This is a genomic window from Desulfosarcina sp., assembly GCF_055467485.1.
Genome location: NZ_JBUOIV010000006.1, coordinates 1 through 115343, shown reverse-complemented (window position 1 = coordinate 115343; position 115343 = coordinate 1). Strand labels below are relative to the sequence as shown.

Here is a 115343-nt window from a genome sequence, read left to right as displayed (position 1 = left end):
TGCCAGGTAGGTATTGCCCAGGGTACTGATATGGTCGCTGATGTTGTCGAAGTAGTTGAAGTGAAGCTGCTCTTCATCGATTGTCTGCTCGAACAGTTTCATGCTTGTGCTGTCCCCGTTTTCGCGGCAGACCAGAAGAAACTGGTTGTAGATGTCGATTGTATTGTCTTCGAGACCGGCATCAAAGGTGAAAATCTGTTCGACCGCCTGCCCCTTGGTGACTTTCTGATCGGGTTCAGTGGTGGGTTCTCCCCCCAGTTCCTTGATCCGTTCGGCGAAGCCTTCCGCGTGGCGCATTTCGTCGATGGCGATCAGCTTAACCTTTGCGGCCAGTTCCCCATAGTCCTTGTCATCCAGGTTGTAATGCTGGTTCATGTACTGGGTGATGGCCGTGAGTTCCATGGACCGGGCTTTGTTGAGCACTTCGATAACTTTTGCCTTCCTCTTTTCCCTTGCCGACTGTGCCATTTTCAATCTCCTGTGTTTGAATGGGTTTAGGAATGTTTACCGTACGCTATAAAATGTCGACCATTACTTCGTAATGATCGAATGGGGGCATAATGCAGGCGCCGGCAAACCGGGTTCGGGCGGCACCGATCATTTCGCGGGCGTTGGCGGCACCTTCGGTCACCGGGTCGGCGGCGCAATGCATGCGCTGCCGCAGCGCATCGGGCACGGTGATGCCGGCCACCCGGGTGTGCAGGAACTCGGCGTGCCGGGGGGTGCGCAGGGGGAGGATGCCCATGATGACGGGGATGCCGATATTCCTGGTGGCATGGGCGATCTCATCGGCGCCGGCGTCGTCGTAAATCGGCTGGGTGACGGCAAACTGGGCGCCGGCGTCCACCTTCCGCTGCAAGTGGTCCACCGCCCTGGCCAGACCGCTTTTTTCGGGGTGGGTGTCGAAAACCACGCCGGTCTGCAGATTCGATTCCCGGGCCATTTTTACCAGGCCGTAAACGTCGGTATCCCGGACGTTGGTTGTATTTCCCCGGTCTTTGAAGGCCACCAAATCACCGGTGGCCACTAATACTGTTTCTATGCCCAACGCCTTGGCTCCCCACAGTTCGCCCTGAAGACTCAAGCGGTTGTGGTCCCGAGTGGTGAGGTGGAGGATGGCCGGTTTTTTAGTGCGCTGCTGGATCATGGTACACAGGGCCATGGCACTCATGCGGGGTTTGGCCACGGGGTTGGTGGCCACGCTGAAACCGAAGAACGACAGCGCGCTCAAGGCATCCAGGGCATCAAGGACCTTTCGCGGGTCCGATCCGTCCGGGGGGACCACCTCAATGGTGACGACGAACGATTCGTTAAACATGTCAACCCTTTTCCGGATTCGGCATTGATGATGTCACGCCGAAGGAGACGAATGGCCGCGGCCTGGGCAACGGCGCGGATGGTGACATCCATGGCTTCCTGGTCGTAGTTGGTTTTCATCGGCACGCTTGCAGACGGTCACCGGTGCGTGTGCTTTGTCGGGGTGTCTGTTGTATCGGGGTGCCGGTCGTTGCTCGTCGAACGGAATTTCGAGCTTAGTCTATCTTTCCAAAAGGTCCAGGTCAAGCATGGATCATCCTTACCACCGGCAGAACATGCTGCCTTTAACGCGTCTATTTCCCCGTCCGCCCACTGGCGTTCTGGAGGACGGGTATCGCGGCCTGAAATTCACATATGTAATATTGTCATCGATAGTTACATAATCGTAATTTTTCAGCGACTTTGCGTTTTGGCCGCGCGGCGGGATAAAACACACCATATCAGCAAGTTGTAATCAATCGCGGGTGATGGCACGGGGTTTGATTATCGGATAGCTATTGTCCAACTTTTACACTTGAGGTCGAACCGAATGATAGCGATAAACAGAATAAACTGGAACAGAGAAATCTGGCGCAAAATATTCAACAGCGTGGCTGCAAAATATGATTGCGGCGTGCGCTTCATCCTCGACGCCGGCCGGATGACTTTCGAAGGAGATCCGGATTGCGCCGAGGAGATCGTCAAGGAGGCCTTTTCCCTGTTTGGCGGCAACGCATAGTGACAGCCTGACAGCTACCGGGGTTGCCCGGAAAGGCTGATCTCGCCTTTCTCCCCCACATGAAGGTTGGGCCGCAGCCCGCCGAGGTCGAGTTTGGCGTTGAGTTCATAAGCGATGGTGTCCCGCTGCGCGTTCATCAGGTCGGTAAAAAAGCGTATGCTGCTCAGCAGGCTGGTCGTGGCAGTCAGGGTGACGTCACCTTCGCCATAGCCGTCGATAGCCGGTAGATCGTTGGCGACGCCCGTCAAGATTTTGTGCCCGTCAAGCTTCAGGCTGTAGGCGATCCCTTGAAGCGTCAGGGTCGATCGATTGGGATTGATGATGTGAAGATCGATTTCGAATCGTGGTGCGATGCTGTCCGAAGGCAGTGCCCGTATGGCGCTGACGTTCACGCTGGGCGTTTCGTAATCGGGGTCGAGGGTGGCACAACCCGCGATCACCAGAACCGTTGACACAAGGAGCAGGATCCAGCGGTATCGGGGCATCGGCAGCCTCCTTTCTGGCGAGTTGACACGAAAACCGGCTATTTCCCCATGATCATCAGCAACGGAATGAAAACCAGGCCTGCCAGGGCCAGGTAGAGGCCGTTCAGGACCCGCTGGTATTTATATCGGGCCGTTTCGTCCGTTTCGTTGAGGGTCAATTGTTTGAACCGGCGGTAATCGTCGAGCCATCCGGTCATCATCTCCACGTGGTACCCCTTATCTTTAAGCGTCATCTTGATCTGCTGAAATGAATGCAGGGTGAACACGATCGCGCCGATCAATCCAATACTCAGCCAATTCATGTGGGTTGTCTCCTCAACGATTCAAAACTGAAAGAAAAAAGGCCTTCTTTGACTGTCGCTTCGGCTTTCCAGGGACCGCCGGCCGGAAAGGCAGAAAATTGAAAATCAATCCTATCACACAATCAATGCCCGGGCCACCGTTCAATTTGATTTTCTGGGCTTGGTCCGCGCCGTTGGTGGGGCAGCCAGTGGATCTTCCGGCCAAACGTGTTTGGGGTAACGTCCCTTGAGTTCTTTTTTCACCTCCGGGTAGCTGTTTTTCCAGAAGCCGGCCAGGTCCCGGGTGATCTGGGCCGGACGGCCTGCCGGTGAAAGCAGGTGCAGCACCACCGGCAATCGGCCTCCGGCGATAGCCGGGGTTTCCGTGGCGCCGAACAGCTCCTGTATCCTTACGGCCAGTATCGGTATCGGCTCGCTGTAGTCGATGGGCAGGCGGGATCCGCTGGGCACCGTGATGTGGGTGGGGGCCAGTTCTTCCATCTGCCGCTGTTGCCGCCATGTGAGAAGATTGCGCAGCGCGTTGGAAAAATCTTTCGCCCCCAGATCTTTCAATCGCGTCATGCCGGAAAGATAGGGGGACAGCCACTCTTCCAGGGTTCTGGAAAGGGCGGCATCGCAAACGTCAGGCCAGGGACCGCCGTCCGCATCGGTCCGCGCCAGCAGCATGACCCGGGATTGCCAGTTTCTCAGGGTTCGTGTCCAGGGAAGGATGGCGATGCCGTTTTGACGAATCCCGGCGATCATGGCGGCCATCACGGCTTCGGGCGCAGGGTTGGTCAATGGCTCGGTTCCCAGCGTGAGTGCACCCAAAACCAGCGTACGAATACCGGATACCGCCAACCGACGGGAATCCCAGGTCACCGTTTCCAGCCATCGGACCCGGTGTGAGAACTGATCCAGCAGGCAATCCTTATCGACCGCCGCTGCCATGAAGATTCGGGCTTCCCGCCGGTCGCCGTCGGTATGCGCCGCCACGAGATATTCGTTGGCGCTCAGCGGTTCGGGTGGGTCGAAATAAGCGCCGCGGCCGCTGGTGAGCAGGAAGCGGCCCGGGCTGCCGGACCGTTGCCGGGCAATGCGGTCGGGGTAGGCCCAGGCCAGCAGTCGGCCCGGAACGGATGGCCCATCGGTATTTTTACCTGTTCCCAACCGGTGTTGCAGCACTGCCGACACTTTCAGAATATGCCTCACGGCGGATGAATCGACGGTGCAGCCATGAATCTGAAAAGGCCTCTTTACCCGGCAGGCCTGCAACGTGTCCAGCCTCAATCTAAGGTCGGCATCGCGCTCCCGGCCGACAAAATAAAGCGGGTCGCGTTCACTCAAAATGGCGGCAATGTCGCAGGCCAATGGCCCCATTTTCTCTTTTCGGGCCGCCAGTATCATGTGGGCCAGGCGGGGATGCAGGGGCAGATCCGCCATGTGACGTCCGTGTGCGGTAATTTTCCCGTCATCGTCAAGGGCTCCCAGATCCAGGAGCAGCTGACGGGCCATGGAGAATGCCGGAATGGGCGGTGGGTCCAGCCAGTCGAGGGAATCCGGGGCATCTATCCCCCAGGCAGCCAATTCCAGGGCCAGGCCGGCCAAATCGGTGTCCAGGATCTCCGGCCGGTGGTAGGCAGCCAGCGTGCGGTGGGCCGCTTCGTCCCACAGCCGGTAGCAGATGCCCGGGCCCAGACGACCGGCCCGCCCCCGGCGCTGGTCTGCCGATGACCGGGACACCGGCAGCGTCACCAATCGGGTCATGCCGCTGCCGGGATCGAAGCGCGGCGCCCGCTGCAATCCGCTGTCCACAACGACACCGATCTGTTCGATGGTCAGGCTGGTCTCGGCAATGGACGTGGCCAGCACGATCTTGTGTTGCCCGGCCGGCGGCGGCGATAGGGCCGCATCCTGCCGGACTCGGGGCAGATTGCCGTAAAGGGGGGCGATGCTCCACCCGGCTGGCAGATCGACTCCTTCAAGTAACCGGGCCACCCGTCTGATCTCCGGCGCGCCGGGCAGAAAGGCGAGAAGGTTGCCCTCGTTCGCCGCCACGGACCGTTTGATGGCAGAGGCAACGGCCCGTTCGACGGGCAAGGCCGCAGGCCGGCCCACATATCGGGTTTCCACAGAAAAGGCGCGGCCGCCGCACCGGAGCAGGGGCGCGTCGTCCAGCAGGGCTGCCACTGCTGCGGGGTCCAGCGTGGCGGACATCACCAGCAGCCGAAGGTCGTCATTGAACACGCCTTGAATGTCCCGACACAGGGCCAGCCCCAGATCGGCATCCAGGCTGCGCTCGTGAAACTCGTCGAAGACGACCAGCCCCACACCGGCCAGGGACGGGTCGCCCTGGATCATGCGGGTGAGCACGCCCTCGGTCACCACTTCGATGCGGGTGTGCGGCCCCACCCGGCTTTCCATGCGCACCCGGTACCCCACGGTCTTGCCCACCGGCTGGTCGAGCAGGGACGCCATGCGATGGGCCGCAGCCCGCGCAGCCAGGCGGCGCGGGGCCAGGAGCAGCAGTCGCCGGCCGGACAGCCAGGGTTCGTCCATCAGGGCCAGCGGCACGACAGTCGTTTTACCGGCACCGGGCGGCGCCACCAGCACCGCGGATGAGTGGTCGCGCAAAGCGGATTTGAGTGGTCCCAGGATCGCCGCCACCGGCAGGCGGTGGATTGCTCCGGTATGATCGCTGTGTTCCATGGTGACTGGAGTATCACACTTCAGAAACATTTTCATCGTGCGGGCAGCGGCAGCGGCAAAAAAGGTAACTGATCGACAGTGCCAGGTGAATGGCGCTTCCTTGGTCAGGATTTTGTGGATTGCAGCGGGAGGCTACCAATGTTCTACCATGGTGCTGATTTGTATTCGTTGAGGTTGCTGTGATAAAATCCAACATTACCATTGGCATCCGGCCCAAGCATCCTGATAAAAATGGCGGCAACCGAATGATCTTCAACCCGCGATTTCCCATATTGCCAAGGAGAACCACATGTCGTCAAAAACCTTCCAGAAAAAATTGATCAAAAAGACAAAACGGCATGCCCACAAAGCCAACCTCAAAGCGGATCAGCAACGTATTGACAGAAATCACGAGGTTCTCTACGGCAAAACGCAGAAGGGATAACCTACCAGCAGCTTGATTCGCGTCGCCGTAGGCAGCGGCATCAGGCATATCCGTTGAGCTTTCCCAGATGGTCGAGGCGCTTGGAACCTGCGCAAAATTTTGCGGCGGGCGGGGATGATCTCGTTATTTCTGCAGCAAATGCCTGTCGAGCATGCCCGACCGTTCCTGCGGCTTTACGGGTTTTGCCAGGTAAGCGGCAAGCCCGATGTCGGGAAACCGTTTGGCGTCGCCGCGATCGCCCATGGCGGCCATCACTACCATGATGGTCTCCTTTATGGCGGCCTGCTGCTTGAGCTCCATGATCCATGAATCGATCATTCGGACGGCGATTTTTGCGATCGGTCTGGATAATTCCAGGCGGCCGGTGATGCCGATGCCCGATACGATCAGAACCGTAAGGATGAAATTCGAACTCCAGTTCGCACGCTATCGCGTTTCAGATGAGGTTTTTTAGAAATTGTCCGGTGTAGCTTTCCCTGACACGGGCCACCGTTTCCGGGGGGCCCTGGGCCACGACGCGTCCGCCCCCTTTGCCGCCTTCGGGCCCCAGGTCGATGATCCAGTCGGCGGTCTTGATCACATCCAGGTTGTGCTCGATGACCACCACGGTATTGCCGCCGTCCACCAGGCGCTGGAGCACGGCCAGCAGCATCTTGATATCCTGGAAATGCAGGCCGGTGGTGGGCTCGTCCAGGATGTAAAGGGTTCGTCCCGTGGCCCGTTTGGCCAGTTCGCGGGCCAGCTTGATGCGCTGGGCCTCGCCGCCGGAAAGGGTGGTGGCCGCCTGGCCCAGCTTGATGTATGAGAGCCCGACATCCATCAGGGTGTCCAGAATACGCCGGATGCGCGGATGGTTCTTAAAGAGCTCCCGGGCCTGCACCACCGACAGGTCCAGCACATTGGCGATGGAGTGGTCCTTGTACTTGATCTCCAGGGTGGCGTCGTTGAAACGTTTCCCCCGGCAGGTTTCGCAGGGCACATAGACATCGGCCAGAAAGTGCATTTCCACCTTGATGTAGCCGTCCCCGCTGCAGGCTTCGCAGCGTCCCCCCTTGACATTGAACGAATAGCGTCCTTTCTTGTACCCGCGCATGTTGGAGTCGGGCAATTGGGCGAAAAGATCCCGGATCAAGTCGAACACTTTGGTATAGGTGGCCGGGTTGCTGCGGGGGGTGCGGCCGATGGCCTTCTGGTCGATGTTGATCACCTTGTCCAGGTGCTCCAACCCGTGGATGGACTTGTGCCGGCCCGTTTCCAGCATGGCGTTGTGCAGCTTGCCCGCCATGGCCGGGTAGAGAATCTGGTTGATCAGTGTGGACTTGCCCGCGCCGGAAACGCCGGTTACCGCCACCAGCAGCCCCAACGGGATATCCACGCTGAGGTGGTTCAGGTTGTTTTCGGTGGCGTCGACAATGGCGATCCGCCGGTGGCCGGCGGTTTCGACGGGGCGCCTTGTGGCCGGCGTTTCGATCTCATCCCGGCCGCTCAAATAACGGCCGGTGAGGGAGGCTTTACGGCGCATGATCTGCTTGGGCGTTCCCTGGGCCACGATTTCACCCCCCAGGTGTCCGGCGCCGGGACCGAAGTCGACGATCCAGTCCGACGAGGCCATGGTTTCCCGGTCGTGCTCCACCACGATGAGCGTGTTGCCGATGTCCCGAAGGTGGCAGAGGGTGCCCAGCAGCTTGATGTTGTCCCGCTGGTGCAGGCCGATGGAGGGTTCGTCCAGGATGTAGAGGACGCCGGTGAGCTCCGATCCCACCTGGGAGGCCAGGCGGATGCGCTGGGATTCGCCGCCGGAGAGGGTGGGACCTTTGCGGCTGAGTGATAGGTAGTCTAAACCCACGTTGACCAGGAAACCCAGCCGGCCGGTAATTTCCTTGAGCAGTTCATCGGCGATGATCCTGCGGTTGCCGGCCAGATTCAATCCGGTGAGAAAATCCCGGGCCTCCCGGATGGTCATTTCGGTGAGGTCGATGATGGACCGGTCGCCAATCTTCACGGCCAGCACTTCGGGCTTCAGGCGCCGTCCGCCGCAGGTGTTGCAGGGCCGTGTGGAGAGGAAGCGGCCGTAGTACTTTTTGGCGTTTTCCGATTCGGTCTGGGTATAGCGGCGCATGAGGGTGTTTAGCAGTCCTTCGTAGGTCGTGGTATACGACCCTTGAATTTTTTCTGCATTCCAGCTCACCGTCAGTTCACGCCCGCCGGAACCATAGAGGATCAGCCGCCTCTGCCGGTCGGGCAGCCGAGCCCAGGGGGTGTCGAGGTCGACTCCCCATTGTTCTTCCATGGCCCTCAATTGTTCGGCTGTCCAGGAGCCGTTCAGTTTCCCCTTGCCGGTGAAATGGCCTTGCCAAGGAATGATTGCCCCCTGCCGGATCGTCAGCTTGCTGTCGGCGATCACCCGGTCGGCGTCCATGGCCAGTTTGGCGCCGATGCCGTTGCAGTCCGGGCACATACCCAGGGGCGAGTTGAAGGAGAAGATGGGCGGGTCCAGTTCCGGGTAGGCGATGCCGCAGCAGGAGCGGGCCTCGCTCATGGGGATGTCGCCGCCGTCCATGCGGTGCACGATGATGCGGCTATCACCCAGCCGCAGGGCGGTCTCCACCGAGTCGGTCAATCGTTTCCTGAAGCTGCCGGCGCTGGAGGTTTTCAGGCGGTCCACCACCGCTTCGATGGTGTGCTTCTTGTAACGCGCCAGGGCCTGGACGGCTTCGATCTCCTGTACCACACCGTTGACCCGCACCCGGGCGTACCCCTGCCGTTGCAGCCGGGCCAGCACCTCCTTGTGTTCCCCCTTGCGGCTGTCGATAACCGGTGCCAAAATGAGAATTTTTGTGTCTTCGGGCATCTCCAGGATGCGGTCAACCATGCTTTGGGCGTCGCCCTTGCCCACGGGCTGGTGGCATTTGATGCAGGTTTGCCGGCCGATGCGGGCGTAAAGCACGCGAAGGTAATCGTAGATCTCGGTGATGGTGCCGACCGTAGACCGGGGGTTCTTGCTGGCAGATTTCTGCTCGATGGAGATCGTGGGCGACAGCCCCCGGATGGTGTCGTAGCGGGGCTTTTCCATCTGGCCGATAAACTGCCGGGCGTAGGCGGAAAGCGACTCCACGTAGCGGCGCTGGCCCTCGGCGAAGATGGTGTCGAAGGCCAGGCTGGACTTGCCCGAACCGGACACGCCGGTGAAGACGATGAGCTTCTTTTTGGGCAGGCTGACATCAACCTGCTTCAGGTTGTGCTCCCGGGCGCCTTTGACCTCGATGGTATCCAGCTCCATGGTTTTTCTTTTCTTGCGTGACCGGGGGACGGCCACCGGACTGTTTCCGTTGGGTCGGTTTTTCATATTTTTTTTCCCGCAACGGCTTTTTCGGTTCCATACGGATCATCCGGTTGCCGCCTGGTGTCAATTCCTGTGCCCTCATTGCCCTAAAAACAGGTTGCCAAAGGGTCGCCGCCTGTCATAGGATCTGGAAAAATAAGTATCGATCCCCCCCTTGTCCACGCCAGCCATTTCCGATTGATTGAACAGACGAAAAAGGCACCGACGATGAGTCAACACACCACCGGCCCGGTTTACCATGAAACCTATCGTCACTACCTGGAACAGCTCAAATCCATGCGGTTCGACGGAAAGGAAGAGCTGCTCGGCGTCACATTGGATGGCGACGCGGTAGTGGTGCCCTATTTCGGGCAGTCCATCCGATTGACTGCCGACGGACTGAAGGATGCGGAGGGGCGCCGTCCCGATTTTTCCGATTGCGTGGTGGTCTGCCGGTACCTGATCATGTGTCCGCGGTTCGAGCCCAAGCAAAAAGAATGGTCGGCCTATCGGGATTTTCCCGATGCCGGCCCGCTGACGGTATTTTGGAGCGACACCGTGGAAAAACCGTTGGCCAGGGCTTTTTCAGGGCGTGTCGGCGCGCTTGAAGCGGCCAGCGAGACGCTGGGTGGCAGCACGCCGGAAATGGACATCGCCTGCGACCTGTGCCGCTGTTTCATTCCGCTGCCCAAGGTTCCCCTGCTGCTGGTCTTCAACGATGCCGACGACGATTTCCCCGCATCGGCTTCGCTTCTTTTCGAAAAACGGGCATCGACCTACCTGGATGCCGAGAGCCAGGCCATCCTCGGCCATGCCTTTTCCGATCGACTGCTAAAGAACCGATGATGACGATGGGATCATGTCCAGCGCCGCCACCATAATTGGCCACCGGTGCGCCATCAAGCGGGTGATGCTGCAGGTGGACCGGCATATGGACCAGCATTGCCGGCTCGCGGACCTGGCCGATGCGGCCTGCTATTCTCCCTTCCATTTCAACCGGGTTTTCGAAAGCGCCATGGGGGAGACCCCCCATGCGTATGTGTTCCGTAAACGGATGGAGCGTGCCGGTTTTCTGCTCCTCGACCGTCGCCGGCGAACGATCGACATCGCCTTGGAGGTGGGGTATGAAACGCCCAGCGCCTTTTGCAAAGGGTTCAAAACGTTTGCCGGGGTCTCCCCCCGGCGGTTCCGGGACACGGTCTCCAAACCGTGGTTTCTCAAAACCAACCGCCCCTTTCATCCTGTAGCCGGAAACTGCCAACGGAACAGGCGGCGGTTCACGCCATTGATCAAGACGCTTCCTCCGTTGACCGTGGTCTACCGGGAAAATCGGGGGATGGTAAACGGCAGTTTTTTTGAAACCGGCGTCGCCTCCTTCGAGCGGCTGGCTGCCAGCCTGATTGAAAATGAGCTGGAGAGGGCGGTCCAATGCTATGTTGGCATCTATCCCACCCGCTTTTCCAGCCTGCTGGACACACGTGCCCTGAGCTACACCGGTGCCGTGATCCGCGCGTGCCGGGTCGTGCCGAAGGGGACAGCCACCCTGGTGCTCCCGGCAGGCCGATACGCCCTGTTCGCTCATCACGGATCCTATGAATTTCTCATGCAGTCGTGGAACGCCGTCTATCTTGGCTGGCTGCCGCAAAGCGGGTGTGTGCTGCGCGATGCCCCGCCGTTCGAAATGTACCTGAACGACCCGTGCCCGTCGGACGGACTTCAAAAAAGCGCCTGGATTTTGATTCCCATCCATTGATCCCTTGGCAGCGGCATCCTCCTTTTCAGCAAGATCGGACAAGTATTTCAGAGAGATCGGTGCTATCGCTGGAAATGGTAATTCCATCCCCACCCCATCCGACAAAGAGAAGGAGGAAACCATGAATACCGCGCAGCCCAGTGCAACGGCAACCATCATGGCGTTTCACCGGGCACTTGAAATGCTCTACCCGGAAACTGAACAGGTGTGCCGGGACCCGCTGGCCGCCGCATTTCTCCCGCCGGACTGGGCCGCCGTGCTCCGTGATCGTGAACAGCTGCAGGCGCTGATGGGTGAGAAAGCCAAGCAATTCCCCGGTGTGAATGGAGCCATTGTCAGTCGCGTCCGCTTCATCGATGACGTGGTCGCACAGATGATTGCGGATGGCATGGTACAACTGGTGATACTCGGTGCCGGATATGACTCCCGGGCCTACCGGATTCAAGGCATCGAGAAACAGGTGACGGTCTTCGAACTGGACGACCCGATCACCCAGACCGACAAACTGGCCAAACTTGAGTCGGCCATCGGTGCCCTTCCGGGCCATGTGAGATACATCGCCTTGGATTTTTCAACGGATGCGCTTGAAGCCCGTCTGGCTGAAAACGGTTATGATCCAGACAAAAAGAGTCTCTTCGTATTAGAGGGGCTGGTTCCCTATATTCCTGCAGACACGTTTGCCAGGCTGCTGGATTTCATTGGTGAAAACAATGGCGCGGGACACCAAGTGGTTTTTGATTACCTGCCCCCGTCGGTAATTGACGGCACCTGTAGATGGGTGGAAGGCAGAAACATGCATCAGGAGGTCAGCTCACATGGTGAGACCTTCCGGCTGGGATTCGACAAGGATGCACTGGAGGCGTTTCTCAGGGACAAGGGGTTTGTGGTCGTTGAAAACATCAATGCTCCGGATCTCAAATCACGTTATTTTAAGGGTGCCGGCAGGCGGCGGCCGGTGACGCGGGTCTTCTGGTTTGCCCATGCCAGAACCGTTGCGCCGGTCGATCGATGCCGATAGGTATCGGGGCCACTCTGGCTTGAACCGCGACAGCGAGCGCAGTCACCGTCGCATGCGGCAGGGTCAGCCAGCGAACTGACAATCGACGATTTATCCATACGGTGCTGCGGAGCACCGCCGGTTCAGGCAGAACATTTCCCGCCGTTTGCCGCGTGAAGGCTTCAATCAGGCCATTCAATTTCACCGCCTGAGCCGTGGCCGCGTTCCCGCTCAGGCCGACGGCAGCAGTGCCCCCGCCCGAATGGGCCGCGCTCAGGCGGCTCATGTCTCTCAGCTATAAAATCGGCCAACGCCGTTTCATCGGCTCGCCTACGGCAATGGCGCCCGTCAACTGCTTGCGGCCGCGCCGGCCTTTGGGACGTTCATGACGGCGATGGCGCCATGATCGAGTCGTAGATTATTTTACTTTCCTTTCAAACGGTTATATCAGCTTGCGCTGGGTCTGGGCGTTTGGGGGCAATCGATTTTGAGCTTGATTCTTTCCCAAAGTCTGTTTATCTTTCGAAAAAAGCACTTTACACCGACCTGTTTGAGGCGTACTCGCCAAAACGCTCCCGCCGTTTCAGGGGGCACTTTTCTCTGCTTCGCCATTGGTCCCCTCATGATCTAAAACACGCCGTTTGCCGGAACCTGCGGCAGGCAAGAAAGGGTTGCATATGACCATCCGAACCAAAATCGTCGCCACCATCGGCCCGGCTTCGAATTCGCCTGAAATGCTTAAAAAACTGGTTGAGGCCGGCATCAATGTGGCTCGTCTGAATTTTTCGCACGGCAACTACGAAACCCACTCAGAGGCGATCCGCAATATCCGGTCCATTGCCCGAACGCTCAACCGGTCGGTGGGCATCCTCTTAGACCTTCAGGGGCCTAAAATACGCGTGGGACGGCTGGAAAACGGTGAGCCGGTGCGACTGAAGCGCAACGCCGCGTTTGCCATCACCTCAACACCCATGGCGGGCACGGCTCAGATGGTTTCCACCACCTACCAGAATCTTCATTCGGATGTGCAGTCCGGCGATACCATTTTATTGGACGACGGTCTGATCCGTCTCCAGGTGGAATCCAAAACCCGCGACACGGTCAACTGCAAGGTGATTAACGGCGGCATGCTGAAGGAGAACAAGGGCATCAACCTGCCGGGCGTGAATGTCTCCGCCCCGTCGCTGACGGAAAAGGACATCCGGGATGTGAATTTCGGCATCAAAAACGGAGTTGACTATTTTGCCCTCTCCTTCGTGCGCAAAGCCGAAGATCTGGATATGATCAAATCCATCATGAAAAGGCAGGGGGTGGAGATCCCGGTCATCGCCAAGATCGAAAAGCCCGAGGCCGTGGACAACCTGGAGGCGATTATGGATGTCGCAGACGGCATCATGGTGGCCCGTGGAGATCTGGGCGTGGAGATGCAACCTGAATTGGTGCCTATTATCCAGAAAAAGATTATCTCCACGGCTGTCCGCAAAAACAAGCCGGTGATTACCGCGACGCAGATGCTCGAGACCATGAGCGTCAATCCCATACCCACGCGTGCCGAAGCCTCGGACGTGGCCAATGCCATTTTCGACGGTACCGATGCCGTGATGCTTTCCGGCGAGACCGCCTCCGGCAAGTACCCGGTCAAGGCGGTGCAGATGATGGTCAAGATCGCCGAGCAGTCCGAAAGCTCACCCTTTTTAAAGGTAAATCAGCACTACGAATCGGATACCACCGATCCGGTGACCCACGCCGTGGCCCAGAGCGCCGTCAACATTCTCCAGGAGGTCCAGGCCCGGTGTATTATCGCCTTTTCCGTTTCCGGCTCCACCTCCAAGCAGATCTCCAAGCAGCGCCCGTCCAAACCGGTGTACGCATTTACCTCGCGGATGGACACCTACCACCGCCTGTCGCTGCTGTGGGGCATTACTCCCATGTTCATCGCCGATATCGAAAACACCGTCCGCCTGGTAAAATCCAGCGAGAGCCTGCTTATCGGAAAGAACTGCGTGCAGAAGGGGGACCTGGTGGTGCTGGTGATCGGTATGGGACTCAAGGCCGGTTCAACCAATATCATCAAGCTCCACCGTGTAGGGCACGAGGACTGATTCCCCGTGTCCGCTGTTGAAGAAAACCGTGAAAGCCGTTTCCCATAAATACGCATTCGTCAGACCCACCGGCCGACTGTAACCACATATGAACAGTGAACGATTGCAGGAAAGGAGGAAAGGTATATGCCCATCGAAAGAATGGAATACAGCGATGCCCGGACCTTGATGAAACCGGGAGATGTCATTGCCTTTGGCGGCAAGGGCCATTTTTCGGAACTGATCAAGTTTGCCACCCGTGCCGACGTTTCCCATGTAGGGGTGATCCTGCAGACCCGGGTCGTGGATGACGACACCGGGCGGTTTTTCAATCAGGTCATCGAATCCACATCCATTCATGACTTCAATGGCGTTGTGATTTCGCGGCTCAGCGACCGCATGGATGCCTACGAGGGGGAGATATGGTGGCTGCCATTGAACGACGAACTCCGCCAAGACAAGTTCGATTCGGTCAGTTTCTATAATTTTCTCTTCAACCAGGCCAAGGAGCGAAAAGGGTACGATGTGCCCCAGGCACTCAAATCGGCCGTCGACGTCCTGGACGAATTGCCCTTCGGCCTTCACGGCCCGGGGTACAACCGCGAAGATTTCAGCCGGTTTTTCTGCTCGGAACTGGTGGCGGCGGGCCTGGAAAAAGCCGGCACCGTCGGCCCGGTGAACGCCTCGGAGGTGACACCCATCGACCTGTGCCGCTGGAACATATACGGCGACACCTATTTCCAGCTCAAAGGAGAAGCCGACAAGCAGATTTCACGTTACAATACCCTCGATCCGGCGGCCTGGAACGTTTAGCTGCCCAAGCGGGGGGCTGGCAAGGCAAAGGGGAAGGGGGCGCCTGTTTGCGGTCAGGCTTCGCTGATGCGGGAAATGATCTTCTTTTTGAGTCGCTGTAGCCAGTTTTCTTCGGCGGATGTTTTGATTTCGGGAGCAATGCAGGACCGTTCGAGGAATTGCCCGAATTCAGGGTTGATCTTTCCGAACTGGACAATCCTGTCAATGGAGAGCAGGTCCTCCAATGTCGGGGTGGGGATCTTTATACCCGACTCCCGGCGAATGGATTCCATGGTAATGGACAGGGCGTAAATAGTGACTTTCTCGGCCATTTCTTCAGCGGATATCTCGCCGGCTCCCTGGCTGGAGTGGAGCACCTCGTGGACGCAGGAAACCAGGACAGGGTCCCCCATATCCAGGGTTTCGGTGCATTGATCGACGGCGAAATTACTGTCGAGAAAATCGTCGCAGAGCTTCTGGAGGGCCTTGATCCAAAAATCGCTCAAATTCTGGGGCAATACGGCGCTGGAACCGCGGGAGAGCACTTCATTTGAAAACCGGGACAGCATGCGGAAAACTCCTTAACATTGAAGGTCGCGCCGTTTTTAACACAATTTTTCATTCCTGCCCACCCCAATTTTTCGTAGCTGACGGCGGCGATCACCCGTCCCATCTGTTTGCTCGGCGTCTTTCCGGAAGCAGGGCGTGTTTTGCGAAATCAAGGTCTGCGGTACGGTTTCCGCAGACGCCCAAAGAAGTGAGGCCAGGGTGCTGCCCATCGTTGAAATGACGAGGAGAGCCCCCGCCGATTGTCTGATAATGCCCGTTGAGAGATCAAGAATGCCCCTTTGCGACCCATCCATACGGTTGCTGGACCATCTCCCGGATGATTTGGCTGACGATGCCGCCGCCTTGTACCTTTCTGCCCTGGCTGACAAATTAGAGCCGGTTTACGGGGTCGGGCGACGGGCCCGGCGGGCCCTGATGCATGGGTTCAACCGGCAGATGTGCATCACCGCCACGCAGAACGATCGGCTCGTCGGTATCCTCGGTATCCAGGCGGCTGCGGCGGGATTCATGGATGTGACGGTAAACACGCTGCGGCCATTTTACGGCACCTTCGGCAGTATATGGCGGATGGCGCTGCTGGCTTTTTTACATTACTCCCCATTGGCGGACGAGGTCTACATCGACGGCGTGGCGGTAGTGCCTTCTTATCGCGGGCGGGGAGTCGGTACGCGGCTGATCGCCGCCCTAATGGCATGGGCCACCGGGCAGGGCCTGTCGATCGTCCGCCTGGAGGTGGTTGACGCCAATCCGCGTGCGCAAAATCTGTATCGGCGCATGGGATTCGAAGCCGTCCGTAAGCAGACCGCGTGGCCTGTCGGCACGCTTTTCGGGTTCCGGTCTTCAACGGTGATGGCCAAGATCTTGATCTGATCCGCACTGCCCGCCTATCCATATCGGGCGTTGACATTCACGCATCCAACAGGTAAGACCTCTTACCAGACTGGAGCCATCAGACAAGGATCGTGCAGTCAACCTGTCTCCAAGACAACCCTGTGTCCGCGGGGTGTTATTTTCTCCAGAGAGATCATCATGGTAGCCCGTACAAGCATAAAACCAAACTGGATTGAAGCGGCGCCGGAGAAAGGATCCTACCGTTCCATCTTTAAATGGGGCGATCCGAATGGTCACAAGCACCCCAAAGCGAAACTGCTCCGACTGCTCAAGGAGACCTTCAGGCTGACCGACGACCACTTCCGGGTGCCGGTCAGTGACGGCAACCATCCGGTCACATTCAGCCGGCCATGCCGTGTAATCACTCCGGAACACGTCTCGGCCATTTGCCGGATCGTGGGAGACGCGAACGTTTCCGCCGATGACTATGACCGGCTGAAGTTCGCTACGGGAAAGACCCTGGAGGAGTCCCTGCGCCTGCGGCAAGGGCAGGTGCAGGCTGTTTCCGATCTGGTGGTCCACCCCCGCCATAAAGATGATGTGCGCCAACTGGTGGCGTACTGCGACCGTGAGAAAATACCCGTGTATGTATACGGAGGCGGCAGTTCGGTGAACTTCGGCCTGCGGCCGTCGAAGGGGGGGATAACCCTGGTGATGGGCACCCATATGAACAAGGTGGTGCGGCTGAACGAAACCAACCAGACGGCAACCGTCCAGGCGGGAATCATGGGGCCGGACTATGAAGCGGCATTGAACGAGGCTTCGCAGCGCTACCAGACCCGGCATCGCTATACCGGCGGTCATTTCCCCCAGTCTTTCGAGTATTCCTCGGTGGGTGGCTGGGTGGTCACCCTGGGCTCCGGTCAGATGTCCTCATATTATGGTGATGCCTGCGACCTGGTAATCAGTCAGGAGTATGTAACGCCGGTCGGTGATCTCAAGACCCTCGATTTTCCTGCAACGGCCAACGGGCCGTCCGTGGACCGTGTGATGATCGGCAGCGAGGGGTGTTTCGGTGTGCTGGTGGAAGTCACACTGAAGATATTCAGATACATGCCCGAAAACCGACGCTATTTCAGCTTTATTTTTCCGTCGTGGGAGAAGGCGGTGGACGCGGGGCGGGAGATCGCCCAGGGGCAGTTCGGCATGCCGGCCGTGTTTCGCCTTTCAGATGAGGAAGAGACCCACATCGGGCTGAAACTATACGGCATCGACGGTTCGCTGCTGGACCGGTACATGCGTCTGCGGGGCTTTGCGCCGATGCAGCGCTGCCTGATGATCGCCTCTGCAGAAGGCGAAAAGCGTTTTGCGGGAAACATAAGACGGAGCGTCAGGCGCATCTGCCGCCAAGCCGGAGGCATGTCCCTGACCGGCTACCCCACCCGTCAGTGGGCGCCGGGGCGTTTCAAGGACCCGTACTTGAGGGAGGATCTCAACGACTATGGCATCCTCATCGAGACCCTGGACACCGCCGTCACCTGGGACCGCATCCACCAACTGCACCGGGGGGTGAGGGAGGTGGTCAAGTCGCGGCCGGACACCTTGTGCATGACCCACGCCTCCCACTTTTATGCACAGGGAACCAATCTTTATTTTATATTCATCACCCGGGCGGAAAATATCGACGATCTAATAGCCTTCCAGGAAAAGATCCTGTACGCCTTTCAGCAATTCGGCGGCTCGCCGACCCACCACCACGGCATCGGCAAACTATTCAGCCCTTGGATGCAGCCCCATCTGGGAGATGCCCAAATGGACCTGCTCAAGGCGATCAAGCGCCACTTCGACCCCAACACCATCATGAACCCCGGCGGACAACTGGGGCTGGATCTGAATGGCCGCCACTGGCGGGAGGTGGTCTGACCGGCCGCAGGCAGTTGTTGTCAGCAAGAAACCGTCGTTCCTCCGGCCAGTTGCGGACGTGAAATACAGACGGGCTTACTACCAGTTGGGGGCAAATAGTTCGAAGTAGTTTGACGGTCGTACGCAGGCCGGACATTTTTCAGGTGCCCGCTGCCCCTCGTGGATGTATCCGCAGTTCATGCAGCGCCAGACCCGGCTGGATTCCCGACTGAAACTTCTGCCTGTCTCAACGTTTGCAGCCAGCCCGCGAAATGTTTTTTCATGCTGCACCTCGGCAACGGAGATGGCATCCCAGACGTCAGCTGCCCTGTTGAAGCCCTCCTCGCGGCCTGTTTCGGCAAACCCCGGGTACAATTCGCTGTGTACGAATTTTTCTAAATCCGCCGCGGACACCAAATTGTCCAGGGTGTTGTTGATCACGCCGGTAAGAAAACGGGCGGTAATTTCCAGCTCGCCGCCGTTGAAAAACTTGAAAAACCGCAGGGCATGCTCGCACTCCTGACCGGCGGTTTCCCTGAAGATGGAAGCGATCTGCATGTACCCGTCACGTTCGGCCTGATCGGCAAAAAACGAATAACGGGTGGTCGCCTGGGATTCGAAGGCGTAGGAGGTCAGCAGGTTTCTGGCGGTGCGGCTCTCTCTGAATTGTCCCATACAGGGTCCTCCGACAATTTGCGACCGACCATTTGGTGGTCATACGCTAATCGTGCAGCGGTTTTTCGGTCCCTTTAATTGGAGCGGACTCACCGGTTCGTCTCCATGTGGCGAGTGCCGCTCCCGTGGACGCGTCGATGTATCTACAATAATCGATTGATGGGTTGTTAATCTTCGATGATTTCGATGGCGTCTGCACCGCATTCCCTGGCGGCCTGGCGGACCACATCCTCGTATTTTTCGGGGATGACGTCAAATTTGACGGTGGATTGCAGCTGATCTTCGTCATATTCAAAAACTTCGGGGCAAAGGTTGTTGCAATTTCTGTCTCCCATGCACTGGCTGTCGATTTTGACTTTCATTGTTTTTTCTCCTTGTCGAATTGAATGAGGCTGCCTTGTTCAGGCGGTTAAGTGATGAACGGGTGGATCCTTTACCTGCTGAGCCGAGAATGCCAGCCGGCCGAACCATAGCCCAAAACAGATGAGCATTCAATGTCCTCCAGGCAGGCGGCTGCGGACGGCCGCGTTGTTTCTACAAGATCCGGAAGCGAACCGCCAGCGGGTCGTTTTCTCCGACTTTCTGCCCCAGGCCGATCAATCCGTCGCCCTCCAGTTGGATGGCATCCCTGCGCAGCAATCTGGGACCTTCGTCCGGTAGAATCACAAATGTTCCGTTGGTGCTCTGATCGATGAGCATGAAGCGGTTGCGTTGCAGTTCGATGCGGGCGTGCATGCGGGAGACCAATGGCTCGTTGATGATCAGGTGATTGGCGACACCGCGGCCCATGGTTAAAATGGGCCGTTCGTGATCCACTAGAATGCGTTGCTGCAGGTGACGAATTTGAAGGAGGTCCTTTTCCGCGGTCAATGATGCGATCATCTCTTCCGTAATGGAATTGGACATGGTCAGCAGCTCGGGCTTTCCCCAGATCAACTCATGGATCTCCATAACATCGTCTTTGCCCCGAACCCGTGTCCGGTCAACGACCCGTGCCCGACGTTTCAGGGTCAGTTTCATCAATGCAAGCGTTTCTTTGTTGGTGATGATCTGATCGCTTTTGGCCAGATCCACCATGCGTGCGGCTACATTCACCGCGTCTCCGAACACATCTTCAGGCTCACAGATCACCTCGCCGTGGTGAAACCCGATTCTCAGCCGGATGTTGGCCTGGACCATTTTTGGATCAAAAGAGATCTCTTCATGCATCTGCCGGGCGGTTTCGGCTGCATGGTTGGGCGTCAAAAAGGTGCACATCACTTCGTCACCAATGGTTTTGATGACGCTTCCATCATTTTCCCTGGCCAGATCTTTCAGTTGGGTCAGGCAGTCGGAAATCAGCTCCCGTGCCTTGAAATCGCCAAACGTATCGTAAAGGCGGGTGCTGCCGGCGATGTCGGCAAAAAGGATGGTCAACAGGTTGGTGGAGGGGGTGTCCATATCAGGCAATCCACCATGCAAATAAAGGTTGAATAGGCACCTACAGCGGCACACTCGCATGGCTGTGGCGGGTTGTCAAGATGCTGACACGCTGGGATGATTAGGAAAACCAATGCAGTCGTCTCTGTTTGCCCCGTCAGAATGAGCGATGCCGGTTTTCTGTCTTAAGGGTAGTGTAAAACACCTATACTTCCCGTTGATCCCCTTCCCATCCAGTTGCTTATTTTCCACCTGGTGGCGGGTACCCATCCTACCGGCGATTTGGATGCATTCGTTTAACATTATTCGTATGAAACTGTGACTTTTTTTGTACGCTGGAAGCAAAGCATTTACTACTTCGGATGGGGGCTCTCTACGAACAGATTTTCAAAAAAGGAAATAGTTTTAAGCTGTTCTATACAGGATATGGTGGTTTATTGAACTGTTGGCACTATAGTTGCTGACTGGGTGTGCTTACGACAGTTGATACCGAACTGCTCGATAATGGCAAACCACCCGAAAGGGTGGGACGCAAAGTCGCTGGCCTAAATCTTCCACTTTCCGGAAGACATGGTAGCAGGGCCGCCGAAGGCAAACGGTCGCATCCTCCGCGGATTCACCGGTTGTCAAAATGAATATCCACGGAGGATAGCAGTATGTCTAAACGGTGCGATAGCCTGTTCCACACCCTTGCCTTGTTGGCGTTTGCCTTAGGGCTGATTCATTTCAGTTCCAGTGTAAGCTTCTCCGCCGCTACTTACACCATACACGATACGGCCGAGGTAACGCTGGCTTGGGACCCCAACGATCCCACACCGGAGGGCTACCGCATCTACCAGCGGGCAGATGGGCAGTCATACGATTACAGCCAACCCTGCTGGACAGGTCCTGGTACTTTAGGCACTGTCTATAACCTGGACTGGGACACCACCTATTACTTTGTCGTTCGGGCATTTGCTGGAGCGCTGGAGAGTGAAGATTCCGAAGAGGTGTCGTTTACTGCCCCGTTGCCAGACCCAATGTCCTATACGATTACGGCCTCAGTAGGCGAGCACGGTACCTTATCACCTGACGGTAAGGTCATTGTGCCAAAAGATATTGACCAAACCTTCACCATCATACCGGATAACGGTTATCGTGTGCTGGATGTGAAAGTGGATGGCTTATCTACTGGCGTTGTTTCATCATATACATTCAGCAAAGTTACCAATGACCACACTATCGAAGCCGTTTTTTCGGTCGATACCTACCAAATTATTGCTTCCTCAGGATCCAATGGCAGCATATCTCCATCAGGTACCCTCAGTGTGGATCATGGGACCAGTAATACCTTTACTGTCTCGCCTGCCTCCGGTTACCATGTTGCAGACGTTATGGTGGACGGCGTATCCAAGGGTGCGATCGATACATATACCTTCGACAAAATTTTTAGTGACCATACGATTCATGCTTCTTTTGCAGCTGACCCGGTCCCCCCAAAAAACATGCCCGGTACCATTGGGGCAAAGGAAATCGAGTTTGCTGATGTCCAGATTGATCATAGCTGGAAGCGAATTAACTTTAATAAAACATTCGTCAATCCAGTGGTGGTCGCGGGGCCGATCGGTCTCAACAGCGGTGATCCATCGGTAATCCGAATTCAGAATGTTGATTCTGAAGGATTTGAGATGCGTATCCAGAAGTGGGACTACCTTAGCGGGTCATCTATTGCTGAGACGGTGAGCTACCTAGTCATGGAGCAGGGAAACTACATCCTTGACGACGGTACAAAAATTGAAGTCGGCAATATTGAGACCATAGCAGCGGCTTCTTTCAAGCAAATTAACTTTAATGACCGTTTCAATGTAGCACCGGTCGTGATGACCACAGTGACCAGTTTTAACGACTCGAATGCGTTAACCGGGCGGATAAAACGAATTACCGCCGATGGTTTTCAATACCGAATGCAAGAGCAGGAAGGTAGTGTACAAAATCATGGTGCCGAAAGTCTATCATATATTGCCTGGGAACCCTCAACTGGCGAAGTGGAAGGCGTTTCCTATATAGTTGAGAAAACGGTTGATGCGGTTACCCACAACGACTACAGTATTTTCTTTGATGCACCTTTTGTATCCGCTCCTACTTTCCTTGCCGACATGCAGACTGCCGACGGGGGTGACACGGCGAACGTGAGATATGCCAACAAGGATGAATTTGCCGTTGATGTGTTGATCGATGAAGAGCAGTCGCGGGATATAGAAACCGGCCACACTAAGGAAGTAGTTGGCTATATGGCATTTAGCCGTAAATTAACGGACATGAGCGAAGCCATGGAGTTTGGTGACGCACAGGTCAACCATGCCTGGACCCGGATCGACTTTAACGGGTCATTTGTCAACCCGGTGGTGGTCGCCGGTCCGATCGGGCTCAACGGCAATGATCCGGCGGTCGTTCGAATTCAGAATGTCGACGGCACGGGTTTCGAGATGCGTATTCAGGAGTGGGATTACCTTGACGGCTCCCATGTCGCCGAGACGGTAAACTACCTGGTCATGGAGCAGGGGAGCTACACCCTTGCCGACGGGACAAAAATCGAGGCGGCCAATCTGCAGACCGCTGCGGCGAGTGGTTTTCAGCATGTCGCTTTCAACCAGGTCTTCAATGTCCCCCCGATCGTGATGACGACGGTCACCAGTTCCAATGATTCGAACGCGGTCACCGGGCGAATGCGGCAAATCACCATCGATGGCTTTTCCTATCGAATGCAGGAACAGGAGGGGAATATACAAGACCATGGTACAGAAAATGTCTCATATATCGCCTGGGAACCGTCATCCGGTGCAGTGGGAGACATCACCTATCTGGTCGAGAAAACACCGGATGCGGTAACGCACAATAACTACACGGTTCTTTTCGAGAAGCCCTTTTCCTCACCGCCGGCGTTCCTGGCCGACATGCAGACCGCCGACGGCGGAGACACCGCCAATGTCCGGTGCAGCGGCAACGACGGCGTGTCGGTCGATGTGTTGATCGACGAAGAGCAGGCAAAGGATGCGGAAGTAAACCACGTCAGCGAAGTCGTGGGCTATATGCTTTTCAGCCGTTAGCAGGAGGGGCGGGTAAGATTCGTCAGGCCTGCGTTTAGAACCCGTATAGCACCGATCAGTAATGGGGGGTTGCCAATTTCCGATCGGCATCCCCCTTGGTCTATACAGCTGTGTTCAACCTGCAGAAAACCAAACGTGTTAGTTTCCCAATGGTTGGGTTGGCATCGCTTTTAAACGCTCTCGACAGCACAGGCCATCGATACGCCGCCGCCGCCGCACAGAGTGGCCATCCCCAACGACTTGCCCCGGTTTTTAAGGGCGTAGAGCAGGGTTACCATGATCCGGCAGCCGGTGGCGCCCACCGGGTGGCCCAGGCCGATGCCGGAACCGTTGACGTTGGTGATGTCGCGGTTCAGGTTCAGCTCACGTTCACAGCCGATATATTGGGCGGCGAAGGCTTCGTTGACCTCGACCAGTTCGAAATCGCTGATATTCATGCCATGGCGGTCCATCAGATTTCTGACGGCCGGCACCGGGGAGAGCCCCATGACCGACGGATGGCAGGCGCCGCGTCCCGTGGCGACAATTTTGGCCAGCGGTTGAACGCCCAGTTCCCGGGCTTTTTCCGCCGACATGATCACCATGGCCGCCGAGCCGTCGTTGATGCCCGACGAGTTGCCGGCGGTGACCTTGCCGATCTTGGGCACGAAGGCCGGCGGCAGCTTCTCGAGTTGTTCCATGGTCAACCCGGGGCGGAAGTGCTCGTCCCGGTCAAAGACCAGGGGCTCCTTCTTGCGCCGGGGGATCTCCATGGGTACGATCTCGTCTTTGAATGAGCCGTCGTTGTTGGCCCGCTCGGCATTGTTTTGGCTTTTCAGCGCCACCTCATCCATTTCCCTGCGGGAAATGTCCATGTGCTGGGCGATGAATTCAGCAGTCTGGCCCATGATATAGGGCTTGCCCACGCACATGCTCAGCGGCGGCTGGGTGGCATCCACCGGGCCGTCTTCGGGGTGGGGGATGATGTGGGAGCCGCAGTGAAGGGCGTGAATCATGGCGTCCACGAAGACGGTATCCTGCAGCCGGCATCCCCAGCGGGCATTGGGCACCTGGTAGGCTACGCCGCTCATGTGTTCCACGCCACCGGCAAGGATGACGTCGGCCATGCCCGCCTGGATCATGGCCATGCCCGACAGTACCGCTTCCATTCCGGATATGCACACGCGGTTGATGGTGGCGGCCGTCACGGTGTCGGGAATGCCGGCCAGAAGCGCGGCCACCCGGCTGACATTAAGGGCGTCGGCAGGCTCCATGCAGCAGCCGTAGCGCACATCGTCGATAATGGCCGGATCGATACCGGCCCGCTTGACCGCCTCTTTCATGGTGACGGCGGCGACAGCCGCCGCGCTGGAATCCCTGAGGGTCCCGCCGAAAGCCCCGATAGCGGTCCGGCAGGCTGAAACGATGACGACATCTTTCATGGTCTTCTCCTGATTAGTCGAGTGATTTGTTAACGTATTCAGTTCGGTGGCGTCTGATCTGCAACCGTTGCGTTTTGGCTCTCCCTACAGGCTTCCAAAACCCCGCTCGGTGATTTTCAGCACGGCATCCTCGCAGGCGCGGACAGCCGCCAGCCGGCCGAGTGCAATCGGCAGCACCGCATTGATAAAATAGCGTGCGCTCTGAATCTGGCCGTCGTAGAAGGCGGCATTTTTATCCCTATCGATTTTTTGGGCCTTTTTTTGATCATCCAGTCCGCCGACGATCTTCGCCAGCGGTGATGACGCTGTCGCTGCCCGCCACAACAGCATCCAGCCCATGATCACATCCCCCATGGCCATCATGAAGGGATGGGCTGATGCGAACGCCGTCTTAAATGTCGGGCTCATGGCCTGCTTGCCAATGACCATGGCTGTCTCTCCCAGCTGGCCTGCAGCCGTTTCCATGGCCACTGCCAGCCGTTTAAGGGCCGGGATGCCCTTTGCCTGCTGGATGGTTTTATTCATTTCATCCATAAAGTCCACGAACACCGACCCCTTCTTCATGCTCAACTTGCGTCCTAGCAGATCCATGGCCTGGATGCCATCGGTACCTTCGAAGATGGAGGCGATTTTGCAATCCCGGGCCAGCTGCTCTACCGGATAGTCCATGGTGTATCCGCAGCCGCCGTGCACCTGCATGGCCTCGATACAGACCTCGAATCCGCGCTCGGCGCAGTAAGCCTTGATCAACGGGGTGAGCAGGGCGATGCGGTCGCCATTACGCTCCCGCTCCTTCTTGTCCTCGGCGCATTCGGCCAGGTCGAAGCAACGGGCTACATAGTATATGAAACTTCTCATGCCCTCCACGTGGGCCTTCATCCACAGCAACATGCGACGCACGTCAGGGTGCCGGATGATAGGCACCGAGGGGGCGTCGGCATTCTTGCCGTCGGCCAAATCCTTTCCCTGGATGCGTTCCCGGGCGAAGTTCAGCGCATGAAGGAAGGCGGCAGTGGCGTGGCAAAATCCCATGAAACCCACATCCAGGCGGGCTTCATTCATCATGTGGAACATGATTTTCATGCCCGCATTTTCTTCTCCGAGCAAAAGCCCCCGGCATACGCCTTTGCTGCCCATGGACATGGCGCAGGTGGCGCTGCCGTGCAGGCCCATCTTCTCTTCCGTGCCCGTGCACAGGATGTCGTTGGCCTCTCCCAGGCTGGCGTCGTCATTGACCCAGATCTTGGGAACGATGAAGATCGATATGCCTTTTGTCCCCGACGGGGCCCCTTCGATGCGTGCCAGCACCGGATGGATGATGTTCTCGGTGAGGTCGTGCTCTCCGTTGGTGATGTATATCTTGTTGCCGGTGATGGCATAGGTGCCGTCCTCGAGTCGCCGGGCCGACGTGGTCAGGGCGCCCACGTCGGAACCGGCTTCGGGCTCGGTGAGGTCCATCGTCCCGCCCCACTGGCCGGTATAGAGTTTTTTCAAGAACAGTTTTTTTTGCCTGTCGGTGCCGAAAAGCTCGATCATCTTGCCGGTGCCGTGGCCTTCCATCGCATAAATCACCATGGCGTAATTGGCCCCGATGAAATACTCATAGGCGGCGCGCATGACCATGTGGGGCATTCCCTGCCCGCCCACAGCCGGATCTTCGGTGAGGGATGTCCACTCATTCTCGAGCATCAATTGGTGGGGGCGTCGATAGCATTCAGGGATGATTACCCGCCCGTTGTCAAAGTGGACACCGGCCTTGTCTCCTTCGGCGTGGGTGGGCAGCACCTCCTTGATGCCGAATGACCGGGCTTCGGTGACCACCATGTCCACCATTTTTTTATTGAGCGTCCCGTATTTTGTCGATTTAAAAAGCTGTTCGACATCCAATTGCTCGTAGAGGACAAAATCGATGTCCCGGCGGTCTGCGATCTGCTGTGCCATGCTATCTTTCTCCCGTGCTTGATGATTTTACCCTTGTTTTTGTGTCCCGCGTTTCACCCTTCTGGCCAGGGGCTGCGGGGACGCTTGACCGGTGCGTCAATCCATGACCAACCCATTGGCGGCGACCCGGCTCGGTCCAGCCGGAACGGGGCTTGCCTTGCGGTGGAACGGGTCATGTCGATTGATGATGGATGGGAAAAGTGAAGATGAATAATATTTTTGTTAGTATAGGCATGATGCCTTGTCAAGCAACGCAGGACGTGAATGGTAAGTAGTTGTTGAACCTGGTTCAATTTGCTGCTGTCATCCGGCTGCGCAGAAGCGATCCGGTGTTCACGGGTGGGGGTTCCTGCCTGCCGGGCGTTACCCCGATTGGCAAGCTGAATCTGATTTAGATTGATAATATCCTTCATGTTGTGCTTGACAGGGGAAGGCCGATCGTCTAATTGAAAACATTCAAAGGTTGAATCAAATTCGATTTTATAACTTCCTTCATAATATCTTCAGGGCTTGGAATTGCCGCTCATTCGCCTGCCGGACAGGGGAGAGAAGATGGATTTTTCGTTTACCAGAGAACAGCTCATGTTCAAGAAAGAGGTGATCCGGTTTGCTAAAAAGGAGATCGTCCCCCGTGTTCAGGAGCACGACCGCAGGGACGCCTTCGATTTCGAATCCTTCCGCAAGATGGGGAAATTCGGCCTGCTGGGGCTGCACTTCCCCACGGAATACGGCGGCGAAGGTGCGGATGTGGTCACCACGGTGCTGGCCGGAGAAGCCCTGGGCGAAGCCGGTGTGGACGGCGGGCTGACGCTTGCTTACGGCGCCCACACGTTTTTGTGCGGTGACACGCTGTTTCGCAACGGCACCGAGGCCCAGCGCAGGCGTTATATTCCCAAGCTCGCTTCGGGCGAATGGATCGGCTGTATGGGGTTGTCCGAGCCGGATGCCGGATCCGATGTGGCCTCGATGACGACCACTGCCGAAAAACACGGTGAGACATACGTGCTCAACGGAACGAAGATGTGGATCACCAACGGGCCCATCGCCGATCTGGCAGTGGTCTATGCCAAGACCAACCCTGAACTGGCCCATGCGGGCATAAGCGCATTCATCGTCGAAAAGGGCACCCCCGGATTTTCCGCTGGACGGCCGCTGATCAAGATGGGCGTGCGGTCATCCCAGACCAGCGAGCTGGTGTTCAAGGATTGCAAGATCCCCGCCCACAACTTGCTTGGCAAGGAAGGCGAGGGGTTCCACTACGCCATGCAGACCGTGGAATGGGATCGCAGTGCCCTATTGGCGCCATTTGTGGGCGTTACTTCCTACCTCCTTAAGAAATGTGCCGATTATGCCAGGGGGCGCATCCAGTTTGGCCGACCCATAGGCACATACCAGGCCATCAAGCATAAACTTGCCGACATGCGTATTTTCGGGGAGGCTGCCCGGACACTGGTGTATCGGATCGCCTGGTGCAAGGATCAGGGGCGTCCGCTCAACCACCTGGAAGCGGCCATTGCCAAGCTGTTTATCGGGGACTGGAGCTTGGCCGTCACCAACGATGCGGTCACCCTGCACGGTGGATACGGCTACACCCATGAGTTCGATGTGGAACGCATATTCCGGGATACCCGGCTGGCACCCATCGGCGGAGGCACCTCGGAAATTCAGAAAATGATCATTTCGAAACTCATGTGAGGGTGGAGTGGGGCATTGAGGAGTGAGCAATGCCGGCGTGGGTTTGGCGGTTGTGAGGAGGTCATGCATGAATTTTGATTTTTCAGACATAGAAAAGGCCTTTTTCTCCCGGGTCGACGAGGAGCTGACTGCTTATGCAAAAGCGCACGACATGGAATCCGGCGACCTTGCGATGATCCGCGGCCACCTGGCAGGAGCGCTGTCCGTGCTGGCTCCCCTGGGCTACCTGAAGATAGGCTTGTATGCGGACAATGTCCCGGTTTGCGGATCGCTGGCCCTGATGGCCGCCATGGAACACGTCGCCGGAATCTCCGCCTCCATCTTTCTGTCCGTGGAGATGAGCGCTCGTCTGTTTGGACGGATCCTCAATGCTGGAGCTCCATCGGAAGACACGCAAGAAATCATGCAAGGCCTGGCGGCAGGCGAGGTCGTCGGTGCCGTCGCACTTTCCGAATCGTCCATGAACGTGGAGAACGAACCGCTGGCAACCACCGCAAGCCGGCAGGGCGGAGTGATCGACCTTCACGGCAGCAAAAGCCACGTCGTCAACGGACCGCTGGCCGACTGGTTTGCCGTGGTGGGCCGTATCGATGGACAGACAGGTGTTTTCCTTGTCGAAAAGGAGGCACCCGGCCTGACCCTGACCGACCGGATTGACACGATGGGGTACAACGGGGTGGCCATCTGCGGCCTGGAACTGAACCACTGCAAGCTGTCGCCGAGCCGCATCATCGGACCTTTTGAAACCAGCCAATTCCTGGACATGCTGAAAATGTGGGAGAATCAGATCCTCATCGCCGCTGCCCTGGGAATGATGAAAGGCAGCTTCGAGTCGGCGCGGGATTATGCGAAAACCCATCGTTCCGGCGGAAAGCCGATCATCGCCTATCAGGAGGTCGGTTTCAAGTTGGCGGAAATGCTCACACTTTATCAGACGTCCCAGCTTTATGCATACCGGGCGGCCTGGATGGCCGACGACGACACCAAGGCGTCCGGCGTGCTGACCCTGTGTGCCAAGGTTTTTTGCACCGAAGCAGCCGAAACCATAGCCGGCAAGGCGCTGCAGATTCTGTCCGGCGCCGGTTACCGTTCGGGCGGGCCAGCTGAGCAGGCCTACCGGTGCGTCAAGTACAGCCAGATTGCCGGCGTCTCCACCGAAATAGCCCGGGTGAAGATCGGCGATGCGGCATTGGGAAAGATGTAGACCTAATTGATTGGGTTTGCGCCGGTGGTCGATCGCACAGACACCGGCGATGTGCTACGGAGAGGTCCGGGAAACGATCGCAGCGGTTGATGATCACCCCATTTTCCTTGCATGATGGAGAGAAGATGAGAAAAAAGAAAGACACGCGGGAGACGACGGCACCCTTGTCCAAAAGTGCCCTGCGTCGGCAGCGGGAACGCGAGCAGCGTCTGGAAACGATCCTCGGCGCGGCGCAGACCCTGTTCGCCACCGAGGGGTACCACAAGGCCAGCATGGAGAAGATCGCCGATACGGCAGAGGTGTCCGTGGGCACCCTTTATTTTTATTTCAAGAACAAGGAGGACCTGCTGGTCAACCTGATTGGCCAAATCGGTTTCGACCTGCGCAACATGCTTGGATCGGCCTTCACGCGTACGGACATTTCCCTGGCGGGTATCCGTGAGGCCGGCCGCATTTTTTTCGACGAATTTTGTCCCAACCACCCGGAAAGCCTGGCCATTATTTTCAGGGAATCGGTGGGGCAGAGCGAGACGGTCGAAGTCCATCGCAAGAAGATTTTCGACAAGCTGATCGATGATGTATGCCGGGCGTTGATCCGGGTGTGCGACAACCAGGGCGCCCGGTTTCAAAGCGATTTTTCTGCTGAGGTCATGGCCACGAGCATCATGGGGATGTTCGAGCGCATCGCTTACCAGTACCTGATCTGGCAGGACCGCTCCAAGGATTTGAAGACCATCGGGCAGGATGCGATCGACTTCATCGTCGGCGGCATCGAACGGCTGCTCAGGTAGCGGGCATGCATCTCAAAGGTGCATTGCACGTGCACACCACCTGCTCGGACGGAACCCTGTCCATCGACCAGGCCGTTTCTGTCTACGCCGGGTTGGGATTCGATTTTATCGCCCTGACCGACCACGATTACCTGGTTCGCCGCGGTTGTTACGACCGGGTCAACAGCCTCGATACTGCGATGATCGTGTTCACCGGGCTGGAACTGACCGTTTTCGAGAAGGGCTATCTGCATGTGAACCGCATCGACGGCGATCACGACACCCTTTACATCTTCAATCACCCGGCGGAATTGGATCTTCCCGTGGCCAAGGTGATCGAACGCATCCATGCTGTGGCCGAGCGATTGCCGCTCGATGCGGTGGAGATTACCACCAAGGGGTTCCGAACGCCGGAATATGAAACCGATGAGATCGATTTGCCCAAGGTGGCCACGGACGACTCTCACACCCTTATGGGATGCGGCCGGGCCTGGGTGGAAATGGACTGTGACCGGGATAAAGACAGCATCATCCGCGCGATCAGAAGCAACTTGTTCTGGAACTGCTACGCCGGCTGACATCATCCGGTGTGGCCCGAAAAGCAGCGCCAATCCAGGCAGGCTGGATCCCGGTGTCGCAGCCCATCCAGCAGCGCGCATTTCTTGATCCCAGAGCTTCTCATTTTTCTTAATCACCCTTTTCAAGGAGGGCCATGGTCATGGCAAGACGAGTGGGTATTTGTGCGGTGGCACAAACCACCTATGAACCGGACAAATGGACCGAGCGGTTCCAGGGCCTGGCCCTGGAAGTACTCGAATCGATCCAGGCGCAGACCGGCGTGGATTTTTCCGAAGAGCGGGGCATCGGGATGTCCATCAGCGTATCCGACGACATTTTCGATGCGCGCACCATTTCAGACAACGCCATGACCGATGTCCTGGGGGCGCATTTCGGGTGTGAGGAGAAGGTGGCCCAGGAAGGCATTCAGGCCATCTACTACGGTCTTGCCGCCATTCAGTCGGGGCATGTCGACGTGGTCCTGATTGTCGGCCATTGCAAGGAATCCCAGGCGAAAAGCAGAAATCTGGTCACCCATGTCGCTTTCGATCCCTTTTTCACCCGGCCGGTGGGGCTGGATTATTGTGCGGCTGTCGGATTTCAGGCCCAGGCCTACATGGATCGGTCGGGTTTGACCGAGGAACAGCTGGCAGCCGTGGTGGTGCGGTCGCGGGAAAATGCGCTGAAAAACGATCGCCTGCCGGGGAGTGAGGCGGTTACCGCCGAACAGGTCATGCGCTCGCCCATGCTGGCCGATCCGATCCGCCAGCTTCACGCCTATCCGGTTTCCGACGGTGCCGTTGGTTTGCTGCTGGCGGCCGAAGACCGGATCAGCGCCTTCACCGACACGCCGGTGTGGATCACCGGCGTGGGTAACTGCATGGACTCCTTTTTTCTGGGAGACCGGGATCTCGCATCGAACTTCCCCCTGAAAAAAGCGGCGCGGCGGGCTTACCGACGGGCCGGCATCGCCGATCCAAAGACCGCCTTCGACGTGGTCGAGGTGTCGGACCTGTATGCCTACCAGCAGCCCATGTGGCTCGAAGGGCTGGGCATTTGGGATGCGGGTAGCGGTGGTGCGGCCGTCAGCCGCACCGGTTGTGGCAAACCGGTGGTCAACCCGTCCGGCGGAACCCTGGCCGGGAACCCGATGATACTCGGTGGGCTGGTCCGTGCGGCAGAAGCCGCTCTGCAGCTCATGGGCAAGGCGGGCGGCCATCAGGTTGAAAACGCCTCCGCCGCCCTGGCCCACGGGGTGATGGGGCCGGCCGGCCAGTTCCATTCCGTTGTCACGCTGGCACGGGCATAAAGGAGAAAAACCATGCAGAAGAACAGGAATGTCGGCATCGTCGGCGTCGGACAGTCGGTTTACTCCAGCCACCGCGAAGAGGTGAACCAGCCGGAGATGATTCACGAGGCGGTGGTCGAAGCGCTGGCGAATGCCGGCATCACCCTCGACGATGTGGATTGCATCGTCCACGGCAACATGGAGTTGTTCGAAATGGTGCATCAGCCGGACCTGTGGCACACCTTGGGCACCGGTGCGTACGGCAAGGAGTGCCTGCGGGTGACCACCGGCGGCACCACCGGCGCGACGCTGGTGTGCGCGGCGGATCACCTGGTGGCCTCAGGACTACACGACGTGGTCATGGCCATCGGTTTTGAAAAGCTCCAGGAGGGCCATACCACCGGCGGGATCACCAACATGGCCGACCCGTTGTGGGGCAGGCAGCTTCAGACCGGCGCCCTCACCGGCATGACCGCGGCGCAAATGATCGACGAATTCGGTGAGGAGCGGGCCAAGAAGGTGGCCATGCATTATCGCATTATCATGGACAGGCACGCCATGAAAAACGAAAAGGCCCACCGGCGGCTCAATCTTTCCTTCGACCAGGCGGACGACCTGGCCGTCAACTCCCCGGCATTGGTTGGCGAGCTGCGCATGATTCACATGTGTTCCCAGAGCGACGGCGCCTGCGCCATGATTTTCGCCGCGGAGGAAAAAGCCAAGCAGGTGTGCGATCAGCCCGCCTGGATCAAGGATCACGTGACTGCCCACCGCGAAGAGATGTTCGGCCTGTTCGGCGATGCGCCGGTGCTCACCACGCATCGCTATGCGGCCCAAAAACTGTTCGAACGTTGCGGCATCCGCAACCCACGCGAAGAGATCGACCTGTTCGAAATGTACGATCCGTCCAGCTGGTGGGGGGCGGACTGGCTGCGTGAATTTCTCCTGCTGAACGGCGACGAGCATCTGAAGATGATCGAGAACGATGAGATCGCCATCGACGGTGCCTTTCCGGTCAACCCATCCGGCGGGGTCATCGCTTCGAATCCCATCGGCGCCACGGCCATGGTGCGCGTGGCTGAAGCGGCCCTGCAGATCATGGGTAAAGCCGGCGGTCATCAGGTCCCCAAGACGGTGGACCAGGCCCTGGCCTCCGGTTTCGGCGGCACCATGTGGACGGTGCTGACCCTGCTGACGCGGCAGGTGCCGTGGTAGTTCAGAGAACGGATGTCTGAAGACAGAAGCCGGGTGACGGATGACAGACAACCGAGAGATGCGAATGAAAGCCTGTCCCCCGGTTGCCTGACAACAGCATAAAACAGACGATGTGGAGGATACCATGAACCTGGGTACCTATCTGGACACGGCCGTCAAGCGCTACACGGACCATCCCTATCTCCAGTTTTACGACCGGACCGTGACCTATGGCGAGTTTGGCCGGCAGGTGAATATCCTGGCCAATGCCCTGAAACGCCGAGGCTTTGCCAAAGGCGACTTCATCCACGTGCTGGTGCAGAACAGCCCGTCGACCCTTCTGGCCTACTTTGCCATCCAGAAGATCGGTGCCGTGGCCGGACCGGTCAACGGCTGGTGGAAAGCCCCGGAGGTGAAGTACCTGCTCAACGACTCCAGAGGGCGCGGCCTGATCATTGAAGATCAGTGCCTGCCCATTCTGGACGAGATCAGCGGCGACTGCCCCCACCTTGAGAAAATTATCGAGGTCGGTGCAACCCCCCGGCTTGAGCACATCGCTTTTGCCGATCTGCTGGCCGAAGGAGACGATACCCCGGTCGTCTGCCAGGGTGATGCCGAGGACACGGCCTATATCTTCTATACGTCGGGCACCACCGGCAACCCCAAGGGGGTGCTGCTGTCCCACAAGAACGTGCTGGCCGACGTCGATGGGGTGACCCGGGCGCTCAACCTCGAAGAGAATATGACCGCCCTGATCTTTTTGCCCCTGTTTCATGTCAACGCCATGCTGTCGTGTACCTTTGCCCTGGGCATCGGCCTCCAGGTCGTTCTGCGGCGGCAGTTTTCAGCCAGTGAGTTCTGGGAGGTGGTGGAGCGGCACAAGGTCAACTTCTGGTCAGCCGTACCGGCGGTCTACCAGATCCTGCTTTCCGACCCCACCCGCCAGAAGTACGACTTGAGCAGCCTCCAGTTCGGTATCTGCGGGGCGGCGCCGTTGACCGAAGCGACCATGAAGAATTTCCAGGAGACCTTCGGCATCCCCATCGTGGAAGGCTACGGACTGACCGAAGCCACCTGCGTCAGCACCATCAACCCCCGCGACGGGGTGAGAAAAATCGGCTCCATCGGCCTGCCGCTGCCCGGCCAGGAGGTCAAAATCCTGAACGAGGACGGCGTCGAGTGCCCCCGGGGTGAGTCCGGTGAGATCTGCATCGGCGGCGACGTGGTCATGAAGGGCTATTTCAACCGGCCCGAAGATACCGCCGAAACCCTTGCCGACGGCTACCTGCACACCGGCGACGTGGGTGTCATGGACGAGGACGGCTATATCTTTATCGTCGACCGCATCAAGGACATGATCATCCGCGGTGGTGAGAACATCTATCCCAAGGAGATCGACAACCTGCTGGCCACCCATCCCATGATCCAGGAGGCGGCTACGATCGGGGTGCCCGACGACACCATGGGCGAAGCGGTCAAGGTGTTCGTTATTCCCTTGGACGACGACCTCACCGAAGCGGATGTGATCGATTTTTGCAAACAGAACCTGGCCACGTTCAAGGTGCCCACGTACGTAGAAATCCTGGAGGACGATTTTCCCCGCAGCCCCATCGGCAAGGTGCTCAAAAAAGAGCTGCGCCGATGGGGCCTGACCCCGCGGCCCAAAAAGGCCCAGGGTCCCCAGGCCACCGTGGCAGACATTTTCGGCACCATGGAGAGCCGGGTCAATCCCGAAGGGGTGGCGGGCGTCAATGCCAACTACGGGTATATCATCACCGGGTCCGGCGGCGGCGAATGGACCGTGTGCGTGGCCGACGGCGATGTCAAGGTCAAGGAAGGACTGCATGACCCCAACGTGACCACCACCTGCGCGGCCAAGGACTGGATTGCCATCACTCTGGGCAAGTTGGACGGCATGACGGCCTTTTCATCGGGCAAGCTCAAGGTGGAAGGTCAGATGGGCCTGCTGGTCAAGGCGGCCAATTTCTTCAACACATACACGCCCCCTCAGGCAGCCCCGGAGGTGACCGTAGCCGACATTTTCGGTACCATGGAATTACGGGTCAACCCGGACGGGGTGGCCGGGATCACGGCCAATTACGGGTACATCATCACCGGCTCCCAGGGGGGGGAATATACGGTCTGCGTGGATGACGGTACGGTCAACGTCAAGGAAGGCTTGCAGGATCCCCATGTGACCACCACCTGCAGCGCCAACGATTGGATTGCCATCACTCTGGGCAAGCTTGACGGCATGACGGCCTTTACTTCCGGGCGGCTCAAGGTGGAGGGCGATATGGGGCTACTGACCAAAGCGACCCGGTTTTTCAAGAAGTACACCCCGCCGGGATCCACCGGTCAGGAGGCGCAGACGGAAGAGCTGCTGCGGCTCAACCAGGTCATCTCCATCCCCCAACGCTTCGCCACCGGTCCGGTGATGGGCAAGTTTCTCAAGGCATTCAAAGACAAAAAGATCCTGGCCAACCAATGCCCCTGCTGCAAGCGGCTCCAACTGCCGCCGCGTGAAGTCTGCGCCGAATGCAAGGTGCGGGCGGACCAGTGGGTGGAGGTCGGCCCTGGGGGCGTGATCGCCACGCCGGACATCACCTACTACGCCAGCCCGGATCCGCTTACCGGGGAGAGCCGGGAAACGCCGTATATCACCGCCCATTTCCTTCTGGACGGGTGCAAAGGCCATGAAACCCTATGGCACGAGCTGGTGACCGACGATTTCTCCAAGGTCCGGCGCGGGGTGCGGGTGCGACCGGTGTGGAACGAAAAGCGCATCGGCGCCATCACGGATATCAAGTACTTCGAGATCGTCGAATAAGGAGGGCAGATGAACGACAAATACGAAGACAGCTTCGTGGTGGAGGGCAAACTGGCCCTTCCCTACCAGTACTTTGCCGGCAGGACGGGCAGCCGGTTCATCACGACCATTCGGGATAAAAAGAAGATCATGGGGCTCAAATGCGACAGCTGCGGCAAGGTGTTCGTGCCGCCCCGTTCCACCTGCGAGCGCTGTTTCGTGGACATTTCCGACAACTGGGTGGATATAAAGAATACGGGTATGGTGACCGGCTTCACCGTGATCCGCTACAAGGAGCCTTACCAGCCTTTCGACCCGCCTTATATCCAGGCTCTGATCAAACTGGACGGGGCCGACACGCCGTTGGTCCATATCGTCAAGGGCATACCCGCGAGCCAGATGCACAACGGCCTGCGGGTCAAGGCGGTCTTCGCCAAGAAAACCACCGCCACCATCATGGACATCGACCATTTCCGGCCGGATGCGAAGGACACCGTCAAGCTGGGCTACACTTACGAAGAGCTGGAAATCGGTATGACCGCTTCATTCACCAAGACCATCACCGAGACGGACGTCTACCTGTTTGCGGGCATCTCCGGCGATTTCAACCCCATGCACATGAACGAGGCGTTTGCCAAAAAGACGCCTTTCGGCACCCGCATCGCCCACGGGGCGCTTCCCCAGTGCCTGTGCGCACCGGTGATGGGCATGAAGCTGCCGGGACTGGGCACGGTGGCCCTGGAGATCACCACCCGATTCAAAGCGCCCACCTTCTTCGGCGACACCATCACCTGCACCGGCGAGATCATCGAGAAGCTGGAGGACCGCAAGTGGGTGCGCATGTCCCTGACCTGGACCAACCAGGATGAGAAAGTCGTGGCCGAGGGCAAGGCGCTGGTCATGCCACCTCGTCCGTAACAAAAATGCCTTTTGGCCCAACATCTTTGTTGGACCCGGAATCCTAATCCTCGACCTACTTCAGTATGGCTGCGGTTAGAATGGTGCGTCTGAGGGCTGATGGGCTTTCTTTATATGGCATGAATTAATCTTTGCAGAAGAAAAATAATAGGAACGGAGAAAATCCATGACCATGGAATTTTCCGAAAAAGCCGCATACCAGAACTATTTCACCAAGGCCCATGACCGGGTACGGCGATCGGTAAAGGAATTCATCGACAAGGCGGTCAAACCCTTTATCGACGAATGGGAAGAGGCGGGCACCTTTCCGCGGGAGATCTACAAGAAGGCCGGCGATGTGGGAATCCTGGGCATCGGGTATCCCGAGGCATGCGGCGGCACACCCGGCGATATTTTCTTCACCATTGCCGCCAGTGAAGAACTGATGCGCTCAGGGTCCGGTGGCTTCGTGGCCGGCCTGGGATCGCTGCACATTGCCCTGCCGCCCATCATTCGCCGCGGCACCGATGCGCAGAAGCAGCGTTTCGTCAATCCGGTAATCGCCGGCGACCGCATTGCCGCCCTGGCCATTAGCGAGCCCGGCGGCGGATCGGACGTTTCCAATCTCTCCACCACGGCGGTTCGCGACGGCGACCACTACATCGTCAACGGCAGCAAGACCTTCATCACCAGCGGCACACGGGCAGACCAGATTACCTGTGCCGTGCGCACCGGCGACCCCGGGGCCCATGGCATCAGCATGCTGGTGATCGAGTCCGGCACGCCGGGCTATTCCGCTTCGCAGCCGTTGAAGAAAACCGGCTGGTGGGCATCGGACACTGCGGAACTATTTTTCGACGACTGCCGGGTTCCGGTGGCCAACCGGATCGGAGAAGAGAACCAGGGCTTTTACACGATCATGGAAAATTTCCAAGCGGAACGGCTCTCTCTGGCCGTGATGGCTTACATGACCGCCCAGATGGCGCTGGAGGCGGCCCAGGCCTATGCCCGGGAACGCACCGCCTTCGGAAAACCCCTGTCCGGGTTCCAGGTCACCCGCCATAAACTGGCAGACATGGCCACATTGGTAGACGTCGCCAAAGAGTATACGTGGCGCGTGGCGGCCAGGATCGATGCGGGTGTCGACCAGATCAAGCAGATCTCCATGGCCAAGAATTTTGCCTGCAGCGTCAGCGACCGGGTGACCTACGACGCGGTGCAGCTGTTCGGCGGTTATGGAACCATGCGTGGCCACCTGGTGGAGCGGCTGTACCGGGACAACCGGATCCTATCCATCGGAGGAGGGACCACGGAGATTATGAAGGAGATTATTTCCAAACTCATGTGACGCGTCCATCCACAAACGGCATCTTTCGGCCCGGGCCGGTGTTCTCGCTCGGCTGAGATCCTCGACGTAGCGCTGCTGCGCCTGCGGTCTCAAGCTCCCTGCGGCCCTGGCCTGAACCGAAATCTACCATCTGTAAATGGACACGAAACCGATTGGGGGGGAAATCAAACCACGCGTTTATCGTGGTGGAAATCGCAATCGGTATCGAAACTGAGCATTGGCGAGGCAGGCTGTTCCACTTCCCTCTCCCACTGGGGGGAGAGGGAAGTGGTGATGGGATCAAATCCCCAAGCCCTCAATTCCAAAATTCCTGAATCCGGAATGCTTTTTTCTTTTCTCAGGCTTCCGATATCCGACCTCAACCCTCAACCCTTCGCTCTTTGTATGCCTCCCGCATTTCGCGCTTGAGCATCTTGCCGGCGACATTGCGGGGGAACGATTCCATAATGACCACATCACGGATACGCTGGAATTTGGCATCCACCCGGCTGTTCGTCCATTCGATCAACACTTCCGGCGGCAGCGCGGCCCCGCGGTGTAGAACCACTGCGGCAATGGGCACCTCGCCCCACTTGTCGTCGGGCACGCCGATCACGGCCACCTCGCTGACATCCGGGTGGCGGATCACCACCTCCTCGATATCCTTGGGGTAGACGTTCACGCCGCCGGAAATGATCATGTCCTTGATGCGGTCGACGAGGAAGAGGAACCCGTCTTCGTCGACATATCCCAAATCCCCGGTGTGCAGCCATCCGTCGACAATCGCCTTCTCGGTCAGGTCCGGACGCTTGTAGTAGCCGGGCATCATCATCGGGCTCTTGCCACAGATTTCGCCGATCTCTCCGGGTGCGCATTCCCGGCCCTCCGCATCCAGGATGCGCATTTCCATGAATGGTGCGGGGATCCCCACCGAGCCGACCTTGCGAACGGCATCATGCTTGTCCAGCACGGTCATGAATCCCTCGGTCAGTCCATACAGCTCGTAGAAACGACCGGGCAGTGCCTCGTTGAGGCGGTGCTTGTACTCCAGGAGCAACGGGGCGCCCACGTTGTGGATCATCTCGAGGGAAGCCAGTTTCGCCGGTTCAAAAGCCGGACTGTTGAGAATGGCGATGATCTGGGCCGGCACCATGACCACGTGGGTGACCTTCTCCTTTTCGATGTCGGCGATGACGGCCTCGGCGTTGAAGTTCTCATGGAGAATATAGGTGGCGCCCAGAAACATCCAGGGCATCAGGTCCAGCATGGCGCCGTTGAAGACGATAGCGCCGGCGTGAAGGGCCACGCTTTCCGGCGACATGCGCCAGGAGGCGGCGAAAATGGTGCAGTACATGGCCCGCACGTAATGGGTATGCACGATTCCCTTGGGTGCGCCGGTGGTTCCGCTGGAGTACATGATGTTGTAAACATCGTGGTCGTCGATGGGTACCTCCGGGGGGTTTTTTTCACTTGCCTGGCCGACGAATTCGTCGTAGCTGCGGAATCCTTCACATCGGCGGTCGACATTCACCAGCACGTAACGATCTCCCCCGATAGCCGGCAAATCATCGCGGATCTGATCCAGCACGCCGGCAAAAGCGGCGTCGGCGATGACCAGGGCCGTGTCGGAGTTTTTCAGCAGGGTGGCCAGTCCGCTCTCGTTGAGCATGGTGCTGCTGGGTACGATCACCAGGCCGGTTTTTGCCGCCGCCCAGTAGGCCGCCATGAGCTGGGTGCAGTTGGGCAGGACGGTGGCGAATTTGTCTCCCTTGGCAAGCCCGCAGTCCAGCAGCGCGTTGGCCAGTTTGTTCACGTAAGCGTTAAATGCACGGTAGGAAAACCGTTCTTCCCCGCAGACAAAGGCGAGGTGGTCAGGGCGATAACGCGCATGGTGGGGTAACAGGCTGCCGATGTTCATCGATGTCTCCCTGTGGCTGGCAGAAGTTAAAAAGAGAACCGGATACGATCTTTTTTTGGCCTATATCTCAGGAAAAATCAACAGCAGAGAGGAACCTCTCACCGGAGGGATGGAATTCGATTTCCGGCTCGCTCGCCAACCTCGCTGCAGGCGGCCGTGAATGCGCTCGCTATCGCGGTTCATGATCCCGGCCCATTAATTCCGTCCGCCGGACCCTCTGGAACGATATCGGACGGTCATAGCTGCCGCAGCACCTGCGTTACCACCTGGTCCGGCGTCACATCTGCCGTGGAGACGGTGATGTCTGCGAACCGTTCGTACAGCGGACACCGTTCGTCGTAGAGCATGTCGATGGTCTGACCGGGCATTCTCAGCACCCCCCGTTCATCCAGATTACCCAAACGATCCTTCAGCGGCCCCAGATCGATCTGCAGATAAACCGCCGGTCCCAACGATCTGAGGTGGGCCATGGCCTTCCGGCTGTATACGGCGCTGCCGCCGGTGGCAACGACCCCGCAGTCCGGCGGAACGGAGAGCAGATAGCGCGCCTCGATGCTGCGAAACCCGTCCACGCCATGTTCGGCAATGGTTTCGTGCAGGTGGCAGCCCTCTCCCGTCTGCATCAGGATATCCGTATCCAAAAACGATACCCCCAGACGCTTGGCCAGGAGGACGCCGACGGTGCTTTTACCCGCCCCGGGCATGCCGATGAGTATCAGGTTCTGTTTTTCAACCACTGATCGCCCATCCTTCGCAAAATTTCCAGCCCAATCGGCCGGCCATTCTCAGCCGCCGGCGGAAATGCCGACACCGCGGCTTCAACGCAGTACTTTGTAATTTCCTTCATACCAGTTTTTGAGGTCACTGACATACCACCGGGAAAACCGTCTGTCCGATGGGCCGCCGGCCAGGTTGGTGTGGATCTCATCCGTGCCCAGATCGGCGATGAAGCGGTAGCCGGGGCTAAATGTGGTCAATCGACCGGCATTATTAAAAATCTGTCCCTGGGGGATCGTGGCCCGGCATCCGGGCAGATTGATGGGGCCGTAGTCGAAACCCAGGAATTTCGGCAACCGGCCGCCGAAGAGCAGGTGGGCCAGGGTGATCGATCGGGTGCTCCCGTATGCCACCGGTTCGACTTTCAGGCCCGCGTCGATTCCCTGCCTGAAGAGCGCTTCTCTGGGTTGCCCGTCGAACCAGGCCGACGATTGCTTCTCCAGGATACGGTCGAAGTTGGCGTAATAGTCGTTGAACAGGCTGGTTTCCGAGAAAATGTGGTCCACGACCTGGCGTCCGAAACCGTGGTCGCCGAACACCACGTCGATAATGGCCCGATATACGCACTCGAACAACATGGCCCCTTTCGAGTCGGCATGGTAGCGCATATCCCACGCCTTCAGGGTCCGGCCGTTTTCCGTGTCCGGCAGCAGCGGGCCGATGATTTTCATCAGCCGCTCCGCCTGCAGGGAATACAGGTCGTAGTGAATGTCCTTCATGTAGGCCACATCGAGTTCGTCGCCGCTTTCCAGCAATTGAACGATGCGGTCCGCCCGGTAGGGTCCCATGGCCAGGTTGATGGGATTGGAACGTCCCAGATAATTAAGGTCCTGATTGGCCGTGGCGATGATGCCCTCCGGAGGATTGAGCACATTGGGCAAATCTTCGGGATCGTTAAATCCTTTGGGGTTAAATCGTTCATCCCATCCCGCATGGGGAAGTAATCCGCTGATTTGCTCAGACCGGTTGAAATGGCGGCCGCTCATCTGATAACCGATGTTTCCCTGGACATCGGCAAAGACCCAGTTCATGGCCACGGCTTCCACCTGGCGATACAGTGCCATGGCCGTTTCCACGTTCCGGGTGTCCATCATCTTCATCAGGGTGTCAAAGACCTCTGCCCCGCATCCCCGGGCCGCCGACCATCCCATCACCAGATAGTGACCTTCCGTATGGGGGTCGCCTTCCAGCAGTCCGTTTTCGTTTTCATAGATGGTGATCCGCATGGATGGCTTGGTTTTCACCTTGATCTCTTCCTCACGGACCGTAAAGGCCTTCCAGCCGTCTTTTCGGAAATAGCTGCCGCCCCGGCACCGTTCGATCCGGTAATCCAGCATATCCATGTAGGCATAGGTGGCGCTCCATGCCAGGTGGTTGTTTCGGCCGATAATCAGTCCGGGGACGCCGGGAATACTGACCCCCTTCAAGGTGTTGCGGGGGCGCCGGAGGACGACCTCCTGCCAGACATTGGGCAGGCGGTTGACTTCCAGGTGGGGATCCCCGCACATGACTGGAAAGCCGGAACTGGTGTGGCGGCCGGACACGGCCCAGTTGTTGGAGGCGTTGAAACGGGGAAGCCGGTTGAGCCATTCTACCGCTTCCGGCACCAGGGGGGGAGAGAGGGTAACCTGGTCAATCAAGGCCTTGTCAATGGAATCTGTGAGATAGGGAAAAAGCTCGATCAATTTCTCTTCCGGCAGCCCTTTGCGGATCATCTCCACAAGAAATTTTTCCATGTTGGCCTGGATGTCGGCCAGGCCTAAAAATCCGAATACTTTGGCCAGTCGCAGACAATCCGCCACTGCATAGGGTTCGGGGTGGCGATACCCCATCAGTTTGAATTCAAAAACAGGCCCGTTCTCTTCCATCCAGTCGTTGAAACCGCTCACATAGGCATCCAGGGCCTTGCGGGTGTCGGGTCCAATCCGGGCGACCTGCTCCTCTGGATCCGGGAGAAAATTCATCCGGCGCATGTAGGCGTCGATGGCGATCAGGCCTTCATCGGCCTTGAGCAGTTCGGCGGCACGGCCCTGGAGGAGAATGCGGGTGAGCAGGGTCTGCATCTGGCGGTCGTTGGCATGGATCCACCCCAACCCCCTCATCAGATCGGGGATTGTTCTGGCGGTGATCTCCGGGATGCCGTGATCATTTCTCAGAATATGGATGTTCCCGTCGTTACCGTCCAGGTCAACGGGGGTCTTTTTCAACTTCATCGCGATGACTCCTGATAAAAGAATCGGTAATGGACCCAGCCTGCGGAATCGTTCATGGCGGCCATGCATCCAACCATCTGACGCCGGCTGTCAACTCGCCTCGATCGATCGGTGGCGGGTGTGGTTTCAAACAGGAGAGGATATGGTCGAGGTGCGCGAACCGAAAAATGCGTCTGCCCCTTGCCGCGGTGGGGTGGCGCCGGTGCTTCAGTCTCTGTCAAGCCGGTCCATAGGCCAAAAGCGACGTCGCCACGGCTGCGGCGTGAAACAGCCAGGCCGGCAGGATGCTGTGCGACCGTTCCCGGATCATTGCCGCGGCCATGCCGAATATGGCGGCCACCGTTACATACTTGATCAGGAGGCCGTTGGTCAGGATTGCCATGGGATGGTCGGCCATCATTGCCATCTGGGAACCGATGGTGGCTGCATACAGCAGCGCCGATCCGATGGTGGGGCCGGAGAAGAACCACCGGCTTTCACAGTCCTGGATCGTTGCCAGCTGGGCCATCATGCCGTGCACCAGACTCCTGAACAGCAGTTCCAGGGAAAGGGGGATCAGGACCAGAGCAATCGTCCAGGCAGCAACGGGGTCGGCGGCAAAAATCATCTCGTCGGGCACCAGGATGTCACCGGTGAATCCGCAGATGATGGCTATGGGCAGCAGGCGCCACCAGTCTTTGCCAGCGGGCAGCATCATCCCGAACTGCCATGGCCGGCGCAGAGCCACGATGCCGAGCATGATGAAGGTAAACACCAAGAGCGCGGTGTGGAACCCGACGAGCGGGCTGCGGAAAACCTCGCCGAGCGCTTCCCGGTCCAGCCATCGGGCCGGCTCCCAGTTCTGAGCGGTGGCAATGGCGGCGACGACGATCAACATTGAAATTGCGGCGCTGGATAAAAACCGTTTTATATGGCGAATATCGCTTCGCTTTTCGATGACATCGCGGCAGGCCGAAACAATCTCTCCGGGTAACAGCCGGGTGCCGCTGTCCCGGGGCGATCCGCCAATATCTCCGGATCCGCCCCAGCGGCTGACGTTGATGCGACCCTTGACCGCCGGGTCCATGAAATTCAACCGCTGATACACATCCTCCAGGTTTACCGGCATGAACAGGTCCATCTGCCTGAGGGTGTAGTCGTTTTTACCCCTGCTGAGGGCTACCCATCCCAGGCGATTGCCGTAGAGCTTGTTCAGGTGGGGTTCCAGTTCGTAGATACCAAGATCCGAAGCCACTACCACGGCGATGCGATTGTTGGTCAGCTCGATTCGGGCGAGTTCCTCGACACCCTTGAAGTCATCCAACTCCCCCAACTTGATCAGAAACTGATCCAACTTGCGCAGCACACCGACGGTATAAGCCAGGAAATCGGTTTTGGACCACTCGCCGGCTTTCTTCAGTTCCAGTTCTTCCATGCGCAGGCGGTCGATGACCCGCATCAATTTCTGGAGCAGATCGGCCGGCAGGCCGCTGAGTTCCCTGAGCTCTAAACCAAGGGCATCGATAATCCCTTCCAGCCTGACCAGCGCGAACAGGGAGCGCCGGTGGATGGCGTCCCGGTTGTTGATTCGCTGATGATTGAGAATGATCCAGATGGACAGGATGGTGTCAAGGTCCGGTTCGTTGGCAAAAATTTTCCATTCACGGTCCCGAAGGTCAAGCCCCTTGACACACATGATCAGGGCCTGCTCGCAGGTGGCCAGGGTGAAGGTACGGACGCAGCCCTCATGATGATCCAGATTGTAGACTTTTTTATCGTGATCCAGAAAGGGTTCCGCCTGGGCGACACCGTCCAGATAAATTGTGCCCGGAGGAGCTTTGCGTGCAGCCGAGGCGGTAACGGTCAGGCCCGCCTTGATGATGACCTGCAGGTTAGGTGCTTCAAAGCAGGTCAACGCCCGGTCTGTTCCCGCCTCTTTGATCGCATAACGATCAGGAAAAACGTGCCCGGTGGCATCCTGCTTGAGGGGAGCGCTTTCCAGCACAAAGGGCGATTGATCGGTATCTTCCATTTATGGAAATAATCCTGCGCTAAGATAAAGCCAACTGGTGCGAGTCGAGAGAGAGCTACCCATTCATAACAATCAGCGCCGAGAGGGTCAACAGGTTAATGGTCCGCCTTCCCGGCGAAAACCTCCTGTAAAGTATAACTATCTTTCTGGAATATTTAATTATATTAATTGTTTCGTTAGGTTGGTCAGTAGCCATAGGCCCCATGGATCGCAGCGGTCAAAATTCAAAGGGGTTGTTTTGCGGCGGTCTTGTCGAGGTGTCCAGGCATCATTCTCATCCATGAACACATCTTTACTTCTTTAGGGATCCTTCGGGTTTCCCATACCGATGGATGCAGATGGCCCGGCCTGCTTAACGATCGGCACGGTCACGCCGCCTTGGGAAGCGTCGGCCTGGGGGTCAAGGGTGTATCGGGACCGCGGATGTCAGCGTCCGCCGCCAGCGTCTCTAAAATGGTGCGGCTGATCCGATCCCGATTCAGGTTGAGGCTGTTGCTGCCGAACAGGCGGTTGAATTCCAGCACATAGGGATGCCCGCCCACCATGGCGATATCAAAACCACCATGATTGATTTCCAATCCCTTGGCCAGTCGGGCCACCAGTTCAACAGCTGCATCAGGAATCGGGCTGAAGTCGATCCGTCCGCCCTGGGAAAGGTTGTTGTGAAAAGCCCGGTCCGACTGAAGCCGCCAGAACCCGCCCATAATTCGGTATCCCACGGTGACGATGCGCAGGTCCCGGTCAATGGGCAGGTATTCCTGCGCATAAATAACCGGGGTCTGTTCCAGATAACGTCGCCAGTCCTCGCGGTTTTGGATAAGAAAAACCCCGCTGCCCATGCTGCTTCTGGGGAACTTGGCCACAAATGGGATCGTCATCCGCTCCCATACCGCATCGGCATTGCCCGGTGAAACGGAAAGGATCAGGGTTTCGGGTACATGGGCCGGTGCCACGGACAGAAAACCGCGGGTCATCTCCACCTTGTCGTGTCCCAGCAGATAGGATGCCAGACTGGGAAAGATCCGCCGCTTGAGTCCGAATACCAGGGCGTTGATCTGCCAGTATTCGGGAAACAGGATCCAGTCTGCTGCCTTGACCTGGTCTATCTTCTTGAAAAAGTGCTCCGGCTTGACGGTGCAGATGCCGGGAAGGTTCATGGTGCGCAAGGGGTCGAACGATATCAGGTTCATCAGGGTGATTGAGCTCGCTTCAATGCGTAAAATATGGATTCGGCCGGTGCAGCCAGACCAAAATCGGAGCTATCTATCAGCTTTTAAAATAATTGGAAAGGCCATTTTGGAAGTGGTATCGGGCAGATTGCACGATCGAGGTGCAAGGGGCGCCCAACGCGCAGATCCTTGCCAAGGGCAACGGGCGCTGCCGGGGAACCTTGGCGGTGGGATTTTTGGCTGCGCTGAAAACCATCAATGCGCGGTTGTCGAATGAGACCGACGGATAAGCCGGTGCGGCCTCATCGGGCCCCGAACCAAGCGAACGGCAAAGAATTCTGCGTGAGTTGAGCACCATGCTGCGGACGACGGGCCGGCTCCTGGACTTTTCGGGTAATCGATCGCGATTGCCGATACAGGCGCTGTCAGCGGAACTGGCGGCGGGAGAATAGCGGGCAGGCATTTGCCGTTCCAGGATTCAGGAAGCAGCGCAGCATGTTCAGCCAGCCAGCCAGCGCCCAGCATAAAAACTGCCGGCTGCCACGAGGGTGCATAAAAGCGTTCCCCACAGGATGTCCACGACCACCATGGCCAGGGGCCACCCCTTGATGGTGGCCATGTTGGTCAGGTCATAGGTGGCGTAGGTGAAAAAGCCGAACAGGGCGCCCCACACGACGGCCCGCCTGATGGATTCCTGGGCCAGGGCCGGCAGCACGGCAACTACCAGAATGCCGACGATATAGATCAGGTAAAACGCGACGGCCGCCGCCCAGTTGACCTGGTCGCTGAGAATAAAACCGATCTGTTTTTTGTAGAAACTGCGCCCCAGGTATCCCAGCCAGACGATGTCGATGAGAAAAAAGATGGGGACCGTGAGCAGATAAAGCTTGATATGGAACAGTGCGTTCATGATTGACTCCCAGTAGGGTGGCTGGCGGACCGTACCTGGCCTCTGAAGAAAACATGCGTTTTCCGCCTACGGGGGGACCGATTGTCCTGGCCCCATCCAGCGGACCGCATTGCTCTGGTTAAGTCGATCCCCCCGGGCTGGCCGACAGCGGCTCTCAGTTGCACAAGATCAGCGAGCGCATGGAGATGGACGCCAGATCGAACCCCACATTGAAAAAATGTACGTGATCCGCTTCGTCCCGCTGGGCGAGGGCGTAGACCAGCGGCAGAAAATGGTCCCAGGTCGGGTGTGCGCGTGTTGCCAGCCCAGCCAGATTTTGAAAGTCGACGACCGCCATGTCTTCGCCCCGCTCGATGAATTCGGCTATCTTGTGGTCAAATTCCACCGCCCAGTCATAGGGAGGACCATCGACGCGCATGGCCTTCAGATTGTGGACCAGGTTGCCGCTGCCCATGATCAGAACGCCCTGTTTTCTCAATGGTTTCAACTGGCGGGCCAACCGGTAGTGATCCCGCAGAGCCATCTGGTAGTCCAGACTCAGCTGGAAGACGGGAACGTCGGCGCTGGGAAACATGCGGCAGAGGACCGACCAGGCGCCGTGGTCCAGACCCCAACCGTCGTCGGCAATGATCCGGCGGGCGTCGACCGTGTCCAGGACCTGGCGTGCCTTGTCCGGGGCGCCGGCTGCAGGATAGCGCTTCTCGAAGAGGGGGTAGGGGAAGCCGCTGAAGTCGTGGATGGTTTCGGGCCGGGCGGTCACGCTCACCCGGGTTTCCCCGGGTGTCAGCCAGTGGGCGGAGATGCACAGGATGGCTTCAGGCCTCGGTAATCGTGGGCCCAGTGAATCCCAGGCGGTGCTGAAGGCCGTGTCCTGGATGGCATTCATGGGGTTGCCGTGGCCGACGAACAGGACCGGCATGGTCCCGGTTTTCGATCCTGCCTTCAACGCTGCAACAATAGAGGAGAGGTCAGCGGTCATCGGCATCGCCTGAAACGGTTTGCGGTGTGTGGTCTCTGCGACAATGGTCTTCTGCCTAAAACCCGATTCACCTATCTGTCATCCCACAACCTTGATCCGTCCCACCGCCGCCTCCACCGCATCGAGGATCTCGCCGGATCGCAATACGTTTAGCATGGTTTCCATGTCCTTGTACAGCTCCCGGTCCTGATCCATGTAGGGCACGTGATTCCGGATCACCCGGTAGGCTTCACGGGTGCCCTTGCCGGCTGTCAACTTACGCGTTTCGGTGAGCAGGTCATAGGCCTGTGCCGCGCAGAGCAGTTCGATGGCGATGACACTTTCGACGTTGCTGAGAATTTCCCGGCTCTGGCGAATGGCGATGGTGCCCATGCTCACGTGGTCCTCCTTGTTGGCGGAGGTGGGGATGGAGTCCACGCAGGCCGGGTGGGCCAGCACCTTGTTTTCCGACACCAGGGCGGCGGCGGCATACTGACCGATCATGAAGCCGGAGTTGATTCCTCCCTGTTTGATCAGAAAGGCGGGCAGTTCGCTGAGTTGCGGGTTGACCAGCCGTTCGATGCGACGCTCGGAAACGCTGCCCAACTCCGCCAGCCCCATGGAGAGATAGTCGGCGGCCATGGCCACGGGCTGGCCGTGGAAATTGCCGCCCAGCCGCACCTCCTCGGTATCCGGAAATATCAGCGGGTTGGTGGTGGTTGAATTGATCTCGATGTCGATGACCCGTCGGGCGTGGGCCACCGCATCTTTGCTGGCCCCATGGATCTGGGGCGCGCAACGCAGCGTGTAGGCATCCTGGACCCGGGCGCAGCCTTCGTGTGAAGTAATGATCTCGCTGGCCTCGGTCAGACGCAGCATGTTTTCCGCGGTGACCAACTGACCCGGATGGGGACGAACCTGGTGGATGCGCGGGTCAAACTCGCTGTTGGAGCCCATGAGCACCTCGAGGGTCATGGCGCAGGCGATGTCGGCCATTTTGGACAGGCGCACCGCGTCGTTCACCACCAGGGCACCGATGGCGGTCATCACCTGGGTGCCGTTGATCAGGGCCAGCCCCTCTCCCGCGGCAAGGGCCAGCGGGACCAGCCCGATCTGATCCAGTGCCGCCGCACCGGAAATGCGGCTTCCCCGGTAAAATGCCTCGCCTTTGCCAATCAACACCAGGCCCAGGTGGGCCGTGGGCGCCAGATCGCCGCTGGCCCCCACCGAGCCTTTCTCCGGCACCACCGGCGTCACCCCGTGATTGAGAAAAGCCAGCAGGTATCGAATGGTCTCCATGCGGCATCCGGAATAGCCCAGGCACAGGTCGTGGACCCGAAGGGCCATGATGGCCCGGACCACCGGTTCGGGCAGCGGGTCGCCCACGCCGGCGGCATGGCTCATCAGAATATTCTCCTGAAGCCGGCGCGTGTCTTTCTCGGAGATGATGACGTTGCACAGGGCGCCGAACCCGGTGGTGATGCCGTAAATCACCCTTTTTTCCTTCACCCAGCGCTCGATCAAGGCGCTGGTTCTGGCGACCCGTCCTTCTCCGGCTGCTGACACGCCGACCTCGCGGGTCGATCGGGCCACCGCCACCAGGTCATCGATCGTTATGCTCTCTTTATCCAGAAGCAATGGTTCTATGGTCATTGATCCTCTCCATGTTTATTGGCAAACAACGCATCCACCGCCGCATCTACCGCATCATCGTCAGCCAGGAAGGGGAGTGTGATCTGGTCGCCGTTGTCATTGTCCCGGTTGTAGGCGGCCGCCACGCCGATGGCATTGGGATTCCCGGCCCAGTTGCGCCGGGCGACACCGCCCATGACATCCCAGTTCATGGCCGAACGAATGATGCCGTCCACCCGCCGGCTGCCGTCCAGGACCAGGCCGAATCCGCCGTTGATGGCCTTGCCGATCCCGGTGCCCCCGCCGTTGTGCAGCGCCACCAGGGACATGCCCCGGGCGGCGTTTCCCGCAAAGCAATGGGTGGCCATGTCGGCGGTCACATTGCTGCCGTCGGTGATGTTGGCGGTCTCCCGGAAAGGCGAATCGGTGCCGCCGGGATCGTGGTGGTCACGACCCAGCATGATGGGGCCCACCTCCTTGTTTCTCACCATGGCATTGAAAGCCAGGGCGATCTGCATGCGTCCCTGTGCATCCTGGTAGAGGATTCTGGCCTGGCTGCCCACCACCAGCCGGTTTTTGCCGGCATCGCGGATCCACACGTAATTATCGCGATCCTCGGGACGGCGGTCGGGGTCGATGCAGGCCATGGCCGCCCGATCGGTTTTTTCGAGGTCCTGCGGGTCCCCGCTGAGGCAGACCCAGCGGAAGGGCCCGTAGCCGTAGTCGAAGATGGGCCCCATGATGTCCTCGAAATAGGAGGGGAACACAAAGCCGTCCTTCACATCCTTGCCGTTGCGGGCCACATCCGTGACCCCGGCGTCGAAGACGGCTTTCAAGAAGGCGTTGCCGTAGTCGAAAAAATAGGTGCCCCGTTGGGCCAGCGTCCGGATGAGCGCCATGTGCGTGTTGAGGCTGGCATCCACCAACCGGCGAAACGACTGACGATCCTCGGCCAGCAGGCGGGTGCGCTCCTCGAAACTGACCCCCTGGGGGCAATAGCCGCCGTCGTAGACCACATGGCAGGAGGTCTGATCCGAAAGCAGGTCAACGGGAATGTCATGGTCCACCATGTATTGCAGCAGATCCACCACGTTGCCGTGGTAGGCGATGGAGAGAACGCGCTTTTCTTTTCTGGCCTTAAGGGCCGCTTTGAAAATTTCGGCCAGGTCGGCGGAAACCATGTTCACCCACCCCTGCCGGTGGCGGGTCTCTATGCGTGATCCGTCCACCTCGGCAATTACGGACACGGCCCGGGCGATCTCGGCGGCCTTGGGCTGGGCGCCGCTCATGCCTCCCAGCCCCGAGGAGACAAACAGCAGGCCGGAAAGATCGCCGTCAGCCGGCACGCCACACATCTTGCGGCCGGCTCCCAGGAGAGTATTGTAAGTGCCGTGGACGATGCCCTGGGGGCCGATGTACATCCATCCGCCGGCGGTCATCTGGCCGTAGGACGAAACACCCATCTGGGCAGCGATCTCCCAGTCGTCCGGATTGTCATAAAGCCCCACCATCAGACCGTTGGTGATGATGGCCCGGGGATTTTCCGGTCCGGAGCGGAACAGCCCCAGGGGGTGGCCGGACTGGACCACCAGCGTCTGGTGGTCGGTGAGCGCCTGGAGGTATTTTTTGATCAGACGGAACTGCATCCAGTTCTGGCAGACGCTGCCGGTCTCACCGTAGGTGACCAGTTCGTATGGATAAAGGGCCACGTCGAGATCCAGGTTGTTGTCCATCATCAGCTGGAAGGCGCGGCCGGCCAGGCAGTTGCCCCGATAGTGCTCGATGGGCAGGGCCCGGATGTCGCCGTGGGGACGGAAGCGATAGCCGTAGATGCGCCCGCGGGTTTTCAATTCCGTCAGAAATTCGGGAATCAGCGCGGCGTGATGGTCGACGGGCACGTACCGCAGGGCATTTTTCAGGGCCACTGCGGTCTGGCTCCGGCTGAGCCGGAAACCCCGGTCCGGTGCACGGCGAACGCCGGGGCGGAAATCGGGTATCTGCGGCAACGGGCCGTCCAGATGAATGTTCATGGCAGCGGAGACATCGGTACGGGGCGGCATGGCAACTCCTCGTTTTAAAAACGGGTAACTTGTATATACATTTATATCTTGAGCCATAAAATGAAGCAACCTGGCTGTCAAGAAAAATATGGACAATCATTATGAATAATGGGATAAAAACGCAGAATCGATTGCATTGAGTTTAGTGTATGTATCCTGATTTTTGAAAGAACAGATCGAGTTCACTATACAACGATGATACCTCGAGCGCCATCCCGACCGCCGGCCACATCCAAGTGCCTGTTCATCAAGCAGCAGTTGATCCAGGGCATGCGCGCCAAGCGCTTTACCGACACGCTCCCTTCGGAAAACCAGCTGGCGGCAACCTTCGGGGTCAGCCGGATGACGGCCCGCAAGGCTCTGGTGGAACTGGAAGCCGAAGGGCTGGTGGAGCGCATCCGGGGCAAGGGGACCTATGTCAAGAAGCCGGATCCGGCCATGGGCTATTTTGTCGTTCAGCCCTCCCGGCGCCATGCGCAAACCCTTGAGGTGGCCTACACCACCCGGGTTCTCGAATTGAGGTCGCTGGAAACCCCCCCTCCGATGGTTGCCAGGCGCATGGTCTACAGCGGAATGACCATTCTGGTTCGGCGCCTTCACTGCTTTGACGGCAAGCCGGTGCGCTACGAGATCCGCCACTTACGCGGAGACCTGTGCGGCAGTATCCTGTTCGAAGACTTGGAACGGATTTCCATCCACGAACTGCTGGTGGACCGCCTGGACCTTCCGCTGTCCCGGGTGTGGCAACGCATTACCGCCGAAACTCTCGACGACGAAACCGCCGCCTACCTGGAGGTGTCGGCCGGCCACCCGGCCTTTCATATTCTTCGCACCACCTATACCCACGACACTCCCGTCACGTGCGTGGAGTATTTCATACTCGGCGAACTGGCCTTTGAAGACAGCTTCTCCCCCGGCCGCACCGCTCCGCCCCCCGGCACCGGATTCGGCCATTGACCCACTATTTCAATGGTTCGATGGATGTGGTAGACAGACTAAAAAGGAGGTTTCCCATGGTTCAGTCACCCACAGACCAATGCATCGTGCTGCCTTTTCGCGCCGAGAACGGTCATCCGTTCAACGGCACCGGCCTGGCTCTTCATTTTCTTGCGGGAAACGTCCTGGCCCTGCACACCGGCCTCAAGGAAATGTGGTTCGGCTGGCGGGTGAAAAAGATCTTTCCGGAACAGGCGGCCTTCGAGCGTTACTGCCGCGATGCGGCCGACAACTTGGATCTGCTTCAGGTCAGCCGGTCTCAGCAGGTACGCCTGTGGCTCCACGGCAACTTTTCGGACCCATCGGTAGCCGTTCACTTTTTCGACGGACAAGCACCGGATAGCCGCCATACGCCTGTGGATCTGCCGATATCCATCGACGACGGGCTGATCGGTTTTCGCAGCCGCTTGATGAAGGCGCTGGAATCCATGGGCCGGCCGATGCCGCCAGCGCAGGTCGAGGCAGCGCTGTGGCCCGAAGCCATCGGCCGTAAAGGCTTGGATGCCGTGGGTCGGGCCTTGGAAGGGTTCTACATCTATTCGGCCTACGGGGGCGAGGGTGCTTTAGACGCGTCACCGTTTGAAAAGGCGGTTGCCGAGGCACCGGAATCGTTCATGGCCCATGATCTTCACGGCTGGGCACTTTACCGCAACAAGGACTACCAGGCGGCCAAGCGTGCATTTCTCACTGCACTCAGGATCAATCCGGCGGGTACCGGGGCCATGTCCGGCCTGATGTGGTGCGGGGTTTACGGCAAGGACCTGGAAGAGGCCATGTTCTGGTCCGGCCGCAAGGCCGACATCTGCCGACAGGACGTTCAGGCGGCGCGGGAGGCCGGCCGACGCCGATACGAAAAGGCCAACAAGTAGGATAACCGGCTCGGTCTGCGATCGTTCTTCACAGCACCCGCTCCAGGTATACGACGCCGGGGAGGGGATTCTCATAATAGGGCCGACACGGTTGATAACCCAAGGCGGCATACAGGGAGCGCGCCGTCCCCAGCTTTTCCAGCGTATCCAGACGCATCCGCGCATACCCGGCGGCGCGGGCGTATTCCATGACGGTTTGGGCCAGTTTTTTGCCGATGCCCTGCCCCAGATAGGCGGGTCGGACAAAAAGCCGTTTCATCTCGCACACGTTCCCTTCCAGTGGCCGCATGGCCACGCACCCGGCCGTCTCTCCGTGTGCCGATGCCAGCAGCAGGACGCCCCGGGGCGCAGCGTACTTGCCGGGCAGGCCTGCCAGTTCCTCCTCGAAGTGCTGAAAGCAGAGATCCACCTGGAGAAACGCCTCGTATTCGCGAAAGAGATCGCGAATGACCTGGATCTGGGATGGGGTTGTCGCCTGTATAATTTCGATCATGGTGGATATCCGTCGGTGGCCGTTGAAGTGACAGTTTATTATGGATTGTGCTAAAAGGAAAGCCAATTGAAGGGTGCCTGATTTCAGCCTGTCCCCGATTTTTTCTACCATCAGAAACGGAGCCGCAACAACCATGACCGAATTGTTGGACATCTGTGGAATGCCGGTATTTCTCGAACCCTGGATCACCCGGTTTTACACGACGTTGGAAATTGAGCTGCTGTCCCGCCTGAAGGGAAAGGCCATGACGGCCGATGAAATCCGCCAGCAGCTTGGATCTGAACCAAGCGACCGTTTTCTCGAGCGTGCCTGGCGGCGCGGGGTGGTGCGGCGAATGGACGACGGCCGAATCGCCCCGGCGGAGTTCCATGTGCGCTTTGAAAGCTGGGCCCTTTTCGAAGGATGGCAGGACCTGCCGGATGATATCAAAGACCGGTTGAACCGATGGGAGTTGGCTTACTACACGGCGAGACACCGCGGCACGGTGGCGTCGCTCAAGGCCGGCCGGCCGAGACCCACGGTCGATGCCTGCCCCGAATACCTGCTGCTGGAAGAAGTGGCCCGCCTGTTTGCGCACATCGACCATTTCTACCTGTGGCCGTGCAACTGCAGGGCCATGATGCGCGGATGCAGCCTGCCGCAGTTGACCTGCATCCGTTTTTCCAACGCGCGCGGCATCGGTTGGGAGATCTCACGGGAACGGGCCCTGTCCGTCGTCGAGGAGGCCAACCGGAAAGGCCTCATGCAGAGCGCCGAACTGGCCGTGGACAGCCAGGGCCGGCTGGATGGCGCCCTGTGCAACTGCTGCAATGACTGCTGCTTCCCCCACCAACTGGCCAGGGAACTCGATGCGGCGAAAACCTGGCCACTGAGCCGCTATCTGGCTGATTTGTCAACGGAACCGTGCAATGGCTGCGGACGCTGTGTGCGACGTTGCCCCTTTGATGCCATCGTCCAGGAAAAAAAGAAAAAAGGAATGCCACTATCGCCGCCCACCATCGAGACAACACGGTGCCGCGGTTGCGGAGTCTGCGCCACCGGCTGCCCCCAGGAGGCCATTCACATGCAGAAAACCAGGGAGTCGGTGCTCGAGGCGTATTACGCTTAGCGGGTCCTTCTCTGGCTGATCCCGACACCGATGATGACCGCCGCCGCCGCCACACCTTGGAGCCCGCTCAACGACTCACCCATGACCATCCAGCCGATGGCCACAGCCGTCACCGGCACCAGGTTGATGAACACCGATGCCTTGGATGCCGGTATGCGGCTCATGCCCCAGTTGTACAGACCAAACGCGCCCAATGTCACCACAGCACCCAGGAAGACGATAGAGAAAACCAGGGGGGGTGTCCAACCGACACGCGCTTCCCGGAGCAACAACACCAACCCGGGTGAGAAAAAAACGGTACCGGCGAACACCTGAAGTGCAGTGAGCAGCCAGGGATTGTAGCGGTCACACAACCGCTTGACCATGACCATGTTCACCGCGGCGCAGGCCATGGCACCCAGCTCCAGCAGATTGCCCAGCAGCGGTTTGACCGCAGTGTCATCCGGACTGCCGGAAAGGCTGAGTACGGCAACGCCGCAAACCGACAGGAAGAGACCCACAAGGGTTTTTCTTTTCAGCGGTTCGGCAAGCATCATCCACGCGCCGATGGCCACCATCAGCGGTACGGATGCGCTGATGACGCCGGCCTGGGATGAGGTGGTAAAACGCAGGGCATTGGATTCAAGCAGGAAGTAGAGGCAGGGCTGGAAAAGAACCATGGGCAGGAGCAATTTCCAGTCCCCCTTGCGATACGCGTCGGTTTTCAAGCGCCCGGCAAAAGGCAGGATCACCACCAGGGCAATTGCCATGCGCAGCCACATGACCGACCAGGGGCTCATTGCCTGCACGCACAGGCGCATGGCGGCAAATGAGCCGCCCCATAAACCTACCGCCGTAAAAAGTGCGGCCACGGGAAGGATCCTTCCCGGATCGGTCACCAGCAGTCCGCCGGGTCTGTTGAGAACCCGGATCATCGGGCCATTTCTCATATCACCACCGTTTTCAATCATAATCCATGGGTTGCCTTTATTGTCCGAGCATGAATATCAACAGCAAGCAAGGGTGGATTGCAGAAGATTGCGCATGCCTAATCGGATGCTTCGGTGAGGTACTGCCCCGGGGTTGCACCGGTGTACTTGCGGAAGGTATTGGTGAAATGGCTTTGATCAGAGAATCCCACGCTCAAAGCGGTCAGGGCCAGCGGCCGGCCGTCGCGCAGCAGTTGCCTGGCCCGATCGACCCGTCGCAGGGTCCGAAACAGGTGCGGCGGCAGACCGGTGGCCTGCTTGAATACCCTTAAAAAATGGTAGCGGCTCAATCCAGCCGCCCGGGAGACATCCGCGAGAGATACCTTGCGGTCAAGGTTTTCCGACAGAAAGGCTTTGGCCTGCCGTATGGATTTACGGCTGTTTCCCGAGGGAGTCGGTTTCGAGGACACATTTCCGTAAATGGAAACCAGATGCGTCGTGGCATCCATGATGGCCGATTCCTTTTCCAGGCGGCTTCCCTGACCCTGAATAATCCGGCAGAGGCGCTGCAGGCGGCGCCACAACAGCGAATCGCCCACCACCATGCATGCAAACTCCGGAAGGAGGTGCGATCGCGGGGCGATCTCCTCAGCGGCCGATGCCATCAGATGCATGTCAAAATAGAGCATGCGGTACGAAATTGGTTTGCCGGGAACCGGAACCCCGGAGTGCACCTGGTTCGGATTGATCAGGGCAATTTGCCCCGGCGCCACCAGCGAGTCGGATTTCTTAGTGCCGAGACAATAGCTTCCCCCGGATTCCATCATGCCGACGGCGTAAATGCCGTCGTGGGCATGAGCCGGAAAAACGTGCCGCGTTCCATCTACCCGGCAGATCTCTATGCCTTCCAATTCCGGGTCCCGCCAGTAGGTGACATTTTCGATGGGTTTCATTGGCTTGAGCCTGAGACGCGTTTTCGATTCTTTCAAATATATTATCCGTTTCACCTAAAGGCTACCACACGATATGTGCGTTTTCTTGTAAAAAATTGCTGTCCGACGATTTCATGCCCGGCTAACTGGCATTATCGTTTGACCTATCTTCGCCACACGGATAGAGTGCGGCATCTGAGGACGTTTGAACCTATGCAGCCCTATCACTTCAAAACCCTGCGTGCCCGCTTGACCGCCCTGCTGGTATTGCCGGTAGTCCTTATCCTGCTGGTCGCCGGTGTTTCAGTTTTCATCTATGCCCGCAATCTCATGCTCAGGCAATGGAACGAAACGGTGATCCTTCAACTCAAACGGGCAGCCCACGAAATCGAGATGCGGCTGTCGCGTCCGGTGGGCCTGATGGAGATGTTCTCTCAAAGCGGGTCGGACACCCCGGACGCCGGTCTTCTCGAAGCAATCGTGCACAAACTGGAAACCCTGCCGGGAGTAGTACGGGTGAACATCGGTTGGCATGCCCCATCTTCCGGTGGGCACGGCCGCGGTGGCATGCAGAACATGATGGGAGGCGGACGCTACATGCGATTCCATCGGGGTGCATTTGTGAAAATTTCTCCACCGACAATCGATGAGCACATTGGTGCCCACACCGTCAGCGTAAGCATGGTCCTCCTGGATGCCTATGACACACCCGTCGGCAACCTGGAAATTGTCATCAAGTTCGATTTTTTGATGGCGGATATCTCTTCTGCGCCCTGGTGGCAAAACGCCAATGCCTGCATCGCCGATAAGGCGTCGGGAAAGATCGTTTTTGCCAGCGGCCGGTTGCAGGAGAGAATGAAGTTGGGCGAAACCGGCGACCCTCTGGAGGGCAGACTGCTGGAGGAGATCGACAGGGATGCCGTCGGAACCGTCTGGGGGCCCGGCATGCCGCCGGAACGGATAGCGGGTTTTCGCAGCCTCGACACGTTTCCCTGGGCGCTGGTGGTGTTTGCCGACGGTAAAACTATCTTGGCCCCCATCATCAACTTCAGAAATGGATTCATCCTCGGCGCATTCGCGTTGGTCCTTCTCATTTACGGTATTATTCGCATCAACATAGATCGCATGTCCGGGACCATCAAGGATCTCTCCGAACGCGCAGTAACTGTTGCCGCCGGTAATTATGAAGAAAAAATCGCCGTGGAATCACATGATGAAATCGGACAGCTGGCCACCAGTTTCAACACCATGATCGACGGGCTGAGGGAAAGGGACACGATCCGCAATACCTTTGGCCGTTACGTGGACCCGGATTTCGCACGGGCCCTGCTGGAGCATCCGGAAGCCGGCCGGCTGGGCGGTCGGCAGCAGGAAGTGGCCATCCTCATGGCCGATATACGCGGATTCACTCCCATGGCCGAAGACCTCTCTCCGGAAAAGACCATCGACGTGCTCAACCGGTATTTTTCAGCCATCATCCCGCTGGTCCAGGAACACCGGGGCATCATCGTCGATTTCATCGGCGATGCCATCCTGGCCTTTTTTGAACCGGTTGACGAATCCATCGAGGCGGCGGCCCATCGGTGTGTCCAGTGCGCCTTCGACATGCAGGCGGCGATGGATCAGCTGAACCGCGAGCTGGCCGAACTGGATCTGCCTGTGCTGAGAATGGGGATCGGCGTCCACAGCGGACTGGTCGTGGTGGGCAATATCGGATCGCAAGCGCGCAAAAAGTATGGTATCGTCGGCGCATCGGTAAATATCACCCAGCGCATTCAGGGGGAGTCGCAAGAAGGGGAAACGGTCGTCTCCGAGCCGGTGATCCGCAAGGTCAAGTCCCGGGTCGCGGTGATGCGTGCCTTCTCGGCAACCCTCAAAGGCGTGTCGTCGCCGATGAAACTATACGCCGTCAATCCGGACGAGAAAACAGAAAGGTGATCCTGTGACAGAAAACCGAACGTTGTGGCTGCAAACCGCAATTCTGGCTGCCGTCAAGGCGGGCAAGGCCATCCTCGACGTGTATGATTCAGCTGACATGGGTGTGGAGAAGAAAGCGGACGACTCTCCCCTCACCCTGGCAGACCGGTGCGCCCACACCATCATCAAGGCGGGTATCAGCGGATTCGGCATCCCCGTGCTCAGCGAAGAGGGGCGCGACATCCCCTTTGCGGAACGCAGACAGTGGCCACGCATGTGGATCGTCGATCCGCTTGACGGCACCAAGGAGTTCATCAAACGCAACGGAGAATTCACGGTGAACATCGCCCTTGCGGAAGGGGGGGTGCCCACCATGGGGGTTATCTATGTTCCGGTGACCGACACCCTCTATTTTGCCGATCACGACCTGGGCGCTTACAAGATCGATGCCTGTCGACAGGGGGGCGGCGAGCGTTCACCAGACGGGACCGACAGTATGGAATCGCTGATGAAAAAAGCGGTTCGGCTGCCCCTGCAACAGGAGAAGGGCCGGCCCTATACGATCATGGGGAGCCGCTCCCACGCCACGCCGGAGTTGGACGCATACGTGGAAACCATGCGGCAAAAACACGGCCAGGTGGCGTTCATTTCGTCGGGCAGTTCACTGAAAATCTGCCTGGTGGCCGAAGGCAGGGCGGACATCTATCCCCGGCTGGGACCCACGATGGAGTGGGATACGGCAGCCGGTCAGGCCATTGCCGTTGCCAGCGGCGCGCAGGTGGTTCGCCATGATGACGGCAACGCCCTGGCCTACAACAAGGAGAACCTGCTCAATCCGTGGTTCATCGTCAAGCGGACCTGAACCCGGGCGGCTCCACAGGGACGCGGCCCAAAGAAAAAACGCTTGACTTCACGAGCCCCGCCCTTCTATATGTAGGGTCACTTTTCGGGCGATTAACTCAGCGGGAGAGTGCCACCTTCACACGGTGGAAGTCACTGGTTCAAATCCAGTATCGCCCACCAAAAACCCCAAGGATTTACAGGTATCAGGCTTGTAAATCCTTTTTTTATGGAAGAAACTGCGGCAGGGTTGATTATTTTACAGAGGCGGGCAAGGTGTGGGACGCCGGGACATCTGGCGATGAATTACCTGATCAAACAGTCGGCGACCAATTCCCAGAGGTATTTAACGGTCAGGTCTTCCATGCCGTAGGTCGCCTTGATGCTGTTGATCTGGCCATGGCAGCTGTGGCACGGCAAAACCAGCATCCGGGCACCCGTGGCTCGGATCTGTTCCATTTTACGGCGGCCATAGAAGATCCGCTCGTCGTTGTATCCGGTTGTCAGCGCACCGCCGCCGCCGCCGCAACAGGTCTGGTGCAGCCGGTTGGGATGCAGATCGACCCAATTCTCAAGGCACTGGTCCATGATCCATCGGGGTTCATCGAAAAAACCGTGACCGAAGCGTTTCTTGGCCCGCCTGCCATAATTGCAGGGATCGTGGTAGGTGGCTTTCACATCGAAACGCCGACGGTCCAATCGAATGCGCCCGCTTTTGATATACTCGATGAGCAGGTCGAACACGGTGACCGTCTTAAATTCCTCCAGGGCTTCGGGAAACCATTTTTGCAGACCATACCTGGTCGCCAGATAGGCGTGCCCTCATTCGGGCCACAGCAGCGTATCGATCTCCAATCGACGCATGTTCTCCACGATGCGCCCGGCCATGATTTTCATGGCCTGATCATCGCCGGTGAAATAACCCCAGCTGGTCCCCTCCCAGTTGTCCGATGCCACGGTCCAGTCTTCTCCGGCGGCATGGAAGAGTTTCCACCACGGCTTGAGGTCCTCGGTGTGGGTGTTGACCAGTTTGTTGTGGATCGTGGTGAGCAGCCGCGCTCCCTTTTTGTCGATGGGAACCGTAAAGCCTTCGAAGCCCGGTTCTTCGGCAAGCTCTTCGGCTACATCTTCCAGGATGAAAACAAAGTCTTCCTTGGGCAGGGAGAGGTTGTTGCCGGTTTCAAGGGCGGCGGTCAGGCCTTTGTATAAAATTCCCGGTACCTGCCGGCCTTCGCGCAAGGACCGGACGCGCCGGGTGATATCGGCGATGTCGATGCCCATGGGGCAAATCTGTTCGCACTTGCCGCACATGGTGCAGATCCAGGGCCAGCGGGATCGGGCCACCTGGTCCGCCATGCCCAACGAGACCATGCGCACCATCTTGCGGGGGTCGTAATCATCGACCCCGGCCACGGGACAGGCACTGGCACACATGGCACATGTCAGGCAGACATCCTGCTCGTAGTGCCAGTCTCTGCAACAGGCTGGATTCAATGATTCCAAGCGGTCCGGTCGATCTTTGGCCATGGCGGTTTTCCTTCGATTGATGGTTCAGCGATCGGTTAAACACAAACAGGCATCCATCGGTCGCCGAATCGGCGGCCGGATGGCGGTTACGAACCGGTGAGCGCCTTGATCCGATGGGCAAACGCGTTGATCATGAGGGTGAATTCGTTGCCCATGTTGGCCGCCACCGAGGAGATGTCCAGCCGGCTGCCGTCCACACCGGCCTCCTCCAGTAAATGACGGACCGCGTCGGCTCTCTTGCGGGCCACCTGATTGCCGATTTCCGACCGGCAGTTGTCGGTATGGCAGGAACACAGCATCACGCCGTCCGCACCGGCCTCAAATGCCGCCAGCAGATGACGGCTGGAAATGGTGCCGGCGCAGGGCACCTCGACAAATTCAACGCCCCCGGGCAGGACATGGCCCGCCAGGCGGGACAATTCAAGGGCCTGGCCGGCCGAGCGCGAGCAGCCGAAAACCATGATCTGCGGCGGGCCTGCCGAAGCGTCTTCGATTGCTACGGGAGTTCTCAGCCGGCGATAGACGTCCGCACCGATTTGCACCCCATCCATCTGGATGGCCCGGGCCGGGCAGCCCGCCACACAGATGCCGCAACTTTGGCAGGCCTCGGTCACCACCGACACATGCGGACCGATGTCAATGGCCTTGTGGGGGCACAGCCGATGACAGGTCAGACATCGCACACAACGGCCCCGGACGATCTCAACCCCTGGCAGGGGCTCAACATCCAGATCCTGCAGGAAGGCCAGCACGCTCAAGGTAACCTGATCCGCGTCGGCCAACTGCTCGTCTGCGGACAGAATCCCACGGGACCCTCCGGCCACGAAGACGCCGCGACGATTGGTGGCGTTGCTCAGGCGATGGACATTGTCGCTCTGGGCAAAACCAAAGCTGTCCTGCCTGATTGCAAGCCTGTGCGCCAACCCATCCAGATGTCCCCCCGGCCCGATGGATTCATCCACGACCATCCAGTCTGCTCTGAGTCTGAAGGGCGTGCGGGTCAATTCATCCAGATAGTCAAATTCAAACCGGTCCTCTGGGTCTGTTTGAATAGTTGGAAAGTGACGGGTGAATTTCAGAAAAATGGCGCCGGCGCGTTTGGCCGCCTGAACCATCGCTTCGGTTCCGTCGGCGGCGACCTTGAGGTTGCCGGTCATAAAGTAAGTGGTCACCCGGAATTGGCTTTGCAGGCGGAGGCAGCCGGCCAGCATCCGCTGGGCGATTGCCGGATGGCTGTCATTTTGCCAGCCATTTAGAAAAACGATGCGCGCATCGTCACCAAACAGTTCTTGTGTGGACTCCCGGTGCATCTTCTCTTCCAGCGAAGAGATGGACAGCACCCGGTGGGCGGGTTCCAGTCCATAAGGCGCATAGTTGGGTGAGCGATGGTCATCTTCGGCAAGGACAATGGCCGCAGCGTGTTGATCGAAAAGCAGCTTTCCGCGTCTCAACTTCAGATCAAAATTTTTGGCGAATCCGCGGCAGTTGTGCAGTTCGATACCGGATAGCCAATGCAGGCTGTCGCTGCGGACGGCTTTTCGGGGTGCATCCTCGCTTGCCGCCAGCCAGGCATGGATGCCATGGTCGTAAAGATTGGCGGCAATCTTCTGTGCGCAGGCACCACTGCCGAAAATCATTACATCCGGCGACCGTGATCCTTTTCTCCGCATGTCGGTATTCGGTTTTTCGTCCATGTCAACTATTTTCCACCTGAATGGAGCGCCGGCGTTGGGAAGAGGGATGCAGTATCATGCGGAAATCGGACATTATCATGATGCCGTCAGGTAGCGGACCATATCAAACACCGCCTTCTCCGCACTGCTTATGCTATCGGCGATCGCCATGGGGCCCGTGACCGAACCGCCTGAAAAGATGCCTGCCGGTGCCGGTTGGCGGTCGCTGCCGTGGCGCGGCAGGAACCCGCTTTCATCTGCGGCCCACTCCAGCATCCGGGCCATGCGTTCATTGTCTCCGGCTGGCAGCAGGCCTACCGACAGCACCACGACGTCAAATACGGATTCTGTAGAGGCGTGGGTTTCCGGGTCGAAGTAGATGACTTCCAATTCATCCGCATCGGTTCTCACCACGTCGCCGGGGATGGCCCTGATCATGCTTATGTTCTCGCGGGCGTTTTGGTAAAAGGACTGAAAATCTTTGCCAAACGTCTGCACATCGATATAAAAGAAGGTGATCTGCGCATCTTTTTGGCGGGATTGAATCAGTCGTGCCATTCTCAGCGACGATCCGCAGCATATTTTCGAACACCAGGGGTGGCCCAGCTGGGCATCCCGGCTCCCCACGCACTGAACAAAAGCAATGCGTCCGGCCGGTCGACCGTCCGACGGGCGTTTCATCACGGTATGTTCGCGCAGCAGCCGCTCCGCATCCAGGCTGGTGATTACATTCGGGAACCGGCCGTAACCATAAGGTTTGTCGCTGGGATTGTAGGGCGTAAAACCGGTTGCCACGAATATGGCATCCGCCCGCATCGTCCCCGACTGTGCCCGGTCAGACAGGACGATGGCTCCTGTCGGGCAGGCTTCCCTGCACAGGCTGCAGGCGGCGTTGTCGAAGAAGCGGCACAGGTCCCGTCGAATGGCTACGTAAGGTCCTACCCGCGGGGCCCGTCCCTGCATGATGGCTCCGGGGACCGGACATTTGGTAAAACAGATGCCGCATCCGTTGCACCGGTCCGCATTCACCAGCGGCGAATGGCTGCAATAGGAGATCTGATAGGGAGTCCGGCCGCTTACGGCTTCGATCTGTGTACCGGTATGGATTTCAACATTAGGATGTCGGACGGCGCGGCGAAGTTTGTCTTCAGCCATGCAGGCGCCGCATTTCACGCAGGCATCGGTGGCCTTGCAATTGAGTTGGACGGCATGGCCGCCGAGAAAAGGCGTTTTTTCAAACAGGGATACGTGCGCCCCCCACCCGGCCAGTGCGTCGGCAGCCGTCAACCCGGCCACGCCGGCACCGATGACGGCGACGTGGGCGCGATCACGGTTCAATGGTTTTCTCCACCCGGAGCGCAATAATGCGGCTGATTGGCTGGGCTTTTTCCAGGGAGCGCCACGTTCCAGGCGGGCAGCAGTCCATCCGTTCCATAGCCGATCTCCTGTCTCTTCAAGTTGGCATGCCGACGGTAATGAGTGGATTGCGATGGAGTATAAACAGATCCAAAAAAAAGTGCAAGTTTGGAGATATGCATAACCATTTTCACGTGTTAAGGTTTTGGCGCCGCCGTGATCGGTGCGCCGGGACACTATTGTTGAATTGGCTTCGTACAGATTGGCATTGCACAAATTCTCTGGTTTTGTATGGTTGGGATTGGTTTGATGGATTTACGGATTTATAAAGCCACCCAATCAACGGCTAACGCCGTTGCTTCATCGTCAATTCAAAGGAAGGCTGATTTGACGACAATTTACGTCGACGCCGATGCCTGCCCGGTCAAGCAGGAGGTCTGCAAAGTGGCCAGGCGATGCGGGCTGAAGGTGATCTTTGTTTCCAACACCAGGATGGGCATACCCGATCCGGGCATATCGACGCTGGTGGTCGTTGACGGCGGCTTCGATGCAGCGGATGATTGGATCGTCGGGCAGGTCTTGCCGGACGATGTCGTGGTCACGGCGGACATCCCGCTGGCCCACCGATGCATCGGCAAACGCGCCCGGGTGATCGGCCCGACCGGCCGGCCCTTCACCGAGGAGAACATCGGCCAGGCCATGGCCATGCGCGAGCTCATGGCCGATTTGCGTCAATCCGGAACGGCCGCCGGTGGACCGCCGCCATTTCAGAGAAAGGACCGCTCCCGGTTTCTGCACGGCCTGGACCAGATGGTTCAGGCGATCAACCGTCAAGGTCGGCATTAGGCGGGCGATCGTTCGATCCGTTTTCCCCTCATTCAACGGCGGGTTCAAGGGAGATGATGGAGACGCAACGAGGACGGCTCGTCAGCACGCCGGTTGAGCATTTATGCTAACGATGCGAGAACACGCATGTCATCCCGATTGAGAGACAGCGCCAGACGCGTGCAGGATTTTCTCACCGCAAAAGGGTTTTCCTTCGAAGTGAGAGAACTCCCCGGCTCCACGCGGACAGCCCGGGAGGCCGCCGACAGTGTGGGCTGCCAGGTGGCCCAGATCGCCAAATCGCTGGTTTTCAAGGATACGCAGACCGGGGAGCCGATCCTGGTCGTCGCTTCCGGTTCCAACCGGGTGGATCTGAAAAAAATCGAGCGGGCAACCGGGATGAAGCTCGGCCGGGCTGATGGGAGCTATGTCAAAGAGAAGGTGGGCTTTGCCATCGGCGGCGTACCGCCGGCCGGCCACAACCGGCCGCTCAAGACCATTCTGGACCCCGACCTGAGGCAGTACGACACCATCTGGGCCGCCGCCGGCACACCCTATGCCGTATTTCAACTCAAACCCGCCGACTTGGAACCGCTGACGGCCGGCAGTTGGGTCGAACTGGCCGGGTGATGGGGCGTCTGGGGAGAAGAAAACAGACGATGAAAAGGACCTGAAATGAAACGAGGCGTGAGACGCATTCTGGCGGTCACGGGAGTGCTGTGTATCGGTCTGGCAGCGGCTGCGGCATGGTTTCTGGCCCAGGCGATGCCCATCGGCACCGGATATGTCGCCAAGTACCTGTGCACCAGCACCTTCCTGTCCAAACGGAATCCGCAGGTGGTTTTTGTCGAAGATATAAAGCCGGTCAACCCGCTGGCCAAACTGGTTTCCTGGGAGATAGACACAGTCGGCCAATCGGTCACGGCCACGGCGTTGAAGGTCTTCCGGTCTAAGGCAATTTTTCGCCAGGGGTGCGGCTGCACCCTGCTGGTCGGGACCACGGAGGCGTCGCTTCGTGAACAAACCGTTTTCAAACCCGGTGCAGGCTCCGCACCGCCGTCGCATGCGACTGCGCTGCCGTGGCCCGAAGGCAATGCAGGGGCCGTCGACCCGTCAACCCTGGGCGTGGACAGCGACCTACTCATGCAGGCCCTGGACCATGCCTTTGCGGAGCCGGGGCCAGACACCCTGCGCCAAACCCGGGCCGTGGCCGTTGTCTATAAGGGACGACTGATCGCCGAACGCTACGCTTCCGGTTTCGGGCCCGATATGCCGCTCCTGGGGTGGTCCATGAGCAAAAGCGTCACCAATGCGCTGGTTGGCGTGCTTGTGCACCAGGGACGGCTGGCACTTGACGACCCGGCTCCGGTTGCCGAATGGCGGTCCGCCGATGACCCGCGCAGGAAGATCACCCTGGACCAGCTGATGCGCATGAGCAGCGGCCTGGCCTTCGAAGAGGTCTACAAGCCGCTGGCCGATGCCACGGATATGTTGTACGGCAGCGGTGACTTCGCCGCCTTTGCCGCCGGCCGCCCCCTGGAGGCCGCACCGGATGACAAGTGGCACTACTCCTCCGGCACGGCCAACATCATTGCCCGCATCGTCAGGCACGCTGCCGAAAAGGAGGCCGTCGACTACTACCGGTTCATCAACGCGTCCTTTTTCAACCGCATCGGCATGGCCAGCGCGGTCATGGAACCCGACCCGTCGGGAACCTTCGTTGGATCGTCGTACACGGTTGCCACGGTTCGTGACTGGGCTCGTTTCGGCCTGCTTTATCTCCAGGACGGTGTTTGGGGCGGAGGGCGGATACTTCCCGAAGGGTGGGTCGCCTACACCACCACCCCCACGCCCAAGGCCCCTAAAGGCGAATACGGCGCCCTGTTCTGGCTCAACGCCGGTGCACCCGGCGACCCCGGCAACCGGCTGTGGCCCCATGCCCCGCGGGATGCCTATGCCGCCCAGGGATTCCAGGAACAGAAGGTTATCGTGATTCCCTCCAAAAATCTGGTGCTGGTGCGCTTCGGGGCCACGGCCCCACGATCGGCCTGGGATACCGATGCCTTCATCGCCGATGTGATCCGGGCGCTTCCCCGATAGCGGCCGGGCCTGCATGGAAACCCTGGCCAATCGATGATGCGGCCTTACCTTGATGATGCGCATCAGACAACACGACCATTTAGAGGTGACATATGAGCAATTCACTCACGCATAAAACCGTCGTCGTCATCGGCGGCAGCTCGGGTATGGGGCTGGCCATTGCCAAAAAATCCTCTCTGTCCGGCGCCCGGGTGGTGATCGCCAGTCGGAGCCAGGACAAATTGAAAGCCGCTGCCGCACAGATCGGCGGCGATGTGCACTGGCAGGTAGTGGACACCACCGACGAGACATCGGTGTCGGACCTGTTCGAACGGCTGGGCGCCGTCGACCACCTGGTGGTTCCAGGCAGTTCGGTGAAGACCGGCACCCTGCGGGAGATGCCCCTGGCCGATGGCCTGTCGACCATGCAGAGCAAATTCTGGGGGCCTTACCTGTGCGCCAAGTACGTCCGGATCAATCCCGGGGGCTCAATCACGTTCTTCTCCGGTATTCTGAGCCGCAGGCCAGGGCTGAACGATGCGGTGCTGGCCTCGGTCAACGCTGCCGTGGAAGCCATGGGCCGGGCACTGGCCAAGGACCTGGCCCCGGTGCGGGTCAACGTGATTTCTCCGGGCATGACCGCCGGTACCGGTGCCTACCTGAAGATGCCGGAAGCGGTCCGGGAAGGGATGTTTGCGGCCATTGCCAAGCGACTGCCGGCGGGACGCGTGGGCCGGCCGGAAGAGATCGCCGATGCTGCGCTGATGCTGATGACCAACGGATTCATCACCGGTATCGTCCTGGATGTGGATGGTGGCGGTCTGATTGCCTGATCGCAAGGCCGGGCGCGACCTGATCCGCAGCACGGCGCCCGATCCGATGCGCGTTGCTTGTTTGCCTGCCGCTACCGATCCTCCTTCGGCTTGACTTTACCGGCAGACACTCTATTATTGAACCTGAAGGTTTGCTCCCTGCCGTTGACAACCTAATTATAGCCCATCGAGGTACATTTATGTTCTCCCACCTTGATCCCGTATTCCTGGCGCGTGCCCAGTTTGCCTTTACTGTGGCCTACCACATCACTTTCCCGGCGTTTACCATTGGCCTGGCCAGCTGGCTGGCCGTGGTGGAATGGCGCTGGCTCAAAACCGGCAACCCGCTCTACGAGCAGATTTACCGCATGTGGGTCAAAATTTTTGCCGTGACGTTCGGCATGGGTGTGGTCACCGGCGTGGTGCTGTCCTACCAGTTCGGCACCAACTGGTCGGTTTTCGCCGACAAGGTGGGCAATGTGCTCGGGCCGCTGCTGGGTTACGAAGTGCTCACGGCCTTTTTCCTGGAAGCCTCTTTTCTGGGGATCATGCTCTTCGGCTGGAACCGGGTGAGCAGGAAGATGCACTTTGCCGCCACGGTGATCGTGGCGGCGGGCACCCTGATTTCGGCCTTCTGGATCCTGTCCGCCAACAGCTGGATGCAGACCCCGGCCGGTTTTCGCGAGGGCGTCGACGGCCTGCTTTACCCCACCGACTGGATCCAGGTGATTTTCAACCCCTCGTTTCCCTTCCGCTTCATCCACATGGTCACGGCAGCCTACCTGACCACGGCCTTCGTGGTCGGCGGCATCGGCGGGTATTACCTGTGGCGCGGCCTGCACGTGAAGCACGCCCGGATCATGCTGGGCATGGCCATGATCATGGCCATATTCGTGGCACCCATGCAGCTTGTTTTTGGCGACCTGCACGGCCTGAACACGTTCGCGCACCAGCCGGCCAAGGTGGCGGCCATGGAGGGTATCTGGGACACGGAAAAGGGCGCCGGCCTGAGGCTTTTCGCCTGGCCGGACCAGATCGAGGAGCGCAACCGTTTTGAGATCACCATACCCAAGCTATCCAGCCTTATCCTCACCCACGACCTGGACGGCGAGGTCAAGGGGCTCAAGGCCTGGGCCAGAATAGACCGCCCACCCGTGGCCATGGTCTTCTGGACCTTCCGCATCATGGTGGGGCTGGGCATGCTGATGATTGCCACCGGGCTGATTGCGTTGGTGCTTCACTTCAAAAAGCAGCTTTTTACCACCCGCTGGTTTCACCTGTGGTGCGTGGCCATGACGCCGGCGGGCTTCGTGGCCGTGGTGGCCGGCTGGTTCGTCACCGAGGTGGGCCGGCAGCCGTATATCGTATTCAACGTCCTGCGCACGTCGGAAACCATCTCCCCGGTGGCTGCGGGCCCCATCGCCATCTCCCTGGCCGCCTTCGTGATCACCTACGGCCTGGTCTTCACCGCCGGGGCCTATTACATCCTGAAGCTCATCGGCAAAGGGCCGGAAACCACCGAAGAAGACACCTATGGAAGCCACGGCGTGAAGCAACCGCCCCTGGTAACGGACCTGGCGGCTGGGACAGGAGGGAAAGATGTTTAGTTTCGAGAGTTTTCTGGATCTGCCGCTGGTCTGGTATTCACTGATCGGAACGGCCATTTTTCTGTATATCCTGCTGGATGGCTTCGACCTCGGCGTGGGCATCCTGTTTCCCTTTGCCCCCACGGACGCGTGCCGGGACCGCATGATGAACTCCATCGCCCCGTTCTGGGACGGCAACGAGACCTGGCTGGTGCTGGGCGGCGGCGGGCTGTTCGCCGCCTTTCCCCTGGCCTACGCCATTCTCATGCCGGCGTTTTACATCCCCATCATCCTGATGCTGCTGGGTCTGATCTTCCGCGGGGTGGCCTTCGAGTTCCGCTTCAAGGCCACCGGAAAATCCAGGCGGATTTGGGATTACTCCTTTCACTTCGGATCCCTGGTGGCCACCTTCATGCAGGGCATGGTGCTGGGGACCTTCGTTCACGGTATCGCCGTGGAGGGCCGCAACTTCAGCGGCAGCGCCTTCGACTGGCTGAATGCCTTCAGCGTCATGACCGGTGTAGCCCTGGTGACCGGCTACGCCCTGCTGGGAGCCACCTGGACCATTATGAAGACCGAAGACGACACCCAGGCATGGGCGCGCAAGTGCGCCATCTACGTGATGGTATACGTAGCCCTGTTCATGGGCCTGGTCAGCCTGACCATGCCGCTGATGAACAGCGACATCAAGGCGCTGTGGTTCAGCCTGCCCAACTTCTACTTCCTGCAGCCCATGCCGATCCTGTCGGTAGTCTTTTTCGTCATGCTCTGGCGGGACCTGCGCACCGAGCGTGAATACCGGCCCTTCTTTCTCACCCTGGGCATATTTCTGATGAATTACATCGGCATCGGCATCAGCACCTGGCCCTGGCTGGTACCTTTTAAAGTGACCCTCTGGGATGCGGCCGCCGCACCCGAATCCCAATCCCTGCTGCTGCTGGGAACGGTGTTCCTGCTGCCCTGCGTCCTGGCCTACACCGGATACTGCTTCTGGGTGTTCCGCGGCAAGGCCTCACACGAACATGATGCGGCTTACTGAAAAACAGCGCCAGTGGCTGTGGTTTGCCGGTCTGTTTGTCGGCGGGATGGCAGGCATGCTGGTGCTGGCGGGGGTCGTGCGGTTCATGCTGGGAATGAATCTGTAAGTGGTGCACATGCCGACGGTCGCTGAAAATCAGGTGCTGGCGTTGCTGGCCAAGCAGTGGGATTACACCGGACCACCGGTAATCTTCAGCCGCCGACCTGTCGCTTCCAAAACGACACCTCCTTTGCCTTGAGCGCTTTGCGGCGATCCGGATGGAGGAACCACTGGTAGACGTCCTCTTTCATGTCGAGCGGCCCACCGAGGATTTTTTCTTCGATCAGGGAGAGTGCCTCGATGGACTTGTCGCATACGGGGTAGCCTTTTTCGTCCAGATCGATTGAAGGGGTGTAAGAGACCCCTGAGATATTGTTGATATCCACCAGGCGAATGCCGCCGCTGACGGTGATGATCAGGTTGCCCGCTCCGGCCAGGTCAGGGATATGTCCGGCTTCGCTGATCATCCGTTTGATTTGGTTGATGAACCGGTAGCCCTTTTGCCTGACCGTTTCGATCCAATGGCCTTTGGATAAGCTTAACGGGTTGCCCTGACAGCTAAAATTCTCGTACAGCGCCGGCAGCAGGTCGGTCGCGCCGAGAACGGTCCACGGATCCACTATCTGACCCGCGACGTATTCCTGGAATCCGCAAAGCATCAGGTCACGGCCTTCAGGCCTCTGGTAATCAACGATGCATTCAGTGGAGCGGGCCATGAAATCGGGTGCCAGATAGCGCTCGACGATTTTAACCCGGCCGATTTCAAAAAGCGCGTTTTCGAGGGTTTTCAGACGGGCCCGAAAAATGCGAAACATCCGGCGCGGCGTGGCTTTGGGAAAGCACCGCACGCCGGCGATCATCTTCCCGTTCTGCTCAACGTTCACATCGGACGGGTCCAGAACCTCCATGATGTGTGAGCGAAGGCCCTGCCTATAATGCCTCCTGAACACAAACGGCGCGGATGACCGGACGAAGTTCAGTGCGGTGACATCCGCATGGCTGATCGCTGACCGGTTCCTTATGTCTTCACGCATATCTACCTTCCAAGGCTACCAAAAAGATGGGAACTGCTGATCCGGAAACCGGGCCCGGTATAGACCGGATAATGCGTCCGGTCGATGGGATTTCCAGCCGTCAGCATAACCCAAACCCACCGTGGCGCACAATTCATTTGCTGCCGCTCGTGCGGGAAAAGCGGTGTTTTCTTGACCCAGGCTGCCATTTTTTGGCTTTCAGACAAACAGTCAATTGGTCATGCAGTGATAGGCCAAACCCACCGTCAATTCTTGTATGATTTTTATTTAATAATAAATACAATGTGTTGAAGCTTTGCTGATTCCCAGCCCGGGAGACCCTTCAGAACCGGGTGCGCCTTGAAGATTCCCAGCCGGTGAATACTGTTACCGTACGTGCTTTTGACCGTTCAACATTGAATCGATAACCCGAGAGGTGAATTATGAAGATCAACATAAAATGTTTTGCAACGCTTTCCAATGACGATACCTGCCGGCACGACCGCCCCCGAGCCATATCCTTTGCCGGCGACCATGCCACTGTCGGTAACCTGATCGACGAGGTAGGGGTTCCCGAAGCGGAAATCGCCACCGTGTTTGTCAATGGCAGGCGGTCAGGACACGACGCCCCGCTGTCAGATGGCGACCGTGTGGCCTTTGTCCCCGCTGTCGGTGGAATGTAGGCGGTCCTATTGTTGTGGAGGTCGGCAACCGTATGGTCAATAGAACGACGGATGAGAATCAAAAAATGGTGCAGACCGTCGAGCAACGGGCCGGTGCGGGGCATTCGGAGATCGTGGCCGGTTGGCAGTCGATTCTGCAGGACATGCTGCTTCGAATGCAGCCCTTCCTGAAAACGGGGTCGATTGTCACCTTCCAGCAGCTGCTGCCGAACGAAAAGGTTTTCTTCAAGCGCCTGTCTGACGACGTTCCCGTGCCAGCGGTGGTCCAGGCCTTCTACCTGCCGCCCAGTGTTCGTCACCAGATGATGGGCGGCCAAGCCGGTGCCAACAAGCAATTAGGCCTTTCGGATGCTGGGGTACTGGTGGCCAGCAGGGTCGACAACTATGATGTCATCGTCAATGCGCTCTTTGCCCTCGCCGGCTGCACACCGGCGGTGGATGTATATGAACGGGGACATCTGCTGGCCGGATATCAATACGCAAGTATCGATGCGTGCCGGTTCGAACTCGGCATTGTGCTGAAGCGGCATCTGCTCAAGTAAAGCATGCGTCATCAACTCCACGGGGAGAATGTAAAAATGGAATCAGCATCGTTTGTCGTGGTGGGTGGGTCGGCAGGTATCGGATTGGAAATTACCCGTCGCCTGGCAGCCAAAGGCTGTCCGGTCGTGGTGATTTCCCGATCGGCGGTCAGTGTGGCTGATCTGCCCGGGGTGACCCACTTGGAGGCGGATGTTACCCAGGACGAAATCGATATTGGCAGCCTTCCGGAAAGGGTTAAGGGCCTGGTGTACTGCCCGGGTTCTATCCGGTTGAGGCCGTTCCACCGCCTCAAAGAAGCCGATTTTCTCGCCGATCTGCAGATCAATCTTCTCGGTGCCGTCAAGGCCATTCAGGCTTGCCTGCCGGGCCTGAAAAAGGCGGACAACCCGTCATCCATCGTTTTATTCAGCACGGTGGCTGTGGGAACGGGCATGCCCTTTCACGCCTCCATTGCCAGTGCCAAGGGGGCGATAGAAGGTCTGACCCGCGCGCTGGCCGCCGAGTTCGCCCCGAAGATCCGGGTGAACGCCATCGCCCCGTCGCTGACCGACACCCCTCTGGCCAGAACGCTTTTGTCTGACGAGGGCAAGCGCGCCGCGGCTGCGGATCGGCATCCGCTCAAACGCGTTGGAAAGGCCGGGGATATCGCGGCTGCGGCGACATACCTTCTCGAGGATGCATCTTCATGGATCACCGGCCAGGTGTTAGCGGTGGATGGCGGCATGGGGGCACTGCGGACTTTCAAATAGACACTCATTCCAGCAAGGAGTCTTCATGGTCACTTCAACCGACAGGCAAGACCGGAAAAAAGGAGCCGTCATGGGGATGTACGTGGGCGATGCCCTGGCCATGCCGGTGCACTGGTATTACGACCGGCAGGCACTGGCGCGGGATTACGGCCGGGTGACCGGTTACCTGGCTCCGAAAAACCCCCACCCGGACAGCATCCTGTGGCGCTCCGCATACACACCGGTCAACGCGAAGGCCGATATTCTCCACGACCAGGGCCGGTTCTGGGGGCGCCCGGGTGTGCACTATCACCAGTTTCTCCAGGCCGGTGAAAACACCTTGAACCTGAAGCTCTGCACCCTCTTGCTCGATCACCTCAAGGAAAAAGGCGGCTACGACGCCGATGCCTACCTGGCCGACTACATTACCTTCATGACCACCCCCGGCAGTCACAGGGATACTTATGTGGAAGAGTATCACCGCCATTTTTTCAACAACTATGCCTCTGGAAAGCCGCCACGGAACTGCGGGGTGACTGAAAAGCACATCAGCGGCATTATCGGCATGATCCCGCTGGCCGTGTTTTACGCCGACGATCCTGACCTGGCCAGGCAGGCTGCGTTCGAGCACCTCACCCACACCCACCTGGGTGCGCGCATGCAGGCGGCCGGCCAATGGCTCATGGATGTGCTGCTTCCCGTTCTGGCTGGTGACGACATCCGGGATGTGATGGCCGGGAAGGTCCGGCGGCAGGACAATCCACTGCTGGGTCATCCGTTGATGCGATGGCTTGACGATCCTGATGAAATCGTCGTGGGCCGACGCCTCAGCAGTGCCTGCTATGTGGAAGATGCGCTGCCGGCCACCGCCTACCTGGCGTTGAAATATCACGACGACCTTGTCCGGGGCCTGGTCGCCAACACCAACCTGGGTGGCGACAACGCCGGCCGGGGAGCCGTGCTGGGCGCCCTGTTGGGTGCGGCAAACGGCCCTGGCGTCTTCCCTGAATCATGGGTAAAGGGGCTTCGTCACCCGCCTCCGGAGCTGTTCAGCAGTTGAACGGGTGGCTATGGGGATGCGATGCGGCAGCTTTTGTTTACGCTTACGACCGAACCGGTGTCCACACCCTCTGCGCTTTGGATGGTAATCAGAAAAGAGAAAGGAAAAAGTTATGAACACAGAGAATCAGGAAACGTTATACGTGAAGGTCAAGGATATGGCAGGCAACGATTTTGTGTGTCCCCTGGACGAATTGAAAGACCCGACAAGTATCAGCGATGCGGAATTGGAAAATTGTGTCGAGGACGCGGTGGTCGGTCGGTATGCAGGCCAGATGAAAATTGTTGATCCGGCGCACTAAGACCCGAATTGCTCGATCGCCGACAAAAAAAGCGCCGTGAGCGATTGCCCACGGCGCTTTTTTTGGGACTCCCTGTTAAACTACAGTTTTTCCGGGTTACACAGGTTCTTCTCGCTAACCGCGCTTCGCCCGCAGTTCTTGCAGAAATGCGCGGCGGGCTGGATCAGTTTTTTAAACGCGTCGGTGTGGGATTCGATAAAGCCCTCTTCCTGGAGGGCGCAGAGGGTTTTTGCTTCAGTATCGTTCATGTCGGTATCCTTTCTATAGTGAAGATCAGCAAGGGCTCATGGGCGTGTCAGGCGTTGTGGAACATGCGGCAGCCGGCAGTCGGAGAATCATCCTACATCCCCGATAGCACTTCCTCGAGAAAATAGGTCATGTGCTGCCAGGAGCGGCGGTCTGCTGACGGATTATAGGCCAGCGCCGCCATTCCCCGTTTGTCCGCATCCGGGTTGGTGAAGCTGTGGCGGGTGCCGCCGTAGGCGATCATCTGCCAGTCGATGGATGAGGCGTTCATGGCATTGACATAGGTAGTCATGGCTTCGGGCGTGTTCATGGGATCGGCGGCACCATGGCAGATCAGGATCTTGGCGCGGGTCTGTTCGGCCTGCTCGGCGGAGACGGGGATCAGGGAGCCGTGGAAGCTGACCACCCCCTTCACGTCGGCGCCTCCATAGGCCAGCACCTGAACCGTGGCGCCTCCAAAGCAATAGCCGATGGCCGCCAGCCGTGTGGAATCGACCTGCGGCTGTTTTTTGAGTACGTCCAGGCCAGCCAAGGCACGTTTCAGCCAGGCGTCCATATTGCTGTTGACTTCCTTCATCCAGGCGGCAGCCTGATCAGGGTGCTCGGTGGATTTGCCTTTTCCATACATGTCTACGGCAAATGCCACATAGCCCATTTTGGCCAGCCGTTCGGCGCGGCTGCGCGCATAGTCGTTTAATCCCCACCACTCGTGAACCACCAGAATCCCGGGCGCCTTGCCGGAAAGGGCATCATCGTAGGCCAGGTAACCTTCCAAACTGGTTCCTGCGTGGGTGTAAGCGATCGGTCGAGTAACCACCTTGGCGTGGGCGGTGCCGATCGACAAAAGCAGAATGATTAAAATCAATAATGGTTTTATCTTCATGTAGACTCCTTTCAACGCTTCAAGGAAGATAATCAGGTTTCACCCCTTGCCGCGATTATGAAATTTGGAACTATTCGCAATTTCTATGACCGGTTTTCCGCAGAACAGAGGGAATATCAACAGTTGCAGGACAAGCGTTTTGCGGCGTTGATGGTCGGCGAATGCCGGGTGTGCGCGTCACCATTACTATCGGCAGCGGATCTGCCTTCATAGTAGGTAGGAATTGGAAAATATCAAGGTGGCAGGTGTTTCAGGTTGATTCGGCCATGCGAGTGTGTCCGAGGCGGGCAAGAAAAAATCCGACCAGGGTCCGGGCGGTTCCTGGTCGGTTTATGCAATATCGCTTATTTTCCGGTGGTTTGTCCCCGTCCCGGTCTTAGGGTACCTGGGATGGTGTAATCAGCACATCGATTCGCCGGTTCATGGCACGGCCTTCGGTTGTCGTATTGGGGGCCAGCGGCCTGTCCGGTCCATAGCCGGTGGCCCGGATGCGGCTTGCCGGCAGGGTCTTGTTGGCTACCAGGTAGGTTTTTACCGCCTCAGCCCGTTTCTGGGACAGTTCCTGGTTCGTCTGGGCGGAACCGGTGCTGTCGGTGTGCCCCTCGACGGTAACGGTCGGCTGGCCGAATGTCGCGATAGCCTGCTGTACTTTGCTCAACAGGGTATAGTTGTCCGGGCTCAGGGTCGCCTGTCCCACCGGGAACTGAATGCCGCGCATGCGAATGACCAGTTGGTTCCCCTGTTTGTAGACCTCTGCTTCGTCTGGTCGAAAATAGCGCTGGACCTTGTTAAATTGTTCATTGAACGCGCGTTCGGCGGCGAGTTTATCTTTGGCCGTCTCCTGCGCTTTCGAATAGCCTTTCAGACCGCTGAGCTGCTGCTCCAGGGTGGCAATTTGGGCTTGGTAGGCTTGATTGTTTTTTTCAAGGGACTGATTTTTTTGCTCCAGGGTGTCGACCGAACCGGTCATTGCGCTGATTTGGGCGTCAATGCCCTTATCCCGCAAATCGCCGGCCTTCATGGTTTTTCCCAGACGGGCAAGCAGGTCTTCCACGTAAAGGGCGGCTGCTTCCGGTGTCATCTCCTGAAAATTCTTGCCGCTCTCGTTGATCGCCATCATGCGCCGGGCCATGAACTCGGCATGGGCGGCCTTCTGGCTGATGGCGTCCGCCTCGTAAGGGTTCTGGCCGATATAGGCGTCGGCGTCATTCAGGGCCTGAAGGGCATCGTTGTAGGCTGTCGGAGTGATTTTCTGGACCTTGGCTTTGTCGGCATCGGCCATCATCTGGCGCGCATTGCCGATGGCGCTGTCTTTGATGGCCATGATCTCCAAATCCCGGAAAGCCGCCTGCACCTCAGCGGCATTTTTCTGCGCGTAGCTCAGGTTGTCGTTTTCGATGGCCTTGGTGAGTTTCAGATACTGTTTTTCTACGTCCATATAAGGTTCACCCAGCTTGTCGGCCCCCACCTTGAGCGCCTTATCCCTGGCTTTGTTCGTCTCGCCGAGAATTGTCCGGGAGACCTGGGCGATCTCTTCTGCTTTCTTCAAACTGGCGCTTCCTTCGGCAATGTATGCCTGGATGTCACTCAGCTTGGCGCCTCTGTCCAGGGCCTGGTTGGCCTTCATGAATGCGGATTGAGCGTCGTTGAACAAGCCCGGTGCAAGCACATCCACCTGATTGGATCGGGCGCGGGTCAATTCCGATTCAAACTGCTTGACCAGTTCACCTGGATTGCCGGTCGGCATGCTTCCGGTTTGCGGCGTGGCGCAGGCGCCTGCAAACGCCAGAACGAAACCCAACAACAGAAATCTTAACGGTCTGTGCATCCTGTGCTCCTCTCGCTAATATGTTGATGCCATTGATTGTGATACAATGAAACCGTGTTCTTCTGTACCTGCCCAATGGCTAGTGGTTGAAATGAAGGTGCATCCGGTTGCGTAGAGAACATTTCCCATCAATCGTGATGTCTTCAGCCACTTGGCTCGTTCTTAGAAGATCCAGTGAGCGTGGGATAATAATCACGGAATAATACATGGCAAGAGCGGCTTTTTCTGCGAATAAGGATACATCAAACCCAAACCAGGAACAATAATAAATATGCGGGTGTTATAGGGGATGGCGGGACCGCGCACGATGCTGTCCACACACCGATGGTGGTTTATCCAAGATCGAGAACAAGGCAATGCTGAAAAGGTCGTTTTGCCGAAGCTCACCAGGCGGGCAGGGGTAAACTGTTGCGCCGCCCTCTGGGGTGTCGGTGTTGGGGGGATAAGGTCTGCTTTTCGGGACCGGTAAAACGGAACGGCCGGCCAATCAACAATTGACCAATGATCCCTGATCGATCGGCATCGGTGTCATCCTTTTGCCGCTGCCGGGTCGAAATTGACGGGTGGCGCAGTGTCCTGTGAAACGCGATAGCGAGCGCATTCCCCTGGCTTGCCGCAGAGAGGGCTCAATAAATCAGCCCCAATCGCATGGTTTGTTGAACCGGTTTTGTCTTTGGGAAGTTGGTAAAAAAATTGCATTATATTTCTTAAAGAATCCATGTGAACGGGGCGACCATGATATCAAAAACCAGTATGACGATCGATGCGTATCTACGGAATGCGGGACTCAAGCCAGTCGGATCAACGGGCAGCAAGCAATTTATACCCCTGAAAACCGACCGCTACCCATCTTTTTCAGAGAATCTGGCGTCTGCGAGATCCGCGATCCCACCAGAATCGACAGGAAAAAAAACAGGGCTGACGGTCGCGGACTATCTGAATCAGGCCTCCACCGGTGCACCGACCGGCTTCTTCAGACATTCGACCATCCGGGGCGGCGCCCTTCAAAACGGTCGCCTGAATCGGTTCGACCACACGGCCGTGACGCCAAAAGAGGACCCTGCCCCCTCCCTCTCGGCAACCCAGGGCGTTACAACCGGCGCCGATACCGGTGCCACCGTACCCTTAGCGGGTGAGGCGCTGATCGCCGACAGCATCACGCGGGCGGCACAGCGCTACAATCTGCCGGAGAAACTCATCGCCAGCGTGATTCAGGCCGAATCCAACTTCCAGGTGGATGCCGTATCTCCTGCGGGCGCCCAAGGACTGATGCAGCTCATGCCGGCAACGGCCAGAGAACTGGGTGTGGACGATCCGTTTGACGTCAGGCAGAACATCGACGGTGGCGCCGGCTACCTGCGGAGCATGCTGGATCGATTCGGCGGTGATGTGAGACTGGCCCTGGCCGCCTACAATGCAGGCCCTGGTACCGTTGAGAAGTATAACGGGGACGTGCCCTACCGCGAGACGCAAAATTACATCGAACGGGTTCTCAGGAACGTTTCTGCCTGACAAGGGTGATCCGTTGCATCCCGGCTAACGGCCAACCGCGGTGCAACGGCTACAGATCCATTCCCCATTTGTTCAGGGTCACCATGCCGCCCTGAACGCTGAGCGGAGCGGTGATCCCCATATCCTTCAGGTTGAGCTGGGCCTCGTAAGAACGCACACCGGTGTTGCAGATCAGGATCAGGTCTTTGTCCGCCGGGATTTCTTCAATGCGCCGCCGCAGTTCATCCTGGGGGATGTTGATCCAACGATCCGGATATTTTTTGGCAAAGGGCTCGCCATCTTGCCGGGCGCGACAGTCGAGGATCAACAGGTTGCCGTTTCCGTCGACCCATTTTTCGGCGAAGCCGTCGGCGTCGATGGGCTGGAATCGGCCGTCGAGCAGGTTTTCGGCCGCGTTGGCCAGGGCGTTGAGCACATCCATGGCCGATGAAAAGGGCGGCGAATAGGCCAACTCCAGGTTGCTGAGCCGATCGATGGTGGGCCGGTCTTCCAGGATGGCAGCCACCATATTGATACGGCCAACCACGGCGTCCCCCTGCTCACCGAAGCCCTGGATTCCGAGTATGCGACGGGATTTTCTTTCCACGACCAGTTCCAGGTGAACCATGGCCTTGTCCGGGTAAAAGTGGGCGCGGTCCAGCTGGGCCACCTGGACGCTGACCGCATCGAACCCGGCCCTGCGGGCGCCTTCCAGGCTCAATCCGGTCCCCGCCAGGGCCGCTTCGAAAGTCTTGATCACAAAGGAGCCGACAGCGCCCTTGAACACGGCACTTCCCCCGGCAAGATTGGTGCCGATCACCCGGCCCTGTCGATTGGCCATGGATCCCAAAGGATAGTAACCCGGCTGGCCGGTCACCAGATTGCGAATCTCTGCACAATCCCCGCCGGAATAGATTGACGGGTCGGAGGTGCGCATGTGCTCGTCCACCACGATCGCCCCGGTCGGGCCGATCCGCAGCCCGGCCGTCCGGGCCAGTTCCACATTGGGGGCGGCGCCGATGGCGATGATTACCAGGTCCGCCTCCAGCCGGCGTTTGTCGGTCACCACGGCCTCCACGGTGTCGGTGCCTTCAATGGCCTTCACCTCTTCGTCGAGGAAAAAGCGCACTCCGTGTTTTTCCATTTGCCGCTGGGCCATGCGCGCGAACTGGGGACCCACGAATCCGGGCATGATCTGACTGAAATATTCTACGACTGCGGTGTCCACCTCCCACATGTCGGCCAAGGCTTCGGCCATTTCAAGTCCGATAAAACCGCCGCCGACGATAACGGCCCGCTCCACCCGGCCTTTGGTGACCAGTTCCTTGATCGCCTGGGCATCGTTCAGGTTGGCGGAGGTGTGAACCATGGCAAGGTCGGCGCCGGGGATGACCAGACGCCGGGGACGGCTTCCGGTTCCCAGTACCAGCTGGTCATAGGCCAGAGTGTCGGCGGTGCCGTCCGGACGGCGGATATGCAGCTGCTTGTTCTGCCGGTCGATCCGCTCCGCGCGGGTCCGGGTGAGCACCTCGATGTCCTTGCAATCCCTGAAAAAGGCTTCGTCGCGAAGCATGTGGAAACTCGTCTTGCGAAGGTCGTTGACATCGCTGACATCGCCGGAGACGTAGAAGGGAATACCGCATCCGCCATAGGATACAAAGCGGTCCTGGTCGACGATGGTGACGCGGGAACCCGGTTCCAGGCGTTTAAAGCGGCAGGCCGCCTTCGATCCCAACGCAACGCCGCCGACGATGATGATGTTCTGGGCCATGTTGAACCTCTCGTTTGACCGGTTTTTAATGATCTGACCTTAAGATCGGGGTTGCTTTTCAAAGGCGGGGTGACTATCGCACGCGGATGTCCGCGCGGCGCATAGCCGCCTGCCGTATCGAGAGAACGCGCATAAGAGGGTATAAATGGTCTCTTTTTTTTGGTTTGTCAAGGTCCGGCCAGGCGGATTTGAAGACCGGTGACGACCGGATTTATCCGGGGTGGGAGGGCGTATTCAGGCGCGTTCACCTGAACAGCGGTAGATGGGCGATCACCCGCTAAAAGGATTTTGATTGAAGCATGACTATCGATTCCCCGTACACGCGCCAATCCCGCCGAATGCAGGGTGGGGCCGCGCTTGCTGTCGCGGTTCAACCGAAGACGGGTGCCGGTCAATCCCGGCGGACCAGCCGCAGGGTGTTGCCGATGACGGTCAGGCTGGAGAGCAGCATGGCCGTTGCAGCCACCAGTGGCGTCAGCAGACCGATCATGGCGACGGGGATGGCGATCAGGTTATAGATCCAGGCGCACCAGAGATTCTGTGCGACGTTGCGATTGACCTGCCGGGACAGGGGGAAAAAGTCCAGCAGTTGGGCGGGGTCTCCGCGCATGAGGGTGATGTGGGCGGCCTCCCTGGCTAATCCCTGCCCGGAATGAACCGCTACCGCCAGATGGGACCGGGCCATGGCCGCCGCATCGTTGATGCCGTCGCCCACCATGGCTACCCGCCGTCCCCGATCCGTCAACGAATCGATATAGTCCGCCTTGTCTGGCGGCAGCAAACCGCCACTGGCCTGGCTCAGGCCGATGGCCCGGGCCACCTCGCGGGTGGCGGCGTCTCCGTCCCCGGAGACGAGGTGGATGTCAAGGGATGCTTGTTCCAGCGTGTCCACCATCGATGCTGCCGTCGACCGGATGGTGTCGCCAAAGATAAGGATCGCCGCCGGATGGTTGTCGACGCTGAAAAAGACCCGGGATGTCAGTGTCCCTTCGGTTTTATCGCCGGCGTCGCCGGCAGGCGGCCCGTTGCCCCAGGCGAACCCGCGGTTGCCGATCCGCAGGGTTCGATTATCCAGCCGTCCCTGCACCCCATCCGCATGGACGATGATGTCGGTTGCCTCGGCCGGCGTGATCGCGTGAACGCGGGCATAGGCGTCGATTGCCCGGGCGATTTCGTGATCCGACGACTGCTCCAGGCCGGCAGCCCAGGCGGCAATGGTCTGCGGATGGTATCCCGCTTGGCATTCGATATGACTCAGGCGCCAGCGGCCGTGGGTCAGGGTGCCGGTTTTGTCGAAAACCACGCTGTCGATGGACTCGGCCCGTTCGAAGGATTCGATTTCCCGGACCAGAATGCCCCGGCGGGCGGCCAGGGAAATACCGGCCAGGCGTGCCATGGGAATCGCCACACCCAGGGCGCAAGGGCATGAAATGACCATCACGGTCACCGCCCGCACCACGGCCTGGTTGAACGGTAAGCCGGCCATGATGCAGAACAGCCCCGTTGCACCGGAAAGTGCCGTGATCAGGGGGACGAACCATCTGAGCAGTCGATCCGTGCGGCCTTCGAATGTACTTTTCTGCTCCAGGCTGCGGGTCATGATGGCAATCATCTGGCCTAACACCGTTTCACCGCCCACCTTTTCAACCCTTGCGGTCACCCGGCCGTCGATCACCCGGGTACCGCTCTTAAGGGGATCGCCGGTTTTAACCCTTACTGGCCTGGGTTCGCCGGTCAGTGAAGATTCGTCGAGCGTGGCGGTGCCGGATTCCACCCGACCGTCTGCCGGCACGATCTCATCCGAGGCGACGGCAAACCGGTCTCCTGCGGCCAGGTGGCCGACGGCCACATACCGCCCCGCGGGCGAGGTTTCGGTGATCAGGCGCACCTTGGTTGGCTGGAGGGCGAAGAAGCTGTCCAGATCCCGGCGGACACGGTTCTTGGCCTGCTGCTCAAGAAGCTTTCCCAAGAGTACCAGGGTGATGAGCATGCAGGCGGTGTCGAAATACAAGTGGATGCTGCCGGTCAGCCAGTTGTAGAGGCTGAAGAGGAAGGCACATCCGGCAGCCATCCCCACCAGGGTTTCCATACCCGGTGCCCGGTGGATCAGGCCGAACCAGGCTTTGCGCAGCATGTTCCCCCCGCCATAGACCAAAACCACCACTGCCATGGCCACGATGGGCAGTGAAATTTTTGATACGGCATCGCTGGACAGGCTGGTGAAAAAGCCGGCATAAAGGGCCCATGAGAGCATCATGACGTTGGCGGACAGCAGGCCGGTGATGGTGAGGCGAATCAGCTCCTTTCGCAGGGTGCGCTGCCCGGTGGTGCCGGCATCGCTTTCGCGGATATCATAGCCTAAACGCGTGATGGATCGTTGGATCTGGTCGGGCGCCACCCTGTCCGGGCGATAGCGGCAGCGCAAGCGGTCAGTGGAGAAATGGCAGGCCACCTCCTGCACACCGCCTAACCGAATCACCGTCTTCTCGATCACCCAGGCGCAGGCCGCACACCACATGCCGTCGACGATCAGGTCCAACGCCAGGGTGTCGGACGGTTCCGGTGTCGCCTTCACGCCCTCGATCGACGCTGCGGCGGCGTGGGCCTCCTGTTCTTCCCGCTCTTGAATGCGGCGAAGGTCGTCCTCGCCGGCCGGGATCACCCCGGCGGCCACACACTGCCGGTATAAATCGGTTTCCTTGAAATGGGCCGGATCATCCACTCCGGCCGATTCCAGCAGCATGCTGTGAACCATCCGGCAGCCCTGGCAGCAGAACCGCAGCTGCCGATCGTCGACAGAATGGGAGACGGCACCGCGACGCAGTGATAGGCCGCAAAGATGGCAGGTGGTTTCACTCATGAAGACCGGCCGGCGGGCTGGAGAAAATATAGACGGAAAGAGAAACCAAGGGCTGAAGCGAATGATCTATTGATGGGCGAGAACGTCAAAGGCCACATTCCAGATGTCAGATAATGGGGATGCCAGCGATTGTATAAAACGATTTGACCCGCATCCGTCACCTGGCATGTGCGCGTTCAATCGGAGATCTTCAAGGATCAGTTGCGCGGCCCCAGGCTCTTGACGTAGGCGATGGCATTCCACCGGTCGTCCACCGCCACGGTTGTGGCCAGGGCCGGCTGCCTTCCACCGGGGATGCCGTAGCTGATCTCTTTGAACAGCACGCCCACGGGCATGGACTGGACTTTGGTGCTGCGAAGGTCGCCGGGCGGCGGGGCAAAACTCTGGCCCACCGTGCCGTAGCCGTCGAAGTTCTTGCCGTGGCAGTGAATGCAGTAATACTGGTAGGCGGTTTGGCCTGAAGCGATGGCTGTGGTGTCGGCGAGTGAGAAGGGGGGCGTGAGTTCCCCGGCAGCCGCGGCTCGGTAGAGTGCCTCGCCGCCGTTAACGGGAACGCTGCCGGCCGCCATTACCGGAATAGGGTTTTCGTGGGGCTTGATGGCTGGGGTTTGCCACATGCGTCCCACGGACAAGACTTCGTCGTAACCGGTGATCACGCCCCAGGCCACCAGGGCTATCGTTGAAACGATCAGGCCGACTGACAGTATGCGAACCATTTATTCTCCTCCGGCCCCTCTGACGTGTTGCGGGTTGGGAAGCAGCTGGTATACGGCGTAGGGTGACGATGCCGGGACATCTTTTACCGGTCGATAAGCCCAGGTGGGTTGGCCCATGTCCGAGACCACATAAAAGGACAAGAAGCCCTTGAACAGGATGATGCCCAGCATGACACCGAGCCAGAGCCAGGTTCTGAGCAGGGATCCGTGGTGGTTTTCTTCGTTCATATCAGATTTTCACTCCCAATAGGCCGTGCATGACGATGTAGAGAAAGCCCCAGATGAACGTCCCGGCGATGATCAACATCATCACCAGGGGGTATGGCGCGTTGCGCTCCTCGATGCCGTCGGCATAGCGACCGGTGATGGTTTTTTTGCGTGCCTCGCTGTCATTGCCGTGCAGGTGGGCAAAGGCCAAGCCCACGCCGAAAACCACCATAAAGATCAGGGTCGGGAACAGCCAGGCCATCGTGTGCTGGAAATTAAGCAGTTCATAAAATCTCATGGGTGGTACCTCTTGTTCCGTGTCCATCCAGAAACGATTCGTTTGTCCGATATCTGCGTTAGGCTCAACATTTCATCCTCGGAATATCAACTACATGCCTGCGGTGAAAGTTTTCGCATGCCTTGATCTCGAACAAAATCCTTCTTTGCTGGACGAACACTATTTACTGAAATAGAGGGCATAGGCCAAAACCGCTGCCGTTGCGCCCAGGCCCGCCGTCGCCAGGAAAAAGAGTCCGTAGATCTCGATTCGGTTGAATCGGGTGGCTTTCAGCGGCGGCTGATCGGCATCGTCGCGCAGGGGCAGAAAGCGCGCCCGCTGCTGATCGTTGAACTGGCCGGTTCGAAAGGCCCAGTAGAACACCACCAAACTGATGGTCAGGCCAATGCCGATGTAAGCGATGAAATAAGGATAATACATATCAATTCAATCTCAAAACCACTATTTGCAGTTACGGTTCGTAGGCCGCGTCGATCCCTTTCGGTTCGGTGTTGGCGTCGCTGTCGTTGATGAAATAGACGGCCACATAGTTGCCGACGTCCCAGATTTTTTCCGACTCCAACTCGCGCTTGAAATAGGGCATGGCCGTGCCGGTGATGCCGTTCATGATCTGGTAGTAGAGAATCCCGCCGCTGATTTCCCGGTTTTTGAGGATGGTGAAGTTGAGCGGCGGCGGATAGATCCATGGCTGGGCCGGACCCATGCCGTCGCCCACCGGGCCATGGCAGCCCAGGCAGAAATCCTGGTAGATTTTGTGGCCCCGCGCCAGACCCGCCTCGGTCGTGGGATAGGGGTTGGGTACGTCCCGCCAGCCTTGGGGAATGTTGTCGTTAAGCCACTGAACATTGGCATCCGGACCGGCCTCATAGGCCCGGACGGCTTCCGCCTTCCAGAACCGCTGGCGCTGCATGCGCCGGTCGGCGTCTTTCATGCCCAGGCTCTGCACGTAGCGAATGAGGTTGCCCATGTTGTCGTCGCCCAGGAACTTGAAGGCCGGCATGATGGACAGCGGCCGTGTGTACCGGGGATTCATGAAGTGGGCGACATGCCAGTCGTCCGGGTGTTCGCCGCCGTCCTGGGACAGGTCCGGTCCGGTGCGCTGGGAACCCAGCAGGATGGGGTAGTCGGCGACGTAGTCGCCGGCCTGGGCGATGCGTTCCGCTCCCAGCCCCCAGTCGATGGTGCGGATGGACTGGCTGTGGCAATAGACGCAGCCGTTGGCGATATAGATTTTCCGGCCGGCGGCCTCATCGGCCGCCCGGTGGCGAAAAATATCAGAAGGCGTGGTCTGGTTGGTGTGGACATAGGGCAGCAGCACCACCACGAATACGATCGTAGCCAGGATCAAGAGCGAGCCGGTGACCACGGCAAGGGGAGTCATTTTCATGATGACGCTCCGGTTTTTCCGAACAGTGTGCGGATGATGTTATAGAATCCCAGGACCGCGCTGGAGAAGATCAGCAACCCTAAGCCGGCGCGAACGACGTAGTACACGTGGATTTCCGGCAGTACGCGGTAGACGGTTTCCCCGTTGATCCAGGCGTTGCCTTGGATCAGGCCGGCAATTGTCAGCACCACGGTGAACCCGACCATGCCGATCAGGATCATCCAGTATTGAAAATCGGCCAGCAAACGGCTGAAAAGCGGTTTGCCGGATAACTTCGGCACCGTGTAGTACAGGCCGCCCAGAGAGATCATGCCGGCAAATCCCAACACGCCGAGGTGGGCATGGGCCACTACCCAGTTGTTAAAATGGGTCACGCGCTGGACGTCGGGCAGGGCCATGAGTGAACCCTGGATGCTGACGAAGAAGTACATGATGGTGCCGGTAAAGACGAATTTGGCGCCAATATCGGCGTGGATCTCACCCAAGCGGCCTTTGGCCGTGTACCAGATATTGATCAAAAAGGCCATTACCGGAATCACCATGGCAACGCTGTCCACGATTGCCACCACTTTGAGCCAGGTGGGAACGGGTACCTGCAACAGGTGGTGGGTGCCGATGTGGGTGTAGACCACAATCAGGGCCCAGAATCCCAGCAGGGAGAGGGTGTGGCTGTAAAGCGGCGCCCGACAGGCCCGGGGGATCACGTAGTAGGCGACCGCGGCACTCAGGGGCGTTAGCAGCAGGCCGAAGACATTGTGGCCGTAAAACCACAGCAAGATGGCGTCGGGAATGCCCACCAGAGCGCCGCTGTCCGGCCGCCAGATCACGTTGCCCAGGGCGAAGGTGCAGGCGGTGAGGATGGTGCCGGCCAGTACGTACCACACCGAAACATAGAGGATAGGCTCCTGGCGGTGTTTTACGGTCATGATAAAATTGAAGAAGACCAGGCCGAATGCGGCCACCACCATGACGTCGATGGGCCAGATCAGCTCGGCGTATTCACGGCCCTGGGTAAAACCGGCGGCCAGGCTGGCCACCGTGCCGACCAGGGCGACGTTCCATGCCGCCACGGTAAAGACACCCAGCCGTTCACTGAAAAGCCGGGTGCGCAGCAATCGGGGAATGAAGTAAAAAGCAGCCGAGAGCAGCCCCGGGGTGACAAAGCCGAACAGCACCAGGTTGATATGCGTGGGCCGCACGCGTCCGAAGACGATGCCTCCCATGTTTTCGGTCAGGTCCGGGGCCACCAGCTCCGTCGCTCCCAGCAGCCCGTAAAAAGTGGCGACCATCATCCAGAACGCTGAGGTCAGTGCAAACCCCTTGGCGGTGGTATTGGCGGATTCAAGGATTTGGGTTTCTGCGGCCAATGGTTACTCCTTGGGGTGTATTTGCTGAAGTTTGATGTTCAATCATTCTTGAATTAAACCTGATGTTTATTTCGTTTGAACGGGCTGAATTCGAGAGTCAGAAGACTAAATCCAGAATTCTGTCATCCGTTCTCTGCCGTCAACTATGGCAGGCCAGCCAGCAGCCCAAGTTGACCTTTTTCTCCCGGTGGCACTCGATACAAAAGCCCATCTTGAACCGTTTGCCTTTCAGCCGGTCCATCTGGCGGACTTCACCGTGGCACGATTCGCAGGCGATTTCCTTTTTAATATGCCTTTCATGGTTGAAGAGCACGTGTTCGGCCAGTTCGTAGACCTTGACCCATGGTGTGGGGGTGTCGCTGTTGAAGTAGTCGTGCTCTTTCCTGATCTCCGGGTGGTTGGCAATGATGTAATTGTGGCAGAACAGGCATTTTTCCACTGCCGGCAATCCCGGATGGATGGATTTGTCCACGTATGCATGGCAGAAGCGGCATTCGATGGCTTTGTGGCCGGCGTGAAGCCGATGGCTGAAGGCGATGGGCTGGGCGGCACCGATGCGCGTAGCCGGCGACGCATAGAAAAAGAAAAGGAACCCCAACACCAGCGCTACACAGGCAGCCACCCAGAACATGGGCCCTCGGTTTTGCCAGACGCGCTCCAGCGTCTCGCCGAAGGCAGTGAAAAAGCGCATGGGCCTACCGCGGGTGCCGATCAGGATGACGACCACCGCAAGGGTGAGCAGAGAAAAGGAGGTAATCAGAATTTCCATTATTAATGCTCAGGGATATAGGGTTTTAGGCTTAAGGCTAAAGATATCTGGACCGAGACTGACCACCTATATTCAAGAGCGGTTCTTTTCCCGGATGTAAGCATGTCTTGCATCGCTATCGGGTATCCCATGGTCTGTCCCTAACCCCCTTCTGCTTCCAGGCCATTGATTTTTTTGCCCTGCAGCAGTTCGGGAAATTGTTTGAAATAGCCGGTGACGGCGGCGGCCATCAGACCGAAAAAGCCAACGGCCACGGCGGCTTCCACCCAGCCAAGGGGAATATGGTGGGCATGGTGATGGAAGGAGGGGCCCAAGAGCAGGTAATGCTCCAGCCAGATGCCGGTCATGACCGCCAGGCAAATCACCGTCATGGCCCTGGGCATGGTCTTGATCCGGCGGTTGAGCAGGATCAGAAAGGGGGCCAGGAAGCAGCCGATGAAAACGGTCCAGGCCAGCACGTTCCAAGGGGCGGCCATGGTGCGCTCGATGATGTAGGCGGTCTCTTCGGGGATGTTGCCGTACCAGATCACCACGAACTGGGCATAGAAAAAATCGGCCCACACCAGGCAGAACGCGAAAAAGAGCTTGCCGATATCGTGAAACTGGTTCTCTTCGACATGATAGCCGTTTCTACTGCTCAGGTGTAAAAGGGAGCTCAGCACGATCAGGGCCCCGAAACCGATGAAGACGGCTTTGACAAACGTGTAGGCGCCGAAGAGGGTCGAGTACCAGTGCGGGTCCGTGGCCATAACCAGATCGTAGCCGACCAGGGAGAGAACCAGGGCAAAGGCCAGCAGGTAGAGGATGCCGAAAACGGTCATGCGGCCGGCCAGGCGCTTCTCATCCGGCGGGTGTTGATCCCAGCGGGCCAGCAGCCAACGGCCGAAGGGACCGGATGCGCCCCGCTCTTTCAGGGTGAAGTAGAGCCGATGGTACAAAAAGGCCAGGCCGAAGCCATATAGCAGGCACAGCCCGAAAAGATCCCGGCCGAACATGAAAGGCACGTTGAGCCAGACTTCCTTGCCGTGCAGGTCCTCGTGGAGCCAGGGAAAGATGTGCTGCTGGCCGAGAAACAGGATGACGAAAAGGGCCAGGGAGACCGGGAAGAAGGCGGCGAAGGATTCGGCCACATCCGTCAGTGGTCCGCTCCAGCGGGCTTTTACCGTGTGCATGAGGGCCGAAAAGAGCACGGCGCCTTGGGCGATGGCCGAGAAAAACAGGAAGTTGAGCAGGTAGGCCTGCCAGGCCCGGGCCGGGTTGCCCACGGCGGCGACGGTGATGAAGATCAGGAACCCGACGGCGGTCAGGCCGTAAAAGATCTTCATCAGCGGCAGTGGATTGTCATGGGTTGTTGACATGTTCACCTTTCCATCATCTCTTAACGCCTCTACCCGTCATTTGTTTTGATCTCGGCACCGTTTTCCTTGAAGAAACGGGTCAATGCCTCCCGCTCGTCGTTGCTGCAGGAGGCCAGCACCCCGAAGCGGTCTCCGGAAAAGCGCTCGTCGTAATGCGCCTGGGTTTCAAAGCGCGGCAGCCGCGCCTGCGAGATCAAGCCCAGAACGTTGCCGAAGACGGCAAAGAGGATGGTAAATTCAAACCCCACGATGAAGAAGGGTACCAGTGCCACCACTGGCTTGCCGCCGACGATCAGTGACCAGCGGGTGGCGGTGAAGGCGGCCAGCAGAAATCCGGTGAGGAACCCGATGATGCCGCCGGCCAGGGTAAACCAGCCCACCCGGCTCTTGGGCAGTTCCAGGGCGTGTTCGATGACGTGGCTGGGGATGGGGCTGTGGACCCGCTCGATAGACCATGGCGTTTCACGCAGCTGGTCGATGGCCGAGGCGGCGCTGCGTTCACTGGAAAAGATCCCCATGATGGAAATGGTGTCAGCCGGCATGGGATTCTCCTTCATGCAGGGTTTCTTTCATCTCGGTCATGGAGACCGACGGCATGTGCTTGACAAAGAGCACGAAGAGGAAAAAGAAGAGGCAGAAGGCACCGATCATGATGCCAAATTCGACCAGGCTCGGCGCATAGAGCCCCCAGGCGTGGGGCAGGAAATCGTGGGCTACCGAGCCGATGATGATCACGAAGCGCTCATACCACATGCCCACGTTGACGATCAGGGAGATGATAAAGAGGAAACGGATGTTCGTGCGTATCTTCTTAAAGAGAAGCAGCAGCGGGATGATGGTGTTGCACGTCACCATGATCCAGTATTCCAGCGCGTAGTCGCCGAAGGCCCGCCAGCGGAAGGATTCCACCTCCACCGGGTTGTGGCTGTACCAGGCGATGAAAATTTCGGTGGCATAGGCAAACCCCACGATGAGGCCGGTGAAGACGATGGTTTTGGCCACGCTTTCTAAAACGCGCGTGGTGATGATGGCCTCGTATTTGAAGATGATGCGCAGGGGGATCATCAGCGTAAGCACCATGGCCAGGCCCGAATGGATGGCTCCGGCCACGAAATAGGGGGCAAAAATGGTGGTGTGCCATCCGGGGATGACGCTCAGGGCGAAATCCCAGGAGACGACGCTGTGCACCGAAATGACCAGGGGGGTGGCCAGGGCGGCAAAAAAGAGATAGCCGCGGGTGTAGTGGCGCCAGATTTCCCACTCACCGGTCCAGCCCAGGGAGAGCACTTTGAAAATCTTGTGCCGCAGCCCGTGGGTGCGGTCGCGGATGGTGGCCAGGTCCGGCAGCATGCCGGTGTACCAGAACAGGCTGCTGACCGTCAGGTAGGTGGAAATGGCCACTACGTCGAACATCAGCGGCGACTGGAAGTTGGGCCACAGGGTACGCTGATTGGGCACCGGCAGCATGTAGTAGACCATCCAGACCCGTCCCAGGTGGATGAAGGGAAACAAGCCCGCAGTGCACACGGCGAAAACGGTCATGGTCTCGGCCGCCCGGGCGATGGGGTTGCGCCACCCGGCCCGGAACAGGTGCAGGATGGCCGAAATCAGTGTGCCCGAATGGGCGATTCCCACCCAAAAGACAAAGTTGATCAGGTAAGTTCCCCAAAACACCGGGTTGTTCTGGCCGCCGACACCGATGCCCACCAGGATCTGGTAAGTCCAGCAGCCTGCACCTATGAGCACTCCGGCAAATAGCAGGGCAACGAGCACCCAGTAGCTGCGTTGAGGCGGTGTCAGGGTATCCAGAACCGTATCGTCTATCTTGCGGTAGGTGAGTGTTTGCTCCATCGATACCTTTGTCCTATCCCGGATGAATTTGAATCGATTTAAACGGCCTGAGTCACTTTTTTAAGGTAAATCACCGCCGGTTTGGTGTTCAGGTATCCCAGCACCTGATAGGCTCGCGGATCCTTGATCAAATGGCTCACCCGGCTGGTCTTATCCATGAGGCTGCCGAAGGTCAAGGCACCGGTGGGACAGGTCTGGGCGCAGGCCGGCACCACCTCGCCGTCGCGGATGGCGCGGTTTTCGTTTTTGGCCGTGTTGTGGGCATCCTTGATGCGCTGGATGCAGAATGAGCACTTTTCCATCACGCCTTTGCTGCGAACGGTGACGTTGGGATTGAGCTGCATCGGCAGTGGCTCGGGACGTTCCCAGTCGAACCAGTTGAAACGTCGCACCTTGTAGGGGCAGTTCTGGCCACAGAAACGGGTACCGATGCAGCGGTTATAGATCTGGTTGTTGAGCCCCTCCTTGGAGTGGTGGGGCGCATAGACCGGGCAGACCGCCTCGCAGGGGGCGTTGTCGCAGTGCTGGCACATCATGGGCAAAAAGGTGATCCGGGCCATGTTGGCCGGGTCATGGTAGCGCTGGATCTGCAGCCAGGCCATCTCACGGCCTTCCAGGATTCGCTTCTCTCCGACCATGCCGATGTTGTTTTCCGCGTAGCATGCTCCCACGCAGGCGCTGCAGCCGATGCAGCGGTCCATGTCAACGATCATGGCCCAGCGGTAGCCGTCATGGTCGTGGGGGGGGTAAAGATCCCGTTTGGGATCGTAGCCTTCGGGCAACGGTGGCGTCAGCGGGAAGCTGTCCATGGTCAGGCCCGGCTTGTCGTGGCTGTCCCTGTGGCCGATCTGATCGATGGCCACGGTGGGGGCGATTTTTCGGCCCAGGGCCACGCGGTGGCCTGAGGTTGTGGCCAGCATCACGTTTCGGCCGCTTTTTTTCAGGCTTGCCAGCGGCGTGGCGAACGACGGTGCCCCGGCGTCGGCATCGACCGATGGATCCAGTGTGGCCAGGGGGTTGACGCCCTGGCCGCTGCCCCAGCGGCCGAACACGCTGTGGCCCTGCCCGGCAGGCACCACGACGGTTCCCGGGAAAACGCCCGCATAGGCTTTTACCGGTGCCTGAATATCTCCGCTTTGGGTTGTTATGATAACGACATCGCCATCCTGCATGCCGTCGGCGGCCATGCTGTCCGGATTGATCAGGGCCGTGGATTGCCAGGGGATCTGGGTCAGGGTGTCCGGGGTCTCGATCAGCCAGGGCCGGTTGGCTCCCCGGCCGTCGAAAAAGCGGATGGAGGGCGGCGCCATGAGCACATATTCATCCGTTGGTTCCGGTAGCGTCGCCAGGTAGGTTTTCAGGGTTGCTGCAGCTCTCAGGCTTACCTTGGGGCTACCGTTCGCTGCGCTGTCTTCGCCGAAGCGTCCACCCTTCTGGATCGTTTTCAGCCAGGTGGTGGCGGTTTGACTTCCCTGGCCGGCCAGGACAGCCTGGGTTACCAGTGACTGGTAGTCGGCCGCCGGTCGCTCGTCTGGCGCGAGCAGATTGAGCAACAGGTCCCCCAATGCCGGCGCCTGGGTGATCTTTCCCATGGTGGGCTGCAGGGTGGCCAAGGTGGTGCTGTTGCTTTCATAGGCGTCCCAGGTCTCCAGGGCCACCTGCACCGGTACGATCAGATCGGCGGTGGCCGATGTCTCATCCATGAAGTTGGAAAAGGCCACCACGAAGCGCTTTTTTTGGCTCAGGGTCTTGGCGATGCGGCTGCCGCCGGGAATGGAAAAGACCGGATTGACGTTGTTGAGCAGTACCAGTTCCACGGATTGTTGATCCATGGCATCGAAGGCGTCCAGGACGGTGGAACGACGGTCGGCGATCTCTACCCGGTGACGGTTGTTGAAGTCGAACAGGGATATTTCAGGGTCCAGGGTCAGGTTGAGAAAAAGGGCGGCCAGTTCGGCGGCAACTGCATGGCTGCCGGCACCGCCGGCGCCCGTGCCCAGAACCAGGGGCCGTTTGGCTGCAAGCAACAGCCGGCCGACCGCGGCCTGGTCTTCAACGCTGACGCCCGATATGCGAGCCACCGTTTCGGGGGTGTAGGTCTTGGTCGCCTCTGCCAGGACCGTGCGAAGATTTCGGCTCACGTTGCGGCCGTTCTCTTCGCTGATCACCGTGTTGATCAGCCCCATGATCACTGCGGCCTCGGTGCCCGGCCGGCAGCCGATCCAGCGGTCGGCATTGGCGCCAGTCAGGGACTGGAACGGGCTGACCTGGACAAACACGCCCTTGCTGCCGTTGCTCAACATGTGCATGGCCTTGAACTTGCGGGCGTATTCCACCGGCGAGAGCCAGGTCTCCAGAAAGTCGGCGCCGAAGCCGACCAGCACATCGGCCTGGTCCATGTGCAGGACAGGCAGGGCGGGTCTGCCAAATATCTGCTGGTGGGCAAATTTGAGGGCCTCGTGGGCCAGGGGTTCGAAAACGATGGGCGGTGCGCCGTTGAATGCCTGCAATACCCTGGCAAACAGGTCCAGTTGGGTCTGGCCGACGACCTCGGTGACCATGGAGATGCGGCCGGTGCCGCGATTGGCTGCCGCCCTGGCTTTTTGCCGGATCAATGCCTCGGCTTTTTCGAAGGAGATCTCCTGCCACCCCTCCTCCGTTCTCAGCCGGGGCATCCACAGCCGGTCGGGATTGTACAGCCCTTGCAGGGCCGCCTGCCCCCGGATACAAAGGGATCCACGGTTGACCGGATGGAGATGATTGCCTTCCAGCTTGATGATCCGACCCTCACGGTTTTTGGCCAGCACGCCGCAGCCGGCCGGGCATTCCCGGCAGGTGGATGCATACCAGGTCTCCTTGCCGGTGACCATGTCTTCCGTGGCCTGGACCATGGTGAACAGGTTGTTTTCGGATTTGGCTGAGCAGCCGGCGGCAACGGCGACGCTGCCCATGGATGCAATCTTGAGAAATGTTCTGCGATTCATTCGTGATGCCCGTTCGTGCCAGGTTTCCCATGCCGATGACATGGGTAGGTCGGGTCCGTCACCCATCCTGTTGCCGATGGATGGTTGATTGTCGGTGAAAGTTACAATTCGCCGCAAGTACTGCGGCCATGCTGCTGGTGAACGTCGGGGTCAAAATGATTTGGCGCGAAATTAACGTCACGATAGCAAAAGGCTCCTGGGGTGTCAATCGCCTAAAGTGAGGGGCGCGGGCTATCGGTAGGCGATCGGTATGCAGGGGAAAGACCACTTGCCAGGGATCGAGAGCAAGCGATGTTTAGACCGTATCGGCAGTGCTGCGCGGCGCCGTATGGATCGACATCGAATTTCGGTTGCCCCCCCAACCCTTCCGCCAGCGACGGGCTTACAACGCGCTGAAGCGGCTCATTCCTGCCCTGCGCCGATCAGGGGGAACCGTCCAGCCAGGCGCCGGTGCGCAGGCGCCAGGCGATGGCCGGTCCCAGAGTAAGCATCGTGAACCCAATCATGGCTGTCACTATGCGCCAGGCGGACCGTTGGATGCGCTCGCCGGCCGGATCGGCCAGGACGGGGTATCGGCAGCGGGCCCGGTTGACCAGCCACAGGGCGGTGCTTTCCATGGCGATGGCGGCCATGCACCCGAAAATAATGAACCCCATGCCATAGTAATCCGGCAGAAACAGACACCACGGGCAGGGGTGGGAGAGGACCTGGTAATAGTAGGCTGACCACACCTGCTTTACGGCAACCATTGCTGCGATGATCCAGAGAAACGCGACGATGGCCATTGTTGCGCCAGACGTGCGATCCGGGGATCGAATCGCCGATGCCGCCATTACCAGCAGGGACGCACTGCCCGCCAGGCTGAACCAGAGGCAGACCGGCACGATCAATCTGATGGCTGTGGTTTCGGATGCACCGGTCAGCACACGATCGTATGCCGCCGCGCAGCAACTGACCGCGGGGACGGTTTCAACCCGCATCAGGGCCTGCCAGGAGAAGAGGAGGGCCAGCACGAAAAAGGGGGCCGCACTGATCATGATCCGTGTCCCGGCCCGGGTCAATACCCCTAAAGGATGGTGGCTGTCCAGGCCGTCCAGCACCCGCCAGGCGTAAAGGATGAGCAGGGTGACGCCCCAGAAAATCATGGCACGGCTGCCGTTGGTTCCCATGGCCTGCAGGACGCCGGTTCCGCACATGGCGCCGGAGACCATCCGATGCCAGACGGCGGCAATGCCCACGAGACCCGACAAGGCAGCAGCTGCCAGGCATCCTAAGGACCACCGGCCCAGGAGCACGGCCGTTTCGGCACGGCGTTCCCGCCGCAGTTGATCCATATCCGCGCTTGCCGGGTTCCAGTTCAGCATCACGTCCGTCGCCTGCAAGGCGGCCGCTGCATAGAGCAGTCCGCCGGTTGCCGCCGCCACCCAAAAAGCCCAGACCAGGGGATGCCAGGTCATGGTGATTCCCGTTCTGCAAAATTGTCGGTCAATGTCGCCGAGGTCAAATGATACCTTCGGTCAATTTCATCGGACGACCGCAGCCGCGGGTCGTGGGAACAGATGACGACCACCGCCCCTTCCCGGGCGGTGCGGCACAACTGCGCATGTATCCGCGCTGCATGGCGGTCATCCTGGAAAGCCGTGGGCTCGTCGGCCAGGATGAACCGGGGGCGGTCCACCAATGCCCGGGCAATGGCCAGGCGCTGCCGCTGACCACCGGACAGCACGCTCGTCGGGGAATCGGCCAGGGCCGACAGGCCGGCGTCAGCCAGCTGCCGGAGAATCTCGTCCTGCATGCGGGACCAGGCGATCTGCCTCGGGATCATTGGCAAGAGAAGGTTTTCCGCCACGGTGAGGCCCGGTATCAATGCGAGGTGCTGAAACACGATGCCCACCTGCTTTCTCCAGGGATCGCGGTGACGGGACGGCCAGCGCGAGACCGGCAGGCCGTCGGCCCACACCTCGCCGGCCGTGGGGCGCAGCAGACCGGCCAGCAGATGCAGCAGGGTACTCTTGCCGCTGCCGGTGTCCCCGGTTACCAGGCTGACGGTTCCCGGAGGAAATACCGCCTCCACCGATTCCAGCACGAGTGGTTCGACGGCTCGCTTTGCGGGCCACCGGAAATCCAGCCGGCGGCAGGCCAGCCCCGCATTCAGCTCCATGGGTCTGCCTGCAGCGCGGTCCATGGGGTTCCGGCCGCCGCCCGGACACTGGTGAGAAAAACGGCCGCCAGGAAGGGCAGGACCACCAGTGCGGCGATTTCCAGCATGATGATTGCGGCTCCGCTGCTGACCAGGGGCAGCGCCGCCAGGTGCTGGGCGCCGGTGATCCAAAAGGCGGTGAGGCCGGCAGCGGGCGGATAAAAAACGGCGGCGTAAGCCGAGGCCAGGCCCATGATCACAGCCGGCGTTCCCACGATCATCGCCCGGCAGACCTGAAGCCGCACAATGTCTGCGGTGGTCCATCCCAGTGCTTTGAGCAGGCCCCAATGGGCCCGCTGGCCGGCATTGTCTAAACCTGTTCCCGTGATGATCAACAGCAGGGCCAGCAGGGCCGGGATGCTGGCTACCACCGCGATGCCGCCCGATCGGGCAGCCCGGGTTCGATGGCGCAGGGCGCTGGCAGTGCGGTCGGTGATGTGCACGGGCCAGGGGAAGGCAGCGGCGAGATCGGCCTGGATGGCCTGCTCCTCTTCGCGCCGGAACAGATGCACAGCCAGGTCGCTGGCCTGCCCCGGTGCCAGTCCCAGCAGGTGACGCGCATCCGCCGGTGTCGTCCAGACCAGGTCATGGGTGGCCAGGCTGGTATCGACCGGAAAAACATCGATGACGGTCAGGGTATGGCGGCTGCCCAGGTTCAAGCGGCTGCCCGACATGATCCGGGCCACTCCCTGGCCGACCACGGCCTGGCCGGCAGACGGTGGCGTCATTCCCTTCAGCACGCTGTCGGGGACAACGGCGGTTGTGGCCACCACCGTAACGGGGCCGTCGGGGCCAGTTACCGCACCCCAGAGACGGGGGGTCGGGTTGAGAACACCGGGAATGCGTTTTGCCGAGGCCACCGCGTCGTCGGCGGGAATGGGCGCCCACCCGCCGTCGTCGATGCGCCGGACCACCAGGTCCGGGCCCTGGTCCAGGAGGTGCGCCCAGGTCGCGTCCAGCGCCTGGCTGAACAGCAATGCCGTGGCGATCAGGAAAACCAGGCAGAATAGGCACAGAAAAAGGAGTGTGGACCGACCGGCATGGCGCTGGACGTCCCGCGCGGCCCAGACGACCATGGGCGGATACAGGGTCCCCGGCATCATGGGGCGGTCACCAGGCCGGCGGTGAAACGCAAGTCGACTCCCGGATGCGCCGTCTCCGGATGGCGCATGGGGCTGCCGGCGGTCCACAGGGCCGGGGCAGACAGCGCCATCGCCTTCATCCATGCGCCGGCGCCGTCGTCCTGGCGGACCTGCCGCAGCGACAGGTCCGTGGCTGTGGCGAACAGGAGCAGCATGCCGCTGATGACGGCGATGGTCAGCAGGCGCCGGGCGCCGCGGCACGGTGCCGGATACGGAGAATTTTTCTCGGCGAGATGGGATGGCATGATGCGCTTTTATTGATTGAACCCTCCCCTCGGCTTGCCGCGGGGAGGGTTCACCATAAGGATAAAAAATCGATTTTCAGTTAGTTCAATCCGTTTTTTCCTTGGGCAGGTCGCGGTGGCTGATTGTCTTCCACAGCGCGTCATCGACCTGGTCGAAGGTGAATACGGTTTTGCCGCCATGGCGGTTTTTGAAGGTGGCCAGCTGGGCCGCGTCGCCCAGGGCGATGATGGCCGGTCCCATGGGGCCCACCACATCGGACCCGGCCACCCATGTGGCCGTGCGTCCGTCGATGGGCTCGCCGGAAAAGTAGTCGCGGACCACCAACCGATCGATTTCCGCCTGCGGTTTTCCCAGGTAGACCGTCGGCCGCAGCCAGGTCCTGAGGAGGCAGCCGTTTCCGCAAAAATAAAAGGTCTCGCCGCTTTTCAGGGTCATGGCGGCGGCCGTCTGGGGGCGCCGGGCGGGGAACATGGCGCAGACCGGACAGCGGTCGGATTCGCTGAGGGCCATCTGCCCGTCGGCCGAAAGCGACTTCAAGGCCGCTGCCGGCCCGCTTTCAGCAGTGTGCGCCGCGCCCTGGAACAGAATCAGCGCGCAGGTTACAGGGACGGCCAACATCCAATGCCAGGAACGGGGTAAGCACTTCAAACCGGGGCCTCCTTTTTTCTAAAGTTGGTGAAAGGATCTTTGAATTAAACGAAACCGCTGTTGGGAATTGCCTGGAATAAAAAAAGAGAATGTCAATGTAACTGCTTTTATGCGAAACTGCAAGAGATTGAGGGATAGAGGAATTCGGGGATCAAGGGATTGGTTTTCAGCCACATGATGGATATGAAAAAAGTGTAAGTCTTACTTGGTGAGCGGATGACCACGCCAATTGACACGATTGCCCTTTTCATGTTGGGCCTGCTGGGCACCGGCCATTGCATCGGCATGTGCGGCCCCCTGGTAGTGGCCCTGCCCGGGCAGACCGGGCGGTGGTCGGCTCACCTGGCCTACCATGCCGGCCGATTGATCACTTACGGCGTCATCGGTGCATCGATGGGCGCTGCCGGCGGTGGATTGATTGGCCTGGCCTCGGCCGTCGGCGGCAACCCGCTGGTCTGGATAACCCGGGGTCAGGTGGGCATCAGCCTGCTGGCCGGCCTCTTCCTGCTGTTTTTCGGACTGTCCCGCCTGGGATTCGTCGCCGAACCCCGGTGGCTGGCCGTCGCCATGCCCAACCGAATGCCCGGCTGGCGGCGCCTCATGTCCCGGGCTCCAGCACTGCGAAGCAACCTGGATCTTTTCCTGATGGGGATGTTTCTGGGCGGCCTGCCCTGCGGGCTTTCCTATGCCGCTTTTGCCAAGGCCCTTTCCGGCGCCCAGATGCTTTCCGGCGCCGTGACGGCCCTGGTCTTCGGTCTGGGCACGCTGCCGGGGCTGCTGGCCGTGGGCGTCGGGGCGGCGGTCTTTTTGAATCGATTCCGGCAGCAGGCGGACATTCTGGCCGGGCTGATCATGATCGGCATGGCGGCGACCCTGATCGTCAAGGCATTGGAGACGATCGTATAAGGACGGTTGTCAGCAACAGACCGCTGCAGCGAAGGCGCAAACCCGGCCGGTCCAGGAGGAGGGTGAAATGGCCACGGATCAGTGTTTGACGAACAGCTGCTGAGGAAATTCAATAAATTTTTCACACCCGCTTTCCGTGATCAACACCGGTTCGCTGCATTCAAATCCGTAACTGTCCAACCAGATGCCCGGCATGAAGTGAATGGTCATCCCCGGTTCCAGCACCGTTTTGTCGCCGGGCCGCAGGCTCAGTGTGTGCTCACCCCAGTCCGGCACATAGTTCAGTCCGTAGGAATAGCCGACCCGGGAGGGTTTGACCACACCGGTGTGGGCGATGGCCGCCCGCCAGCGTGCTTCTACTTCCTCGGCCGTCACACCGGGGCCGATGAAATCCAGTGTTTTCTGCAGTCCGGTCACCACCCCCTCTGCGGTCTTGAGAAGATCGTCAGGGGGGTCGCCGAGGAAAAGTGTACGGGAAAGTGGCGCGTGATATCGATGCCTGGCGCCGCACAACTCCAGCAGCACCACATCCCCCCGGCTGTATTGACGGTCCGGATCATAGGTCAGGTGGGCGGTGGTGGTCCTTTCCGCCGAGGGCATGATCGGAAAAATTGCCGGCGGCGCACCGCCGTATCCATCCGTGCCTGCAATCTGCGCCGCCGACACCATGGCCGCTGCATCCTTCTCCCACACGCCGGGGGCAATGGCCTCAATGGCAGTCCGCATCACCTTTTTGCATATCCGCGATGCCTGCCTCATGCAGGCAATCTCAGGCTCGGACTTGACGATTTTGACCCAGTTGACCAGATTGGTGGCGTCCAGCAGCGTCGCCCGGGTCAGTTCCTCCTGGAGGGTGAGATACATCCGGGCACTGAACCAGTAGCCGTCCATCTCCAGCCCCAGGCGCTTTTCCGCCAGACCCCGGTCGCGCAGCAGCTGGGCGACGTAGCGCATGGTGTGGGTGTAGCGCGACTGCACATACTCGTCCGGGTAGCCGAAAATGCTTTCGTCGGGCAGCCAGGTGGTCAGCCGGGCGCCGTTGGCATCCTGCTGTCGGCCAAACCACAGCGGAAGGTCTGAATCCAGGGAGAGGATCACTCCCTGGTGGACGTAAAAGGACCAGCCGTCGTAGCCGGTGAGATAATTCATGTTGGCCGGATCGACCACCACCATCACTTCAATGCCCTGGCGGTCCATCTGTTCCTTGGTGTGCCGGATCCGGCGGTCGTATTCTGTTTTTGAGAATATCATCTTCTCGGGCATCGTGGACACCTCTTTGCGCTTCCAACCATTCATTTAAAAAAGATGGTCCCCAAATGTTGTCTTCCGAATGGGGTCAGGTCAGGCAATGGTCAGACCCACCCCCATCTCCTCGGCCATGGCCAGGGTTTTGACGGCGATCATGGTATCCTGGACGCCTACGCCGGTCAGGTCGCATACGGTCGTCTGGCGCTCGTCCGTGCGGCCTGGGGTCCGGCCATTGACGATCGCTCCAAGTTCGATCACCGAATCCACCGCGACCCGGTTCTGCGCCACTGGCCGGCGCAGTTCACCCAGGCGGGTGCTCTGGGATTTGAGGTCACACACAACCACATCCGCGGCGGCGAGCACATCGGCTTCGAGCTCCTGCTTCTCTTCCGTATCGCTGCCCATGGCCGTGATATGCAGGCCGGGATGAAGCCATTTGGCCTTGATGAAACCTTTGCGGGCGGGCGTAGTCGTGACCACAATGGCACTGTCTTTGACCACGGCTTCGATGCTGGCTGCCTTGATCACCCGCACGTTCAACTGTTGCTGCATGTCATGCACATAGCGATCCTTGACATCTTCCGCATCCAGGCTGAACATGCGAATCGTTGAGTAGGGGCGAACCAGCATCAGCGCCACCATCTGAAAGCGGGCCTGCACTCCTGAACCGATCACCCCGACGCTGTCGGCAGGCTGCGTGGCCAGATACTTGGCCGCCACCGCCCCGGCAGCCCCTGTGCGCACCTGGGTCAGATAGCCGTTATCCAGCAGCACGCCCTGGAGGAATCCGGTCTCGGCACTGACCACCAGCATTTGACCGCTCTGGGAGGGCAAGCCCAGCCGGCTGTTGTCGAAAAAGCCGGAAGCGACCTTGATGGCCAGCTGGTTGTAACCCTTGATGTAGGCACTCTTAATGTCCACCTCGCCGTTCTTTTCCGGCACCGGGATCATCATGATCGGGGGAACCAGGGCATTGCCCTTGTCCAACTCACTGAATCCGGTCTCGATGTCCTCTACTACCGACAAGTCCAGCGAGACAATGCTCTTGATTTCTTTTTCGCCGAGTATGCGAATCATGAATGGGAGGTCCTTTTCAATTGCTCATTGATAATCGACAGATAGGCCGCCGATTCAACACTGCCGCCGGTGATCACCGTGACCACGCGCGTACCGGCCAGATCGATCCGGCCGCTCAGCATGGCCCCGACACCCACGGCAGCCGCGCCTTCGACAATCGTCCGGTGGGAATCGAAAAGATAAAACATGCCGGCCTTGATCTCTTCCTCACTGATCAGCAGATGCTCGTCGACGTATCTTTCAACCATTGGCAGGGTGTAATGGTTGTCAAACCCGATTCCGCCCAGCAGTGAATCGGCAATAGAGGATTTTTCCTCCACTTGTACCGGTTTGGATGCTTTGAGGCTTGCCACCATGGCAGGGGAACGTTCAATGGAAAGACCCACGATATGGATGCCGGGGTTTATGGATTTGGCCACCATGGCCATGCCGGCCAGCAGGCCGCCGCCGGACAAAGGGATCAGCAGTACCTGCGCCGCCGGCAGCTCACGCAGGATCTCCAGGGCGAGGGTGCCCTGGCCGGCGATGATCGAAGGGTCATCGAAGGGCACGACCGGCGTGAACCCGTGGACCCGCGCCAATTCCTGGTAGTGTTTTTCGGCCTCGTCCTGGCTGCGACCCTTAACGGCGACCGTTGCACCGAGGCGCCGGATCGTTTGCGCCCGGTAGGCCGGAACATGTTCTGATAGACACACGGTGGCCTGAATGCCGGTGCGCTCGGCCACATAGGCCACAGCCTTGCCGTGGTTGCCGGTGGAAAACGTGATCACGCCTTTCTGTTTTTCCTGGTTGGAAAGACTTAGGATCTTGTTTGCGGCACCCCGCACTTTGAAGGCGCCGGTATTCTGCAGACACTCCAGTTTCAGATGGACCGATTGAGCGCCTGTTTTGTCCGTCAATTCGGCAGATGCCAGGAGCGGCGTTTCAACGATGAGAGGTTTGATGCGGGCATGGGCGCGATACACATCATGCAGCGTCGGTTGGTCTGTCATAAGTAACGTCTTTTATCTAAAGGCGACATCTCTTAAGTAAAGCGCAATCTCCGGAAAGAAGATCATCGCTACGGCGACACCCAAAAGAATGAGAATAAATGGCGGTGTCCCTCTGACAACTTCAAAGTAAGGGCGTTTAAATACCGCAATAGCGGTAAAAATATCGCAGCCAAACGGCGGTGTTGCCGAGCCAATGGCAACTTGGAGCGTAATGATCGTACCCACCAGAACCGGGTCGAGTCCCACATTGTTCACACTCGGTGCAAAAATTGGCACTAGAATCAAGATCACCACAATCGGATCAACGAACATACATCCGACAAAAAAAGCGACAGAGATAACAAAAAGAACACCATATTTGCCCATCTCGGAAATGCCGATCATCCCCAACAGCTGTTGGGGCACCTGCGCATAGGACAACACCCAGGCAAACGCGGCTCCGGCACCGACCAGGATGAAGACAACAGCTGTGACTAACCCGGTCGACAAGGAGGTTGCCCAAAAGTCTCTAAGCGTCATCGTTTTAAAAACAAAGCCCTCCAGCACGATGGCATAGGCCACGCTTACGGCGGCTGCTTCTGTGGGGCTGAAGATGCCGCCAAAGATGCCGCCGATAATGATGACCGGGAATCCCAACGGCCACAGTGCGCGATACAGCGCCGTTCCCCGCTCACGCCATGTGGCTTTCGGTTCGATGGGAATCTTGTTTATATACGCATAGATAACGCTGTAGATGGAAAATAGAAGCAGGATCAGCAGCCCCGGGCCGATGCCGGCGATAAACAGCTCAGGAATGGAGGTTTTGGCGACAATTCCATAAATAATCATCCCAATACTGGGAGGAATCAAAAAAGCGATATCACTGGAGTTGACGATGAGTGCCAAAATAAAGGAGTCTTTGTACCCCCCTTGTTGAAGCCTGGGCCGCAGCGGTGACCCAATTGCTACAACGGTGGCTTGCGTCGAACCGGAAACGGCACCAAATACCGCACATGCTCCGGCTGTACTCACAGCCAGCCCGCCCTTGATGTGCCGGACGAACGCCATCACCAGATCGATCAGCTTTTCGGCCGATTTGCCTCGGGTCATAATATCGGCCGAGAGGATAAACATCGGCACGGCGATGAGTGCGGCTGGACGAATTCCTGCCATCATCTGCTGGATCATGAACTGCATCTGTGAGAGATCGCCATCGTAAAGCAGATACACCCCCAGCGTAGCCCCGGCAATCAAAGGGATCTTCATGGGGAACCCCAACAGCAATAGCGTGACCATCAGCAAAAAGATGGTGGCGGCAAAATGGTTAGTCATGAACTCGACGAGACTGAAGCGGGTATCCAGAAAAGCCGTGGAGCTGGTTTGGGCCACTATTTGTCCCGCTTCATCTGCAATCACTGCGGTAATGGTGATCTTGCCGTCACCCAGCGTGCTGACGTCGATATCTTCGATGCCCCAATTGCCGATTTTATTGGTCTTCGCCTGCAGTTCAATCGTTTTAGCGCTACGATCAGTTACGGTGATGCTTACCTTTTGCCGTCTGTCCACACCCTCGGCATAGCCGTATACGAAAAGGTTGGTCTTCTGTTCAATCGTCGTCTCTTCAATCACGACGGTGACAGGGTCGGATGCCAAAAGAGGAGTGGTCAAAAAGCTGTATAACACGGATAACAGTAATAAATTCCAAATTGGAAGTCTCATCATCATACCTTAGATCTCAGTATCACTGGCTGTTTCAGAATAGCCATCTTTGATATGGGTTGAAAGGTAGACCTCACGCTCTCTTAAATTCTTGACCACCGTAAACGCATACTGCAATCCCGTCAGAAAAAAGCCGATGGGTGCCCACAAATAGATATAAAACACCGGCAGCCCCAAAGCCGGCAAAATGCGCCCGCTCTCATACACCTCAACAATATAGCAGTACGAATAGAAAGAGAGAAAAAACATAAACGCCGACGTCACCGAAGCCATCATAATCATCAATAGCTTTCGCGTCTTTGCAGGCATTGAATCATATATGGCAGACATCCGGATATGGCGTCCATTGCGCGCTGCATAGCTAAGTCCGGCATAAGTTACCACAACGATGAATATCATATTAAGCTCATCGGTGAAGGTGATCGCACTATTGAAAACATACCGGCTGATCACGGCAGCAATGGTATTGGTCGTCATCGCGATCACTCCAAGAGCCAGCATCACCCCTTCGAACTTGCTAATCAGCACATCCGCAAAATCGAGCACTTGTAAGATAGGATTGATCTTTTTTCTTTTTACTTTGTCCATCTTTTATTCCGGGTAGGAAAGCAGATTGTGCCTAAAAAAGGCTCAACGCATTAACGCTCATCTGCCGCTCAAATGAGCGGCAGATGAGCGATGGGGATATTATTCGGCTTTTTTCTCAGCTTCTTTGAGGTCGGCCATCATTTGATCTAAAACGCTTTTGTTTGAAGCGCTCTTGGATGCAAACGAAGCCTGGACCGCCTTGGCCGCTTCTTTGAACGGTGCCCGCTCGCTCTCCGTGAGGGTCACGATCTTATAGCTCGGGTTGGTCCTGACAATGCGACCAAGGCCATAAGCATCCAGCTTTTGCGCCTCATTCAGGATAACCTGGTGTGCATGTGCAGCTGCTGCGCGAACCAGTTCTTGGTCTCTTTTGCTAAGCGCATCGAAAAACTTTTTATTTGCCGATGCGGATGCGTTGAAGTGTCCGTGTCCGGTATAGGTCAACACGTTTGTCAAGTTGTCCAGATCATAGGCTTCAATCCATACCGTTGGGTTCTCCTGGCCATCTACCATTTTGGTCTTGAGGGCTCCAATCAAATCCCCCCAGCTCATGGGAACAGGGGAAGCGCCAAAGGCTTCATAGGTCTCAACCAGGATAGGCGATCCCGGCATTACACGCATTTTTCTGCCCTTTAAATCCGCCGGTGAGTGAAAGGGTTCGAGCGTTGTCACCGCCATCTCACCTTCCGGGAAGATAGAGAGCAACTCGAGCCCGTGCTCCCTGAAAATTTCGGGAAGCATGTCGTTAATCACTTTTGAATGTTTAAAAAAATAATCGAGCTGTTTCGTGTCGGTCGGCATCACATAAGGCAGGGTAAACAGATCCATCTCAGGAATCGTGCCACCCATATAACCGGTTGATTGACCCAGGAACTGCAAGATCCCGGCTCTGGTCTGTTCCAGCATATCGGTCTCTTCGCCGAGGGTTCCGACTGGATAGATCTTGATTGTATGCCTGGAGTTTTCCTCAATATAGTTCTTAAATGCCACCGCGTAGATACCCTGGGGATCGCTCTCCCCCTCGCCCATGGCATACTTCCACTCCTCTGCATGCACGCTCATATGGGTTGCCGCGATTAGCAGAACGCCTGCCAGAAAAGTTTTGAATACTTTGGAATTCACGACTTTTTTCATGGTACAACTCCTTTCATCTGCAGCTCGTCGGGGCGAGCCGGGGACGGTTGAGATTACGTTCCGGATGGGTGTGGTAGTCTGTGTTCACCTCCTTTTGATTTGCCCATGGTATTGAAATAGTTGAGGGCGCCGTGCACATGCATGGCCACCCCGTCGGTAAGTACATCTTCATCGATATCGAAACGCGGATTGTGGTGGGAGATGGTGGTGCCTTTGCGCGCATTGCCGGCACCGAGAAACATGAAGACCCCGGGGACGCGTTCGCTGAACTCCGAGAAGTCCTCGCTGGCGATGGTGACGTTGTCGACGACGGCATCTTTTCCCCCGAATACCGTGGCCGCCGTATCGCGGGCCAGCGCCGTCATCTGCGGATCGTTGATCAACGGGATGTTCTCATGAATGATTTCAATCTGGCAGGTGCAGCGATGGGTTTGGCAGACCTGCTCGGCGATACGCGTGAACCTTTCGGTCGGCTGTTCGATACTGTCGGGCCCGCCTTTGTAAAGAAAACGGATGGAGCCTTCCAGGTCGACCCTGTCCGGGATGATGTTGCTCTTGGTGCCCCCCGAAATTTTGCCGAACATGATGACGGTCGACTTCAGATTGCTGATTTCCCGGGTCTGGATGGTCTGCACGGTCTGGATCAGGTTGGCTGCAGCAATCACGGGATCGATGGCATCCTCGGGCACGCCGGTGTGTCCGCCTTTGCCGACAATCGTCATTTTGAAGACGTCCAGTCCACCCATGACCGGACCGGCGGTAATGCCGATTCTCCCCGATGATAGCGGCGTCCAGACATGAATGCCCATTACCGCATCAACGGCAGGCGATTCCAGTACGCCCGCTTCGATCATGCGCAGCGCACCGGCGATCTCCTCGTTGGGTTGAAAGACGAATTTGATGGTCCCTGCGATTTCGTCCCTATGTTGTGACAACACGTTGGCCGCGATCAGCAGCATGGCCATATGGGCATCGTGGCCGCAGGCATGCATCACTCCCGGATTTTCAGACCGGTAGTCGACATCATTTTCTTCGATGACCGGCAGGGCGTCCATATCCGCCCGCAGCATGAGGACCGGACCGGGGCGTGATCCTTCCAGAAGGGCAACCACGCCTGTGCCTGCCACCCGGCGGGGATTCAATCCCAGGTCCTTTAAATAGGATGCAACGACCTCAGCCGTGCGGTGCTCTTCGAAACCCAGCTCGGGATGGCGGTGAAAATCGCGCCGCAGCGCGATCAACTCATCGCGGTATTGTTGGATCTGGTCGGATATCTGCATTGTCCTATCCTGCTGGCTTTTTTTTATCTGAAATGCGGCCCCGTTTTACATAAACCCGTCATAGGAACGCTTGACTACTGCTGAGAAAACGAAATTGATCATGGTGATGTAATCGAACACCGGCACCTGGACGGCCGCCTGCAGCGCGGCGGCGTAGGGCGGCAGCAGGCTGCACTCCAGCAGCAGCGCCTTGATCGCCTTGTCCCGTGCCATGAGATGCCGGCCGGCGCCCACCACCTCGGCAGCGACCTTTTCCGTGTCCAGCGTGCCCGTCTCTTGGATAGCGAACCGGTGAAAGTGTGGCTGCGCTTCCAGCCCCTCGACAACGAGTCGACCGGTATCGGTGACCCCCACGGCGGCCAGCAGGGTTTCGTCCAGGCTGCGGCCGTCGGCCGTGAGAACCCCGACCTTGCTCTTCTCTCCCAGAATGGAGAGTATAAAGGGAATCTGCAGCAAGCTGGACAAAAATACCGGGATGCCAAGATCATCGGCCAGCCGCTGCTGATGCAGGGCCATGAATCCGCAGTCGCCGGTCACGGCCCGCACGCCCTGGTCCACCATTTCCCGGGCTGCGGTTTTCAGCGCATCGTAGATCGCGGGGTCCTTGCCGATGGCCCGCGCCACCGTGAATCCTTCGACCCTGCCAAAACGCACGGGAAAGCCATAGGTGGAGGCGTTGGCCACATCCCCGGGGATGAAGGGCACCGACGTGTCCAAAAGGAGGATGCCGATGGCCTCCCCGCTGCTGACTTGTCCTTTCCGGGCACGGCAGATCATGGCTTGACGAACAGTTTGCGTGGCACATCGGCGAAGGTTTCGCAGCCGTTTTCGCTGACACGAAACGATTCGCTGCACTCGAAGCCGTAATCGTCCATCCACATGCCTAAAATCATGTGAAAGGTCATGTTGGGTGCCAGGATGGTCGGGTCGCCGGGACGCAGGCTGGCGGTGTGCTCACCCCAGTCCGGCGGGTAATTGAGACCCATGGCGTAGCCGATACGCGACTCCTTCTCCAACCCGGCCTTGGCGATGTGCTTGCGCCAGACCCGTTCCACCGCCTCTGCACGCATGCCCGGCCTGATCGCCGCCAGAGTGAGATCGAGGCCTTCCACCGTGTGGGCGGCCAGTTCAACCAGCTTGGCCGGCGGGTTCTTGCCCAGATAGGCCGTACGCGCGATGGGGCAGTGGTAGCGATGCCGGCAGGCGGCCAGTTCCAGGTTGACCATCTGTTCCCTTTCGTAAGGGGCATCCGTCCAAGTCAGGTGAGGGGCCGAGGTTTTCTCACCGGTGGGCATCATAGGCACGATGGCCGGATAGTCTCCGCCGAACGCCTCGGTTCCCGTCATCTGGGCCTGGTAGACGGCCGCCACGGCATCGCACTCGCGCACGCCCGGTTCGAGGCGATCGATGGCCGCAGTCATCACCCGGTTGGCGATCTGTCCGGCTTGGCGCATCAGGGCAATCTCGGCGTCCGATTTGACCAGGCGTACCCAGTTGACCAGCAGGTCGGCGTTGGCAAAGCGCGCGTCAGGCAGGTTTTTCTGCAGCTCGGCATAGGCGCGGGCGGTGAAGTAATAGGCATCCATTTCCACCCCGACGGTCTTGGCCGCCCAGCCGCGTTCGGTAATCATATCGCCCACAACATTCATGGGGTGCCGATCTGTCGTCTGAATGTAATTTTCCGGGTATCCGATGATGTGGGATTCGGGCAAGAAGGTGGTATGCCGTGCCCCGGCCACGTCCATTCTGCGTCCGATCCACAGCGGGGTGTCGGCGTCCAGGCTGACCACGACACACTGGGGGACATAAAAGGACCATCCGTCGTAGCCGGTCAGGTAGTTCATATTGGCCGGATCAGAGACAACCAGCACATCGATCCCGGCATCTGCCATTCGCTGTTTGGTCTTGTCAAGGCGTTCGAGATATTCGTCCGTCAAAAACAGGGGCATGCTTCACACCTCCTGGCAATGGTTGTTAAACGGTTTAGGCCCGCAAGGCGGCCACTCCGCGCCCGATACGGGCGATTCCCTCTTTCAGTTGATCCATACTCGCGGCAAAAGAGAGGCGCACGTACCCTTCACCGGCGTTTCCGAAAATACTGCCCGGGACCACAGCCACCTTGTGTTCGTTGACCAGATACTTGGCAAAATCCCAGGAGGAAAGCCCGGTCGATGAGATATTCGGAAAGGCGTAGAAGGTCGATTCCGGATTGATGCACTGAATTCCATCGATGGCGTTGAGGCCCTCATGGACGAGGTGCCGTCTCTTGTCATAGGTGGCAACCATCTCTTCTACGCAGTCCTGGGGAGCGGAGATAGCGGCCAGGGCGGCCCGCTGGGCAACGGCGGTCACCCCGGACACCATATGTTCCATGAGTTTTTCCATCTCATCGATGACCGCCTTTGGCGCAGCGGTGTAGCCGACCCGCCAGCCGGTCATGGCGTAGGACTTGGATAGGGTGAAGGCGGAAATGGTCCTTTCGGCCATACCGGCCAAGGCTCCGATGCTGATGTGCCGGTGTCCGTCAAACAGGATGTGCTCGTAGGGTTCGTCCGAAAGCACCCAGATGTCATGTTCGATAGCCATGTCGGCAATGGATCTGAGGATCGCCTCGTCGAAGATCGCCCCGGTGGGATTGGACGGGGTGTTGATGATCATCAGCTTGGTTTTATCGGTGATGGCGGCTCGGATATCGGCCGGGTCCACCTTGAACCGGTTGGATTCATGGGTGGCCACCGGCACAGGCACACCGCCGAATAGGCGGATCTGCGAGTAGTAGTCGTAGCCCGGGTCCATGACGATCACCTCGTCTCCCGGGTTGAGCAGGTGCAGGCAGGTATTGAAAATAACCTGCATGGCCCCCACGGCCACATAGACTTCTGTGTCCGGGTCGGCATCGATACCATTTTCTTGTTTGAGCTTGTTGGCAATCACCCGACGAAGGTCGGCAAACCCTTTGGCCGGCGGATAGCGCGTATAACCATCGTCCAGGGCCTGTTTGGCGGCATCGCGGATGAATGCGGGGGTGTCGAAATCGGGCTGACCGATGCCCAGGTTAACGACTCCTGGAATCTTTTCGGCCATGGCGAACATGATGCGGATGCCCGACCACTCCACTTCATGGGTCCGGTCGGACAGGAAATTGGGCGTTGTCATATGCGGTTTCCTTATGTTGGCTCATCTGCACTATTCTCGATTGACAGTTATGCCACCACCGGCAGAACAAGGTCTGCAGGCCCCTTGGCGGACGTCCTTAAATCCGGGGCGTGCCGTTGCATGATCTCCATGACAATGGAGGCGATCTTGACTTTTTCCCGAATCAGGCCCGCGTGCCAGGCTTCCGAAATCCAGGGTTTGTAGATGTCGCCTTCGGTCGTCCCGGGTTCGAATTTGAAATAGCACGGAGAGGCCACGCGGGCGATCTCAGGCGCCTCGTACGCCCTGAACAAGCCGCCGAACGAGTCGACGACGATCACATATACATCCAGAGGCAGATTGACCGCCTGGCGGATGGAACCCAAAATGGGAAGTGATACATCCGAAATGGGATTCATCGAGTTGGCGCCCAAGGATTCAATTACTTTGGCGCCGGCCGCACTGCAGTATCCACCGAAAACCGAGAATTTGAAGATCGTCTCCGCCGGAATCAGGCCTTCGGCACGCATTTTGTCCAGGATGAACAGTACCCCTTCGTCGTATACGAGGAAGCCTCGATGCCCGGCTTCGATATTTCTCATGATGTCGGCAATGTGATAGGAAATGTTGTCCGATCCTCTCAGGCGGAAACCCTGCATGCCGCCTTCCGGTGTGGAAAGCTCCTTGGAGCCGGGGTCCCAGCCTTTGCGGTGGCCGACGGTCATGATCATCTCGATCTTCTCATCGTGGGCCATCTGGGCCATATCCTTGAGCTCCTGGAAGTCGCAATAGGTGGACCCGCCTACCGCGGCAATGCAGCGGTGGATGGTCACATTACGCTTTTTGGACTCGTCGATCATGGCCTCCATCGTGGACGCTCTTTCCACGCCGGCAATTTCGATCCGGTAATTCGCACCATCGGGAAACGATCTGGCAGACGTGGGCAATGCATGGGCGTCTCGTCCGGGGATGCCTTCTTTTTCCATGAAATCACGAATCGTTTTCAACACTTCAGACATTTCTTCCTCCATCGGTTTGTATATTTTTAATTGGCGCTTGCCGATCGCCGGTCATTCACCCAACAGTTTTTTGAGTTTTGGCAGCTCACCCTCTACCATCTTGTAGGCGTGTTCCTCCTTGGGGAACTGTCCGTTGCGGGCTTCCTGGGCATATTGCCTGAAAGCGCTGACGGTTTTTTCTCCAAGGTTTTCATATTTCTTGACAAATTTGGGGGTGAAGGCCTGAAAGATACCCAACACGTCGCTGCAGATCATAAGCTGTCCGTCGGCTTCCCACCCGGCACCAATGCTGTATACCGGGATGCTCAGCTTGTCGCGGATGATCCCGCAGACTTCAGGCGGCACGGCTTCCACCAGCAGCGAAAAGGCGCCGGCGGCCTGGATGGCCATGGCATCCTCGATGACTTCCTTGGCCGCTTCTGCCGTTCTCCCCTGTGCCTTGAAACCGCCTTGCTGGCCGGAACTCTGGGGCGTGAGCCCGATATGTCCCATCACCAGCATCCCGCCGTCGGCAATGGCTCGTATCTGTGGGCATACCCTTACGCCGCCTTCCAGCTTGATGGCGTCAACTCCGGCCTCTTTGTGAAACCGTCCTGCATTTCGCACCGCCTCTTCCACACTCACCTGATAGGACAAGAAGGGCATGTCGCCGACAATGAACGTACCGGGTGCACCGCGTCGCACCGCCTCGCTGTGCCAGATGCACTGGTCCATGGTCACCGGGACTGTGCCACTGTACCCGTAGATGCACATTCCCAGAGAATCGCCAACCAGGATCATGTCCATTCCGGCCTGCTCAGCGAAAGCGGCGGTCCAGTAGTCATATGCGGTGATCCAGACCGCCTGTTGACCATCCTGCTTTAATTTCAGCAGGTCAAAACGGGTCATTTTTTTTCTGCTCATGGTTTGTTGCCCTCCTCATCATTCGTTTTTTTAAAGACGCTACGCTTGTGACTTCATTGTTCAGGTGCACCGATCAGCCGTGATATTCGGCGGCACAGCGGCAGCAGGGTTGCTTGAATAGTATCGATTTTCTTTTTCGTCATCCGTTGCGAGGGGCCGGAGACGCTAATGGCGTATGTCGGCCTGCCCCTGTGATCAAACACCGGTGCGGCCACGCAGCGCAGTCCCAGGCTGAGTTCTTCATTGTCGATGGCATAGCCGCGCTCCCTGATTTCCCTGATATCGACGATCAATTTTTCCGGGGTCGTAATCGTTTTGGGAGACATCGCCACCCACTCCACCGATTCGAGGTAGTCGTCAAGCTCATGAGCAGGCAGAAACGCCAGCACCGCCTTGCCCAGACCGGTGCAATACGCCGGCGCCAGCGCCCCCAGTCCGACGTCCAATCTCAAGATTTCCTTGCTGTTGATCTTGTCCAGATGGACGATGGCGGTACCGTCCCAATGTCCGAGGTTGACTGTTTCGCCGCAAGCCAGGGCCATCTCCTGCAGGAAAGGATGCACGCTATGGCGGATCTCGAATCCGTCGAGTTTTTTCATGCCGAGTTCGACAACTTTAAACGTCAACCGAAACCGACCGTCGGCTGTCTTTTCGACATAACCCAGGTCACGCAGCGTCGTTAAAAAACGGTGGATGGCGGCCCTGCTGGTGTCCAAACAACCTGCCATGCGCGAGGCGGACATCTCACCCTTTGCAGCCAGGAGTTCCAGAACGCGCAATCCTTTAGCCAGCGATGCAACAAAATAGTATTTCTCACCTTTTGATGGCATCCGTTGCCTCTCCAATCGCAATGCGTCCTTGATGCGGTTTGCTTTACCTGTCTTCAAAATGTCTCGCTATGCGTGACAATGTCTCTTTATGTGTGACATCATACCTTACGGATATGAACCGACCTTGTCAAGTTTTTTTAAAAAGAGGGCTGGATTTAAAGCGGATTGGGTAGACTCAGCCGAACGAAGGGCGCAACGCTTTGCCTGTGCTCATGACGTTTCCCAAAACGATCTGAAAGACATGGGTTTCAGTAATATCTATGCAGGACAGGGATCGCATCGAGGGGCATGCCATTTGATGCCACACAATAGAACACCGTTGCCATGGTAATTTTTCTTCTAATGGAGTGACATCATGCAAATAAGGATGAACTATGGCCGTCAAGGTTTAGCGTTGAAACTTCCCGATGACTGGAAGGTCACCGTAATACGTAAGAAAACCATGCCGCTGATCGAGAACCCGACTGAGGCGATAGCACAGGCCCTGACCGTCCCGGTGGCGTCACCCCCATTGGCCGAACTGGCCGGGCCAGGCAAAAGGGCCTGCATCCTGATCTGTGACATCACCCGCCCGGTACCCAACCACCTCTTTTTGCGACCGTTGATCGACGAACTCACTAAAGGGGGCGTGGTCCTAACAGATATCGCCGTTCTTGTGGCAACCGGTCTGCACCGTCCCAACGAAGATGGTGAACTGGCGGAACTCGTGGGTGACGCATGGGTGCTGGAAAACGTCCGCGTGGAAATCGAAATCGACCTGCAGGTCGCCGGAGTCGGAGAAGTCGTGCAACTGTACGGCCAGGCAGTCCTTTTCGTGGCCGGAGTAGGTCCAGACGACTT

The 115343-nt window shown here is 58.5% G+C and carries 103 protein-coding genes, 1 tRNA gene and 1 riboswitch (1 of these 105 running past the window's edge); of the genes, 39 read left to right on the top strand and 65 right to left on the bottom strand.

Annotated features, from left to right (window positions below; translation table 11 throughout):
* Both ACZCED_RS05020 and ACZCED_RS05015 read right to left on the bottom strand, forming a co-directional pair.
* Nucleotides 1-468 carry the 5' portion of a bacterioferritin gene (locus ACZCED_RS05020; protein ID WP_462968733.1) on the bottom strand. The gene continues 69 nt to the left of window position 1, outside the view, so only the first 468 of its 537 coding nucleotides appear in the window; its start codon is at nt 466-468; the stop codon falls past the left edge of the window.
* A 46-nt stretch (nt 469-514) separates the two neighbouring features.
* Complete coding sequence (locus ACZCED_RS05015; RefSeq protein WP_462968743.1) at nt 515-1336, bottom strand: methylenetetrahydrofolate reductase; 822 nt, start codon at nt 1334-1336, stop codon at nt 515-517.
* 510 nt (nt 1337-1846) lie between these two features.
* On the opposite strand from ACZCED_RS05015, the gene ACZCED_RS05010 reads away from it, so the two are divergent.
* On the top strand, nt 1847-2035 hold the full coding sequence (locus ACZCED_RS05010; RefSeq protein WP_462968734.1) for a hypothetical protein: 189 nt from the start codon (nt 1847-1849) through the stop codon (nt 2033-2035).
* Nucleotides 2036-2049: 14 nt separating this feature from the next.
* Here ACZCED_RS05010 and ACZCED_RS05005 read toward each other — a convergent pair whose 3' ends face one another.
* The 6 genes from ACZCED_RS05005 to uvrA all read right to left on the bottom strand — a co-directional run bounded on the left by ACZCED_RS05005 (nt 2050) and on the right by uvrA (nt 9214).
* The gene (locus tag ACZCED_RS05005; protein WP_462968735.1) at nt 2050-2520 is read right to left on the bottom strand and encodes an LEA/WHy family protein; all 471 of its coding nucleotides are present in this window, start codon (nt 2518-2520) and stop codon (nt 2050-2052) included.
* A gap of 38 nt (nt 2521-2558) precedes the next feature.
* Nucleotides 2559-2822: a hypothetical protein gene (locus ACZCED_RS05000; protein ID WP_462968736.1), complete on the bottom strand. Its 264-nt coding sequence runs from the start codon at nt 2820-2822 to the stop codon at nt 2559-2561.
* Between the two features lie 141 nt (nt 2823-2963).
* Nucleotides 2964-5510, bottom strand: coding sequence for an ATP-dependent helicase HrpB (hrpB, locus tag ACZCED_RS04995; RefSeq protein WP_464860336.1), 2547 nt, complete (start codon nt 5508-5510; stop codon nt 2964-2966).
* A 295-nt stretch (nt 5511-5805) separates the two neighbouring features.
* The gene (locus ACZCED_RS04990) at nt 5806-5982 is read right to left on the bottom strand and encodes a hypothetical protein (RefSeq protein WP_464860335.1); all 177 of its coding nucleotides are present in this window, start codon (nt 5980-5982) and stop codon (nt 5806-5808) included.
* A 75-nt stretch (nt 5983-6057) separates the two neighbouring features.
* Nucleotides 6058-6252: a hypothetical protein gene (locus ACZCED_RS04985; protein ID WP_464860334.1), complete on the bottom strand. Its 195-nt coding sequence runs from the start codon at nt 6250-6252 to the stop codon at nt 6058-6060.
* A 118-nt stretch (nt 6253-6370) separates the two neighbouring features.
* Nucleotides 6371-9214 (bottom strand): excinuclease ABC subunit UvrA, encoded by a 2844-nt coding sequence (gene uvrA, locus ACZCED_RS04980; RefSeq protein ID WP_464860352.1) that lies wholly within the window; start codon nt 9212-9214, stop codon nt 6371-6373.
* 270 nt (nt 9215-9484) lie between these two features.
* Here uvrA and ACZCED_RS04975 point away from each other — a divergent pair, with 270 nt between their 5' ends.
* From ACZCED_RS04975 to ACZCED_RS04955, 5 genes are all read left to right on the top strand, one after another.
* Nucleotides 9485-10102, top strand: a complete 618-nt coding sequence (locus ACZCED_RS04975) for a DUF3786 domain-containing protein (protein ID WP_462968739.1) — start codon at nt 9485-9487, stop codon at nt 10100-10102.
* 13 nt (nt 10103-10115) lie between these two features.
* Entirely contained in the window at nt 10116-11009 is an 894-nt protein-coding gene (locus ACZCED_RS04970; protein WP_464860333.1) for an AraC family transcriptional regulator, read from the top strand.
* A 121-nt stretch (nt 11010-11130) separates the two neighbouring features.
* A complete protein-coding gene (locus ACZCED_RS04965) occupies nt 11131-12027 on the top strand; it encodes an SAM-dependent methyltransferase (RefSeq protein WP_464860332.1) in 897 nt (298 codons plus the stop codon).
* Nucleotides 12028-12683: 656 nt separating this feature from the next.
* Entirely contained in the window at nt 12684-14108 is a 1425-nt protein-coding gene (gene pyk, locus ACZCED_RS04960) for a pyruvate kinase (RefSeq protein ID WP_462970874.1), read from the top strand.
* Nucleotides 14109-14234: 126 nt separating this feature from the next.
* Nucleotides 14235-14900: a hypothetical protein gene (locus tag ACZCED_RS04955; protein ID WP_462970875.1), complete on the top strand. Its 666-nt coding sequence runs from the start codon at nt 14235-14237 to the stop codon at nt 14898-14900.
* Nucleotides 14901-14953: 53 nt separating this feature from the next.
* Here ACZCED_RS04955 and ACZCED_RS04950 read toward each other — a convergent pair whose 3' ends face one another.
* Entirely contained in the window at nt 14954-15448 is a 495-nt protein-coding gene (locus ACZCED_RS04950; protein WP_462970876.1) for a hypothetical protein, read from the bottom strand.
* 271 nt (nt 15449-15719) lie between these two features.
* Between ACZCED_RS04950 and ACZCED_RS04945 the strand changes: the two genes are divergently transcribed.
* On the top strand, nt 15720-16319 hold the full coding sequence (locus ACZCED_RS04945) for a GNAT family N-acetyltransferase (RefSeq protein WP_462970877.1): 600 nt from the start codon (nt 15720-15722) through the stop codon (nt 16317-16319).
* 159 nt (nt 16320-16478) lie between these two features.
* Nucleotides 16479-18203, top strand: a complete 1725-nt coding sequence (locus tag ACZCED_RS04940) for an FAD-binding oxidoreductase (RefSeq protein ID WP_464860331.1) — start codon at nt 16479-16481, stop codon at nt 18201-18203.
* A gap of 78 nt (nt 18204-18281) precedes the next feature.
* Here the strand turns inward: ACZCED_RS04940 and rbr are convergent, their stop codons facing one another.
* The 3 genes from rbr to ACZCED_RS04925 all read right to left on the bottom strand — a co-directional run bounded on the left by rbr (nt 18282) and on the right by ACZCED_RS04925 (nt 20297).
* Nucleotides 18282-18857, bottom strand: coding sequence for a rubrerythrin (gene rbr, locus ACZCED_RS04935; RefSeq protein WP_462970879.1), 576 nt, complete (start codon nt 18855-18857; stop codon nt 18282-18284).
* Between the two features lie 167 nt (nt 18858-19024).
* Entirely contained in the window at nt 19025-19219 is a 195-nt protein-coding gene (locus ACZCED_RS04930) for a ferredoxin (RefSeq protein WP_462970880.1), read from the bottom strand.
* A 172-nt stretch (nt 19220-19391) separates the two neighbouring features.
* Nucleotides 19392-20297: an adenylate/guanylate cyclase domain-containing protein gene (locus tag ACZCED_RS04925; RefSeq protein WP_462970881.1), complete on the bottom strand. Its 906-nt coding sequence runs from the start codon at nt 20295-20297 to the stop codon at nt 19392-19394.
* A gap of 475 nt (nt 20298-20772) precedes the next feature.
* A riboswitch (cyclic di-GMP riboswitch) is annotated at nt 20773-20866 on the top strand.
* A 66-nt stretch (nt 20867-20932) separates the two neighbouring features.
* Here ACZCED_RS04925 and ACZCED_RS04920 point away from each other — a divergent pair.
* Complete coding sequence (locus ACZCED_RS04920; RefSeq protein WP_462970882.1) at nt 20933-23362, top strand: H-type lectin domain-containing protein; 2430 nt, start codon at nt 20933-20935, stop codon at nt 23360-23362.
* A gap of 170 nt (nt 23363-23532) precedes the next feature.
* On the opposite strand, the gene ACZCED_RS04915 is transcribed toward ACZCED_RS04920, so the two are convergent.
* Nucleotides 23533-24783, bottom strand: coding sequence for a thiolase family protein (locus ACZCED_RS04915; protein ID WP_464860330.1), 1251 nt, complete (start codon nt 24781-24783; stop codon nt 23533-23535).
* Nucleotides 24784-24867: 84 nt separating this feature from the next.
* Complete coding sequence (locus tag ACZCED_RS04910) at nt 24868-26724, bottom strand: acyl-CoA dehydrogenase (RefSeq protein WP_464860329.1); 1857 nt, start codon at nt 26722-26724, stop codon at nt 24868-24870.
* A gap of 552 nt (nt 26725-27276) precedes the next feature.
* Here ACZCED_RS04910 and ACZCED_RS04905 point away from each other — a divergent pair.
* The 9 genes from ACZCED_RS04905 to ACZCED_RS04865 all read left to right on the top strand — a co-directional run bounded on the left by ACZCED_RS04905 (nt 27277) and on the right by ACZCED_RS04865 (nt 38487).
* Complete coding sequence (locus ACZCED_RS04905) at nt 27277-28419, top strand: acyl-CoA dehydrogenase family protein (RefSeq protein WP_464860328.1); 1143 nt, start codon at nt 27277-27279, stop codon at nt 28417-28419.
* Between the two features lie 67 nt (nt 28420-28486).
* A complete protein-coding gene (locus ACZCED_RS04900) occupies nt 28487-29623 on the top strand; it encodes an acyl-CoA dehydrogenase family protein (protein ID WP_462970886.1) in 1137 nt (378 codons plus the stop codon).
* A gap of 125 nt (nt 29624-29748) precedes the next feature.
* Entirely contained in the window at nt 29749-30414 is a 666-nt protein-coding gene (locus tag ACZCED_RS04895; protein WP_462970887.1) for a TetR/AcrR family transcriptional regulator, read from the top strand.
* Nucleotides 30415-30419: 5 nt separating this feature from the next.
* Nucleotides 30420-30971, top strand: a complete 552-nt coding sequence (locus ACZCED_RS04890) for a PHP domain-containing protein (protein WP_462970888.1) — start codon at nt 30420-30422, stop codon at nt 30969-30971.
* 140 nt (nt 30972-31111) lie between these two features.
* Nucleotides 31112-32260 (top strand): thiolase C-terminal domain-containing protein, encoded by a 1149-nt coding sequence (locus ACZCED_RS04885; RefSeq protein ID WP_464860327.1) that lies wholly within the window; start codon nt 31112-31114, stop codon nt 32258-32260.
* A gap of 12 nt (nt 32261-32272) precedes the next feature.
* A complete protein-coding gene (locus ACZCED_RS04880) occupies nt 32273-33454 on the top strand; it encodes a thiolase C-terminal domain-containing protein (protein WP_464860326.1) in 1182 nt (393 codons plus the stop codon).
* Nucleotides 33455-33578: 124 nt separating this feature from the next.
* The gene (locus tag ACZCED_RS04875) at nt 33579-36263 is read left to right on the top strand and encodes a long-chain-fatty-acid--CoA ligase (RefSeq protein ID WP_464860325.1); all 2685 of its coding nucleotides are present in this window, start codon (nt 33579-33581) and stop codon (nt 36261-36263) included.
* Nucleotides 36264-36272: 9 nt separating this feature from the next.
* Entirely contained in the window at nt 36273-37160 is an 888-nt protein-coding gene (locus ACZCED_RS04870; protein ID WP_462970892.1) for a MaoC/PaaZ C-terminal domain-containing protein, read from the top strand.
* Nucleotides 37161-37326: 166 nt separating this feature from the next.
* The gene (locus tag ACZCED_RS04865) at nt 37327-38487 is read left to right on the top strand and encodes an acyl-CoA dehydrogenase family protein (protein ID WP_462970893.1); all 1161 of its coding nucleotides are present in this window, start codon (nt 37327-37329) and stop codon (nt 38485-38487) included.
* Nucleotides 38488-38845: 358 nt separating this feature from the next.
* Here the strand turns inward: ACZCED_RS04865 and ACZCED_RS04860 are convergent, their stop codons facing one another.
* The 9 genes from ACZCED_RS04860 to ACZCED_RS04820 form a co-directional block, all read right to left on the bottom strand.
* A complete protein-coding gene (locus ACZCED_RS04860) occupies nt 38846-40384 on the bottom strand; it encodes a class I adenylate-forming enzyme family protein (protein ID WP_464860324.1) in 1539 nt (512 codons plus the stop codon).
* 236 nt (nt 40385-40620) lie between these two features.
* Nucleotides 40621-41121 (bottom strand): shikimate kinase, encoded by a 501-nt coding sequence (locus tag ACZCED_RS04855; RefSeq protein ID WP_464860323.1) that lies wholly within the window; start codon nt 41119-41121, stop codon nt 40621-40623.
* Between the two features lie 81 nt (nt 41122-41202).
* Entirely contained in the window at nt 41203-43374 is a 2172-nt protein-coding gene (locus ACZCED_RS04850) for a penicillin acylase family protein (protein ID WP_464860322.1), read from the bottom strand.
* A 217-nt stretch (nt 43375-43591) separates the two neighbouring features.
* On the bottom strand, nt 43592-45385 hold the full coding sequence (locus tag ACZCED_RS04845) for a CPBP family intramembrane glutamic endopeptidase (RefSeq protein WP_462970897.1): 1794 nt from the start codon (nt 45383-45385) through the stop codon (nt 43592-43594).
* A gap of 368 nt (nt 45386-45753) precedes the next feature.
* Nucleotides 45754-46575 (bottom strand): ATP-grasp domain-containing protein, encoded by an 822-nt coding sequence (locus ACZCED_RS04840; RefSeq protein WP_462970898.1) that lies wholly within the window; start codon nt 46573-46575, stop codon nt 45754-45756.
* Nucleotides 46576-47053: 478 nt separating this feature from the next.
* Nucleotides 47054-47464 carry a DUF2177 family protein gene (locus ACZCED_RS04835; RefSeq protein ID WP_462970899.1) on the bottom strand — a complete coding sequence of 137 codons (411 nt, stop codon included), beginning with the start codon at nt 47462-47464 and terminating at the stop codon, nt 47054-47056.
* Between the two features lie 154 nt (nt 47465-47618).
* Entirely contained in the window at nt 47619-48443 is an 825-nt protein-coding gene (ygiD, locus tag ACZCED_RS04830) for a 4,5-DOPA-extradiol-dioxygenase (RefSeq protein ID WP_462970900.1), read from the bottom strand.
* A gap of 78 nt (nt 48444-48521) precedes the next feature.
* Entirely contained in the window at nt 48522-50075 is a 1554-nt protein-coding gene (gene hutH / locus ACZCED_RS04825; protein ID WP_462970901.1) for a histidine ammonia-lyase, read from the bottom strand.
* Entirely contained in the window at nt 50072-52114 is a 2043-nt protein-coding gene (locus ACZCED_RS04820; protein ID WP_464860321.1) for a urocanate hydratase, read from the bottom strand. The genes hutH and ACZCED_RS04820 overlap by 4 nt, the downstream gene beginning before the upstream one ends.
* Before the next feature lie 195 nt (nt 52115-52309).
* Between ACZCED_RS04820 and ACZCED_RS04815 the strand changes: the two genes are divergently transcribed.
* Nucleotides 52310-53071, top strand: coding sequence for a GntR family transcriptional regulator (locus ACZCED_RS04815; RefSeq protein WP_464860320.1), 762 nt, complete (start codon nt 52310-52312; stop codon nt 53069-53071).
* A gap of 56 nt (nt 53072-53127) precedes the next feature.
* Nucleotides 53128-53979 carry a tetratricopeptide repeat protein gene (locus ACZCED_RS04810; RefSeq protein ID WP_462970904.1) on the top strand — a complete coding sequence of 284 codons (852 nt, stop codon included), beginning with the start codon at nt 53128-53130 and terminating at the stop codon, nt 53977-53979.
* A gap of 28 nt (nt 53980-54007) precedes the next feature.
* Here the strand turns inward: ACZCED_RS04810 and ACZCED_RS04805 are convergent, their stop codons facing one another.
* Nucleotides 54008-54472 (bottom strand): GNAT family N-acetyltransferase, encoded by a 465-nt coding sequence (locus ACZCED_RS04805; protein WP_464860319.1) that lies wholly within the window; start codon nt 54470-54472, stop codon nt 54008-54010.
* A gap of 133 nt (nt 54473-54605) precedes the next feature.
* On the opposite strand from ACZCED_RS04805, the gene ACZCED_RS04800 reads away from it, so the two are divergent.
* On the top strand, nt 54606-55580 hold the full coding sequence (locus ACZCED_RS04800) for a 4Fe-4S dicluster domain-containing protein (RefSeq protein ID WP_464860318.1): 975 nt from the start codon (nt 54606-54608) through the stop codon (nt 55578-55580).
* Here ACZCED_RS04800 and ACZCED_RS04795 read toward each other — a convergent pair.
* Together ACZCED_RS04795 and ACZCED_RS04790 are read right to left on the bottom strand one after the other, a co-directional pair.
* Nucleotides 55577-56509, bottom strand: a complete 933-nt coding sequence (locus ACZCED_RS04795) for a DMT family transporter (RefSeq protein ID WP_462970907.1) — start codon at nt 56507-56509, stop codon at nt 55577-55579. The genes ACZCED_RS04800 and ACZCED_RS04795 overlap by 4 nt on opposite strands.
* Before the next feature lie 98 nt (nt 56510-56607).
* Nucleotides 56608-57441: an AraC family transcriptional regulator gene (locus ACZCED_RS04790; RefSeq protein WP_464860317.1), complete on the bottom strand. Its 834-nt coding sequence runs from the start codon at nt 57439-57441 to the stop codon at nt 56608-56610.
* Between the two features lie 192 nt (nt 57442-57633).
* Here ACZCED_RS04790 and ACZCED_RS04785 point away from each other — a divergent pair, with 192 nt between their 5' ends.
* The 3 genes from ACZCED_RS04785 (at nt 57634) to ACZCED_RS04775 (ending at nt 60360) form a co-directional block, all read left to right on the top strand.
* On the top strand, nt 57634-59358 hold the full coding sequence (locus ACZCED_RS04785; RefSeq protein WP_464860316.1) for an adenylate/guanylate cyclase domain-containing protein: 1725 nt from the start codon (nt 57634-57636) through the stop codon (nt 59356-59358).
* A 4-nt stretch (nt 59359-59362) separates the two neighbouring features.
* Complete coding sequence (gene cysQ, locus ACZCED_RS04780) at nt 59363-60199, top strand: 3'(2'),5'-bisphosphate nucleotidase CysQ (RefSeq protein ID WP_464860315.1); 837 nt, start codon at nt 59363-59365, stop codon at nt 60197-60199.
* An 86-nt stretch (nt 60200-60285) separates the two neighbouring features.
* Nucleotides 60286-60360: transfer RNA gene (locus ACZCED_RS04775), tRNA-Val, on the top strand.
* Between the two features lie 123 nt (nt 60361-60483).
* On the opposite strand, the gene ACZCED_RS04770 is transcribed toward ACZCED_RS04775, so the two are convergent.
* From ACZCED_RS04770 to ACZCED_RS04755, 4 genes are all read right to left on the bottom strand, one after another.
* Nucleotides 60484-60921, bottom strand: coding sequence for a heterodisulfide reductase-related iron-sulfur binding cluster (locus tag ACZCED_RS04770; RefSeq protein ID WP_462970911.1), 438 nt, complete (start codon nt 60919-60921; stop codon nt 60484-60486).
* Between the two features lie 78 nt (nt 60922-60999).
* Entirely contained in the window at nt 61000-61704 is a 705-nt protein-coding gene (locus ACZCED_RS04765; RefSeq protein ID WP_464860314.1) for a 4Fe-4S dicluster domain-containing protein, read from the bottom strand.
* 86 nt (nt 61705-61790) lie between these two features.
* Complete coding sequence (locus tag ACZCED_RS04760; protein WP_464860313.1) at nt 61791-63398, bottom strand: hydrogenase iron-sulfur subunit; 1608 nt, start codon at nt 63396-63398, stop codon at nt 61791-61793.
* Nucleotides 63399-63473: 75 nt separating this feature from the next.
* Nucleotides 63474-64715: an NAD(P)-binding protein gene (locus tag ACZCED_RS04755; protein WP_464860312.1), complete on the bottom strand. Its 1242-nt coding sequence runs from the start codon at nt 64713-64715 to the stop codon at nt 63474-63476.
* Between the two features lie 405 nt (nt 64716-65120).
* Between ACZCED_RS04755 and ACZCED_RS04750 the strand changes: the two genes are divergently transcribed.
* The 7 genes from ACZCED_RS04750 (at nt 65121) to ACZCED_RS04720 (ending at nt 71180) form a co-directional block, all read left to right on the top strand.
* On the top strand, nt 65121-65579 hold the full coding sequence (locus ACZCED_RS04750) for a YaiI/YqxD family protein (protein ID WP_462970915.1): 459 nt from the start codon (nt 65121-65123) through the stop codon (nt 65577-65579).
* Between the two features lie 126 nt (nt 65580-65705).
* Nucleotides 65706-66188, top strand: coding sequence for a YbaK/EbsC family protein (locus ACZCED_RS04745; protein ID WP_464860311.1), 483 nt, complete (start codon nt 65706-65708; stop codon nt 66186-66188).
* Between the two features lie 45 nt (nt 66189-66233).
* Entirely contained in the window at nt 66234-67658 is a 1425-nt protein-coding gene (locus tag ACZCED_RS04740) for a serine hydrolase domain-containing protein (protein WP_464860310.1), read from the top strand.
* 92 nt (nt 67659-67750) lie between these two features.
* Nucleotides 67751-68470 (top strand): SDR family oxidoreductase, encoded by a 720-nt coding sequence (locus ACZCED_RS04735; protein ID WP_462970918.1) that lies wholly within the window; start codon nt 67751-67753, stop codon nt 68468-68470.
* A gap of 179 nt (nt 68471-68649) precedes the next feature.
* Nucleotides 68650-70056, top strand: coding sequence for a cytochrome ubiquinol oxidase subunit I (locus ACZCED_RS04730; protein ID WP_464860309.1), 1407 nt, complete (start codon nt 68650-68652; stop codon nt 70054-70056).
* Nucleotides 70049-71074 carry a cytochrome d ubiquinol oxidase subunit II gene (cydB, locus tag ACZCED_RS04725; protein ID WP_464860308.1) on the top strand — a complete coding sequence of 342 codons (1026 nt, stop codon included), beginning with the start codon at nt 70049-70051 and terminating at the stop codon, nt 71072-71074. Before ACZCED_RS04730 ends, cydB begins: the two co-directional genes overlap by 8 nt.
* Nucleotides 71058-71180 carry a hypothetical protein gene (locus ACZCED_RS04720; RefSeq protein WP_464860307.1) on the top strand — a complete coding sequence of 41 codons (123 nt, stop codon included), beginning with the start codon at nt 71058-71060 and terminating at the stop codon, nt 71178-71180. The genes cydB and ACZCED_RS04720 overlap by 17 nt, the downstream gene beginning before the upstream one ends.
* Before the next feature lie 85 nt (nt 71181-71265).
* Here ACZCED_RS04720 and ACZCED_RS04715 read toward each other — a convergent pair whose 3' ends face one another.
* A complete protein-coding gene (locus tag ACZCED_RS04715; protein WP_462970922.1) occupies nt 71266-72147 on the bottom strand; it encodes a hypothetical protein in 882 nt (293 codons plus the stop codon).
* 422 nt (nt 72148-72569) lie between these two features.
* On the opposite strand from ACZCED_RS04715, the gene ACZCED_RS04710 reads away from it, so the two are divergent.
* The 5 genes from ACZCED_RS04710 (at nt 72570) to ACZCED_RS04690 (ending at nt 75441) form a co-directional block, all read left to right on the top strand.
* Nucleotides 72570-72809: a MoaD/ThiS family protein gene (locus ACZCED_RS04710; RefSeq protein WP_462970923.1), complete on the top strand. Its 240-nt coding sequence runs from the start codon at nt 72570-72572 to the stop codon at nt 72807-72809.
* 32 nt (nt 72810-72841) lie between these two features.
* Nucleotides 72842-73351 (top strand): hypothetical protein, encoded by a 510-nt coding sequence (locus tag ACZCED_RS04705; RefSeq protein ID WP_462970924.1) that lies wholly within the window; start codon nt 72842-72844, stop codon nt 73349-73351.
* A gap of 36 nt (nt 73352-73387) precedes the next feature.
* Entirely contained in the window at nt 73388-74101 is a 714-nt protein-coding gene (locus tag ACZCED_RS04700; RefSeq protein ID WP_462970925.1) for an SDR family NAD(P)-dependent oxidoreductase, read from the top strand.
* Nucleotides 74102-74126: 25 nt separating this feature from the next.
* A complete protein-coding gene (locus ACZCED_RS04695) occupies nt 74127-75140 on the top strand; it encodes an ADP-ribosylglycohydrolase family protein (RefSeq protein WP_462970926.1) in 1014 nt (337 codons plus the stop codon).
* A 112-nt stretch (nt 75141-75252) separates the two neighbouring features.
* Nucleotides 75253-75441: a hypothetical protein gene (locus ACZCED_RS04690; RefSeq protein ID WP_462970927.1), complete on the top strand. Its 189-nt coding sequence runs from the start codon at nt 75253-75255 to the stop codon at nt 75439-75441.
* Between the two features lie 80 nt (nt 75442-75521).
* Here the strand turns inward: ACZCED_RS04690 and ACZCED_RS04685 are convergent, their stop codons facing one another.
* The 3 genes from ACZCED_RS04685 to ACZCED_RS04675 form a co-directional block, all read right to left on the bottom strand.
* Entirely contained in the window at nt 75522-75689 is a 168-nt protein-coding gene (locus ACZCED_RS04685; RefSeq protein WP_462970928.1) for a hypothetical protein, read from the bottom strand.
* 92 nt (nt 75690-75781) lie between these two features.
* Nucleotides 75782-76570 (bottom strand): dienelactone hydrolase family protein, encoded by a 789-nt coding sequence (locus ACZCED_RS04680; protein ID WP_462970929.1) that lies wholly within the window; start codon nt 76568-76570, stop codon nt 75782-75784.
* 376 nt (nt 76571-76946) lie between these two features.
* Nucleotides 76947-78398, bottom strand: coding sequence for an OmpA family protein (locus tag ACZCED_RS04675; RefSeq protein WP_462970930.1), 1452 nt, complete (start codon nt 78396-78398; stop codon nt 76947-76949).
* A gap of 735 nt (nt 78399-79133) precedes the next feature.
* Between ACZCED_RS04675 and ACZCED_RS04670 the strand changes: the two genes are divergently transcribed.
* Complete coding sequence (locus ACZCED_RS04670) at nt 79134-79910, top strand: lytic transglycosylase domain-containing protein (RefSeq protein ID WP_464860306.1); 777 nt, start codon at nt 79134-79136, stop codon at nt 79908-79910.
* A 49-nt stretch (nt 79911-79959) separates the two neighbouring features.
* Here the strand turns inward: ACZCED_RS04670 and ACZCED_RS04665 are convergent, their stop codons facing one another.
* The 18 genes from ACZCED_RS04665 to ACZCED_RS04580 form a co-directional block, all read right to left on the bottom strand.
* The gene (locus ACZCED_RS04665) at nt 79960-81660 is read right to left on the bottom strand and encodes an FAD-dependent oxidoreductase (protein WP_464860305.1); all 1701 of its coding nucleotides are present in this window, start codon (nt 81658-81660) and stop codon (nt 79960-79962) included.
* A 391-nt stretch (nt 81661-82051) separates the two neighbouring features.
* Nucleotides 82052-84520 carry a heavy metal translocating P-type ATPase gene (locus ACZCED_RS04660; protein WP_462970933.1) on the bottom strand — a complete coding sequence of 823 codons (2469 nt, stop codon included), beginning with the start codon at nt 84518-84520 and terminating at the stop codon, nt 82052-82054.
* Nucleotides 84521-84717: 197 nt separating this feature from the next.
* Entirely contained in the window at nt 84718-85236 is a 519-nt protein-coding gene (locus ACZCED_RS04655) for a c-type cytochrome (RefSeq protein ID WP_462970934.1), read from the bottom strand.
* On the bottom strand, nt 85237-85464 hold the full coding sequence (locus tag ACZCED_RS04650; RefSeq protein ID WP_462970935.1) for a hypothetical protein: 228 nt from the start codon (nt 85462-85464) through the stop codon (nt 85237-85239).
* Nucleotide 85465: 1 nt separating this feature from the next.
* Nucleotides 85466-85741, bottom strand: a complete 276-nt coding sequence (locus tag ACZCED_RS04645; protein WP_462970936.1) for a cbb3-type cytochrome c oxidase N-terminal domain-containing protein — start codon at nt 85739-85741, stop codon at nt 85466-85468.
* A 159-nt stretch (nt 85742-85900) separates the two neighbouring features.
* Nucleotides 85901-86161 carry a hypothetical protein gene (locus tag ACZCED_RS04640; protein ID WP_462970937.1) on the bottom strand — a complete coding sequence of 87 codons (261 nt, stop codon included), beginning with the start codon at nt 86159-86161 and terminating at the stop codon, nt 85901-85903.
* 31 nt (nt 86162-86192) lie between these two features.
* Nucleotides 86193-87128, bottom strand: coding sequence for a cbb3-type cytochrome c oxidase subunit II (locus ACZCED_RS04635; RefSeq protein ID WP_462970938.1), 936 nt, complete (start codon nt 87126-87128; stop codon nt 86193-86195).
* The gene (locus ACZCED_RS04630) at nt 87125-88495 is read right to left on the bottom strand and encodes a cbb3-type cytochrome c oxidase subunit I (RefSeq protein ID WP_462970939.1); all 1371 of its coding nucleotides are present in this window, start codon (nt 88493-88495) and stop codon (nt 87125-87127) included. The genes ACZCED_RS04635 and ACZCED_RS04630 overlap by 4 nt, the downstream gene beginning before the upstream one ends.
* A gap of 139 nt (nt 88496-88634) precedes the next feature.
* Nucleotides 88635-89264: a cytochrome c3 family protein gene (locus tag ACZCED_RS04625; protein WP_462970940.1), complete on the bottom strand. Its 630-nt coding sequence runs from the start codon at nt 89262-89264 to the stop codon at nt 88635-88637.
* A gap of 140 nt (nt 89265-89404) precedes the next feature.
* Complete coding sequence (locus ACZCED_RS04620; protein ID WP_464860304.1) at nt 89405-90622, bottom strand: hypothetical protein; 1218 nt, start codon at nt 90620-90622, stop codon at nt 89405-89407.
* Nucleotides 90623-90651: 29 nt separating this feature from the next.
* A complete protein-coding gene (locus tag ACZCED_RS04615) occupies nt 90652-91164 on the bottom strand; it encodes a DUF3341 domain-containing protein (protein ID WP_464860303.1) in 513 nt (170 codons plus the stop codon).
* Nucleotides 91154-92473 carry an NrfD/PsrC family molybdoenzyme membrane anchor subunit gene (nrfD, locus tag ACZCED_RS04610; RefSeq protein WP_464860302.1) on the bottom strand — a complete coding sequence of 440 codons (1320 nt, stop codon included), beginning with the start codon at nt 92471-92473 and terminating at the stop codon, nt 91154-91156. Before nrfD ends, ACZCED_RS04615 begins: the two co-directional genes overlap by 11 nt.
* Nucleotides 92474-92511: 38 nt before the next feature.
* Entirely contained in the window at nt 92512-95457 is a 2946-nt protein-coding gene (locus tag ACZCED_RS04605; protein ID WP_462970944.1) for a 4Fe-4S dicluster domain-containing protein, read from the bottom strand.
* A 422-nt stretch (nt 95458-95879) separates the two neighbouring features.
* Nucleotides 95880-96914 (bottom strand): hypothetical protein, encoded by a 1035-nt coding sequence (locus ACZCED_RS04600; RefSeq protein ID WP_464860301.1) that lies wholly within the window; start codon nt 96912-96914, stop codon nt 95880-95882.
* The gene (locus ACZCED_RS04595; protein ID WP_462970946.1) at nt 96911-97618 is read right to left on the bottom strand and encodes an ABC transporter ATP-binding protein; all 708 of its coding nucleotides are present in this window, start codon (nt 97616-97618) and stop codon (nt 96911-96913) included. Before ACZCED_RS04595 ends, ACZCED_RS04600 begins: the two co-directional genes overlap by 4 nt.
* The gene (locus ACZCED_RS04590) at nt 97609-98760 is read right to left on the bottom strand and encodes an ABC transporter permease family protein (RefSeq protein ID WP_462970947.1); all 1152 of its coding nucleotides are present in this window, start codon (nt 98758-98760) and stop codon (nt 97609-97611) included. The genes ACZCED_RS04595 and ACZCED_RS04590 overlap by 10 nt, the downstream gene beginning before the upstream one ends.
* Entirely contained in the window at nt 98757-99044 is a 288-nt protein-coding gene (locus ACZCED_RS04585; protein WP_462970948.1) for a hypothetical protein, read from the bottom strand. Before ACZCED_RS04585 ends, ACZCED_RS04590 begins: the two co-directional genes overlap by 4 nt.
* An 85-nt stretch (nt 99045-99129) precedes the next feature.
* Nucleotides 99130-99693 carry a nitrous oxide reductase accessory protein NosL gene (locus ACZCED_RS04580; RefSeq protein WP_462970949.1) on the bottom strand — a complete coding sequence of 188 codons (564 nt, stop codon included), beginning with the start codon at nt 99691-99693 and terminating at the stop codon, nt 99130-99132.
* 216 nt (nt 99694-99909) lie between these two features.
* Between ACZCED_RS04580 and ACZCED_RS04575 the strand changes: the two genes are divergently transcribed.
* Nucleotides 99910-100599, top strand: a complete 690-nt coding sequence (locus ACZCED_RS04575) for a sulfite exporter TauE/SafE family protein (RefSeq protein ID WP_462970950.1) — start codon at nt 99910-99912, stop codon at nt 100597-100599.
* A 78-nt stretch (nt 100600-100677) separates the two neighbouring features.
* On the opposite strand, the gene ACZCED_RS04570 is transcribed toward ACZCED_RS04575, so the two are convergent.
* The 13 genes from ACZCED_RS04570 to ACZCED_RS04510 form a co-directional block, all read right to left on the bottom strand.
* A complete protein-coding gene (locus ACZCED_RS04570) occupies nt 100678-101895 on the bottom strand; it encodes a M24 family metallopeptidase (RefSeq protein ID WP_464860300.1) in 1218 nt (405 codons plus the stop codon).
* 45 nt (nt 101896-101940) lie between these two features.
* Nucleotides 101941-102924, bottom strand: a complete 984-nt coding sequence (locus ACZCED_RS04565; protein WP_464860299.1) for a cyclodeaminase — start codon at nt 102922-102924, stop codon at nt 101941-101943.
* Entirely contained in the window at nt 102921-103916 is a 996-nt protein-coding gene (locus tag ACZCED_RS04560; protein WP_462970953.1) for a pyridoxal-phosphate dependent enzyme, read from the bottom strand. Before ACZCED_RS04560 ends, ACZCED_RS04565 begins: the two co-directional genes overlap by 4 nt.
* A 12-nt stretch (nt 103917-103928) precedes the next feature.
* The gene (locus ACZCED_RS04555) at nt 103929-105620 is read right to left on the bottom strand and encodes a TRAP transporter large permease subunit (RefSeq protein WP_462970954.1); all 1692 of its coding nucleotides are present in this window, start codon (nt 105618-105620) and stop codon (nt 103929-103931) included.
* A gap of 3 nt (nt 105621-105623) precedes the next feature.
* Nucleotides 105624-106202: a TRAP transporter small permease gene (locus ACZCED_RS04550; RefSeq protein ID WP_464860298.1), complete on the bottom strand. Its 579-nt coding sequence runs from the start codon at nt 106200-106202 to the stop codon at nt 105624-105626.
* 99 nt (nt 106203-106301) lie between these two features.
* The gene (gene dctP, locus ACZCED_RS04545; protein ID WP_462970956.1) at nt 106302-107336 is read right to left on the bottom strand and encodes a TRAP transporter substrate-binding protein DctP; all 1035 of its coding nucleotides are present in this window, start codon (nt 107334-107336) and stop codon (nt 106302-106304) included.
* Between the two features lie 53 nt (nt 107337-107389).
* Complete coding sequence (locus tag ACZCED_RS04540) at nt 107390-108616, bottom strand: M20 metallopeptidase family protein (RefSeq protein WP_464860297.1); 1227 nt, start codon at nt 108614-108616, stop codon at nt 107390-107392.
* 45 nt (nt 108617-108661) lie between these two features.
* Entirely contained in the window at nt 108662-109393 is a 732-nt protein-coding gene (locus ACZCED_RS04535) for an aspartate/glutamate racemase family protein (protein ID WP_462970958.1), read from the bottom strand.
* Nucleotides 109390-110565: a M24 family metallopeptidase gene (locus ACZCED_RS04530; protein WP_462970959.1), complete on the bottom strand. Its 1176-nt coding sequence runs from the start codon at nt 110563-110565 to the stop codon at nt 109390-109392. Before ACZCED_RS04530 ends, ACZCED_RS04535 begins: the two co-directional genes overlap by 4 nt.
* 34 nt (nt 110566-110599) lie before the next feature.
* Nucleotides 110600-111772, bottom strand: coding sequence for a pyridoxal phosphate-dependent aminotransferase (locus ACZCED_RS04525; protein ID WP_462970960.1), 1173 nt, complete (start codon nt 111770-111772; stop codon nt 110600-110602).
* Between the two features lie 47 nt (nt 111773-111819).
* Nucleotides 111820-112770, bottom strand: coding sequence for a hypothetical protein (locus ACZCED_RS04520; protein ID WP_462970961.1), 951 nt, complete (start codon nt 112768-112770; stop codon nt 111820-111822).
* A 51-nt stretch (nt 112771-112821) separates the two neighbouring features.
* Nucleotides 112822-113673, bottom strand: a complete 852-nt coding sequence (panB, locus tag ACZCED_RS04515) for a 3-methyl-2-oxobutanoate hydroxymethyltransferase (protein WP_462970962.1) — start codon at nt 113671-113673, stop codon at nt 112822-112824.
* Between the two features lie 53 nt (nt 113674-113726).
* Nucleotides 113727-114503, bottom strand: coding sequence for an IclR family transcriptional regulator (locus tag ACZCED_RS04510; protein ID WP_462970963.1), 777 nt, complete (start codon nt 114501-114503; stop codon nt 113727-113729).
* Nucleotides 114504-114858: 355 nt separating this feature from the next.
* Between ACZCED_RS04510 and ACZCED_RS04505 the strand changes: the two genes are divergently transcribed.
* Nucleotides 114859-115343 (top strand): lactate racemase domain-containing protein (locus ACZCED_RS04505; protein WP_464860296.1); only part of this gene is annotated, 485 nt, incomplete at its 3' end.

Bases quoted from the DNA above. Each gene is read 5' to 3' on its own strand.
- ACZCED_RS05010 (WP_462968734.1), top strand. From the start codon at position 1,847: ATGATAGCGATAAACAGAATAAACTGGAACAGAGAAATCTGGCGCAAA.
- ACZCED_RS05005 (WP_462968735.1), bottom strand. From the start codon at position 2,520: ATGCCCCGATACCGCTGGATCCTGCTCCTTGTGTCAACGGTTCTGGTG.
- ACZCED_RS05000 (WP_462968736.1), bottom strand. From the start codon at position 2,822: ATGAATTGGCTGAGTATTGGATTGATCGGCGCGATCGTGTTCACCCTG.
- hrpB (WP_464860336.1), bottom strand. From the start codon at position 5,510: ATGGAACACAGCGATCATACCGGAGCAATCCACCGCCTGCCGGTGGCG.
- ACZCED_RS04990 (WP_464860335.1), bottom strand. From the start codon at position 5,982: ATGCCTGATGCCGCTGCCTACGGCGACGCGAATCAAGCTGCTGGTAGG.
- ACZCED_RS04985 (WP_464860334.1), bottom strand. From the start codon at position 6,252: ATGATCGATTCATGGATCATGGAGCTCAAGCAGCAGGCCGCCATAAAG.
- uvrA (WP_464860352.1), bottom strand. From the start codon at position 9,214: ATGGAGCTGGATACCATCGAGGTCAAAGGCGCCCGGGAGCACAACCTG.
- ACZCED_RS04975 (WP_462968739.1), top strand. From the start codon at position 9,485: ATGAGTCAACACACCACCGGCCCGGTTTACCATGAAACCTATCGTCAC.
- ACZCED_RS04970 (WP_464860333.1), top strand. From the start codon at position 10,116: ATGTCCAGCGCCGCCACCATAATTGGCCACCGGTGCGCCATCAAGCGG.
- ACZCED_RS04965 (WP_464860332.1), top strand. From the start codon at position 11,131: ATGAATACCGCGCAGCCCAGTGCAACGGCAACCATCATGGCGTTTCAC.
- pyk (WP_462970874.1), top strand. From the start codon at position 12,684: ATGACCATCCGAACCAAAATCGTCGCCACCATCGGCCCGGCTTCGAAT.
- ACZCED_RS04955 (WP_462970875.1), top strand. From the start codon at position 14,235: ATGCCCATCGAAAGAATGGAATACAGCGATGCCCGGACCTTGATGAAA.
- ACZCED_RS04950 (WP_462970876.1), bottom strand. From the start codon at position 15,448: ATGCTGTCCCGGTTTTCAAATGAAGTGCTCTCCCGCGGTTCCAGCGCC.
- ACZCED_RS04945 (WP_462970877.1), top strand. From the start codon at position 15,720: ATGCCCCTTTGCGACCCATCCATACGGTTGCTGGACCATCTCCCGGAT.
- ACZCED_RS04940 (WP_464860331.1), top strand. From the start codon at position 16,479: ATGGTAGCCCGTACAAGCATAAAACCAAACTGGATTGAAGCGGCGCCG.
- rbr (WP_462970879.1), bottom strand. From the start codon at position 18,857: ATGGGACAATTCAGAGAGAGCCGCACCGCCAGAAACCTGCTGACCTCC.
- ACZCED_RS04930 (WP_462970880.1), bottom strand. From the start codon at position 19,219: ATGAAAGTCAAAATCGACAGCCAGTGCATGGGAGACAGAAATTGCAAC.
- ACZCED_RS04925 (WP_462970881.1), bottom strand. From the start codon at position 20,297: ATGGACACCCCCTCCACCAACCTGTTGACCATCCTTTTTGCCGACATC.
- ACZCED_RS04920 (WP_462970882.1), top strand. From the start codon at position 20,933: ATGTCTAAACGGTGCGATAGCCTGTTCCACACCCTTGCCTTGTTGGCG.
- ACZCED_RS04915 (WP_464860330.1), bottom strand. From the start codon at position 24,783: ATGAAAGATGTCGTCATCGTTTCAGCCTGCCGGACCGCTATCGGGGCT.
- ACZCED_RS04910 (WP_464860329.1), bottom strand. From the start codon at position 26,724: ATGGCACAGCAGATCGCAGACCGCCGGGACATCGATTTTGTCCTCTAC.
- ACZCED_RS04905 (WP_464860328.1), top strand. From the start codon at position 27,277: ATGGATTTTTCGTTTACCAGAGAACAGCTCATGTTCAAGAAAGAGGTG.
- ACZCED_RS04900 (WP_462970886.1), top strand. From the start codon at position 28,487: ATGAATTTTGATTTTTCAGACATAGAAAAGGCCTTTTTCTCCCGGGTC.
- ACZCED_RS04895 (WP_462970887.1), top strand. From the start codon at position 29,749: ATGAGAAAAAAGAAAGACACGCGGGAGACGACGGCACCCTTGTCCAAA.
- ACZCED_RS04890 (WP_462970888.1), top strand. From the start codon at position 30,420: ATGCATCTCAAAGGTGCATTGCACGTGCACACCACCTGCTCGGACGGA.
- ACZCED_RS04885 (WP_464860327.1), top strand. From the start codon at position 31,112: ATGGCAAGACGAGTGGGTATTTGTGCGGTGGCACAAACCACCTATGAA.
- ACZCED_RS04880 (WP_464860326.1), top strand. From the start codon at position 32,273: ATGCAGAAGAACAGGAATGTCGGCATCGTCGGCGTCGGACAGTCGGTT.
- ACZCED_RS04875 (WP_464860325.1), top strand. From the start codon at position 33,579: ATGAACCTGGGTACCTATCTGGACACGGCCGTCAAGCGCTACACGGAC.
- ACZCED_RS04870 (WP_462970892.1), top strand. From the start codon at position 36,273: ATGAACGACAAATACGAAGACAGCTTCGTGGTGGAGGGCAAACTGGCC.
- ACZCED_RS04865 (WP_462970893.1), top strand. From the start codon at position 37,327: ATGACCATGGAATTTTCCGAAAAAGCCGCATACCAGAACTATTTCACC.
- ACZCED_RS04860 (WP_464860324.1), bottom strand. From the start codon at position 40,384: ATGAACATCGGCAGCCTGTTACCCCACCATGCGCGTTATCGCCCTGAC.
- ACZCED_RS04850 (WP_464860322.1), bottom strand. From the start codon at position 43,374: ATGAAGTTGAAAAAGACCCCCGTTGACCTGGACGGTAACGACGGGAAC.
- ACZCED_RS04845 (WP_462970897.1), bottom strand. From the start codon at position 45,385: ATGGAAGATACCGATCAATCGCCCTTTGTGCTGGAAAGCGCTCCCCTC.
- ACZCED_RS04840 (WP_462970898.1), bottom strand. From the start codon at position 46,575: ATGAACCTGATATCGTTCGACCCCTTGCGCACCATGAACCTTCCCGGC.
- ACZCED_RS04835 (WP_462970899.1), bottom strand. From the start codon at position 47,464: ATGAACGCACTGTTCCATATCAAGCTTTATCTGCTCACGGTCCCCATC.
- ygiD (WP_462970900.1), bottom strand. From the start codon at position 48,443: ATGACCGCTGACCTCTCCTCTATTGTTGCAGCGTTGAAGGCAGGATCG.
- hutH (WP_462970901.1), bottom strand. From the start codon at position 50,075: ATGACCATAGAACCATTGCTTCTGGATAAAGAGAGCATAACGATCGAT.
- ACZCED_RS04820 (WP_464860321.1), bottom strand. From the start codon at position 52,114: ATGCCGCCCCGTACCGATGTCTCCGCTGCCATGAACATTCATCTGGAC.
- ACZCED_RS04815 (WP_464860320.1), top strand. From the start codon at position 52,310: ATGATACCTCGAGCGCCATCCCGACCGCCGGCCACATCCAAGTGCCTG.
- ACZCED_RS04810 (WP_462970904.1), top strand. From the start codon at position 53,128: ATGGTTCAGTCACCCACAGACCAATGCATCGTGCTGCCTTTTCGCGCC.
- ACZCED_RS04805 (WP_464860319.1), bottom strand. From the start codon at position 54,472: ATGATCGAAATTATACAGGCGACAACCCCATCCCAGATCCAGGTCATT.
- ACZCED_RS04800 (WP_464860318.1), top strand. From the start codon at position 54,606: ATGACCGAATTGTTGGACATCTGTGGAATGCCGGTATTTCTCGAACCC.
- ACZCED_RS04795 (WP_462970907.1), bottom strand. From the start codon at position 56,509: ATGAGAAATGGCCCGATGATCCGGGTTCTCAACAGACCCGGCGGACTG.
- ACZCED_RS04790 (WP_464860317.1), bottom strand. From the start codon at position 57,441: ATGAAACCCATCGAAAATGTCACCTACTGGCGGGACCCGGAATTGGAA.
- ACZCED_RS04785 (WP_464860316.1), top strand. From the start codon at position 57,634: ATGCAGCCCTATCACTTCAAAACCCTGCGTGCCCGCTTGACCGCCCTG.
- ACZCED_RS04765 (WP_464860314.1), bottom strand. From the start codon at position 61,704: ATGGCCAAAGATCGACCGGACCGCTTGGAATCATTGAATCCAGCCTGT.
- ACZCED_RS04760 (WP_464860313.1), bottom strand. From the start codon at position 63,398: ATGGACGAAAAACCGAATACCGACATGCGGAGAAAAGGATCACGGTCG.
- ACZCED_RS04745 (WP_464860311.1), top strand. From the start codon at position 65,706: ATGTCATCCCGATTGAGAGACAGCGCCAGACGCGTGCAGGATTTTCTC.
- ACZCED_RS04740 (WP_464860310.1), top strand. From the start codon at position 66,234: ATGAAACGAGGCGTGAGACGCATTCTGGCGGTCACGGGAGTGCTGTGT.
- ACZCED_RS04735 (WP_462970918.1), top strand. From the start codon at position 67,751: ATGAGCAATTCACTCACGCATAAAACCGTCGTCGTCATCGGCGGCAGC.
- ACZCED_RS04730 (WP_464860309.1), top strand. From the start codon at position 68,650: ATGTTCTCCCACCTTGATCCCGTATTCCTGGCGCGTGCCCAGTTTGCC.
- cydB (WP_464860308.1), top strand. From the start codon at position 70,049: ATGTTTAGTTTCGAGAGTTTTCTGGATCTGCCGCTGGTCTGGTATTCA.
- ACZCED_RS04720 (WP_464860307.1), top strand. From the start codon at position 71,058: ATGATGCGGCTTACTGAAAAACAGCGCCAGTGGCTGTGGTTTGCCGGT.
- ACZCED_RS04715 (WP_462970922.1), bottom strand. From the start codon at position 72,147: ATGCGTGAAGACATAAGGAACCGGTCAGCGATCAGCCATGCGGATGTC.
- ACZCED_RS04710 (WP_462970923.1), top strand. From the start codon at position 72,570: ATGAAGATCAACATAAAATGTTTTGCAACGCTTTCCAATGACGATACC.
- ACZCED_RS04705 (WP_462970924.1), top strand. From the start codon at position 72,842: ATGGTCAATAGAACGACGGATGAGAATCAAAAAATGGTGCAGACCGTC.
- ACZCED_RS04700 (WP_462970925.1), top strand. From the start codon at position 73,388: ATGGAATCAGCATCGTTTGTCGTGGTGGGTGGGTCGGCAGGTATCGGA.
- ACZCED_RS04695 (WP_462970926.1), top strand. From the start codon at position 74,127: ATGGTCACTTCAACCGACAGGCAAGACCGGAAAAAAGGAGCCGTCATG.
- ACZCED_RS04690 (WP_462970927.1), top strand. From the start codon at position 75,253: ATGAACACAGAGAATCAGGAAACGTTATACGTGAAGGTCAAGGATATG.
- ACZCED_RS04685 (WP_462970928.1), bottom strand. From the start codon at position 75,689: ATGAACGATACTGAAGCAAAAACCCTCTGCGCCCTCCAGGAAGAGGGC.
- ACZCED_RS04680 (WP_462970929.1), bottom strand. From the start codon at position 76,570: ATGAAGATAAAACCATTATTGATTTTAATCATTCTGCTTTTGTCGATC.
- ACZCED_RS04675 (WP_462970930.1), bottom strand. From the start codon at position 78,398: ATGCACAGACCGTTAAGATTTCTGTTGTTGGGTTTCGTTCTGGCGTTT.
- ACZCED_RS04670 (WP_464860306.1), top strand. From the start codon at position 79,134: ATGATATCAAAAACCAGTATGACGATCGATGCGTATCTACGGAATGCG.
- ACZCED_RS04665 (WP_464860305.1), bottom strand. From the start codon at position 81,660: ATGGCCCAGAACATCATCATCGTCGGCGGCGTTGCGTTGGGATCGAAG.
- ACZCED_RS04660 (WP_462970933.1), bottom strand. From the start codon at position 84,520: ATGAGTGAAACCACCTGCCATCTTTGCGGCCTATCACTGCGTCGCGGT.
- ACZCED_RS04655 (WP_462970934.1), bottom strand. From the start codon at position 85,236: ATGGTTCGCATACTGTCAGTCGGCCTGATCGTTTCAACGATAGCCCTG.
- ACZCED_RS04650 (WP_462970935.1), bottom strand. From the start codon at position 85,464: ATGAACGAAGAAAACCACCACGGATCCCTGCTCAGAACCTGGCTCTGG.
- ACZCED_RS04645 (WP_462970936.1), bottom strand. From the start codon at position 85,741: ATGAGATTTTATGAACTGCTTAATTTCCAGCACACGATGGCCTGGCTG.
- ACZCED_RS04640 (WP_462970937.1), bottom strand. From the start codon at position 86,161: ATGTATTATCCTTATTTCATCGCTTACATCGGCATTGGCCTGACCATC.
- ACZCED_RS04635 (WP_462970938.1), bottom strand. From the start codon at position 87,128: ATGAAAATGACTCCCCTTGCCGTGGTCACCGGCTCGCTCTTGATCCTG.
- ACZCED_RS04625 (WP_462970940.1), bottom strand. From the start codon at position 89,264: ATGGAAATTCTGATTACCTCCTTTTCTCTGCTCACCCTTGCGGTGGTC.
- ACZCED_RS04620 (WP_464860304.1), bottom strand. From the start codon at position 90,622: ATGTCAACAACCCATGACAATCCACTGCCGCTGATGAAGATCTTTTAC.
- ACZCED_RS04615 (WP_464860303.1), bottom strand. From the start codon at position 91,164: ATGCCGGCTGACACCATTTCCATCATGGGGATCTTTTCCAGTGAACGC.
- nrfD (WP_464860302.1), bottom strand. From the start codon at position 92,473: ATGGAGCAAACACTCACCTACCGCAAGATAGACGATACGGTTCTGGAT.
- ACZCED_RS04605 (WP_462970944.1), bottom strand. From the start codon at position 95,457: ATGAATCGCAGAACATTTCTCAAGATTGCATCCATGGGCAGCGTCGCC.
- ACZCED_RS04600 (WP_464860301.1), bottom strand. From the start codon at position 96,914: ATGACCTGGCATCCCCTGGTCTGGGCTTTTTGGGTGGCGGCGGCAACC.
- ACZCED_RS04595 (WP_462970946.1), bottom strand. From the start codon at position 97,618: ATGGAGCTGAATGCGGGGCTGGCCTGCCGCCGGCTGGATTTCCGGTGG.
- ACZCED_RS04590 (WP_462970947.1), bottom strand. From the start codon at position 98,760: ATGATGCCGGGGACCCTGTATCCGCCCATGGTCGTCTGGGCCGCGCGG.
- ACZCED_RS04585 (WP_462970948.1), bottom strand. From the start codon at position 99,044: ATGCCATCCCATCTCGCCGAGAAAAATTCTCCGTATCCGGCACCGTGC.
- ACZCED_RS04575 (WP_462970950.1), top strand. From the start codon at position 99,910: ATGACCACGCCAATTGACACGATTGCCCTTTTCATGTTGGGCCTGCTG.
- ACZCED_RS04570 (WP_464860300.1), bottom strand. From the start codon at position 101,895: ATGAATGGTTGGAAGCGCAAAGAGGTGTCCACGATGCCCGAGAAGATG.
- ACZCED_RS04565 (WP_464860299.1), bottom strand. From the start codon at position 102,924: ATGATTCGCATACTCGGCGAAAAAGAAATCAAGAGCATTGTCTCGCTG.
- ACZCED_RS04560 (WP_462970953.1), bottom strand. From the start codon at position 103,916: ATGACAGACCAACCGACGCTGCATGATGTGTATCGCGCCCATGCCCGC.
- ACZCED_RS04555 (WP_462970954.1), bottom strand. From the start codon at position 105,620: ATGATGATGAGACTTCCAATTTGGAATTTATTACTGTTATCCGTGTTA.
- ACZCED_RS04550 (WP_464860298.1), bottom strand. From the start codon at position 106,202: ATGGACAAAGTAAAAAGAAAAAAGATCAATCCTATCTTACAAGTGCTC.
- dctP (WP_462970956.1), bottom strand. From the start codon at position 107,336: ATGAAAAAAGTCGTGAATTCCAAAGTATTCAAAACTTTTCTGGCAGGC.
- ACZCED_RS04540 (WP_464860297.1), bottom strand. From the start codon at position 108,616: ATGCAGATATCCGACCAGATCCAACAATACCGCGATGAGTTGATCGCG.
- ACZCED_RS04535 (WP_462970958.1), bottom strand. From the start codon at position 109,393: ATGATCTGCCGTGCCCGGAAAGGACAAGTCAGCAGCGGGGAGGCCATC.
- ACZCED_RS04530 (WP_462970959.1), bottom strand. From the start codon at position 110,565: ATGCCCCTGTTTTTGACGGACGAATATCTCGAACGCCTTGACAAGACC.
- ACZCED_RS04525 (WP_462970960.1), bottom strand. From the start codon at position 111,772: ATGACAACGCCCAATTTCCTGTCCGACCGGACCCATGAAGTGGAGTGG.
- ACZCED_RS04520 (WP_462970961.1), bottom strand. From the start codon at position 112,770: ATGTCTGAAGTGTTGAAAACGATTCGTGATTTCATGGAAAAAGAAGGC.
- panB (WP_462970962.1), bottom strand. From the start codon at position 113,673: ATGAGCAGAAAAAAAATGACCCGTTTTGACCTGCTGAAATTAAAGCAG.
- ACZCED_RS04510 (WP_462970963.1), bottom strand. From the start codon at position 114,503: ATGCCATCAAAAGGTGAGAAATACTATTTTGTTGCATCGCTGGCTAAA.